At 43.8% G+C, this 83,916-nt stretch carries 68 protein-coding genes, 2 riboswitches and 1 other annotated feature (1 of these 71 cut by a window edge); of the genes, 9 read left to right on the top strand and 59 right to left on the bottom strand.

All coding sequences use genetic code 11. The features are described 5' to 3' along the window. Positions 1-154: 154 nt before the first annotated feature. The 9 genes from PGZ10_RS03190 to PGZ10_RS03150 form a co-directional block, all read right to left on the bottom strand. Positions 155-2,299 carry an ATP-binding protein gene (locus PGZ10_RS03190; RefSeq protein ID WP_270540673.1) on the bottom strand — a complete coding sequence of 715 codons (2,145 nt, stop codon included), beginning with the start codon at positions 2,297-2,299 and terminating at the stop codon, positions 155-157. A 146-nt stretch (positions 2,300-2,445) separates the two neighbouring features. After that, positions 2,446-4,290 (bottom strand): extracellular solute-binding protein, encoded by a 1,845-nt coding sequence (locus tag PGZ10_RS03185; RefSeq protein WP_270540671.1) that lies wholly within the window; start codon positions 4,288-4,290, stop codon positions 2,446-2,448. Positions 4,291-4,389: 99 nt separating this feature from the next. Then, positions 4,390-4,465: riboswitch (cyclic di-GMP riboswitch) on the bottom strand. A 141-nt stretch (positions 4,466-4,606) separates the two neighbouring features. After that, on the bottom strand, positions 4,607-4,924 hold the full coding sequence (locus PGZ10_RS03180; protein ID WP_270540670.1) for a helix-turn-helix domain-containing protein: 318 nt from the start codon (positions 4,922-4,924) through the stop codon (positions 4,607-4,609). Positions 4,925-5,208: 284 nt separating this feature from the next. Then, complete coding sequence (locus PGZ10_RS03175; protein ID WP_270540669.1) at positions 5,209-6,984, bottom strand: LPD25 domain-containing protein; 1,776 nt, start codon at positions 6,982-6,984, stop codon at positions 5,209-5,211. Positions 6,985-7,197: 213 nt separating this feature from the next. After that, a complete protein-coding gene (gene leuS, locus PGZ10_RS03170) occupies positions 7,198-9,624 on the bottom strand; it encodes a leucine--tRNA ligase (protein ID WP_270540668.1) in 2,427 nt (808 codons plus the stop codon). Between the two features lie 118 nt (positions 9,625-9,742). Continuing rightward, positions 9,743-9,980: a binding site (T-box leader), on the bottom strand. A gap of 87 nt (positions 9,981-10,067) precedes the next feature. After that, a complete protein-coding gene (locus PGZ10_RS03165) occupies positions 10,068-10,610 on the bottom strand; it encodes a M48 family metallopeptidase (protein WP_270540667.1) in 543 nt (180 codons plus the stop codon). After that, positions 10,601-12,436 carry a DNA helicase RecQ gene (recQ, locus tag PGZ10_RS03160; protein ID WP_270540666.1) on the bottom strand — a complete coding sequence of 612 codons (1,836 nt, stop codon included), beginning with the start codon at positions 12,434-12,436 and terminating at the stop codon, positions 10,601-10,603. The genes PGZ10_RS03165 and recQ overlap by 10 nt, the downstream gene beginning before the upstream one ends. After that, positions 12,429-13,370: a TIGR03943 family putative permease subunit gene (locus PGZ10_RS03155; RefSeq protein ID WP_008369798.1), complete on the bottom strand. Its 942-nt coding sequence runs from the start codon at positions 13,368-13,370 to the stop codon at positions 12,429-12,431. The genes recQ and PGZ10_RS03155 overlap by 8 nt, the downstream gene beginning before the upstream one ends. Positions 13,371-13,385: 15 nt before the next feature. Then, entirely contained in the window at positions 13,386-14,462 is a 1,077-nt protein-coding gene (locus PGZ10_RS03150; RefSeq protein WP_270540665.1) for a CobW family GTP-binding protein, read from the bottom strand. 201 nt (positions 14,463-14,663) lie between these two features. Here PGZ10_RS03150 and PGZ10_RS03145 point away from each other — a divergent pair, with 201 nt between their 5' ends. Beyond that, positions 14,664-15,086: a DsrE family protein gene (locus PGZ10_RS03145; RefSeq protein ID WP_117555837.1), complete on the top strand. Its 423-nt coding sequence runs from the start codon at positions 14,664-14,666 to the stop codon at positions 15,084-15,086. 122 nt (positions 15,087-15,208) lie between these two features. Here PGZ10_RS03145 and PGZ10_RS03140 read toward each other — a convergent pair whose 3' ends face one another. The 4 genes from PGZ10_RS03140 to PGZ10_RS03125 form a co-directional block, all read right to left on the bottom strand. After that, positions 15,209-16,819: a CvpA family protein gene (locus PGZ10_RS03140; protein ID WP_118199733.1), complete on the bottom strand. Its 1,611-nt coding sequence runs from the start codon at positions 16,817-16,819 to the stop codon at positions 15,209-15,211. Between the two features lie 39 nt (positions 16,820-16,858). Beyond that, positions 16,859-18,304 (bottom strand): TrkH family potassium uptake protein, encoded by a 1,446-nt coding sequence (locus tag PGZ10_RS03135; RefSeq protein WP_118199732.1) that lies wholly within the window; start codon positions 18,302-18,304, stop codon positions 16,859-16,861. Positions 18,305-18,316: 12 nt separating this feature from the next. Next, positions 18,317-19,678 (bottom strand): Trk system potassium transporter TrkA, encoded by a 1,362-nt coding sequence (gene trkA / locus PGZ10_RS03130; protein ID WP_215634097.1) that lies wholly within the window; start codon positions 19,676-19,678, stop codon positions 18,317-18,319. Between the two features lie 165 nt (positions 19,679-19,843). Beyond that, positions 19,844-21,919, bottom strand: coding sequence for an elongation factor G (locus tag PGZ10_RS03125; RefSeq protein ID WP_022220725.1), 2,076 nt, complete (start codon positions 21,917-21,919; stop codon positions 19,844-19,846). A gap of 184 nt (positions 21,920-22,103) precedes the next feature. Here PGZ10_RS03125 and PGZ10_RS03120 point away from each other — a divergent pair, with 184 nt between their 5' ends. Beyond that, positions 22,104-23,201 (top strand): prephenate dehydrogenase, encoded by a 1,098-nt coding sequence (locus PGZ10_RS03120; RefSeq protein ID WP_173826484.1) that lies wholly within the window; start codon positions 22,104-22,106, stop codon positions 23,199-23,201. Between the two features lie 179 nt (positions 23,202-23,380). Then, complete coding sequence (aroA, locus tag PGZ10_RS03115; protein WP_270540664.1) at positions 23,381-24,694, top strand: 3-phosphoshikimate 1-carboxyvinyltransferase; 1,314 nt, start codon at positions 23,381-23,383, stop codon at positions 24,692-24,694. 260 nt (positions 24,695-24,954) lie between these two features. Here aroA and PGZ10_RS03110 read toward each other — a convergent pair whose 3' ends face one another. Further along, on the bottom strand, positions 24,955-26,307 hold the full coding sequence (locus PGZ10_RS03110) for an MATE family efflux transporter (RefSeq protein ID WP_118198734.1): 1,353 nt from the start codon (positions 26,305-26,307) through the stop codon (positions 24,955-24,957). 231 nt (positions 26,308-26,538) lie between these two features. Here PGZ10_RS03110 and PGZ10_RS03105 point away from each other — a divergent pair, with 231 nt between their 5' ends. After that, positions 26,539-27,558: a M42 family metallopeptidase gene (locus PGZ10_RS03105; protein WP_117555825.1), complete on the top strand. Its 1,020-nt coding sequence runs from the start codon at positions 26,539-26,541 to the stop codon at positions 27,556-27,558. A 140-nt stretch (positions 27,559-27,698) separates the two neighbouring features. On the opposite strand, the gene PGZ10_RS03100 is transcribed toward PGZ10_RS03105, so the two are convergent. From PGZ10_RS03100 to PGZ10_RS02930, 35 genes are all read right to left on the bottom strand, one after another. Next, on the bottom strand, positions 27,699-28,967 hold the full coding sequence (locus PGZ10_RS03100; protein WP_117822902.1) for an L-cysteine desulfidase family protein: 1,269 nt from the start codon (positions 28,965-28,967) through the stop codon (positions 27,699-27,701). Between the two features lie 272 nt (positions 28,968-29,239). Next, the gene (locus PGZ10_RS03095; RefSeq protein WP_117555821.1) at positions 29,240-30,436 is read right to left on the bottom strand and encodes a glycine C-acetyltransferase; all 1,197 of its coding nucleotides are present in this window, start codon (positions 30,434-30,436) and stop codon (positions 29,240-29,242) included. 26 nt (positions 30,437-30,462) lie between these two features. Beyond that, positions 30,463-31,515, bottom strand: a complete 1,053-nt coding sequence (gene tdh / locus PGZ10_RS03090) for an L-threonine 3-dehydrogenase (protein ID WP_117555819.1) — start codon at positions 31,513-31,515, stop codon at positions 30,463-30,465. A gap of 271 nt (positions 31,516-31,786) precedes the next feature. Beyond that, the gene (locus PGZ10_RS03085; RefSeq protein ID WP_181974485.1) at positions 31,787-33,169 is read right to left on the bottom strand and encodes an MATE family efflux transporter; all 1,383 of its coding nucleotides are present in this window, start codon (positions 33,167-33,169) and stop codon (positions 31,787-31,789) included. Beyond that, positions 33,150-33,650 (bottom strand): GNAT family N-acetyltransferase, encoded by a 501-nt coding sequence (locus PGZ10_RS03080; protein ID WP_270540663.1) that lies wholly within the window; start codon positions 33,648-33,650, stop codon positions 33,150-33,152. Before PGZ10_RS03080 ends, PGZ10_RS03085 begins: the two co-directional genes overlap by 20 nt. A 2-nt stretch (positions 33,651-33,652) precedes the next feature. Next, complete coding sequence (locus tag PGZ10_RS03075; protein WP_270540662.1) at positions 33,653-34,324, bottom strand: HAD family hydrolase; 672 nt, start codon at positions 34,322-34,324, stop codon at positions 33,653-33,655. 226 nt (positions 34,325-34,550) lie between these two features. Beyond that, positions 34,551-35,351: an SDR family NAD(P)-dependent oxidoreductase gene (locus PGZ10_RS03070; RefSeq protein WP_044998928.1), complete on the bottom strand. Its 801-nt coding sequence runs from the start codon at positions 35,349-35,351 to the stop codon at positions 34,551-34,553. A 176-nt stretch (positions 35,352-35,527) separates the two neighbouring features. Further along, positions 35,528-36,157, bottom strand: a complete 630-nt coding sequence (locus tag PGZ10_RS03065) for a precorrin-8X methylmutase (RefSeq protein WP_117555814.1) — start codon at positions 36,155-36,157, stop codon at positions 35,528-35,530. Further along, positions 36,154-36,555, bottom strand: a complete 402-nt coding sequence (locus PGZ10_RS03060) for a bifunctional adenosylcobinamide kinase/adenosylcobinamide-phosphate guanylyltransferase (protein WP_117822896.1) — start codon at positions 36,553-36,555, stop codon at positions 36,154-36,156. The genes PGZ10_RS03065 and PGZ10_RS03060 overlap by 4 nt, the downstream gene beginning before the upstream one ends. Then, complete coding sequence (locus PGZ10_RS03055; protein ID WP_270540661.1) at positions 36,461-37,102, bottom strand: bifunctional adenosylcobinamide kinase/adenosylcobinamide-phosphate guanylyltransferase; 642 nt, start codon at positions 37,100-37,102, stop codon at positions 36,461-36,463. The genes PGZ10_RS03060 and PGZ10_RS03055 overlap by 95 nt, the downstream gene beginning before the upstream one ends. Beyond that, positions 37,090-38,628: a cobyric acid synthase gene (locus PGZ10_RS03050; protein ID WP_270540660.1), complete on the bottom strand. Its 1,539-nt coding sequence runs from the start codon at positions 38,626-38,628 to the stop codon at positions 37,090-37,092. Before PGZ10_RS03050 ends, PGZ10_RS03055 begins: the two co-directional genes overlap by 13 nt. 1 nt (position 38,629) lies before the next feature. After that, complete coding sequence (locus PGZ10_RS03045; RefSeq protein ID WP_117555808.1) at positions 38,630-39,685, bottom strand: pyridoxal phosphate-dependent aminotransferase; 1,056 nt, start codon at positions 39,683-39,685, stop codon at positions 38,630-38,632. Positions 39,686-39,700: 15 nt separating this feature from the next. Continuing rightward, positions 39,701-40,663, bottom strand: a complete 963-nt coding sequence (cbiB, locus tag PGZ10_RS03040; protein ID WP_117555806.1) for an adenosylcobinamide-phosphate synthase CbiB — start codon at positions 40,661-40,663, stop codon at positions 39,701-39,703. Then, a complete protein-coding gene (locus PGZ10_RS03035; RefSeq protein WP_117822890.1) occupies positions 40,660-41,286 on the bottom strand; it encodes a histidine phosphatase family protein in 627 nt (208 codons plus the stop codon). The genes cbiB and PGZ10_RS03035 overlap by 4 nt, the downstream gene beginning before the upstream one ends. A gap of 34 nt (positions 41,287-41,320) precedes the next feature. Then, complete coding sequence (locus PGZ10_RS03030; protein WP_270540659.1) at positions 41,321-42,097, bottom strand: adenosylcobinamide-GDP ribazoletransferase; 777 nt, start codon at positions 42,095-42,097, stop codon at positions 41,321-41,323. Then, positions 42,094-43,167, bottom strand: a complete 1,074-nt coding sequence (cobT, locus tag PGZ10_RS03025; protein WP_117834379.1) for a nicotinate-nucleotide--dimethylbenzimidazole phosphoribosyltransferase — start codon at positions 43,165-43,167, stop codon at positions 42,094-42,096. Before cobT ends, PGZ10_RS03030 begins: the two co-directional genes overlap by 4 nt. A 46-nt stretch (positions 43,168-43,213) precedes the next feature. After that, on the bottom strand, positions 43,214-44,596 hold the full coding sequence (locus PGZ10_RS03020; RefSeq protein WP_270540658.1) for a cobyrinate a,c-diamide synthase: 1,383 nt from the start codon (positions 44,594-44,596) through the stop codon (positions 43,214-43,216). Continuing rightward, positions 44,593-45,813 carry a precorrin-6y C5,15-methyltransferase (decarboxylating) subunit CbiE gene (gene cbiE / locus PGZ10_RS03015; protein ID WP_270540656.1) on the bottom strand — a complete coding sequence of 407 codons (1,221 nt, stop codon included), beginning with the start codon at positions 45,811-45,813 and terminating at the stop codon, positions 44,593-44,595. The genes PGZ10_RS03020 and cbiE overlap by 4 nt, the downstream gene beginning before the upstream one ends. A gap of 2 nt (positions 45,814-45,815) precedes the next feature. Further along, on the bottom strand, positions 45,816-46,550 hold the full coding sequence (gene cobJ, locus PGZ10_RS03010; RefSeq protein WP_270540699.1) for a precorrin-3B C(17)-methyltransferase: 735 nt from the start codon (positions 46,548-46,550) through the stop codon (positions 45,816-45,818). Between the two features lies 1 nt (position 46,551). Then, positions 46,552-47,328, bottom strand: a complete 777-nt coding sequence (cobM, locus tag PGZ10_RS03005; RefSeq protein WP_117555796.1) for a precorrin-4 C(11)-methyltransferase — start codon at positions 47,326-47,328, stop codon at positions 46,552-46,554. Further along, entirely contained in the window at positions 47,325-48,062 is a 738-nt protein-coding gene (locus tag PGZ10_RS03000; protein WP_270540655.1) for a precorrin-2 C(20)-methyltransferase, read from the bottom strand. The genes cobM and PGZ10_RS03000 overlap by 4 nt, the downstream gene beginning before the upstream one ends. Before the next feature lie 20 nt (positions 48,063-48,082). Continuing rightward, positions 48,083-49,219: a cobalt-precorrin-5B (C(1))-methyltransferase CbiD gene (cbiD, locus tag PGZ10_RS02995; RefSeq protein WP_270247141.1), complete on the bottom strand. Its 1,137-nt coding sequence runs from the start codon at positions 49,217-49,219 to the stop codon at positions 48,083-48,085. Positions 49,220-49,228: 9 nt separating this feature from the next. After that, a complete protein-coding gene (locus PGZ10_RS02990) occupies positions 49,229-49,756 on the bottom strand; it encodes a cob(I)yrinic acid a,c-diamide adenosyltransferase (protein ID WP_118198747.1) in 528 nt (175 codons plus the stop codon). Next, complete coding sequence (locus PGZ10_RS02985; protein WP_270247140.1) at positions 49,746-50,852, bottom strand: ABC transporter ATP-binding protein; 1,107 nt, start codon at positions 50,850-50,852, stop codon at positions 49,746-49,748. Before PGZ10_RS02985 ends, PGZ10_RS02990 begins: the two co-directional genes overlap by 11 nt. Positions 50,853-50,854: 2 nt before the next feature. Further along, complete coding sequence (locus PGZ10_RS02980) at positions 50,855-51,892, bottom strand: FecCD family ABC transporter permease (protein WP_270247139.1); 1,038 nt, start codon at positions 51,890-51,892, stop codon at positions 50,855-50,857. Between the two features lie 15 nt (positions 51,893-51,907). Further along, on the bottom strand, positions 51,908-53,113 hold the full coding sequence (locus PGZ10_RS02975; protein ID WP_270247138.1) for an ABC transporter substrate-binding protein: 1,206 nt from the start codon (positions 53,111-53,113) through the stop codon (positions 51,908-51,910). A 31-nt stretch (positions 53,114-53,144) separates the two neighbouring features. Continuing rightward, a complete protein-coding gene (locus tag PGZ10_RS02970; protein WP_270540653.1) occupies positions 53,145-55,991 on the bottom strand; it encodes a hypothetical protein in 2,847 nt (948 codons plus the stop codon). Between the two features lie 276 nt (positions 55,992-56,267). Next, positions 56,268-56,462, bottom strand: a riboswitch (cobalamin riboswitch). Positions 56,463-56,757: 295 nt separating this feature from the next. Further along, on the bottom strand, positions 56,758-58,458 hold the full coding sequence (locus tag PGZ10_RS02965) for a [FeFe] hydrogenase, group A (RefSeq protein WP_270540651.1): 1,701 nt from the start codon (positions 58,456-58,458) through the stop codon (positions 56,758-56,760). Positions 58,459-58,470: 12 nt separating this feature from the next. Next, positions 58,471-60,339 carry an NADH-quinone oxidoreductase subunit NuoF gene (locus PGZ10_RS02960; RefSeq protein ID WP_008371805.1) on the bottom strand — a complete coding sequence of 623 codons (1,869 nt, stop codon included), beginning with the start codon at positions 60,337-60,339 and terminating at the stop codon, positions 58,471-58,473. Further along, positions 60,329-60,814, bottom strand: coding sequence for a complex I 24 kDa subunit family protein (locus tag PGZ10_RS02955; protein ID WP_022220742.1), 486 nt, complete (start codon positions 60,812-60,814; stop codon positions 60,329-60,331). Before PGZ10_RS02955 ends, PGZ10_RS02960 begins: the two co-directional genes overlap by 11 nt. Before the next feature lie 253 nt (positions 60,815-61,067). After that, positions 61,068-61,991, bottom strand: coding sequence for a LysR family transcriptional regulator (locus tag PGZ10_RS02950; RefSeq protein WP_181988834.1), 924 nt, complete (start codon positions 61,989-61,991; stop codon positions 61,068-61,070). 62 nt (positions 61,992-62,053) lie between these two features. Then, a complete protein-coding gene (cobK, locus tag PGZ10_RS02945) occupies positions 62,054-62,815 on the bottom strand; it encodes a precorrin-6A reductase (RefSeq protein WP_270540649.1) in 762 nt (253 codons plus the stop codon). Next, a complete protein-coding gene (locus PGZ10_RS02940; protein ID WP_270540646.1) occupies positions 62,812-63,870 on the bottom strand; it encodes a cobalt-precorrin 5A hydrolase in 1,059 nt (352 codons plus the stop codon). Before PGZ10_RS02940 ends, cobK begins: the two co-directional genes overlap by 4 nt. 5 nt (positions 63,871-63,875) lie before the next feature. Next, positions 63,876-64,214 carry a cyclic-di-AMP receptor gene (locus PGZ10_RS02935; RefSeq protein ID WP_008371815.1) on the bottom strand — a complete coding sequence of 113 codons (339 nt, stop codon included), beginning with the start codon at positions 64,212-64,214 and terminating at the stop codon, positions 63,876-63,878. A 141-nt stretch (positions 64,215-64,355) separates the two neighbouring features. Then, positions 64,356-65,042 carry an ABC transporter ATP-binding protein gene (locus tag PGZ10_RS02930; protein ID WP_270202818.1) on the bottom strand — a complete coding sequence of 229 codons (687 nt, stop codon included), beginning with the start codon at positions 65,040-65,042 and terminating at the stop codon, positions 64,356-64,358. Between the two features lie 218 nt (positions 65,043-65,260). Here PGZ10_RS02930 and PGZ10_RS02925 point away from each other — a divergent pair, with 218 nt between their 5' ends. Next, positions 65,261-66,415: a double-cubane-cluster-containing anaerobic reductase gene (locus tag PGZ10_RS02925; protein ID WP_055246529.1), complete on the top strand. Its 1,155-nt coding sequence runs from the start codon at positions 65,261-65,263 to the stop codon at positions 66,413-66,415. A 64-nt stretch (positions 66,416-66,479) separates the two neighbouring features. Here PGZ10_RS02925 and PGZ10_RS02920 read toward each other — a convergent pair whose 3' ends face one another. The 7 genes from PGZ10_RS02920 to PGZ10_RS02890 form a co-directional block, all read right to left on the bottom strand. Then, a complete protein-coding gene (locus PGZ10_RS02920; protein WP_270540645.1) occupies positions 66,480-67,871 on the bottom strand; it encodes a peptide MFS transporter in 1,392 nt (463 codons plus the stop codon). Between the two features lie 229 nt (positions 67,872-68,100). Further along, positions 68,101-68,790 carry a GntR family transcriptional regulator gene (locus PGZ10_RS02915; protein ID WP_270540644.1) on the bottom strand — a complete coding sequence of 230 codons (690 nt, stop codon included), beginning with the start codon at positions 68,788-68,790 and terminating at the stop codon, positions 68,101-68,103. Between the two features lie 206 nt (positions 68,791-68,996). Continuing rightward, positions 68,997-70,313: a M18 family aminopeptidase gene (locus PGZ10_RS02910; RefSeq protein ID WP_270540643.1), complete on the bottom strand. Its 1,317-nt coding sequence runs from the start codon at positions 70,311-70,313 to the stop codon at positions 68,997-68,999. 26 nt (positions 70,314-70,339) lie between these two features. Next, entirely contained in the window at positions 70,340-71,776 is a 1,437-nt protein-coding gene (locus PGZ10_RS02905) for an APC family permease (protein WP_270202822.1), read from the bottom strand. Positions 71,777-71,831: 55 nt separating this feature from the next. Beyond that, positions 71,832-73,049, bottom strand: coding sequence for a peptidase T (gene pepT, locus PGZ10_RS02900; RefSeq protein WP_055157951.1), 1,218 nt, complete (start codon positions 73,047-73,049; stop codon positions 71,832-71,834). A gap of 129 nt (positions 73,050-73,178) precedes the next feature. Continuing rightward, positions 73,179-73,724 (bottom strand): phosphodiesterase, encoded by a 546-nt coding sequence (yfcE, locus tag PGZ10_RS02895; protein WP_117834413.1) that lies wholly within the window; start codon positions 73,722-73,724, stop codon positions 73,179-73,181. Between the two features lie 143 nt (positions 73,725-73,867). Continuing rightward, positions 73,868-76,105 carry an excinuclease ABC subunit UvrA gene (locus tag PGZ10_RS02890; protein ID WP_270540641.1) on the bottom strand — a complete coding sequence of 746 codons (2,238 nt, stop codon included), beginning with the start codon at positions 76,103-76,105 and terminating at the stop codon, positions 73,868-73,870. A gap of 164 nt (positions 76,106-76,269) precedes the next feature. On the opposite strand from PGZ10_RS02890, the gene PGZ10_RS02885 reads away from it, so the two are divergent. The 4 genes from PGZ10_RS02885 to PGZ10_RS02870 all read left to right on the top strand — a co-directional run bounded on the left by PGZ10_RS02885 (position 76,270) and on the right by PGZ10_RS02870 (position 80,040). Next, entirely contained in the window at positions 76,270-77,091 is an 822-nt protein-coding gene (locus tag PGZ10_RS02885) for a transporter substrate-binding domain-containing protein (protein WP_270202824.1), read from the top strand. A gap of 21 nt (positions 77,092-77,112) precedes the next feature. Next, the gene (locus PGZ10_RS02880; RefSeq protein ID WP_117555754.1) at positions 77,113-77,799 is read left to right on the top strand and encodes an amino acid ABC transporter permease; all 687 of its coding nucleotides are present in this window, start codon (positions 77,113-77,115) and stop codon (positions 77,797-77,799) included. A gap of 15 nt (positions 77,800-77,814) precedes the next feature. Further along, the gene (locus PGZ10_RS02875) at positions 77,815-78,600 is read left to right on the top strand and encodes an amino acid ABC transporter ATP-binding protein (RefSeq protein WP_270540639.1); all 786 of its coding nucleotides are present in this window, start codon (positions 77,815-77,817) and stop codon (positions 78,598-78,600) included. A gap of 93 nt (positions 78,601-78,693) precedes the next feature. After that, the gene (locus PGZ10_RS02870; protein WP_055246519.1) at positions 78,694-80,040 is read left to right on the top strand and encodes an MATE family efflux transporter; all 1,347 of its coding nucleotides are present in this window, start codon (positions 78,694-78,696) and stop codon (positions 80,038-80,040) included. 149 nt (positions 80,041-80,189) lie between these two features. Here the strand turns inward: PGZ10_RS02870 and PGZ10_RS02865 are convergent, their stop codons facing one another. From PGZ10_RS02865 to pheT, 3 genes are all read right to left on the bottom strand, one after another. Continuing rightward, entirely contained in the window at positions 80,190-80,852 is a 663-nt protein-coding gene (locus tag PGZ10_RS02865) for a Crp/Fnr family transcriptional regulator (protein WP_270540637.1), read from the bottom strand. 365 nt (positions 80,853-81,217) lie between these two features. Continuing rightward, positions 81,218-82,243: a tRNA preQ1(34) S-adenosylmethionine ribosyltransferase-isomerase QueA gene (queA, locus tag PGZ10_RS02860; RefSeq protein WP_008371840.1), complete on the bottom strand. Its 1,026-nt coding sequence runs from the start codon at positions 82,241-82,243 to the stop codon at positions 81,218-81,220. Between the two features lie 19 nt (positions 82,244-82,262). Continuing rightward, positions 82,263-83,916, bottom strand: the 3' portion of a protein-coding gene (gene pheT, locus PGZ10_RS02855; protein WP_270540636.1) for a phenylalanine--tRNA ligase subunit beta. Its footprint extends 767 nt past the window's final position; the window shows 1,654 of its 2,421 coding nt (coding positions 768-2,421); its start codon lies off the right edge, out of view — the gene reads right to left on this strand; its stop codon occupies positions 82,263-82,265.

Genomic DNA, 83,916 nt, shown 5'->3' with positions numbered 1-83,916 from the left:
CGAAATCATATTAAATCTCCTGTCTGTCTGTCTGTCTGTCTGTCTGTCTGTCTGTCTGTCTGTCTGTCTGTCAAATATATTTCTCTATACATCTCCTTGTCAACCTCCTAGTGTAAGAAAATTGCACTGCCGCATCAAATCCATTTGTCACTGTTCAGTGACCTGCGGTTCGGTACCCCCCCCCACCAGATTTTATACTTCTGATTGTTTTTTCCAGCACCTTCATCTCAACCGGTTTTGAAATATGTGCATTCATACCGGCTGCCAGAGAATGCTGAATGTCCTCCGAGAATGCATTGGCAGTCATGGCAATGATCGGAATCGTCTTTGCCAGTTCATGGGAGCTTCTGCGGATTGCCTTCGTTGCCTCATAACCATTCATAACAGGCATCTGCACATCCATCAGGATCACGTCATAATCACCTGGAGCAGACTGTTCAAATGTTTTCAAAATCTTTTCGCCATTTTCACAGATGGTACATTCCGCACCTTCAATCTTTAACAGCTCCGTCAGGATTTCTGCGTTCAGCTCATTATCCTCTGCACACAGGAATCTCATTCCCTGCAGGATATTACCATCCTGCTCATCTGTTTCTTCTTGTACCACCGGAGCAACTGTTCTATCCTCTGCAATTTTCAGATCCATGAGAACCTCAAAACAGCTTCCCTGTCCCAGGTCACTGTCCACATCAATGGTGCCTCCCATTGCCTCAACCAGGTTCTTAGTAATCGCCATTCCAAGTCCGGTTCCCTGTATTTTATTTGTGAGGGAACTTTCCGCACGGGTAAACGCATCAAAAATTGTATCCTTGAAATCTGCCGATATTCCCATACCATTATCGCTAACTAAGAAACGGTACTTTGCATAGACAGATGACTTTGTCTCACATTCTTCTACAAAGAACTGAATTTCCCCACCTTCCTGGGTATACTTCACTGCATTGGAAAGCAGGTTGCTGAAAATCTGCATCAGGTGAACCTGATCCCCATTCACCCACTCATGCTGAATATTTTCTTTTATGATTGTAAGGGTCTGCTGCTTTTCATTTATTTGAGAATGAAATATAGTGTCGAGTTCCTGCATAAAATCCAGAATAGAAAAGTCAGAATACTTGAAGACTGTTTTTCCTGCCTCAATCTTACTCATATCCAGAACATCATTAATAATTCCTAACAGATGCTGTGATGAAATATCTATTTTATCTGCATACTCTATAACTTTTGCTTTATTACCTGCATCATGTCTGATCAAAGATGTAATACCAATGATTGCATTCATAGGTGTGCGAATATCATGTGACATATTAGACAGGAAATCCGTTTTCGCCTTATTTGCATTTTCAGCTGTCTGTAAAGCCTCTGTTGCAACGTTCTTTGCCTTTTTCAGTTTTTGATTGATTACTTCCATTTCCTTCATTGTCTGCAAATGAAGTTCATTCTTTCTTTTTTCATATTCTGCTTTTTGATCTGCAAGACTAAGTCTGGAAATACTGTAGAATAATCCGGCAAAAAGTAAAAGTATAAAACCTGCCATGAGTATTGTTGTAAACAGCACCGTTTTCTGGTAATCCATCAGCACATTGTCAACAACTCCCTTTGCCACAATGCATACCAAAATGGTGTTGTTGCTTTCTATCGGGCAATACCCCAGATAATAGGGGTTCTGTTTTCCCAAAAGTGCAACTCCGGATTCTCTGTTATCAAACTTCTTTTTGAACCAATCAGCCTCTTCTTCTGTAATGGCCTGTTCCCCTTTTAAATGTTTTAACAAAGAATAATTACGCAGGTATTTATCTCCACTCTGGTTCGTATACGTAATATTTCCGTCATTATCCAGCATGAACAAATATGCTTTTCCGTCATAACCTTTCAGTTTTAACATGGAATCCAGTTTCGAATGATCATACACAGTTCCAATTGCCGTATAAGTTTCCCCATTGATCGTATATTCCTGACATGGAATTGCAACCAGATAACCGTCTTTTTTCTTCTGATCATAATCAAGACGCACCAGTTTTCCAATATTGTATCCATTCTTTAAGTCCAGCAGAAGTTTACTTGGCATATCAATCCGCATTTTTGTTCCACCTGCTGATATTGCCTGACCATTCTCCTGAATGAATATAAGGGTACTTTCCGATTCTTTTTCCCATGCCTCAAAGAAACTTTTGTTCACATCCGTTTCAAGAGACAGCCCCCTCTCATGAAGTAAAAATTCCTCAACCAACTGCAGCTGGCTGTAGTATCCACTCACCTGAAGATCATAGGTCTGCTGTATCTGTTCAACAACAGCTCCCATACTGCTTTTTCCATTTTCGCTGATATACTTGCTAGACTTGCTTATAAGATACTTTATACAACCTAAGCTTAAAAGAATAATAAGTAGTATAAGCAACAGCCTAGTTATTTTTTTTCTTTTATTTACCGTTTGTTCTATCTCCACTTTTACTGTTCAACCTCTATATAGTCTTCCGGTGCTGACGGCTGCTGTCCTTTTGACATTGCTGTGATCCATGCACTTGATAATGTTGTATCTTTAAGCTTCTCAATCTCACATTTCGGATTTATTTTTTTCAATACAGACATTGTGGTGTCTGTAAGAAGAATAGAGTATTCCTTTTCTTTGTCTATTTTCTTATCATTAACTGTCAAGTCCTTTAATGAAAATCCACTTTCCTCTTGATTGACGATCATTTTCATACCGGATGCAATTGGTAATTCGTATTTATTGGTTACGTAAAAATTCTCATCCGCATCGGCAAGATAATTTTCCACGAGTTCACAAACCTGTTTACCATTGATTTTTGCAACATATAATGCTGTATCTGAACTCTTCGCTGTCATCATGCCACCCCGGCTACTAGTGCATTCTCCTTTGTACATAGAAGAAGTGAAATAATAATATGGTGCCAGAGCCAGTTGTGCATCATTTTCTTCTCTGATCGTAGTTAAAATGGAAGATGCTGCATCACGGCCACTTCTATCGTTCAGTGAAATGGAATATTCATTTTCAAAATTCACCGTTGCTTTTTCTTCTGGATCTTTACGATTCATTACACTGCAAAAAGTATCATAAGCCTGTATTTCATCCATCTCCCCTGACAGTAATCCGTGAACAGCCTCAAGACTTGCATCAAATGATTTTTGAGCGGAATATCGGATATAAACAGCATTATTATTAATTTCCTCTTCCAGTCCAGGCACATCCTGCATCATGGTTGGAACATCTGTATTCAATGAAATAACGCCGCTTCCATCCGCAATCAGCTTTTGCCCCTCTTCTGAAATCATACAATCCAGCACATCCAGTGCAGTATCCAGTTTCTCCCGGTCTTTTTCCAGGTTTTTGTTAAATGCAATGTTTAAGGACGGAGTCATGTACACATAGGATTCATCCGATGTCTGTGAAAAATAAGGAATACGGATCAGCTCCGCATCCATCTGTTTCTGCAGCTGCTGCATAACCGTCGGATGTCCATGAAACATTGCTGATTTTCCCTCGACAAACATCTGGATTCCTGTATCGACGTCAATATTGATATCTTCTTTACCAAAGTGCGAGTCTTTCAGAAACTGACTGGTTTCTGAAAAAATACGTTTCCATAATGCATCATCAAACTTTACTTCATCCGCTGCAGTTTCTGCACCGTTTCGCCATTCAATACCATCCAGGCTTGTAAACTCACCGATTGCCGCCGCCTGGATGATTTCATTATTAGACCAGTCTTCCCCAAGATCCATGCAATACGGTTTTATGCCATTATCATAAAACTGCTGACAGGCCTGTACATACTCCTCATAATTTTCCGGAATCTTAATTCCATACTGTTCAAACAGTGTTTTGTTGGCAATGATCGTCTGCGGAATACCACAGATTGGCAGCCACTGGATTTCATCCTCCGCATTCTTATAATATTGCACCGCATAAGAATAATAATTAGAAACAACATCATAAGAAGCAAAATCCATAAGATAAGGCTGTAAGTCCTGTGCATCTGTTCCGGAGAATCGACGTACTGTTATGATATCCGGTAATTCATCATGTTCTTTAAAATAACTGTATAAATCGGTATCATTGTTACCAATAATAAATTCAATATCCTGTTCAGGAAACTGTTCATGGATATAGGGTGCAATATTTTTCATCAAACGATTTTCCCACAAATAAACGGTAAGATGATCATCGTTTTTAGATACTTCTTTCTTTGACTGTCCACATCCAGACAAGACAGCAGCTGCTACAAGTACACCTGACACCACTGCTATCAGACAACATTTTGCCTTTTTCATACTTTTATTTTCCTCATTCTTTCCTGATAAAATCATTATTGTCACGTCTATGAAATAACACCGCAAAAAAACACTGTCAGACAGACAGTGCACCTCATTTCATGCAACTGGCTGCCATTTTACAGGCCCTGTAGCTTTGCGTCCCAGACTTTCATCTGGTTTGCCGATTTCCTTATTATAGATATAGCTTTTAAACTTATGCCAAAAAAACTAATTTTATTATACTTTAACGTTCTACTATGCACAAGAAAAAAATTACCGTTTTAACGTTCAAAAACAAAAAAAGAACAGCCGATATATACATCGAACCGTTCTCCTACTTCCGAAGTCCACGCAGCATTGACATCACTGTTTCCTGCTCATTTGTATTCAGATCGTTCCATATCCTTAAAACTTCTTCCTGCTCTTCTGTCAGATTCTCTGAATTACCTTCCTGAAAAAACTGCGATAATGTCACACCCAAAGCTGCACATATTTTTTCAAGTGTGATCAGCGACGGCAGGTTTTCCTGCGCCATGATTCTTCCCAGTGACGACTGGGAAATTCCCGACAGCTGCGATAATCTGTATTTACTGATGTCACGCGTATCATATAAAGATGTTATTTTATCCGCAATATACTTCTCTATCTGCAAGTAACTATACCTCATTTCCGCTATTACATGTTCTTATTGTACCTGTAATAATGAAAAAATATTAGTAATCAACTTTGCAAGTATTCATTCCCATTATAGGAAGTATACCGGTAAAAAAATATAAAGATACTTTCGTTTCCGCAAAAGTCATTTTCGCTTATATCTATTTTATAATATCACAGCAAGTTACGTTTGTCACATAAAAGTTTGAAGCACAAATCATTCAAGACAAAAAAGCCGGAAGCCACGTTGTCATCCGTGACCTCCGACTCGTTCTGCTTATTCTACACCGTCCTTACACCCAAATCAGCTCCTCTCTCCGGCTTATCTTTTCCCTGTTTTTCCTGGATGATTCTCTTATTGATTTCCAAGCGTTCATGGATCGATAGTTTCTTCTCTTTTCCTATCATTGTCTTTTTCTCTGTTATTGCCTTTCTTTCAGCCTTCCCCGCATCCTTAACTACTGTATTTGCTTCAACGCCAGTTCTTGGCACAGCTTCTCTGCTCTCATTCTTTTCTGCTATCTGCTGTTCTCGTCTCTCCTTCACACCTTCTTCTTCCAGGCTACAAAAACTCTGCAAATATGGCAATACATGATTCTGCATATCTGTCAGATCTTCCATATATTTCTGATACTCTTCATTACCTTTTCCTTGCTGATAGCTAATCCAACTTTCATCCGTCAATTTCATTTCATTCTGCATTTTTAATTGACTGATGATGCCGCCGTTTCCGGTGCCAATATCTATCTTACCTTGAAAATGATGCAGCATCTTGTCACCCTTCTCAGCATAATATACTGTAAAAAACATCTGTGCTGTCGTTTTTTGTTCGATGGTGTTTGGATTACGATCAGCATACCAGACTTTGTCTTGTTCTACGGTTTTGGAATCCAAGTCAGATAACTTCTGGCATCTTGGATTCCCCAGCTCACTTTTCTCACAATAATTCACATATACCATCGGTTCCATATCTTTTGGAAGCTCCGGCTCATAGGCTTTCAGCCTTTCAATCAATACACCTGCACGCACAGACTGGTCACATTCTTCGTCTACGATATCCTTCAGATACGAAATATAGGAATGAATATTTCCACTTCGTAAATCCAGCATTACTTCCTGTACCGTATTTTCTCCCATTTCCACATTATCCCGATACTCATACGGATCAAAAGCTTCTGCAATCTCATCCAGTGCCTCTGCCAACTGTTCCGTGTTCATCTTCTCTGGATACATTGCTTCTCGAACATCCCGCATCGGAACGTACTTATAGTCAGGTAATGCTTCATGAATTTTCTCAATTCCTTCCCTTACCAGTACAAGTTCTCCATAAAATCGAACATCGTCCATCAGATTTCCAAGTACTGTATTTCCTTTTACAATTGCAAATTCAGCTTCATCATAGTAACTGTCTTCCGGATCACGATAAATAATTCCCATCGAGCATCCAAGATATGCAGTTTCTGGATTCTCCCTATATTTTTCATAGATTGCAGCTATCTGATTAACATCAGTACTCTTTTCATAATCGCCCATATCGTGGAACTCGTCGCTTTCTGTGGCAAAATATTCCAAATAAGGCGCTTTCTTCGGTGGCATATTGTTGAGGACGTTATCAATCATGTTATAATTTGCCTCTTCCAGTTCCTCCGCCGCTTCTTCAATAGGAATTTCATCATTCTCATAACCGCCACCATCCATCAAGCGGAAATCTTCATCGTAAAAGAAATAATCATATCCTTCTTCTGTTCTCTGAATAGCAAAATATCGTTCTCCTACCGCATATGACAGTTTACTAAGAACCTGTTCTTCCAGATTCAAGAAAGAATCCAGCTGTTCAAAACTGATACTGTCTACAAAATGAGCAATTACTTTTTCCTCGTCATTCAGAACTACGATATCACTGACAGACAGAGAATGCCCACGGAAGTCTTTCGGTCTGTCAATGTTGAACCTTTCAAAAATAATGTCCTTCTTGTTCCTAACAACAGGTTTGCTTCTTTCAAAGAGTGAATCTATGGATATTTCTGCATTATAAAATGACGCAGATAATGTTTTCACTACCTACGCCATTTCTCATTACATCTTTGAAATATTTACTCCATTTTCTTTCAATCTTTACTCCAAATTTACTCCATTTTAAAAATCTGTTACGATATTTTGCGGTATTCTACGATACCTTTTCTTTGAAGAAAAATGTCCGTAAACCTTGATTTTAAGCGAACTTTTCAATATTCTCAAGCACTTTATCCTGTTGTGAGATTTTCTTCTCAATTATTTTTGAACAATGTTTATGATCTTCTTCGGAACGTAAATTTCTTTTACGATATTTCCTGTAAGCTTATCAGCAATTGCTTCTTTTCCGGCAGCGATTGCTTCTTCTTTTGTAGCCTCTGCGGAAATCTTGATGACTGCTCTTGTTTTTCCATTAATCTGTACCGGAATTTCGATTTCATCATCTTTCATGGCTTCTGTATCGTATTTTGGCCATCCGGCACGGAATACGCTTTCTTTGTTGCCAAGTTCTTCCCAGATTTCTTCTGCCATATGTGGTGCAAATGGTGCCAGTAATACGGCAAGGGTATCCAGAGTATCTCTGTCTACTCCACCTTCTTTCTTAGCGATTGCAACCAGTGTATTTGTATGCTCCATGAATGCAGAGATAACGGTATTCAGGCTGAAGCTTTCCAGACGGGTTGTGATATCATAAACCAGTTTATGACGTACTTTGATCATCTCTTTGGTTGGTTTGATATCTTTATCCTTGCTGTCCATAAGCAGGTTCCAGAGTTTCTTAAGGAAACGGTATACACCATCGATTCCTCTGTCATCCCACTCTGCATCCAGTTCCGGTGGTCCTACGAAGAGTTCATACATTCTTAAAGAATCGCATCCATAATCTCTTACAAGATCATCCGGAGACACGACATTTCCTTTTGACTTACTCATCTTGATACCATTCTTACCTGTGATCATTCCCTGGTTGAACAGTTTGACAAACGGCTCATCAAAATCGATCACACCGATATCGCAAAGGAATTTAGTATAGAATCTTGAATACAGAAGGTGAAGTACTGCATGTTCTACACCACCGATATACATATCTACCGGAAGCATTGCATCTGCTTTTTCTCTGGATACAAGTTCTTCGTTGTTGTGATTATCTACATAACGCAGGAAATACCATGAAGATCCAGCCCACTGCGGCATAGTATTTGTCTCACGTTTTGCCGGTTTTCCACAAACAGGACAGGTTGTATTTACCCATTCGTCGATTCCTGCAAGTGGAGATTCTCCTGTTCCTGTCGGTTCATAAGATTCTACATCCGGCAGTCTCAGTGGAAGCTGATCTTCCGGTACCGGTACAGCACCACAATCCGGGCAGTGTACGATCGGAATTGGTTCTCCCCAGTATCTCTGACGGGAGAATACCCAGTCACGCAGCTTGTAGTTTACAGTTGCACGTCCGATTCCTCTTTCTTCGATGATATGTGGAGCTTCTTTCTTAAGGACAGAGCTTTCCATGCCATTCCATTCTCCGGAATTGATCATCGTTCCAGAAGCCTCTGTGTAAGCTTCTGTCATATTTTCGATTTCTTTACCGTCTTTTGCAATAACCTGGATGATCGGGATGTTGAACTTGGTTGCAAATTCAAAGTCACGGTCGTCATGAGCCGGTACACACATGATGGCTCCTGTACCATAATCAGCCAGTACATAATCAGAAAGCCAGATCGGTACCTTTGCTCCGTTCAGAGGGTTGATCGCGTAAGTTCCTGTAAATACACCTGTTTTTTCTTTGTCCTGCAGACGGTCTACATTAGACTTCATAGAAGAATCGAAGATATATTTTTCTACTTCTTCTTTGTGTTCCGGTGTTGCAAGCTCTGCTGCAAGCTTATGTTCCGGTGCAAGTACCATGAAGGTTGCCCCATGAAGCGTATCTGGTCTTGTTGTGTATACAGTGATCTTATCTTCTCTTCCTTCAACTGGGAAATCTACTTCTGCACCGTAAGATTTACCGATCCAGTCTGTCTGCATCTTTTTAACTTTTTCCGGCCAGTCAAGCTTATCCAGGTCATTTAACAGACGGTCTGCATATTTTGTGATACGCAGCATCCACTGACGAAGGTTCTTCTTTGTAACTTCAGCGCCGCAGCGTTCGCATTTTCCGCCTACAACCTCTTCGTTTGCAAGACCTGTCTTACAAGACGGGCACCAGTTGATCGGGAATTCTTTTTCGTATGCAAGTCCTTCTTTGAACATCTTTACAAAGATCCACTGTGTCCATTTGTAGAAATCAGGATCTGTTGTATTGACTTCCATATCCCAGTCATAAAGCGCTGAGATCTCATTGATCTGACGTTTGATATTCGCGATGTTTGCTGCTGTCGATTTTGCAGGATGGGTTCCCATCTTGATCGCATAGTTTTCAGCCGGAAGGCCGAATGCATCCCATCCCATCGGATGAATGATGTAATATCCCTGAAGCAGTTTGTAACGGCTCCACACATCGGAGATAACATAGCCTCTCCAGTGTCCTACATGAAGACCGTTTCCTGACGGATACGGGAACATGTCCAGACAATAATATTTCTTTTTCGGGTTGCCGTTTTCATCCACTTTCGGATTAACCGGATTTTCAGCCCATTTTTCTTTCCATTTCTTTTCGATTGCCTTATGATTGTAAGGTACTGCCATTTTTCTTTCCTCCTGGTATTGTTTCAGTATGAAAAAAAGTGTCTTAACCTTTTATTTAACAGGAAATTCCATCAGGATTTCCTGTTAAATAAAAATCTTTCGCCTCTTTTGATAAATTCAAAGAGACGAAAGATTAAATTCCGTGGTACCACTCTTCTTCGCCGCATCCCGGTAACATAACTTGCGGTGCAGCGCACTTGTGATTCTATAACGGGAATTCCCGCTTCTGCCTATCTGAAAACCGTTCAGCAGAAGAACTCAAAGGCGAGTTCAAAGATCTGATCTGCTGCCTTGCACCGCCCGGCAGTTCTCTGTACAGACTCTAATCTTTTACTGATCCTTATCCTTGTTTTTTTCATATACCTTGTTATTATAAAAATAAATACAAGTTCCGTCAAGAGATTCTTGATTGTTTTCTACGAATTCTTGATTATTTTTACCATTTAAAATTGATTTCCGTTATCTCTCAGCCATTTTCTATATTTTTTATAGTCCGGCATCCACGTCGCCACGACCTTCCAGAATGCAGCGGAATGATTCATTTCTCTACGGTGTGCCAGCTCATGCACCACAACATAATCCAGAACTCCCGGAGGCATCAGCACCAGCTTCCAGTTGTAATTGAGATTCCCCACGCTGCTGCAGCTTCCCCATCTGGTCTTCTGCTCCCGGATGGAAATACGTCCATAGGTCACACCCATTTTCCGGGCATAGTATCCGGTTCTTGCACCTAATACTTCTCTTGCCAGATTTCGGTAATATTTCTTTTCAGCTTCCGGCATCTCTCTCTTTTCCTGCCGCTTCATTGCATTTTCCTTCTGAAGCTTCACCTTCTGCCGGATCCAGTTCTCTTTTTCCAGAAGAAACCGGTCAATCCGCTTTTCCTCGCAGGAATAGGGTGCTCGGACCGTCACCTTTCCTTCCCGGTCAATTTCGATTCCGATGCTTCTTCGGTTTGACCGGATCAGACGATATTCTATGTCCACGACCGGATTACCTCCAGAAAGCGCTCTCCATATTTTTCAAACTTGAACTCTCCCACACCGGAAACTTTCAGCATAGCATTCTTATTTGTCGGTTTTTCGATACACATCTGCACAAGAGTCTTATCGGAAAATACAATATAAGGCGGAACTTTTTCTTCTCTTGCTATCTCTGCCCGCAGAACGCGCAGGATTTCAAAAGACTCTTCCTGCTCTTTATTAAGGACCAGTCCTGCTGTTTTTTTCACTTTTTTCTTCGGCGTTTCCTTCGCCTCTTTCTCCGGTTCTTTTGCCATCTTCATTGCAAATGTCTCCTGCCCTGCAATCAGTGCTTCCGACTTTTCAGTCAGTTTCACGATCATATAAGAATCCGGTGTGGTCTTCAGATATCCTTCTGCCAGAAGCTGGTTGAAGATCTGCCTGAGTTTCCACGATGGCGTCTTAGAAAGTACCCCGTAAGCCGGACTGACACCCATGCCATACTGCCGGATCTTCGCATTATTTGCTCCATGCACCGTATCCAGAATCACATTAATTCCATAACGCTGATGACTTTCTTTTACACACATGGCAAGTATCCTTGCCTCTGCCGTCATATCCACAGTATCAAACTGCGTCTTACAGTTTGAACAGTTCCCACAGTAATTGCTTCCGTATTCCCCAAAATACCGCAGAATATAATCACGCAGACATTCCTTTGTAAAACAATAATAAGTCATCTTTTTCAAGCGCTCCTGATCCCGCTCCATCACGATCCGGCGCGTCAGCTCATCCAGTTCCTGATTGTCGCGGTTGTTCTCAATGAACATCTGGTTTGTGATCACATCCTGTCCACTATATAAAAGCAGGCACTCCCCCGGCTCACCGTCTCGGGCGCAGCGTCCCACTTCCTGATAATAGGACTCCAAATTCTTCGGCATATTGTAATGTACGACAAAGCGGACATTGGATTTATCAATTCCCATCCCGAATGCATTCGTCGCCACCATGATCTGTTTCCGGTCATAAATGAAATCATCCTGATTATCACGCCGCTCCCGGTCTGTCAGTCCCGCATGATACCTGGTCACGGAAAACCCATCCATTTCCAGGAGTGCGCAATTTTCCTCCACCTGCTTTCTGGTCAGGCAGTAGACGATCCCGCACTGATCCGGATGCTCCTCAATGAATGCTTTGAGTGCGGCATATTTATTCTTTGGAGACTGTACCGCAAGGAACAGATTCGGTCTGTCGTAACCTGTCATTACTACTTCCGGATCCTCCAGCATCAGAATATCGATCATATCCTCTCTTACTTCTTTCGTCGCAGTTGCAGTAAATGCACTCACAACCGGCCGCTTCGGAAGATGCTCTACAAACTCTGTGATCTTTAAATAACTTGGCCGGAAATCCTGTCCCCACTGGGAAACACAGTGCGCTTCATCGACTGCGATCATAGAAATATCCACGCTCATAGCAAAATCCATAAACTCTGCAGTTTCCAGCCGCTCCGGTGCCACATAGATAATCTTATATCTTCCTTCTTTTGCAAAAGCAAGTGCCTTCCGGTACTGCCCCATAGTCAGGGAACTGTTCAGATAGGCTGCATGAACCCCTGCCTGGTTGAGGGATGCCACCTGATCCTTCATAAGAGAAATAAGGGGAGATATCACAAGTGTAATACCTCCCATCATCAGCGCCGGAATCTGAAAACAGATGGACTTTCCGGCTCCCGTTGGCAGTATGCCGAGTACATCCCGACCGGACAGGATCGCATCGATCAGTTTCTCCTGTCCCGGTCGGAATCCGTCATAGCCAAAAAATTGCTTTAATACTTGAAATTTATCCAAGATATACTACCTCTTCTTCCGGTTTTTCTGCGGATTCCATCTCCAGCATATAAAGAACCGGCTGCTTTGGAACCATCGGACGGTACGCTTCGTACTCGAACTTGACGGTTACTTTTTTCCAGCTTCTCTGTGTAATCTGCGCTGCCCTTCCAAGATTACATGGATATCCATAGAAACGGATATCATCTGCGCAGCAGGTCATGATCTGTCTTCCCGGAATCAGCATATTTGCCGGCATTCCCTTCGGACGGAAAAGCTGTGCAAGGAAGGTGATCTTCTTGTGCTCGTAGCGCTCCGGATGCTCATATGCATCCACATACCAGGTACCAAAGTCCACATCATCAATGAAGATATGGTCTGCTTTCAGATCATATGGCAGATCCTCTTCTGTCTGCGGGATAATATTGCCATCCACGCCTTCAAAGATCAGCTGTGCCTGCGGGTTCTGGATCTTAAGGGCACGTCTGAACGCACTTCGGTCTGTATTTTCCCCACAACGGTTGATGATGATCAACTCAGATTCTGTAAGCTGGTTCATCAGCATATTCCGCATATTCTTCAGGTACATGTCCAACGTCTCACCGCTAACCGTTGAGTACACACCCTGAATCTCCCAGTTGCGTGGAAAATCTTCATCCAGGATTTCCTGCAGATCCCAGGTTCCATTGTACTCAATGATCACCTGGACCGGATGATAGATCTTCTCACAGTTTTCAAAGAAAGTTTTATTTAACTTTTCTCTTTCTTCTATATTGAAGAGGAACAGTCCGTTCTCATCCAGATATTTTTCCGAGTACTCTTCCTCTCCCTCTTCACACTGCAAAAGCAATGTCGGACCTTCTTCGATCCATTCCTGCTTCATCAGTGTGTCCTTGATAAATGTTGTTTTTCCACTGTCCAGAAATCCTGTACAGATATATACCGGTGTTGTCATCGCCGCTTGCTCCTCCTAGATATGGAATAACTTAATCAGATCCTCTTCTTTGAGATCTGTTCCGATCACGCATACACGTCCTGTGTAATCAGCCTGTCCCTCACGGACTTCATATTCTTCCGGAACCATATCAAACTGCTTCCAGGAACCGTCTGCCATCTGGATAATTCCTTTGGAACGAAGTACGGTTCCGTAAGCATCTGTCTCAGATAATGCTTTCAGCAGGTAATCCAGTTCTTCTTCTGTATACTTATGAGCAGTCTCCTTGCCCCAGCTCGTAAATACTTCATCTGCATGATGATGTCCTTCGTGTCCGTGGTGATGGTCATGGCATCCGCAGGTGCAGTTCTCATCATGTTCGTGATGATGCTCATGCTCTTCGTGATCGTGATGATGGTCGTGATCATGACCGCAGCCACATTCGTCATCATGATGATGGTGATGTTCGTGGTCGTCATGCTCGTGTGCATGTTCTTCCAGGATACCTTCGATCTCAGCGCCATGCTGCAGGGCATGCAAAACGGCATCTTTTCCAAGTTCTTCCCAAGGTGTGGAAATAATGGTTGCCTCTGCATTTTTCTCACGCAGCATATGCACGCACTCTTCTACCTTTTCATCTGTCATCATCTGGGTACGGCTGATAACGATCGTAGATGCATGCTCTACCTGGTTATTGAAGAATTCTCCGAAGTTCTTGAGATAGATTTTTGCTTTCTTACCGTCAACAACTGTGATTCTTCCGTCAATCTCAATATCTGCCTCATCTTTGACACCCTCGATTGCTTTTACAACATCAGAAAGCTTTCCAACTCCTGAAGGTTCGATGATGACACGATCCGGTGTATAATCTACAAGTACTTTCTGAAGTGCTTTGCTAAAATCCCCCACCAGTGTACAGCAGATACATCCTGAGTTCATCTCTGTGATCTCAACGCCGGCATCTTTTAAGAATCCGCCATCAATACCGATCTCCCCAAATTCGTTCTCGATCAGGACCAGTCTTTCTCCCGGAAATACATCCTCGATCAGTTTCTTGATGAATGTTGTCTTTCCTGCTCCCAGGAAACCAGAAATAATATCAACTTTCGTCATTTTTCGTTCCTCTTTTCTTATTATTATAATTTCATAAATTAGCCTTTTCTAACTGCAAATTGTTTCCGAGCTATATCGTATCACATTTCTTTAAAAGATGCAAATAAATAGCTTGTTAATGCATTGTGATTAGTGTATAATAGTTTTATAAAATCTCGTACTTTTTTAGTACAAATTCATAAACAAAGGAGACTTGATAATATGGTTAATTTATTGACAGGCCCAAAAGGAAGCGGAAAAACCCAGCAAATGATCGAACGTGCTAACGAAGCTGTAAAGACATGTGAAGGAAACGTATTCTTCATCAAGAAGAGCCACAGAGATACATACAGCTTATCTTTCAACATCAGAGCGATCTGCATGGATGACTATGATGTAATCACCAATACCGATGAATATCTTGGATTTATTTACGGTATGTTAAGCGCAGACCATGATATCAAAGCAATCTTTATCGACGGTATTTTAAAACACGCCGACATCACACTTGAGAACATTCCTTCTTTCATCGAAACACTGAAAAAGATCTCCAAAGAAAATGATGTAGATTTTTATGTCAGCATCAGTGCAACGAATGAACAGCTTGGTAATGTAGATTTTGAAAATTGTACACTCCTTAACTAAGATAGACATTATCCAAAAGGAGGGATGAAGATTTTCTGTAAATCTTCATCCCTCCTTTTATGGTTTTCCAAATGTGACAGAGCACATTCTTTTTATGCTATGATACCAGGGTCAAAAACATGCTATTTCAAAGACAAAACCGTATTTGCCTTATCCCCTTTTGCATACTCCAGTTTTACATCATCTCCCACATTGTACTTGATGATCTCAATAAAATCGACTACCGATACATCAAAAATCTCATCTGATCCTTCCAGCATAATGTAGTAATGAGAATCTCCATCTATAACGCCCTGGGCGATTTTCGTGATCTTTCCTTCGATCGTGCCGGTATCCATCTTCACTTCTTCTTTTTCCTTGATTCCATTGGTAAGAAGCAGATTATTGTAGGATTCTTCACATACACTTACCGTATCCCCGATCGCAACAACCTGGTACTTCTGGACATTGACCATTGCATACTTTTTCACAAGTCCTGCATCATCCTTAAGTGCCATAAAGTAAGTCGGCTCCCCGGAAATGTTAAGCAACAGCGGGAAAGTCGCCCGATACTTCAGGTTCTGTACCTGTCCTTCTGCCGATGCCATCGCAGAATCCTCGATCGCACCTGCCACCGGATAATACTTTGTCTCCATAGTTCTCTGGTTCATCAGAACAAATCCCACATTGGACTGGTCACTGTTTACAGAAGTTACTCCCGTGTACACCCATACATCATCATCAATCGCCAGATAATTATATCCGTTTGTTGTCTTCAGACAATCTTTCTGGCTGAGTACACTGTTAAAATACCCATGCTTTAACGTGCCATAATAATCATAAAGCTGTACCAGAAGATCTGCCGAATAGGCTCGGTCGATCCATTCCGGGACTTCATCGATCCTGTAGTCCTGCATTTCGCCGGTGATCGCATTGCAGAGCACCACATGTCCTACCGTTTCTCCTCCGAAAAGACCGATATTATACTTTTTGACCGGTGCTACCCAGTATGGAACACCATTATCATCAATTTCAAAACTAAGGTCTCCGTAAATATAAGTCGGATGCGCAAAACGAAGATGACGGTAAATATTTCTTCCAAAATGCTCGCTGGTCGAATACTTCATTCCCTGCTCCAGCTTTACCATCTCCGTTGTCTGACTTGCCATATCGATCCGGATATATGCAGGAAGTCCATCTTTCCGATTGGTAAACCATTTGATCAGATTCGCATATTTCAAAGGTGACACACGGACCGGACGATCCTTGTAGTTGATCTGACTGTAGATATCGTCCACCTCAAACTGGGATACCATATCTGACATGCTTCCCATCTTCCGGTCTCCTAAAAGCTGCGCAGACTCCTTATCCAGAAGCGGGATCTGGTCAAAGGAAAGCTCCTCGATATCTTTTGTGAATTCGCCCTCTTCTACCTTCAGAAGCTGTTGGTATTTCTTCGCATTCACAATCGGTGAAGAAAGAATGGTTCCGGCCAGATAAACCACTAACAAAAGAATAAAAAGACGGACACACCATTTGAAACCTTTGGATTCTTTCATCTCCTTCAGATCAATCGCTCCGTATCGCAAGCCTTTTTTTCCTGCAAGCACAAGACCGACCGCAAGCACCAGAACAAGCACAAAATACCACACTCCGGAAGAATGGATATTAAAAGCCGGCAGTGATACATAATACCAGATTCCTGCTGCCACTAAAAGCAGCAGAAAACTAATCGCTATATTTTTCTTTTTCATAAATTCTCCTTTTCATCGTTTTACCTTACCAAAGCTGTCTTAGAATTTTCTACTCCAAAGTGACGGCGAGAACAGCATCAGGAACGGGAAGATTTCCAGTCGTCCGATCAGCATATCCACGCAGAAAACAATCTTCGAAAAGTCTGAGAACTTCGCAAAATTTTCCACCGGTCCTACCAGATTCAGTCCCGGTCCTACATTATTAAGTGTAGTAAGCACTCCGGTAAATGAAGTAGTAAAATCAAAGTTATTGATCGAGATCAGAAGCACGGATACGATCAGGATTAGTATATACGCAATAAAGTATACATATACCCCCCGCATCGTCTCTTCTTTCACTTTTTTCCCATTTATTTTTACGATATTGACTGCTTTCGGATGGATCATAGTTTTCAGCTCCCGGCGGATGCTTTTTACCAGGATCAGAAGTCTTGATACTTTGATACCACCGCCTGTTGAACCGGCAGAAGCACCGATTACCATCACAAGAAGCAGAACACATTTGGAAAGCTCCGGCCACTTGTTGAAATCTGCCGTTACAAATCCAGTTGTCGTGATCACGGATGCCACCTGGAACGCCGCATAGCGGAATGCCTTTAAAAGAGAATGATAACCTCCGGCGATATTGCAGGTGATCACAACGGTTGCTCCTGCAATGATTCCCAGGTAAGCACGCAACTCCTCATTCTTAAATACACTCTTAAATTCTTTCAAAAGCAGAAAAAAATACAGGTTAAAATTGATACCAAACAGGATCATAAATACGGTGATCACACCATCAATGTAGGCACTGTTGAAGTGTGCCACACTTGCATTGTAGCTGGAAAATCCTCCGGTACCGGCAGTACTGAATGCATGTGTCACTGCGTCAAACAGGTTCATCCCTCCTGCCAGAAGAAAAACTACCTCAATTGCAGTCAGTGCAAAATACATTCCATACAGGATCCTTGCGGTTCCTCTTGCCTTTGGAACCAGTTTATCTGCCTCTGGTCCCGGAACTTCCGCACGCATCAGATGCATGGAATTCTTCTCATCCAGAGAGGTAAGTACCATAACAAATACCAGCACTCCCATTCCACCAACCCAATGTGTCAGGGAACGCCAGAAAAGAATTCCTTTCGGAAGTCCTTCAATCTCAGTCAGGATCGTAGAACCTGTCGTCGTAAATCCGGATACTGTTTCAAAAAAAGCATCCACATAGCTTGGAATACTTTTACTGAGTACAAATGGAAGTGCACCTGCAAGTGACCAGAAAATCCAGGCCGTTGCAACAATGATCAGACCTTCTTTGGCATAAATCGTCATGTTCTCCGGGCATTTTCTGCCAAACAGCAGATAAATTGCCGTCAGGATCGCAGCTGTAATCAGAAAATAAACCGATGTGTGCTCGCCATAAATAATTCCAACCATCATCGGAAGCAGCATCAGCAGTCCCTCTACTCCCATCATCTTACTGATGATATAGCGTATCATTTTCACATTCATTTCTTTTCACCCCTATTGCTCAGCCAGAATATCTGTGATATCCTTAACTTTCTTCTGGGTCGTAACGATTACAACACTGTCGCCCACCTGAATGGATTCATCCCCGTCCGGAATAATAATCTGCCGTTTTCTTCCGATACATGCGATCAGATTGTTCGGCTTCAGTTCCAGATCCTTAAACGGGATATCTGTATATTCTGTTTTTTCTTTGATAATAAATTCCAGTGCTTCTACTCTTCCGCCAACCAGCTGATACATAGATTCAACATTGACATTCTTGAGAGAATTCTGGCGTGCACGCACATAACTCATGATCGCATCTGCTGTTGCAGTCTTTGCTGATACAATCAGATCGATCCCAAGTTCCTCGACAAGCTGGGCACGTCCGTCTTCGTTGACCTTTGCCACGATCTTGTCCACACCTTTTGTCTTTGCAAAAAGTGCAAGGATAATATTCTCCTCATCCATACCGGTCAGGCTGACCAGGGCATCTGCCTGTTCAATTCCTTCTTCGATCAGAAGGTCATGATCTGCGGCATTCCCACAGATGATCGTCGCTTTCGGAAGCTGGTCGCAGAGATCTTCGCATTTCTTCCAGTCCTGCTCAATGATCTTAACCTGCATACCAAGTCCTAAAAGCTGTTTTGCCAGATAATATCCGACTTTTCCCCCACCACAAACCAGAATATTCTTCGGCTCTTTCCGCTTTCCGATCAGATGGAAAAATTCTTCAATATATTTGTGGGATGCAACAATATGAAGCCGGTCTCCATCATGGATGACAAAATCACCATTCGGGATGATCACTTCCGATCCACGTCTTACAGCACATACCAGAACTTTGATCTGGAACTTGCGGTAAAGCTCAGCAAGCGATACTCCGCCCAGATGGCTTCTTTCTTTGACAATGAATTCTACCATTTCGACTTTTCCCTTCATAAAAGTCTCTACCTTTGCAGTATCCGGAAGAAGGATCGATCTGGAAATCTCAAATGCAGCCATAAGTTCCGGGTTGACAGCCATACTCAGTCTTAAGTCCTCTTTCAAAAGATCGATCTGCTGATAATAGATTGGATTCCTTACACGGGCGATCGTGTGCTTTGCCCCCAGTCTCTTTGCGAGCAGGCAGCTCAGCATATTCAGTTCATCTGTCGATGCACATGCCACAACAAGATCAGCGCCCGGCACTCCTGCTTCTTTCTGCACTTTCGCATCTGCACCATCTCCGGTAATGCAGAGAATATCAAGCTGATTCAGTGCTTCTTTTAATTTTCCCTCATTCTGGTCAATCAAAACCACATCGTAATTTTCTTCGGATAACTGTATGGTCAGTTTATGACCAACCTTCCCGTCCCCAATAATTACAATTTTCATTTTTCTTTTCCTCTACTTTTGCTCTTAATACTAAGCCTTTAATACTAAAATTGTATAAAATACCAATGGGACAGCCGAAGCTGCCACCATCATAATATGTATACCACTTTTAGTACGAAAGTACAATAGAAAAAACCGGGATTTTCTCCCGGCTTTTCCTTATTCTTATTCTTCAGCTGCACGCTTTTCAATTTCTTTTTCCTGTACATCTGCCGGAGCCTGTTCATAACGGGCAAATTCATACGAATAGCTTCCTCGTCCACCTGTCATAGAACGAAGTGTTGTGCAATATCCAAACATGCCTGTCATCGGTACATCCGCTTCAATTACCTGATATCCGCCTGACTGTGGATTCATTCCAAGAACACGGCCACGTCTCTTGTTCAGATCTCCCATAACGTCTCCGGTATAATCATCCGGAACGGTTACTTTCACAGATGCGATTGGCTCAAGAAGAACCGGTCCTGCTTCCATAAATCCTTTCTTAAATGCCTGGATCGTCGCAGTCTTAAATGCCATTTCAGAAGAATCTACCGGATGGTAAGATCCATCATACAGGGTTGCTTTCACGCCAACTACCGGATATCCGGCGAGAGGTCCTTTTAATACAGATTCCTGCAATCCTTTTTCAACCGCCGGGAAATAGTTCTTCGGAACAGCACCTCCGACTACTTCTTCCTGGAATACATACGGTGTATCCAGATCTCCGGATGGTTCAAAACGCATCTTAACATGTCCATACTGTCCATGTCCTCCGGACTGTTTCTTATACTTGGTATCTACATCCGAATTCTTGCGGATTGTCTCACGGAATGCAACTTTTGGTGTCTCCAGTCTGATTCCGACTTTGTAACGTTCTGCCAGCTTGCTTGCTGTCACTTCCAGATGCTGGTCACCCATTCCATAAATCAGTGACTGGCGGTTCTCACTGTCATTTACCACTTTCAGTGTCACATCCTCTGCCATCATCTTCGCAAGAGCCTGTGATACCTTGTCCTCATCACCTTTGTTATTCACTACATACTTCATATATGTATACGGTTTGGAGTATTCGGTTCTTCCATAAGATACCGGTGTATTTTTTGTTGAAAGGGTATCCCCTGTCTTTGTACTTGTCAGTTTTGCAATCGCTCCGATATCACCTGCAAACAGTTCCTGAACTTCTACCGGTTTGTTGCCGGATAAGGTGTAGATCTTGCCGATCTTTGCTTCTGCATCTGACTCCGGATTGTAAAGGACATCATCCCCCTTTAATACACCGGAACATACTTTTACGAAAGAATATTTTCCGATAAACGGATCTACCATGGTCTTGAATACATATGCGGTCTTTGCGGCTGCAAAATCATGATGTGCTTCAAAGATCTCATTGGTCTTACGGTTGATACCTACGCATTCACGGTATTCCGGACTTGGGAAAAATCTTACGATATCAGACAGTAAGTTTGCAACACCCTGTGCCTGAACATTGGATCCCATTGCTACCGGAACGATATCTCCGTCCATAACTTCTGTTCTCATGGCAGAGCGGATCTCTTCAACCGAGAATTCATCTCCCTCAAAATAACGTTCCATAAATGCTTCACTGGTCTCTGCCACTGCTTCAAGAAGCTTCTCTCTGTAAATCTGCAGGTTCGGCAGACAGTAATCCGGAATCTCACACTCTTCTCTCTGTCCAAGTCCGGTGTATCTTCTACCTGCATTCTTGATAACATTGACATAACCTACTAATTTCTCGTTCTCACGGATCGGTTGGAAATGTGGTGCGATCACTTTACCGTATCTTGCGGTCAGATCTTCAACAACCTGACGGAAGCTGGCATCATCCACATCCATCTCAGTAACATAGATCATACGCGGAAGATTATACTTATCACAGAGCTCCCATGCTTTCTCGGTTCCTACCTGCACACCGGCTTTTCCGGAAACAACGATAACAGCTGCATCGGCTGCGCTGACTGCTTCTTCCACTTCTCCGACAAAATCAAAATATCCAGGTGTATCAAGGATATTAATCTTTGCTTTTTCCCATTCAATCGGAATCAGACTTGTGCTAAGTGAGAATTTACGTTTCTGTTCTTCTTTATCAAAATCACTGATCGTATTACCGTTCTCAACAGATCCCATACGATTTGTTGCTCCAGATACATAAGCCATCGCTTCTGCCAGACTGGTCTTTCCGCTTCCCCCATGTCCTAAAAGGACCACGTTTCTAATTTCATCCGTTCTGTAAACCTTCATGCTTGCTGCCTCCTTGCTAAAGTTTCTCATGGATATATTGTACTAAACTTTCTATAAAAACACAACTATTTTATAGAATTTCAACAAAAACTTTCACTTTTACACTTTAAAGTATTGCTTTATTGACAGATAGCCTGTTTTCCTATATTATGAAGGGTAGACTATCACGAAAGGACGAAAGATTATGAAACAGAAAAAAATCGGATTTATCGGACTCGGACTCATTGGGGGCTCTATTGCAAAGGCGATCCGGCGATATTATCCGGATTATGAGATTGTCGCTTTCGACAAGAATAGAGAAACTCTGGCACTTGCCACACAAGAATCCATCATCAATGTGGCCTGTACCTCAATCGATGATAATTTCCGAAGCTGCAACTACATCTTCTTATGTGCCCCGGTTGCTTTCAATACTGCATATTTAAAGCAGATGATGCCTTACCTGCATGATGATATGATCCTGACTGACGTCGGAAGTGTCAAAACTCCGATCCATGACGAGATCATCCGGCTGGGACTGGAGGATTACTTTATCGGAGGACACCCGATGGCCGGTTCCGAAAAGAGTGGTTTTGCCAATTCCAAACCAATCCTGATCGAGAACGCTTACTTTGTTCTCACCCCTTCCGCCAAAGTAGCGAAAAAAAAGGTTGATGCATACGCATCCTTCGTAGAATCCTTGCGTGCACTTCCGATCGTACTAGATTATCATGAACACGACATCGTCACCGGCACGATCAGCCACTTGCCACATATCATTGCCGCAAGTCTGGTCAACTTTGTCAGAGACACCGACACCAAGGATGAGCTGATGAAAACCCTCGCCGCCGGCGGCTTTAAGGACATTACGCGAATCGCCTCTTCCTCACCGACCATGTGGGAACATATCTGTGCACAGAATCAGAGTAATATTTCCCAGATCCTTGGAAATTATATCGAAACATTAAATGAAGCGAAAAAACTGGTTGATGCCGGAGACTCCCAGGGAATCTACGATATGTTCGACCATTCCCGGAACTACCGCAATTCCATGCCAAACGGTTCTGCCGGCCCGATCAAGCGTGCATTCGAGATCTACTGTGACATCCCGGATGAAGCCGGTGTGATCGCCACCATTGCGACCATCCTCGCTTCTAATGCACTCAGCATTAAGAACATTGGAATTGTTCATAACCGTGAATTTGAAGAAGGCGTACTCCGCATCGAATTCTATGACAGCATCTCCTGTGAGAAGGCAGTAGCACTTTTGCAGAAGCATCGTTATATTGTTTATGAGCGTTAATAATTAAATGATGATACCAGGGTCAAAAGGTCAGAAAGCCGATGCAAGCTTGCTTGCAAGAGGACTTTTGACACTCACATCATTAAATGCAAGACAGTCCAAAAAATCTTTTCAGAACTTTGTGTAAATTGGTCACAATGCTTGAAAATAGAATTTTACGAATGAGAGGTTACTATATTATGCAAATCCAACCTGTTAAACAGCTTCGCGGGGAAGTATCTGTTCCCGGCGATAAATCCATCTCCCACCGTTCTATTATGTTCGGTGCACTGGCAAAAGGAACTACTGAGATCACACATTTTCTTCACGGTGCCGACTGCCTCTCTACCATCGGCTGCTTTCGTGCCATGGGAATCAATATCGAAGACACACCTGACCGTATCCTGGTTCACGGCAAAGGCCTTCACGGACTTTCCGAACCTTCTTCTTTTTTAGATGTGGGGAACAGCGGAACCACCACAAGACTGATTTCCGGTATTCTTTCCGGTCAGCCGTTTGCCACCACTCTTTCCGGCGATGCTTCTCTGAACTCCCGCCCGATGAAGAGGATCATGGAGCCTCTTGGGATGATGGGCGCTGATATTTTAAGCCAGAATGGGAACGGGTGTGCACCACTTTTGATCAACAGCCTGCTTCCTGCCGGTCAGAATCCATCCCTGCACGCAATCCACTATCACTCAAAAGTAGCTTCTGCTCAGGTTAAATCTTCCGTACTCCTGGCAGGACTTTATGCAGACGGATTAACCCTGGTTACAGAACCTGTACTTTCCCGTAATCATACAGAACTGATGCTGAATGGCTTCGGTGCCAACGTACAGACAGAAGTACATTCTGATGGCAGTGCAACTGCATCTATTCTCCCATGTGAGGAATTATACGGACAGAAGATCCTGGTTCCCGGAGATATTTCTTCTGCTGCTTACTTCATCGCTGCTGCCCTTCTGGTTCCAGGTTCTGAACTTCTGATAAAGAATGTAGGTACTAACCCGACCCGTGCCGGAATCCTTGAAGTATGCAGGGCAATGGGGGCAGACATTACCTATCTAAATGAAAATCGTGACAGTGGTGAACCAACTGCCGATCTTCTTGTACGTACAAGCACTCTTCACGGAACCACCGTAGAAGGTGCAATCATCCCTACACTGATCGATGAGATTCCGATGATTGCAGTGATGGCTGCTTTCGCCGAGGGAACTACGATCATCAGGGATGCTGCCGAATTGAAGGTCAAAGAGACTGACCGTATCAAAACAACTACAGAAGGACTTCTTGCCATGGGCGTTGATGTAACACCAACCGACGACGGCATGATCATCCGTGGCGGTAATCCGGTTCATGGAGGACAGATCAACAGTTATCTGGATCACCGGATCGCAATGGCCTTTTCCATCGCAGCCCTTGCCGCCGAGGGAAATACTGAAATCCAGAATGGTCAGTGTGTAGATGTATCTTATCCTTCATTTTTTACGGAACTTCATTCCCTTTCCCTGTAATTTCACGCAAAAATATAAGAAAGAATGTGCCTCGGCACATTCTCGCGCCGAGTGCGTTGCTGAGCGCCAGTGGCGCTCGTTAAGCAACGACCGAAGCGGAGCGTAGACCGCTTGCGACATTCTTCATCTTCGTGCGAGTGCGCATCTCCGGCACGCAGTGCCTTTTGTTTCATAGGAAGTTCCTTCGGAATCTCCTATGAAACAAAAAAAGAAAGCCGCACACTACATAAGTAGTGTACAGCTTTTTTTTATGCGCCCTGTCACTGTTTCTCTAATCCGTGAATCCAGTCTGTCTTAAGAAACAGAATCAAAAATATCACCGAACTGATAAACCAGGTAAGTGGATATGCCCAGTAGATTACATTGATCACCGGAATAATCCTGATAACAATACTAATATAGGTTACCCGGACTCCGCACCATACAAGCATCATAACAAACATCGGAACAATACTTCTTCCCGCCCCTCTCTGAATTGCTGCCATACAATGCGAAAACGCAAGCAGACAATAGAAAAGAGCGATCGTATGTGCCTCTGCAATTCCATATTCAATTGCTTTTTGATCTCCTCCAAACGCAGCGATCAGGTATGGTGAAAAGAAAAAAACTGCTATTCCGATCACTTCTGCTATCCCGATTCCACAAATGGTTCCAAACAATGCCCCTTTTTTTGCCCGGTCATACTCTTTTGCTCCCAGATTCTGTCCAATAAACGTCGTGAGTGCCTGTGAGAAGCAGGTAACCGGAATAAATCCAAATCCTTCAATTTTGGAATATGACCCACATCCGGCCATTGCCAGAGCCCCAAACTGATTAATATTCGACTGTACAAATACATTTGCAACCGCAATAATGGAATTCTGGATTCCTGCCGGTATTCCGTTTACCACGATCAGCCGCAGCATATTCCCATTCATCCGAAGTTCACGAAAAGATAACCGGAACGCCTCTGGTTCCCTGCGCAGTTTTCTGATACACAGAACCGCACTTAATATCTGTGAAACAATCGTTGCAAAAGCGGCTGCACCTACACCAAATCCTAAGCCTCCGATCAGCACCAGATCCAGAATCACATTCAGACACGCTGAAATGATCAGATAGATGACCGGACTCTTACTGTCACCAAGTGACTGCAAAATCCCCATTCCAAAGTTATAAATTACAAATCCAAGTGAACCTGCAAAATACACTCTGAAATAAACCAGTGATTTCGGCAGTACCTCTTCCGGCGTACCAATCAGTTTTAAAATCTGCGGTGCAAGGATCAACGCGGCAACCGTAAGAAAAATTCCACATACGCCACCAAATGCCAGTGCCGTATGGATTGCTTTTTTCAGCTTCTCATATTCTCCGGCTCCAAAATACCTCGCAATGACAACACCGGCTCCCACGCCAATTCCCCCAAAAAATCCTACCATCAGGAATATCAGATTCCCTGATGAGCTGACAGCTGCAAGTGCATTATTCCCAAGAAAATTTCCCACGATCAGCGAATCCGCCACATTATACAACTGCTGGAATAAATTTCCCCATAGAAGCGGAATCGCAAACATAATAATCTTTTTCGGAATAGATCCCGTTGTCAGTAGATTAGCGTTTGATGTTTCCCCCATAATTAACCTTGTCCTCCTATAATATTTTAAGTCTATTATACTCCTGATACGGTTAATTCACCAGCAAATATATCGGAAGCAATATTTGATTCTTTTTTAATAAATCATAAATCTATTTTTTCATCAATTATTATAACCTTTTTAAATTATCCTTCAATGTATATTGCATTTTCCATCCTCTTCCATTAAACTATTATGATATATACTATAAATTTTTTGGGGGAATTTTCTATGCAAAATTATCTTGAATTTATCGGAAACGAACTGAAAGCTTTAACTTCTATTCCAAGCCCATCCGGTTATACCAAAGATGTGGCTGCATACCTGATGAAGACTTTATCAGATATGGGATATGAACCACAGCTTTCTAACAAAGGCAATGTATTCGTAACGATCGGCGGAGAGGGGAATCCGCTGGTACTTGCAGCACACGTTGATACCCTCGGTGCCATGGTGCGTTCTGTCAAAGCCAATGGAAGACTGCGTCCGACTACTCTCGGTGGACACCAGTGGAGTACCGCTGATGGGGAAAACTGCACGATCCACACACGCGACGGACGCGTTTATACCGGTGTAGTACTAAATACTGAACCTTCTGTTCATGTTGCAGATTCTGCTGTTGAGACAAAAGAAGAAAATATGGAAATCCTTCTGGACGAAAATGTGGACACTAAAGAAGGAACTCTTTCACTTGGCGTACAGCCTGGAGATATCATCGCCATGGACCCGCGTACCCAGATCACACCGAGCGGTTATATCAAAAGCCGTTTCTTAGATGACAAGCTTTCTGCTGCCATCCTTCTCGGTCTGGCAAAATGCGTAAAAGATGAATCTATTGCGCTTTCCCGCAAAGTTTCTCTCCTTTTCACTGTATATGAAGAAGTCGGACACGGCGGAAGTTTTGTTGCCGAAGATACAACAGAGATGATTTCTGTTGACATGGGCTGCGTCGGATCCGATCTCGGATGTACCGAACGCATGGTATCTATTTGCGCAAAAGATTCCGGCGGTCCTTACAACTACGACGTAACATCCGCTCTTGCCGAAACTGCAAAAGAAGAAGGATTGGATTATGCGATCGATGTGTATCCGCATTACGGTTCTGATGTAGAGGCAACTCTTCGGGCAGGATATGATATCCGTCATGGTCTGATTGGCCCTGGGGTGTATGCATCACATAACTATGAAAGATCCCATATGGATGGGGTAAAGAATACGCTTTTGTTGTTGAAGAAGTATATTCAAAAATAAAAAGTATAAATAGCTAACGGTCAAAAATAAAACATCTGCGATATGCATACCGCAGATGTTTTATTTTTTCAATATTAGTCATATTTTTCTTAAGTCCGGTAAATGCAAGTGCCTCTTCTACCAGTTCTTTTCTCTTTTTCTTATCTTGTCATGATCTGGATGATCGTTTTATCCGTCTCACGCATTCCCTTCTTTGCAAGCTCTCCGATATTACGGATCGTGTTTTCTACACCTTTTTCTACAAGTCCGTCTCCGCCATAGAACTGCTTTCCATTTTTCTGCATCTGAAGTCCCAGAAGCCCTGCTTCTACAGCTGATGCGATTTTTGCCGCGCAGCTTGCCTTCGCTCCATCACACACAACACCTGAGTTAATGGCAACTGCATTTACAATTACATGAGAAATCTCATATGCATGTCCGCCATACAGATAACAGATTCCGGCACCTGCACCACATCCTGCACTGATCGCGCCGCAATATGCAGACAGTCTTCCGATTCCTGTCTTCATATGGATTGTGATCAGATTTGACACAACCAGCGCGCGGAGCATCATCTCTTTTGAGACATTCAGCTCTTTTGCATAGACGATCACCGGAAGAGAAGTTGTCATTCCCTGGTTACCGCTTCCCGAATTGATGACAACCGGAAGTTCACATCCGTTCATTCTTGCATCCGATCCGGCCGCTGCCATCGCTTTCGCACGGTTATGTACACTGTTTCCATATGCTTCCATCAAAGTCTTTCCAATGGCAGCCCCCCAGTTTCCTGTCATGCCTTCTTCGGCAATTGCCCAGTTATAATCAATCTGTCTCTGCAGAACTTCCTCTACGTCTGCAACGTCTACGCAGTCTGCGAATTCAATGATCTTCTCCACAGTCAGAAGAGAACGGTCCGTCGCACAGCTGGATCCCTGCTCTTCATATGCTTTTTCTCTGATGATCTCATCATCTTTCTTTACACAGATCACATTGGTGTGAAAACCTGCGATCTCTACGTATCCGCTGTGTCCGCCTGCACATGCCTTGATCTGGATGTCGAAAATATATTCTTTATCGGATTCCCGGATTGTCATCGGCATAGTATCCAGCATCTTTTTCATTTCTACTTTCTGTTCCCCTGTGATCTCTTCCAGAATTTCCAGTTCTTTTTCCGGACATCCGGCTACAATCCCTGCACAGACTGCTGCACCGATTCCGCGAAGTCCTCCTGTGCACGGTACAACGACACTTTTTACATTCTTAATAATATTTGCACTGACATTTACTTCTACAGATTCCGGCTTTTCCCCAAGAGCCTGAACTGCAACTGCTGCCGCGTAAGCTACTGCAATCGGCTCTGTACATCCCATCGCCGGAAGCAGCTCTTCCTTTAAAATTTCCACATATTCATTGTATATTTTTTGTTCCATCTTTTCTCTCCTCTGTCAGATGACACCCCATTCATCTTTTTATTGTTCCCTGTTTATTTTATAGTATTCCTGCCTTTCCCACAAGCTTTTCTCTCCATTTTTTCAGGTTTTACATAATTACCATGATTACATTCCAAAAATATTCTTTTATTTTTATTTAACGCCTCCGAAAATTTTCCTGTAACATTTTTTAGTCAAATTTCTCTGTTATATCATCACAAAATGCCGGGCAACATTTTGTACTGTCCGGCATTTTTCTATCCTGTAGCAATTTATTTTCCAATCTCTTCTCTAGTCTCTTTAAAACATTTGATAATGAAATCAATATCTTCTTTTGTATGGCTCGCGCATACCTGTGTGCGGATTCTTGCTTTTCCTTTCGGTACAACCGGATAAGAGAATGCAACCACATATACCCCTTTTTCCATCATTTTCTTTGCATATTCTCCGGCAAGTCTTTCATCATAAAGCATAACCGGTACACATGGATGGGTTCCTTCGATGATATCAAATCCGTTTTCTACCAGCTGCTTGCGGTAGTATGCGGTTACTTCTTCCAGATGGTCACGAAGCTCGGTGCTTTCTTCCAGCATATTGAACATCTCAATACTTGCTCCTGCGATTGCCGGTGCAAGAGAGTTGGAGAACAGGTACGGACGGCTTCTCTGACGAAGCAGATCGATGATCTCTTTTCTTCCTGATGTATATCCACCGGAAGCCCCACCGAGTGCTTTTCCGAGTGTTCCTGTAATGATATCCACTCTTCCTTCTACGCCACAGTATTCGGAAGTTCCTCTGCCGTGTGCTCCTACAAATCCCACTGCATGGCTGTCATCCACCATAACCAGTGCGTTGTATTTATCAGCAAGATCGCAGACACCTTTTAAGTTACAGATGATTCCATCCATTGAAAATACACCGTCTGTAGCGATCAGTTTGACTCTTGCTCCTGCTGCATCTGCAGCCTGAAGCTGTGCTTCCAGATCTTCCATGTTATTATTTTTATAGCGGTATCTTTTTGCCTTACAAAGACGAACTCCATCAATGATGGAAGCATGGTTCAGTTCATCACTGATCACTGCATCCTCTGCAGTCAGGATTGTTTCAAAAAGTCCACCATTTGCATCAAAGCAGGAAGAATATAAAATCGTATCATCTGTTCCCAGAAATCCGGAAATCTTCTTTTCCAGTTTTTTGTGGATGTCCTGTGTTCCGCAGATAAATCTGACAGAAGCAACCCCATATCCTTTTTCATCATAAGTTTTCTTCGCTGCATCGATCAGTCTCTGATTGTCTCCAAGTCCAAGATAGTTATTGGCACACATATTAAGAAGCTCTCTTCCGTCTTCCATTACAACCTTTGCGCCCTGCGGAGATACGAACGGTGCTTCCCCTTTGAAAAGACCATCTGCTTTGATCTGTTCTACTTCTTTTGTATAAATACTTAAAATATCATTTTTTCTTGCCATTTTATTCTCTCCTTCTTCTGCTTTTCCTAATCGTTAATATGTGCCCAGTCAAGGATCACCTTTCCTGACTGTCCTGAGATCATTGCCTCAAATCCTTTTTCATAATCGCGGATATCAAAATGGTGTGTGATGATCGGTGAAATATCAAGTCCTGCCTGAATCATCGTAGACATCTTATACCAGGTATCCCATACTTTTCTTCCATAAATTCCGCGGATATTCAGCCCATTGAAGATCACCGTCTCAAGATCTACGGTTGCATCCTGTCTCTGCAATCCGAGAAGTGCGATCTTTCCACCATGTTTCATGTTATGGATCATATCAGAAAGTCCCGGCTGGCTTCCGGACATCTCAAGTCCGATATCAAAGCCTTCTGTCATTCCGATCTCATGCATCACATCCGTCAGTTTTTCCTGTGTCAGATTAACGCATCTGGTCGCACCCATTTTTGCTGCCAGATCCAGACGGTACTGGTTCATATCCGTGATTACCACATGTCTTGCTCCTGCAAATTTTGCGATCGCCGCTGCCATGATCCCAATCGGCCCTGCACCTGTGATCAGCACATCTTCACCAAGCATGTCGTAAGATAATGCAGTATGGGTTGCATTTCCAAATGGATCAAAGATCGCATATAATTCTTCATCAATTGCCGGATTGCACGGCCATACATTTGAAGCGGGAATAACCAGATATTCTGCAAACGCACCGTTCCGGTTTACCCCAACACCTTTGGCATCTTTGCAGTTCTCTTTGTGCCCTTCCAGACAGTTTCTGCATTTTCCACAAGTGATATGTCCTTCACCGGATACCAGATCGCCCACCTTGAATCCCTGTACACCTGTACCGACTTCTACAACTTCCCCGACATATTCATGTCCTGCGGTCAGTCCGATCGGAATGGTGTGCTGTGCCCATTCATTCCACTGGTAAATATGTACATCAGTACCACAGATTGCATTTTTATGGATCTTGATCTTTACGTCATTTGGTCCTACTTCAGGAATCGGTACTCTTTTCATCCAGAGTCCCTGTTCCGGTTTTTCCTTTACAAGCGCCCACATTTTATTATCATTCATCTTCATTACCTCCGCATGACACATATGTCCGTTCATTACGGACTTTTTATTATTTTTGTCTTTCTATACTTAGGATACCCTATTTTTCCTCTCTTTTCAATCTATATTTCCGTGATGCACAAACATTTTACATATTCATGTTTTTGTATCAGATACAAGCACATGTGTCTTTCTATTGCAAGCACATTTATTATATATATACAAAAACAGACAGATAAATCTGTCTGTTTTTCACAATGCCCTACTGTCGATTTTCACAATTTCGTTCTGTTTATAACAATCTTTTTTCTTTCTGATGTACCCTTTTTCTCACAAAATAGAAGCACACGACCTGAAGTACAATGGTAATGATCCATGACACCGGATAGGATACAAAAAGTACGGATAAAGATCTGTGGTTCGGAAAAATTCCAAATACCCACACAATTCTTGTTCCCACCGTTCCGATCACTGAAAGCACCATCGGGACTGCTGAATATCCCATTCCACGAAGCGCACCCGGAAACAAATCCATGATCCCACACAGGAAATAAGTGATCGATGTATACGCCAGGATTTCCATTCCGCAGTTGATAACCTTTGGATCTGAAGTATAAACTGTCAGAATCTGCGGTCCGAAGCTATAGGCAAGACCACCAAGCACTGCCGCGATCGATATAGACAGAATCGCACAGTCACGCAGCACCTTATCCATTCGTTTCAGCTTACCCACACCATAATTCTGACTGGTAAAACTCATACATGCCTGGGTGATCGAATTCACTGACATATAAAGGAACCCAAGTATATTGTTCGCTGCTGTATAGCCTGCCATCGCAATCGATCCAAATGAATTAACCGAAGACTGCAACAGTGCATTGGACAAATTGATGACCGTACTCTGGATTCCCGCCGGAACTCCCACCTGGAAAATCTGTTCCATGTAGGCACCATTGATCTTCAGTTTGGAGAAACGAAGCTGATAACTTCCTTCCGACCGGTACAGACAGGTCAGTACCAGCACACAGGAAATCAGCTGTGAAATAATTGTTCCAATTGCAACCCCGGCAACTCCCATATGAAAAAGAATAACCAGTGTCATGTTCAGCGCGGCATTTGCAATTCCGGAAATGATCAGGAAGATCAATGGCCTTTTTGTATCACCGATCGCCCTTAAAATGGCTGCCCCATAGTTATATAACATAAAAAATGGCATTCCCATAAAATAGATCCGCATATATAAGGCAGACTGCCCGATCACATCATCAGGCGTTCCCATAATTTCAAGTGCCCACTTTGCAAGAAGCACCCCGATAACTGCCATCATAATTCCACTGATCAGCGCAAGTGTGATCGAAGTATGTACTGTTTCCGACATCTCCCGGTCTTTGCCCGCTGCATAAAATCTGGCTGCAAGAACATTGGCACCAAGTGAAATTCCGATAAACAAATTCGTAAACACATTTATCAGTGCTGTTGTGGAGCCAACTGCGGCAAGTGCCTGACTCCCGGAGAATCTTCCTACCACGATGATATCCACTGCATTAAACGCAAGCTGCAGAATTCCGGAAACCATAAGCGGCAGCGAAAAAGAGATCAGCTTGTCCATGATGGAGCCGTTGCACATATCAATTTCAAACCTATTTTTTTTCACATTATTCACCCAGCCCTTCATCAAATGTAAGTCTCATCTGATTCCAGACCACGTTTCCATGTATTGATTCTGAGACACCTTCATTTTTGAATCCAAACCTGGCATAATAAGATATCAGCCGGTCCTTGCAGGTAAGGACAAGTCCCTTTCTTCCCTGCTCTTTTGCATCTGTAATCGCTCTTTTGATCAATTCTCCTGCATATCCATGTTTCCGGTAAGACGGCAGCGTATTTACACCAAAAATCATCTGCCAGTCACCTTTTTCATCATGCATTTCCGCTTTTTCATACATTTCGTCTGTCAGATCTTCCTGATTCGTCACCATACCGTCCACGAAGGCGATCAACTTCTCTTCTTCAAACATCAGCCAGAAATGATCTTTATAAAAAGTAAGTCTCTTTTCAAATTCTTCTTCTGTTGCCGCTTCTGCTGCCGGGAAACACGCTGCCTCCACACGGGCAATTTCTTTCAGATCACTCAGATCTGCTGTTCTTATTCTCATCTTTACTCTTCCTCTTTTTCTAATATTTTCAGCATTTTTTCTACATTTTCGCTGGTCCATGCCGGAAATTCCAGTACCGCATCCAGGATATCCTGCCTTCCGGAATCCGGGTTGTGGAACCAGATACATTTCATACCTGCTGCTCTGGCAGCTTCTCCACCGTTGGTTGAATCCTCTACTACCAGACAGTCCTCCGGCTTCATTCCCAGTTTCTCTGCCGTTACAAGGAAGGTATCCGGTGCCGGTTTTGGATGTTCTACATAATCTCCACTCATGACTACTGTAAAATATTTCTCCATATCCAGCGACTTTAATGCATCTTTGATCGCATAAGCCGGAGAGGAAGACGCTACTGCAAGCAGATATCCTTCGTCTTTTAACTGCTTCAATGCTTCTTTGATTCCCGGCATCTCCGGAAATCCTTCCGCCTCTGTAATCTGCGCTTTTTTCTCTTTCATGAGCGCATTCATCTTATCCACATCATCAAAAACCGGTCCATAATTCTCGTTGATCAGATTCATGAAGAATCCACGGGTAGAACCGATACACGGAAGGTAGACCTCATAGTCAAGATCGATTCCGTTCTTCTCTTTTAAAATTTCCTTCCAGCAACGATAGTGTAATGGTTCTGTGTTGATCAGAACACCGTCCATATCAAAAATAACTGCTTTCATATCTTTTTAGCCTCGATTAAATGATTTAAATTTTCTTTCCGTTCTTATTTTGAATGACGTTTTTAAAGATGTCAAGACAGAGAAGCTAAAAAGAATGTGCATCTCCGGCACGCAGTGCCTTTTGTTTCATAGGAAGTTCCTTCGGAATTTCCTATGAAATAAAAAGAGAGCGACTGTACGATTCAAAAAACGCACAGGCACTCTCTTTGGCTTTTATGGATTTTTCTTAAGGTCTCTGTCCCATTCCACCTTCTAAGGTGATCGTCTCTCCGTTCATATATTTGAAATCCGGTGATGCAAGCTGTACGCATGCACGTCCGATTTCTTTTTCTACATCTCCGTAATGTCCAGCCGGCGGCATCTTTACATTTGCCTTAAATGCTTCCGGATAAGCTTTCTGAAAATTCTCAAGCTGTGCTGTCCATGCGAGCGGGCATACGATATTGACATTGATTCCGTCTGGTCCCCACTCTGTTGCAGCGACTCTGGAAAGTCCACGAATCCCTTCTTTTGCCGCTGCGTATGCGCACTGCCCGTAATTTCCGAAAAGTCCGGCGCCTGAAGCAAAATTGATAACAGATCCCTTTGTCTCTTTCAGGTACGGATAGCATGCCTGCATATAATAGAATACCGCATATACGCCGGAATACATTGCCAGATTGAACTGGTCTGTTGTATGATCTGCGATCGTAACACCGGATGCAGATGCCTGTGCATTATTGATCAGGACATCAATTCTTCCGAATGTGTCGATTGCCTGCTTTACTACGTTCTGTACTGTTGCTTCATTATCAGCCCCCGCGCTGACATCAGCCTGTACAGGTAATACTTTGATGCCATAGAGTCTCTCAAGTTCTTCTTTGGCATCTTCGAGTTTCTTTACATTACGCCCGGTAATTACCAGATTCGCTCCTTCTTTTGCGTAAGCTGTTGCAATTCCATATCCAATAGATCCGCAGCTTCCATCACTTAATACGGCTCTTCCGCCGCCTGTGATAATTGCAGTCTTTCCTGTTAAAAATCCCATAATCAATTTCTCCTTCCTGCTGTCCTTCAACTAGCATACAATTATAATAGCAGAGTTCAGGTCGGAATTCAATACGGAATTGTGTCTATTTTCTGACAATATAGTTATTTTTTTAATTATCGCAAATACAGTTAGAATACAAAAACCTCATTGGACAAGGGTAGTTTATTATATATCTACAACATATATAATAGTGCATTGCAGATGCATGCAGCGATATTGCTGCCACCTTTTCTGCCTCTTGCTACGATATATGGCGTGTCTTTCAGTGAAAGGATTAACTCTTTAGACTGGACGACATTTACGAATCCTACAGGAACTCCGATGACAAGTTCCGGGGTTAATTTGCCATCCTGGATCAGTTCATAGAGTCTTACAAGGGCTGTCGGGGCATTTCCGATGGCAAATATGATTTTTTTATCAAGAGCGGCTGCTTTTTCCATGCTTGCCACGGCACGCGTGGTTCCGTTCTTTTTGGCAGTTTCTGCTACATCTTCATCGGACATGAAGCAAAGAACTTCGCCTCCGTATTCTGCAAGCTTCCGTTTGTTGATACCTGCTTTTCCCATCTGGGTATCGGTTACAATGACTGCACCATTCCGGATGGCATCCAGCGCTTTTTCTACTGCACCTTCTGAAAACATCAGGTTCTTGGCATAATCAAAATCTGCGCTTGTATGGATACAGCGTTTGACGATCGGTTCTGTTCCTGGGATCAGATGCGTATCTCCCAGTTCTTCTGTTATGATCTCAAAACTGCGTTTTTCTATTTCTGCAGGTTTTACATTTTCCAGTTCTATCTTCACTTGGTATCTCCTCCTTTGATCGTCACACCGATCCCGCATACTACCCGGTCTACCTGATCTGAATTTGCCGCAAGTACGGTACAGATCCTTCCGGTCAGTTCCCTGTATCTGCGCTCAAATGCGTCTATCGGAACCAGGCCATAGCCGATCTCCTGTGTCACAATTACAATATCCGGACACTTTTTTGTTAGTTTCGATGCGAAATCAATTGCTTCTTTTTCCGACCAGTTTTCTTTTTTTATCATGCTCTGGATATATTTTTCAAAATGAAAGACTCCTTCTGCCGCAAAAATATTATCTCCTTCACATAGTTCCCCATCCGTCCAATGAATGTATGGGTTCTGCTTTTTTGCATACGCAAGCTTCCCCTGGTATGCACCGCCGATTATCATTTTCATGTTTTATGTCTTTCCTTTCAACCGGAATTCCGTACACAACTTCTGTCACCAGATCTGCCATCTCTCCCATCCGAAGATTTATGTTTCCGAGAAGCTTCAGATATTTTTCCATCTCCGGATTGTCTGTCATGCTGTCTGAAAACACTTCATTTGTAACAACTACCAGATCATCACTGGCCTTTTGCAGCTTATGGATTCCTGCCAGAATGGACTCTTCTGCATTTTCACCTGCTCCTGACGGATCGTACATTTCATTTGCCACAAGATTGGACATACATTCCAGAAGAACACTTCCTGTCTCTTTTGTCTGCAGGACTTCCGCAGCTTTTTTAAGATCCGTATAGCATTCGATCGTTTCAAACCCTTTGCCTGCACGAAGTCTTCTGTGACGTGCAATTTTCTCTTCCGTTTCCTTCCCGAAAGGCATCATAGTTGCTATATAGTAGCGTTTTTTGTTTCTTTTTGAATGGCTGGCATACTCCATAAGCTTCTGCTCTGCATATTCGGATTTGCCACTTCCACTGCCACCTGTGATCAGATGAAACATTCTGCTGCATTTCCCTTCTCGATAATCTCATATATTTTCTTCATATCCATATTCTCACGAACTGCATTTGCAAGAATCTGATACTGCTTCTCTTTGTAAGCATGGTAGTCCATGGAGTGCATGGCTTCCTCGCCGTATCCTTTTTCTTTCAGAAGTGCCCCGATCAGTGCATCCGCTACTTCCCGGTCATCAAAAATCCCATGTACATAGCAGCCGTACACATTCTTCTTCTGCGCTCCGTCCCACCGGCTCTCATCTGTCACCTGATCACAGATCTGTACCAGCATCTTATGATCTGCAGCATCTTTATCTGAAAAAATAGTTTCTCCCATATGGATCTCATATCCATCCAGCTTTGCACCGGACATTGCTTTTAAGATTCCGGTAACTTCTCCGAACTTTCCGGTAACACGGGTTCTTCTCTTGGTATTTTCAAATACAGTAACGGCAGGAAGCAGCCCCATCGCTTTTATGGTTCCACCACGTTCTACCCCTTCCGGATCACAGATCTCTTCTCCCAGCATCTGGTAACCGCCACAGATACCAAATACCGGTTTCCCTGATGAGGCATGGCGCAGCACTTTCCCTTCCAGTCCGCTCTGACGAAGCCACAACAGGTCTTCCATCGTATTTTTACTTCCCGGCAAAATTACCAGATCCGGATTCCCGAAATCTCCTGCCTTTGACACATACCGGAGAGAAACTTCTTCCCTGCATTCCAGTACTGCAAAATCTGTGAAATTAGAAATACGCGGCAGACGGATCACTGCAATATCCAGAAGTGCCGCCTTTTCTTTCCGGTCAAACCTTTCTGACAGACTATCCTCATCATCAATATCCGCATAAATATATGGCATCACGCCACATACCGGTATCTTTGTCCGCTCCTCCAGCATCCTGATACCTGGCTCCAGAATTTTTACATCCCCACGGAACTTATTGATCACCGTACCTTTGATTCTTGCCCGCTCTTTTTCTTCCAGCAACATAACCGTCCCGACGATCTGCGCAAACACACCACCACGGTCAATGTCTCCTACAAGAAGAACCGGTGCATCCACCAGCTCAGCAAGTCCCATGTTGACAATATCATTCTGCTTAAGGTTTATTTCTGCCGGACTTCCCGCACCTTCTATGACAATCACATCATACTTTTCATCCAGTTTATGATAAGCTTCTAAAATAGCCGGAATATATTCTTTCTTTTTACGGAAGTATTCCATCGCCGGCATGACTCCCGCAACTTCTCCGTTTACAATTACCTGACTTCCTACATCGGAGGTCGGTTTCAAAAGAATCGGGTTCATATAAACTTCCGGCTGGATCATGGCAGCTTCTGCCTGCATGACCTGTGCGCGTCCCATTTCCAGACCATCTGCCGTGATAAAAGAATTGAGTGCCATGTTCTGTGACTTAAATGGTGCAACCCTGATTCCATCTTCCTTTAAAACACGACAGAGCCCTCCCGCAAGAAGGCTCTTTCCAACATTTGACATGGTTCCCTGAATCATAATCGACTTTGCCATATTAAAATTCTCCCTGACCTGCATAGAGGATTTCTCCCAGCGCATCGATCAGCTTCTGGTTGTCTCCTCTCTGCCGCATACAAACACGATAATATCCTTCTCCGAGACCTTTGTAATTGCTGCAATCCCGAATCAGGATCTTCTGTTTTTTCAGTTTCTCATATAAATTTATACCGCTTCGCATCAGAATGAAATTGGCATCTGACGGATAATGGGTAATTCCCAGCTTGTTCAGTTCATTTTCCATCCAGATTCTTTCACGGTTCGTAAAATCACAGGTCCGTTTCACACGCATCCCCTCTTTTAAAGATGCCATGCCTGCCACCTGTGCCGGTATCGATACACTCCATGGCTGTCTGGACTGTTCCATCTTCTCCAGAAATTCCATATCCGAAGTAACGGCATACCCGATACGGATTCCCGGAATCGCGTGCATCTTAGTCAGTGAACGGAGGATAAATAACGTTCTCCATCTCTTAGTATCTGCAAGAATGGATGCCGTAGCTGCATTTTCCGCGAAATCAATAAAACATTCATCCAACACCATCCGGATTCCGTAAGTCTCGCATCTTGCAAGAATCTTCCAAAGCATACTCCGGTCGATCAGCTTTCCGGTCGGATTATCCGGTGAACATAAAAATACCATATCGATATCTTCATTCAGAAGATCCAGAAAATCTTCTTCCAGCTGAAACCCAGTCGCTTCTCTTTTCTTATAATAACAGATCTCGCACCCGGTCGCACGCAGTGCCTGTTCGTATTCCGCAAATGCAGGAACCGGTATCAGCGCCTTCCTTGGGCAGTCCGCAAGCACTGCCGTAAAAATCAGATCCGCCGCCCCATTTCCACAGATAATATGCTCAGCCGGAACTTCCAGTCTTTTCGCCAGAGCACTTTTCAGTTTCCTGCAACTGGCATCCGGATAATTTCCAATCTGGTCCATTGACTTTCTTGCCGCTTCCACTACAGCTCTTCCAGGTCCGAACGGATTCAGATTCACGGAAAAATCTGTCATTCCTTTGTGTGTATAAATATCTCCACCATGTACATATTCCATAACCTTTTATTCCCCTTACATCAGTATCATACAATATTTCAGTAATCCAAAGACAAGAAGTGTCAGAAGTGCTGCTCCGTCCATCAGATTTCCGGCTCTTAAAATATCTTTCGGCTCGATAGGACGCACATCATCTCCAATTGTCTCTTTCGGATATAATTTTCCAAAATAATAGGCATCTCCGGCAAGCTGCACCTGAAGTGCACCTGCACATACCGCTTCTGTCTGTGCGGAATTCGGGCTGGCATGCTTTCGCCTGTCTCTTTTCCAGACTGCCCACGCCCTTTTATAATCCATCCTGAAGATCCATGCACTTGCGATCATCAGAAGTGCTGATATCCTGGACGGAATATAATTCCATACATCATCCATTTTAGCCGCAAACCGACCAAAATGTAAATACTTTTCATTCTTATATCCTACCATAGAATCCATTGTATTAACAGCCTTATAAAAAAATCCAAGTGGTGCCCCACCGATCAACATAAAAATGAGCGGTGCGATCACTCCGTCTGATGTATTTTCGGCTACCGTTTCTACCGCTGCCTTTGTCACTCCGGCCTCAGAAAGATTTCCGGTATCCCGCCCTACGATCATCGATACCGCATGTCTTGCCCCCTCCAGGTTATGGTTTACGAGCTGTACATAAACCTTCCGGCTTTCATCTTTCAGGCACTTTCCGGCAAGAAGCTGATAACACCAGAAGGTTTCCAGTGCAAATCGAAGCCAGAAGCTGACCTTTCCGGCAAGATACAAAAGTCCCCACGGAATTCCGACGGATACCATAACCACACCAAACCACAGAATCCCCCCTGCGATTCTCTCTTTTCTTTCCTCATTTTTGCAAAATCCGCGCAACCATTTTTCCAGCCTCGAAATCCACTTTCCAATGATCCGCACCGGATGATAGAGCCATACCGGATCTCCGAAAACCGCATCCAATGCCATTCCTGCTATACATGCCATCAAAGAACTCATATCTCCTCAATCTCCTCAAACTGTCTGTTTCCCTGCTGCCATTTTTCTTCCTCAATTTGAAAATGAAAACCTTTTCCGTTTTTCACCTGCCAGTGGTAAAATTCTTTCTTTTCCGGATCAAATGCTTCCATCACCGACATGATCGTTCCCCCATGAACCACAAAGGCAATCTTCTTCCTTTTTCCCTTTATCATCTTTTCCATCATCTCTTCAAATCCGCAAACACATCGTTTCCGGAACTCCATCGGATCTTCTCCTCCCGGAAATGCCTTTGTACCTCCAGAATCAATCCAGCTCTGATACTTTGGATTCCCAGTCAGCTCCTGATAATTCTTCCCCTCAAAAAGCCCAAAATCGCATTCCCTCATCTTATCACAGACAACCTGCTCCGCTCCCGGGAAAAGAATCTCTGCCGTCTGCCTGCACCTCCTGAGCGGACTGACAATCACAAGCTCCGGCTCCCACTTCGCACGTCCATTTTTCTTCCCGTATCGTCTGTTTTCTTCTTTTTTCAGAATATACTCCGGAACGCACTCTGTTTTTATTTCTTCATCCGTCACCCCTATATACCGTTTTTCCAAATTCCCTTCCGTCGCAAAATGCCGAATCAGTCTGACTTCCATCTTCTATATGTCTCCTCTTCCTTTCCCTGCTTTTTCATTGGATTCCCTGCACAATCAATCCCCCGACTAATAATGCCAGCTCACAAATCTGCAGAAAGTATCCCGCCAGATCCCCGGTAACGCCTCCAAACTGTTTCCTGCTCATCCGGTAATAATATCCAAATACTGCTCCTGCAATTATAAGAAGTACCACCATACCAACCGGCGAGCAGATATACAAATATCCTGCCACCAGGATCAGGTATACGATCATTGTGAACCTTACTGCCTTTTTCTGTGCTCCATCCTGGAAAGTCTTCACAAGACCGCTTCCTCTTGCTGCCGGAAATGTCACTACAGCAAGCCCACTGAGTGCTCTTGAAATTACATATCCTGCTGCTACTACAGGAAGCATCTCCGTCCGGATTTCACTCCATACGCCAAGGCTTCCGGTAAAATAACAGCAGATTCCGATGACCGCAAAAGCACCGTTATGCGAATCTTTCAGGATTTCCAGTTTCTTTTCTTTATCTCCCCAGGATCCAAGTGCGTCCATCGTATCCATAAATCCATCCAGATGGATTCCTCCACTTACAAAAACCGGTATCAATGTCATGACCGCAGCAAACATCAATCTTCCACTGTGTACTTTTGAAAAAATATTTCCATCAAGAAACATTCCTGCCAGATAAATGATTGCTCCGGTCACAACACCGATCAGCGGAAAAAAACACATCGTATATTTCATATTTTCCTTGTTCCACTCAATGCGCGGCATCGGTATTTTGGAATACATAGAAAACGCAATGATCATCGGTTCTAAAAACTTCATCTTTCTTCCTTCCCATCCAGTACTTCATACTGCTCTACGTGAATATCATCAAAAGTTCCCATTTTGCGGTACACCTGAAGTCCCATCTCAAGAAGCGGCATCGCTGCCACTGCTCCTGTTCCTTCCCCCAGACACATACCACATGTGAGAAATGGTTTTTTTTCTAAAGCATCTAAAATCTTTCTTGACGCAGGTTCATCAGACAAATGGGATGGTAAAATATATCCTGCACATTCCGGAACCATCCGTACCGCCACAAGTGCAGCCACTGCAGAAATAAAGCCATCTATCAGCACCGGAATCCGGTAGATCGCCCCACCAAGATATACACCTGCAAGTCCTGCTATGTCAAGTCCTCCAACCTTGGAAAGTACATCGATCGCATCTGTCTTATCCGGCTGCATCCGCTCAACCGCTTCCCGGATGACCTGTACCTTCTTTCGCAGACCTTTTTTCGTCAGACCTGCCCCCTTTCCTGTCATGACCTTCGGATCCTCTCCGAGCAATACAGAGGCAACCGCACTGCTGGTCGTTGTATTTCCAATCCCCATTTCACCTGTCGCAAGAATTTCGTATCCCGCTTCGGCACACTTCTTTACCATCTGAATTCCAACTTCTATCGCCTCAACTGCCTCTTCTCTTGTCATCGCCGCTTCTTTTGCAAAATTGTGTGTGCCATACATCACTTTGTATTCTTTCTTTGTCACAGACGGCACATCTGTTGCCATCCCTACATCCACCGGGAAAAGATCTACCTTTGCCTCTTCTGCCATGATGCAGACGCTTGTCTCTCCTCTTGTAAAATTATCCGCCACGATTGCCGTTACTTCCTGACCGGTCTGTGTCACGCCTTCTTCTACCACACCGTTGTCCGCGCACATAATGATCAGCCCGCGCTTTCGCAGTTCAAAATCTGAAGTCCCCTTAATCCCGGCAATCTGGATCACCGCATCCTCCAGACTTCCCAGGCTAAACAGTGGCTTCCCTACCGTCATCCAGTGAGCCCGCGCCTCTTCCATTGCATTTTCATCAAGTGGTTTTATTTTCTCTTTCCATCTGGTCTCTTCCATCTGTAAGTCTAATCTCCTGTCTTTTCGATTTGTCTTTGTCAGCTTTTTACTTGCTTCTGTAGGTTCTACACGCTTCTACAAAGCGTTTGGCCACTTTGGGGTTGGAATAAAAGTATAAATGCGGAAATCCCGCAAACAAATTCCCCTTCATATGAACAGCCTGCCATTTTCTCACACCATCCGGCTTTACGGCAAGTGTATCCTCTCCGTTTTCCGTAGAATCCCAATAATGGAACTCATGCGCCCGGATCTTCTCTCCCTTTTTCATATACACTCCGTTCATTTCCGCAGTCAGCTCAAGGTATCCGAATCTGGTAAGTCGCCCTTTTTTGATCCCTTTTCCCGGAAGTGCCCCCACCATCGGATAGTGCTTTCCATCTTCCCCTTCCAGCTCTTCTGTCAAATATAAAAATCCTCCACATTCCGCAATACATGGAATTCCATTTTCAATCTGCTTTCTTACATCTTTTCGCATAGCTCTGTTTTCTGCCAGATGTTTCGCACAAAGTTCCGGATATCCACCACCAAATAAAAGTCCGTCTAAATGTTCCGGAAGCCTTGTATCCTCCAAAGGACTAAACGGAATGATCTCACATCCAAGCTCTTTTAAAAGCTCCATATTATCCTTATAATAGAAACAAAAGGCCAAGTCACGCGCTACGCCGATACGCACTTTTCGTCCGGCTGCTTCCTGTTTTGCCTTCACCGGATGATACTCCATTTCTTTTGCTTCCCAGGCAATTTTCAGCACCGATTCCATATCGAGTGTCTCTGTCAGAATCTCTGCTGCCCGGTCAATCTGTTTTTTCAGGTTCCCTATTTCCTCCGGAAGCATCAGTCCCAGATGCCGACTCTCCAGATGAAAAGCATCCTCCTCCGGCACATAACCAACCACCTGAACCTGGAATCCCATTGTCTGCAATCCCTCTTCGATCATCTTCTTCATCTTCGGATACAGCATCGGGGAAATCCGGTTCAGAATGATTCCCCGGATATTACTGTCATTCCGGTATTCAATCATTCCCTTCAATACTGCCAGGATTGTCGATGCCATACCTCTTGCCGGAACAACCAGGATTACCGGAAGTCCCAGGGTTCTCGCAACGTCATAAGTACTTGCCTGATCCGAATCCAGACTGATCCCGTCATAGTACCCCATCACACCTTCTGTCACCACAAGCTCCGCGCCTTCCGCATGATGCATAAACCGCTCTTTCAAGCGCTCCCGGTCACAAAAATACAGATCCAGGTTCTCGGAATCAATTCCCAGCACCTCCCGGTGAAACATAGGATCAATATAATCCGGTCCGCATTTGCAGGCGCGTACCTTCTTTCCGGCATTTTTAAATGCTTTCATCATTGCCATTGTCACCGCTGTCTTTCCACTCCCACTGGCAGATGCCGCGATTACAATTCCGGGAATTTTCATTCTGTATCTCCTCCGTCTGAAATAATATAAATCGGATTTAACCCGGTCATCATGTGATATCTTCCAAGTTTCTTTGACTTTGCCACATTCAGTTGTATGATTTCCGGATCTGCAAGCAGTCCTTCCTCCATCGCCTCCATCGCTTCCTTCACGGTTTCCAGCGAAATTGCATTAATCACGATACGGACGTCCGGATTTTTTTTCTTTATGCACTGAATAATTTCTTTTAACTGTCCTGTACTGCCTCCGATAAAAGCATGGGTCGGCATTTCCAGTGCTTCCAGTGCTTCCGGTGCAACTCCTTCTATCACCTGAATCTGGTCTATCCGGAATTTCTGCATATTCTTCCTGATCAGCTCTGCACCCTCCGGATTCTTCTCTATTGCATAAACGCGGAGATTCTCTCCCTGAAGAGCAGCCTCTATAGACACCGAACCGGTTCCGGCCCCCACATCATATATTACTGCATTCTTTGTAAGCTTCAATTTTGCAATGCTGACTGTCCGCACTTCTTCCTTCGTCATCGGAACACTTCCACGGATCAGCTCCTCATCTGCAAGATGAATTCCTGTTCTCTTTTCCGGCTTTGGATTCTCGATCAGAATAGTGGTAAGATCACCAAAATCTTCTGCCTGAAGCTCGTTTCCTTTTTTGATCACAATCTCTTCATCCGGATAAGACAAATGATTTCCAACCCAAACGGTTACTTGTTCCAGATGGTAATATTTCAGTTTTTCGCAGATCTCTTTTCCCGCACTTTTTCCAAGGATCAGAAATGTCTTTTCATGGTTTGCAACTGCATAGATAAAATTCTGACTTCTTCCATGCATGCTGATGATCTTCGCATCCTCCCAGCTCTTTCCGACCCTTGCCGCAAGATAGATTACCGAGGAAATTCCCGGAAAAATCTGCACTTCATATCCGTCTTTTTTCAGAATATCCGCCAGCTTTTTTGCCCCGCTGTAAAATCCGGTATCCCCGGAAAACAGCACCGTACATCTGGTCTTTTTCTCCTGCTCATCCAGGATCGCTCTGATCTTTTCCGGCAGATACTCTGCATAGCAGCATTTCTTTTTTTCCCGGAATCCTTCCAGCATCCGCATGGCTCCGATCAGCACATCACTTTCCGCAATGATCTTTCTGACCTCTTCCGTAAGCGTTCCTTTACTTCCCATCCCGATTCCGACAAGATTTACCCGGCATTTTCGGTTTTCCACAGTTATTCCTCCAATCGATAGCCTCTCGGTGTCACCATTTTCCCATCCACATTTCTCGTCTGGCTGTTGCCGATATAAACGGTTGTAAACATATCGACCTCCGTATCCTTCAGCTCAGAAAGTGTCAGAATATGTGCATCTTCGCCTTCACGTCCGATGTTCCGCACATAACCGCAGACTGTATCCGGGCTCTGGTACTCCAGAATGTACTCGCATGCCTTTTTCAGGTAATCTGCCCGTTTCCGGCTGGACGGATTATACAGACAGATTACAAAATCCGCCATCGCAGCTCCGCGGATCCTCTTTTCAATTTTCTCCCACGGTGTCAGAAGATCACTCAGACTGATCACTGCAAAATCATGCATCAGAGGTGCACCAAGAACTGCCGCTCCGCCATTTGCCGCCGTGATTCCCGGCACGACCTCCAGCTCCACCTCCGGGTAGCCCTGTCCCATCTCATAGAGCAGACCTGCCATTCCGTAAATTCCGGCATCCCCACTGCATACCATAGCTACCGTTCTTCCTTTCATTGCCTCATCCATTGCCATCTCACAGCGGACCACTTCCTGCCGCATTGGTGTGGAAAGGTACTTTTTATCCGGAAATCTTTCCCGTATCAGTCCTGTATATACGGTATATCCGATAACAACCTCACTTTTTTCCAGTGCCGTGGACGCCTGGTATGTCATTTCTTTCTCAGCACCCGGTCCAAGACCGATTACATAGACTTTTCCAATTTTACACATTTCCTGCACCTTCTTTTCCTTTGCCCTGTCTGAACTCTGTTGTAAACTCCGGATGATACAAAAGTGACCGTTCATACTCTCCGCCAAGCACCTCACCAACCACGATCAGTGCTGTCTTTGTAATTCCATTCTCCTTTGCTGTCACCGCAAGATCCTTCACCTTACATCTGCACACCTTTTCATCCTCCCAGGTTGCCTTGTAGACAATCGCAGCCGGAGTCTCCGGCTGATAACCGCCTTCGATCAGACGCTTTGACAATTCTTCCAGCATCCCGGTACTCAAAAAGATGACCATCGTTGCCTGGTGCGCAGCGAAACTTTCAATGGATTCTTTTTCCGGAACCGGCGTTCTTCCTGCCATCCGTGTGATTACCACAGACTGTGAAATCCCAGGAAGGGTATATTCTGCATTCAATGCAGATGCCGCTCCGCAAAAGGAGCTGACTCCCGGGCACACTTTATAAGAAATATTCTCCTTTTCCAGAAGATCCATCTGTTCTTTGATCGCACCATACAGACACGGATCACCGGTATGCAGACGGACAACTTTTTTTCCCTGCTTCTCTCCGGAAATCATCACTTCCGTCACTTCTTCCAGCGTCATCTTCGCACTGTTGTAGATCTGACAGTCCTTCTGACATACGGTAAGAAGTTCCGGATTTACCAGCGAACCGGCATACACCACAATATCCGCTTCCTCCAAAAGCTTCTGCCCCCGTACTGTGATCAGATCCACAGCACCGCTTCCTGCTCCAACAAAATGAATCATTTTTCTTTCTCCTTTGCTATTACAATCGAAAAATATCCCGCATCTTCCGGTATTTCTTCTGTGCATTTGTAAATTTTTTCTCCATCCAATCCGCAGTTCATGACCATTTTCGCCTGCTGTCCTTCCGCTTTCAGAACAGCTTTGACCTGCGCCATCTTTTTCCCAGTCTTCATAAGAACCTTCGTCCCCGGAAGCTTCAACTTTTCTTCAATCCCGTAGGATGCCGGAAGGACATGCAGCTCCTGCCGGTTCTCCGCAAGCGGGATCTCCAGCCTTGCTGCCACAGCACAAAAAGACGGAATCCCGGAAAATATCTCCCCCTGATATCCCATCTTTTTCAGTCTTTTATAAATATAAATTCCTGTCGAATACACGGTCGGATCTCCAAGCGTCAGAAAAACCAGATTCTTTCCTTTCTCCAGAAGCTCTGCCGCCTTTCTTGCACCCTCATCGTGTATCTCTTTCAGGAGTTTTTTTCCCTTGATCATTGGCATGGGAAGATAGAGCCGCAGCTTCTTTTTCGTCTCCGGCTCTGCCTCACACGCAATCCGATATGCCAGACATTCTTTTGCAAATGTCTCTTCTTCCCCCTCTTCCAGTTCCGGTTTCTTTAACTCCGGACTGCCAATTGGAAGTACCAATATCTGACACGCCTTAATCGCACGCATTGTCTTTATCGTCATCAGTTCCGGATCTCCCGGACCTACACCCGCAAGGTCAAATCTTCCTGCCATTTTTTGTCATACCTTTCTACCTATCCGATTTTCTCCCTTAATTCATCCACAAGCAACGTCTTCCCCAGAACTCCAAGCTCATCGGAAAACATCAGCGCCCCGACCTTCATCTTCTCGCCGGCACGCTTTGTCAGGTGATACTCGATTTTCTCCATAACCGTCCGCATCGTCTCTTCCAAAAGCCCTTTTTCTTCCAGGATTTCCAATGCTTCCTTCGTTGTAAAACACTCCATCAGAGCACACACTGTATCCCGGTCTGCCCCTGCCATTGCCGCATGGACGGCAAGCACTTCCATTCTTACATCTGCCTGTCTGGAATGAGTATTCATTACGCCTGCAGCGATCTTGACCAGCTTTCCGATATGTCCTACAAGCAGCAGTCCGTCCATCTTCAGCCGCACGCCGTCATCAATCGCATCCCCGATATAATTACTGCACTTCACCGCAAGCTCCTGGTCATATCCAAGCGTCTGCCTGAGAAAATCATTTCCATAATTTCCCGGTGTCAGATAACAATACCGGTGACCTTCATCACGAAGCATCTTCATTTCCATGAAAATAGTCTGCGTCAGTGCCTGTTCGCTCATCGGTTCTACGATCCCGGAGGTTCCAAGTACCGAAATCCCGCCTTCAATCCCAAGTCTTGGATTAAACGTTTTCTTCGCGATCTCCACGCCCTCCGGGATATAGATCACAATGTCTGCACCGCCATCCCATTCATATTTCTCAATCTGGCTTTGCACCGCTTCCCGGATCATCTGCCGTGGCACTTTGTTGATTGCTGCCTCTCCGGCTTCCTGCTCCAGCACCTTCCGGGTAAAGCGCCCGACTCCGATTCCACCATCTAAGGTCATTCCTTTTTCCTTTTTTTTCGTGACCTTGGCGTAAACGAAGATCCCGTTCGTCACATCCGGATCATCTCCGCTATCCTTCTGAATGGCACAGCTGACCGCTTCATTTTCTCTCTGGATCTCTTCCACTTCCAGATACAGTTCGATCCCTTTCGGTGTCATAAGAGATACCTGGCGGACTTCCTCCCCGGAAAAGAGCATTGCCGCTGCCGCCTTTGCTGCTGCCGCAGCACAGCTTCCCGTTGTGTATCCGCACCGCAGTTCTTTTTGATTTTTCCACACGACCTGCATCTTGTCCATTTCCATTTCGTCTCCTTAGTATTCGATGCCTTTCCTTGCCCGGATTCCTTTTTCAAAAGGATGCCGTACCATCTTAACCTCCGAAATATAATCTGCCAGCTCCAATAACTCATCTGACGGATCCCGTCCGGTCAGAACCACTTCCAGATTGTCCGGTCTGTCTTTTAAGAACTGCACCGCCTCTTCATTCGGAATCAGTCCATACCGGTATGCCGCCATAAATTCATCGATCACAAGCATATCATAATCCCCTGTGCTGATTTTTCTCTGGATCGTATTCCACAGCCTGCCATACATCTCTCGGACTTCTTCCTGTTCCTTTTCAGAAAGTGTCTTAAAAAATCCATAGCTTTTTTCCAGATGAAGTACCTCGATCTCCGGGATCTGATCCAGAATCTTCAATTCTCCTGAAAATTCATTTTTTAAAAAACGGGCAAACAGAACCCGCATACTGCTTCCAGCTGCGCGCACTGCAAGCCCTGTTGCCGCCGTCGTCTTTCCTTTTCCATCTCCACAGTAAATGTGCAAAAGTCTATTTTTCATATGATTCCAGCTTCCCCATTTCTTCTGCAAATACAAGCAGTTCTTTCATCTTCCGGTTGGTTGTCCCAATCACAATTCCTGCATTTATCACCTTTTTACACTGTCTGATCATCTGCTTTGCCCGTTCAAATGCACGATCGCTTACCGGCTCAAATGGCTCTTCTTCTATTACATTGACCGCCAGATGCTTTGCCAGATGATAGTCGATATCATTAGTATACAGGATTCCTGCCGAAAATGGAATCTTTGCTTTCTGAAGGTTTCGGTAAACAGGAATTCCACTGCCTCCGGAAGAGATCACAAATACTTCTGCCTCTCCCTCCGCCTTTGCAAGCTCCACACTTCCGAACAGCGGATCAAAATGCCCGTTGTCGATCTCATAAAGCTTCTGGATAAAATCTTCTTTAAAAATCGCCTCCGGCTCTCCATACCCGAAAATCGTATCTCCTTTAACGCACAGGATCTTATCTGAGATCTTCTGCGCCAGATCGATCTCATGGAGTGACATAATGACCGTGATCTGCTTTTCTTTCGCCATATTTTTCAAAATAGTAAGCAGCTCCAGCTTATAACGGATATCCAGAAAAGAAGTGGGTTCATCCAGAATCAGGACCTCCGGTTCCTGACAGATCGCTCTTGCCAGAAGGATCCGCTGTCTCTGCCCGTCACTGATCGCCTCAAAACTTTTTTCTGCGTATTCTGTTGCATGGACAATTTCCAGTGCTTCCTGTGTCTTCTTTTCATCTTCACGAGTTAATATCCCGAGCCGTCCTGTATAAGGATACCGCCCTGCTGCTACAACCTCATAGCAGGTCATCAGCTCCGGCTTTGCCCGCTGTGTCAGCACCACTGCCATCTGCGTTGCAAGCTCTTTGTAAGATAAGTCTTTCAGATTCTTTTCACCGATCGTTACCTTACCTCCAATGAGCGTAAGCTGCTTGATAATACTTTTTAAAATCGTAGATTTCCCGGAACCGTTTGGTCCGATCAGTGTCAATATCTCACCTTTTTTAATCTCTGTACAGATATCATGGATCAGTACATTTCCATGATATCCGACAGAAAGATCTTTCATCTGAAAATAGCTGTCACTCATATTTATTTCCCTTTTCTTCCTTTTATCATCATGAAAATTACGATCGGTGCACCAAAGATCGAAGTCACGGTACTGATATTCAGCTCCAGTGGTGCAAATGCCATACGCGCGATCAAATCACATCCCATACAGAACACCGCCCCTCCAAGGAATGTTGCCGGTATCACAACCAGCGGTTTTGCCGTCCCGAGAAGATGCTTGATCAGATACGGAACTGCGATTCCAACGAATGAGATCGGCCCTGCAAATGCGGTCACACATGCGGAAAATACACTTGAGAGCAGAATCAGAAGCACCCTGAACACACGGATATTGACACCCATGCTCTGCGCATACATTTCCCCAAGCTGATACGCTCCGATCGGCTTTGACAGGAAAAAGGTAAGGATCAGAGTGATTCCTACCATAAGCGCAGCTACCTTTACATTGCTCCAACTCATCCCTGAAAAGCTTCCCTGTGACCAGCCGTGCAGATTCACAATATCTGAATCCTCCGCAAAAGTCACAACGAAATCGGTTACTGCCGAGCAGATATAACCGATCATGATTCCACCAACCAGAAGGGTTGCCATATTCCGGATCTTCCTTGCAAGAAGCAGGATAAATCCGATAGAAAGCATGGATCCGGTAAATGCTGCAACAATCAGTACATAGGATGATACAGAGGTATAATATTTTAAAAAGATGATCATCGCCAGAGCGACCATCATCTTTGCACCCGAAGAAATCCCCAGTACATAAGGACCTGCGATCGGGTTGGAAAAAAATGTCTGCAATAAAAATCCGGAAAGGGCAAGTGCCCCTCCCAGAATTGCTGCTATCAGAACACGCGGAAGACGGATTTTCCAGATAATATTCATCTGCACCTGTGTTCCTTTTTTCAGAAACAGGATCCGTAAAATCTCAGGAACCGAGATCTGTACATTTCCGGTATTGATGTTCAGCACTACGATCATGCAAAAAGCTACTGCCAGCACCGCAAATACTCCCACATATCTTGTATTCCTTTTCCAGTTATTTTTCATTCCTGCCTGTCCCATTTTCTTCTCCGTTTTCTATTTTACATGGTATAAAAATGTCATCTTGCTTTCATTGCCGCCTGTCAGCATCAGATTCATATCCGTGATCAGTTCCCCGACGATATCGGTTGCCTGATACAGATATTTACCGGTACACCATACATTTCCTTCTTTGACTGCTTTGAAATCAGAAAAAAGTGCATCTTTTTCTTCCAGATCCTTTACACTGTTGATTGGATTATCGATACTTGAATTATAAATCAGATAATCTGCATCCGCCGCCTGTGCATAAAACTCTTCCATTGTAAGTTTTACTGCTGAGGTATTACTGTCATCGCCAGTCAGATCACCGAATACATATCTTCCACCGGCAAGTTCGATCATTTTCGGAATATAATCATCACTTCTTCTTACTACCACCGTTCCGTCACTGCTTACATAGAAAAATGCAACCGTCTTCTCGGTATTCTTAAAATCTTTGAGCGCATCGACATTTTCCACCTGCTTTTCAAAAAATGCATCCGCTGCATCTTCTTTATTCAGCATTGCTGCATAAAGTTTGATCCACTCAGTTCTTCCAAGGGGATGCGATTCATAGCTGGACCGGTCGATCATCACCGGGATATCCAGCGATTCGATCATCTCCTGTACCTTCGGTGTGTGAAGGATCATGGTCGATTCGATGGCAAGATCACAATCTTCATCCACCAGCATCTCATAATCCGGTTCACTGTATTTCCCGGCAAATTTCATTTTCCCGTCTTCCATCGCTTTCACCGCATTCTCAATATACCATCCGGAAGCCTGGGTACCTGTCATTGTGATATTATCCAGAGAATCTATCGCATTAAAAAGTGCCATCGCAGATGTTGCCGCAAGATAAATATGATCCAGCGGCTGCTGAAGGATTACGTAATCCTCATCAACTCCATCCGGCACATCCTGGTTCTCCGGAACGACCAGAAATTTTGCACCGTCTTTGATATCGATCATCTTATAGCCGTCTTTGTAGTAATATACCTGAAAACCTTCGGCGTATTCCAGATCCATCGTGGATTCATAGGTGAGTCCGTCAATCTCCGGACCTTTTTTTTCTTTGGCACTTTCTTTCGTACTGCTGCTTTCTGTTTTTTTTGTATCTGTTGTATTCTTTTTCATCTGCCTACATCCGGTCAGTGCTGCCGTTCCAAGCAGCACTGTACTCAAAAGAATACACCCCAAACGCATCGTTCTCTTTTTCATTTTCTACCTCTGTATCTAAAAAAGAATCTGCCTAGTTTATTGCAGAAGAATCTGCACTGTCTGTCTGCGCGAAAATTGCCTCGTAAACCTTGCTCCACTCTACTTTTGCATCATTCTTTTCCTCATCTGCTGACCGGTCAACGATCATCGGAATATCCAGAAGAACAAATTTTTCTGCCAGCTCTTCGTATCTCTTCTGCTGATCTTCTACCGACATTTTCTTCTCATTCTTTTCATCCGGAAGAATTTTATTGGAAAGGATTGCAAGATCACACTTACTCTTCATCAGTTTTTTATTTTCCGGTTTCTTATAGGTTCCTGCATAAATGATCTTCTTAGCTTTCATTGCTTTTGCAATGCCTTCTACCTTACAGTTCTTCTGTTTTACCCCTACTGATGTAATCTGGTCTGTTGCATTCAGCTTATCCAGGATTTCCAGTACTTCCTCTGAACCTACATATGCAGACTTCTTTGGCTTCTGGATCACGATCATTTCTTTGTCCAGACCTGCCGGAATTTCTGCGTCTTCCGGAACGATCAGATAACGGACGATCTTTGCTTTGTAAAGCGCAAGCTTTTCTTCCTGTGCCGGTGTCAGTCCGGAATCTGTATCTTCTTTTGTATCCTTTGTCTTGATTTCTTTTGTATCCTCATCTTTTCCCTGATCGATTTCTAAAAGAGTGATTCCCTGATCATAATGATAAATCTTGAAGTACTTAGCATGCTCTACCTTTGTCTCAGACTGATAAGAAAGTCCCATGATTTCCGGCGCTTTCTCATCCAGTGTATCTGCACTTAAATTGGTCTCCCCACTTACTGTAGTTCCGTCTGCTTTTGCTGCAGCACTTAGGTAAATGAAAATCGAATAGCTGATTTCATGCGCTGTTGACATCTTGGTTGTCATACCGATGATCGTATTGTTCTTGTTCAGTTCTACCGGAATGACAAATGTAGACGTACTTCCGGTTGCTGTCGGATAATAGGTATTTCCATTCGCCTTTACATAACCATAAGAACCACTGCTAAATACAATGGTAGCATATGCCTGACCGCCTGTCACGGTAATCTTGGTACAACTGATGCTGACCTTTCCGGTTCCACCTGACCAGGAAAATTTATCCGGTGTATAGACACCGTCTGCAAGTGTTGTTGCACTGTTTACACGGGCAGTTCCACCATTTAAATCTGCCTCGTATTTGGATTCTTTGTCCGGGGTCTGGTTTGTGCCTGTGCCTCCGGAAGTGGTGCCGGTTCCAAAGTTGGTGTTCTGGCTGGTGTTATTTCCCTGGTTGGTGTTGCCATTATTTCCAGTAGTTCCATTTGTGGAATTGCTATTATTCAGATTCTTCATGCCTGCTGAGGCGAATGTCAAGGTACGGTCATACCATATTTGCTTTTTATGAGAAAATGCTGCCACTGAAATTCCTGTGTCTAATAAAGAAACCGGAATCGTATAGGTATACATACCATTTTTGTCCACAACATAAGGAATCCACTTGGACTTATCTGCAAGTGCTGCTTCTGCACTTGTTCCTACATACAGATAATCATATCCTGTACCACTGAGTGTAATTTTTGCAGTCATCTCCCCATTTTTTGATGTTAAGATGCAATCCGTAACTTTAAACATGGATGAACTTGAAGTTACGTTTGCTTTATAAGAACCATCACTTACCTGAACATATTTGGTCATTCCTTCTGTCTTGAATGTTAATGTACGATCAAACCATTTACCACCTTTTTTCCCATGTGCTGCAATCTGAATCCCAGTATTCATGCTTTCCACCGGCACTGTAAATACACATTTTCCTTCTACAATTTCTTTAGGCGCAATTAACTGATCTTTTAAAGCTTTTTCAGCATCCTTAGCGGTTCCCACGTATAAATAATCATATCCTGTTCCACTAAGTGTAATATCTGCCTGCATCTTGCCACCAACAGATGTCAGCACGCAATTTACTACACGAAACATTCCACTCGCTGAAGCTGCATCAACATCTACTACATACTTTCCAGTATCCAGTACGTTCTTGTCCTCATTTCCTGGTTTCTGGTTTTCGCCACTTCCGGTTCCCGGTTTGCTATCTCCTGAATTGCCTCCCTGTTCAGGATTTTCTGTGTCGTCTTTTTTATTTTCTGCTGACGATGAGATATGAAGCGTGTAATCTCCGTCTGCTTTCCTACTCTCCCAACCGTTCTCTTGGCTATGTGGTACAAAGGCAACATCCGTTCCATCTGCTGACAGCGGAAGTTCAAATGAAAATAAATACCCTTTGCCTGTTCCTGTTCCAACTATCGCCTTTTCTTCTTTCCGTTCAACTGTATCAGCTTTACTTCCAATATAAATTTTATTGTAAGTTGTATTCTCTGTTTCTATCGAAACTTTCAGGTGATCATTTTCTTTTACAACAGAAGACGGTCCAAGCTTAAACATTGCAAAATCACTGGTAACATTTTTCGCTTCCTGCGTACTCACTTCTCCAGCATTTTGCGCAGTTTCTTCTGTTTTAACATCCTGCCTCTCAGAAACCTTCTCTTCGCTCTTTCCGTCTTCGCCCGCTTCTTTCTTCTCTGCCTCAGTTACATTCCCTGTTTCCGCATTTTCTTCTGCTTTCGGCTCTTCCTGACTCTTCTGCTTCTCGTCCGTTCCCTGTCCGGCAGTCGTTTCTTCTTCCTGTCCAGTCACTTCTGCAGCCGGCTGACCTGCTGCGTCTGCCGCACCGATTTTTCCGTCTGTTACTTCTACGGTCTGCTGACCTGATTCTGTATTTTCTACTCCTGCCACTGCACTGTCCTCAGCGTAAGCATAAGAAACCGGTGTAACCGACATTGCAACTGCCATGAAAAGTGCAAGAAATTGTTTTGAATTCCTCTTCATAATCCAACTATTCCTCCTGATGTCCTGATCTTTTGTCGCTTGACAGCTCGATGATGTACATTCGCCAAATTCAGATCCTTGTGCAAACACAAATCTGCACCTGGCTCATCGTATGCAAAAAAAATCTGCTTCCTTTTTCCTGAAAGCAGATTTCACCTACACCCTCTGCCACCGGAACTCTTCTCCGTATATATGGCAGCACAAAAATCCTGCTTTCATACTCTGTATGAAGCAAGATATCATTTCTTTGTGTATGTAAACGCGCTTTCATCGGAAGCAATTTACTCTCTTTCAGCAGGTCTCCTGGCTTATGGATCCTAACAAAGCTGCACCTTCTCACATTTTTATGCAATGGCATGCCGCCGCTTTACTCCTCATTTACAGTGACCGGATCGCTCAGGACTTTCACCTGATTCCCTTTTAAGCCGACCAGAAATTCTTCTGCCTAGCACTGAAAAAGTTTCTTTATTTATTCTTACTCACTATAACAGATATGTTTCTTCTTGACAAGAGCCATCTTTCCTGGTTTATTTCCCTATTTTTTCCAAACTCTCCATTAAAAATCCCGGAAGTTTTTGTTTCAAAATCGGCACCTTAATGCCTATATGTTTATCATAATTTCATGACCTACTTCATTTATATATAGAAAGCGAAGGGGATCGAAATGAGAAAAAAGTGCCAGTGAATGTATGGAAATGCTCTGAAATAAGACAATGCAGCCGCCAGATCGACGACTGCATTGTCTTATACTCTTTTTCGTACAATTTTATTTTTTCGCTGCCTCAAAATTACGATGAAGTAATTCGTGGGTCTTTCCTTTCAGAAGTTCATCATATAATGACAGGATCAGCGGATTCTCATTCGACTTCTTAATCTGCGTATTGATATCGGTATCATACAGGCCTTTGCTTCTGGCTATCCTGCTTCTCGGACCTGCCGGGACTGGCTGTCCGCCACCCATGATACATCCGCGCCTGCATGCCATAACCTCAACAAAGTCGTAATGTACCTCGCCCTTCTGGATCTTCTTCATCAGCGCATCTGCATTTCCAAGTCCACTGACAACAGCTGCATGGATAGTACGTCCGTTGTAATCAAACTCTACTTCTTTCAGTCCTTCTTCTCCACGAACTCCACTGAATTTGATCTTATCCATTTCCACACGGTTATGTCCTTCACGAAGGCGCCTGAGTACGGCTTCTGTCACACCACCGGTTACTCCGAAGATCACACCTGCACCAGATCCGATACCAAACGGCATATCGGATGCTTCGATCTCCAGATTTTCAAAGCGGATACCGGATTTCCGGATCATTGTAATCAGCTCTGTTGTAGTCAGTACATAATCAATATCCCGTTTTCCATTCGTGGAAGATTCCGGTCTTAAAATCTCTTCTTTCTTTGCAGTACACGGCATGATCGATACAGAAACGATTCTCTTTCCACCATTCTTTTCCGGATCCTTATAGTATTCACGGATCACAGCACCAAACATCTGCTGCGGTGAACGGCAGGTTGACAGATTTTTTGCCAGATCCGGATAACGGTTCTCACAGAATTTTACCCATGCCGGACAGCAGGATGTAAATAATGGGAGATTTTCTCCGGATGCAAGTCGTTCAAGAAGCTCTTCAGATTCCTCGATCACCGTAAGGTCTGCACCATAAGAAGTATCATAAACTTCATCAAATCCAAGGCGGTGCAACACATTGACGAGTTTTCCCATCACATTTTCCCCTCTTGGAAGGCCGAACTGATCGCCGACTGCGACCCGGACTGCCGGTGCGATCTGTGCGATCACCTTTGTATTCTTATCTGCAAGAAGGTCCCAGATCACTTCGATATTGGTATTGATACTGATCGCACCTGTAGGACAGACAACCCTGCACTGTCCACAGTTTACGCAGTCTGTCTCTGCAATCTTTTTGTTAAATGCCGGTGTTACCAGAGCCTTTGTTCCCCGGTATGCAAAATCAATCGCATTAACAGACTGTACATTGTCGCACATACGGACACAGTCACCACAGAGAATACATTTATTCGGGTCACGCACGATTGACGGTGAACTGAAATCCAGTGGATACTGTTCTTTTGTATTTTCAAATCGGACGGTTGTGACGCCCATACGGTGTGCCAGCGCCTGAAGCTGACATTCTCCACTCTTGATACAGGTTGTACAGTCTCTGCAATGTGCAGCAAGTAAAAGCTCCAGAATCATCTTACGATATTTCATAAGACGCGGAGTATTCGTGTAAATGACCATCCCATCTCTTGGCGGTTCTGAACAGGATGCAAACGTCTTTCCTCTCTCATCTTCTACGGTACACAAACGACAAGCTCCATACACAGACAGTTCTGAATGGTAGCAGAGTGTCGGTATATCTATATCTGCATTACGGATGACAGAAAGTACATTCGGCTCATCTGTAAACTCTACCTTCCTTCCATCTATTGTCATATATCCCATGACTCATTCCTCCTATTTCTCGATATGAATTGCTTTAAACGGACACTGTTCCATGCAGGCTCCGCACTTGATACATTTCTCCTGATTGATATGATAAGGAGATTTCAGCACGCCTTCAATTGCACCTGCCGGACAGTTTCTTGCACACTTCGAGCAGCCCTTGCATATCTCCGGATCGATCTGGAATTTACGCAGATTTGAACAGACACCTGTCCGGCAGCGTTTCTCGTTGATATGTTCCAGATATTCCTCTTCAAATGCATTCATGGTACTGATAACCGGTTTCGGTGCGCTCTTTCCAAGTCCGCAAAGCGCCGTACTCTCAATCATATCTGCCAGTTCACGAAGCTCGTCCATATCGGATGGTTTTCCGTTTCCTGCTACAATACGCTCCAGGATTTCAAGCATTCTCTTTGTACCTTCACGGCAAGGAACACATTTTCCACAGCTTTCTCTCTGTGTAAAACTCATGAAGAATCTGGCAACCTCTACCATACAGGTATCCTCGTCCATGATAACCAGACCGCCCGAACCGATCATTGCCCCGATCTTCGCCAGTGAATCAAAGTCCATCTTACTGTCCAGCTGATCCTCGGTCAGACATCCACCGGACGGACCACCGATCTGTACTGCTTTGAATTTCTTGTCATTCTGGATTCCACCGCCGATGTCATAAATAACTTCGCGCAATGTAATTCCCATTGGTACTTCGATCAGTCCTGTATTTCTTACATTACCGGTCAGTGCAAATGCTTTCGTTCCGGGACTCTCTGGTGTACCGATTCCTTTGAACCAGTCTGCACCATTTGTTACGATCATCGGAACATTGGCATAGGTTTCTACGTTATTAAGAACAGTTGGTCTTGCCCATAATCCCTGCTCTACTGTACGTGGCGGTTTTACTCTCGGCATTCCACGTTTTCCTTCAATGGATGCCGTCAGTGCGCTGCCTTCTCCACAGACGAATGCACCTGCACCACGGTTGATATGTAAATGGAAACTGAAATTGGTTCCAAGAATGTTGTCTCCTAAAAGTCCGATTGCCTCTGCCTGGCTGATCGCTGTCTTCAGTCTTTCAATCGCAAGCGGATATTCTGCACGTACATAGATATAGCCTTCCTGTGCCTGTACTGCATATGCTGCGATCATCATGCCCTCGATCATACGGTGCGGATCACCTTCCATGATACTTCGGTCCATAAATGCACCCGGATCACCTTCATCACCATTGCAGACCACATAGCGGATCTTTTCTTTCTGGGAAGCAACCTGCTGCCACTTTCTGCCGGTGCGGAATCCGGCACCTCCACGTCCACGCAGATTCGAATCATAGATTGTCTGGATCACTGCTTCCGGTGTCATCTCAAAGAGTGCCTTTTCGATTCCGGCATAAGCACCGACTGCAAGTGCACCCCCAATATGCTCTGCGTCGATATGTCCGCAATTCTTCAGTACCAGTCTGGTCTGCTTTGCGTAGAACGGAATCTCTTCCTGTGACGGATAGGTCACTCCATCCATCTTGTAGAGAAGTCGCTCTACCGGTCTGCCACCCAGGATTGTTTCGTTATAAATCTCTTCGCAGTCTTCCAGTTTTACTTTAATATATAAATAATTATATGGCTCAATTCTTACCAGAGGTCCCATCTCGCAGAAGCCATGACATCCACTCTTCATAACCTTTGTATGTGCGATTTCTTCCCCGATCTTTACTTCTACCCCTGTATGATCTTTTGTCAGTTCTTTTAACTTTTCATAAATCTTGCCTGATCCACTTGCCAGACATCCGGTTCCCCCGCAAACCAGTACTCTGCAGTCAGCCGATTGTTTTTTCTGACATTCAATACGATATTCCTTCAGTTCCGTTCTGTTTTCAATTTTCATTTTCTTCACCTCTCAGTTCTTCAAGAAGTTTGATTACCTTCTCCGGTGACATCTTCGGATGTACTTCATCATTAACTGTGATCGCAGGTGCAAGTCCACAGGCTCCAAGACAGGATACAGTCTCTACTGTAAAAAGCATATCGTCTGATGTATGCTTGTGCTCATTTAACCCCAGCTCTTTATACAGCGCTTCCAGGATCGGAATGGATTTACGCACATGACAGGCTGTTCCGTCACAGACCTTGATCACATACTTTCCTTTCGGTTCAAATGAAAAATTCTCATAAAAGCTTGCCACACTGTACGCTTTTGCCTCTGTAATCCCAATCTGTTTTGCTACATAGGTAAGCAGTTCCGGTGGAAGATAACGGTATTCCTCCTGAATATCCTGAATGATCGGTATCAAGGAGCGTTCCTCCCTTGTATGCATGGCAATGATCTCATCCGTTTTCTGATAATAAGATGCATCTAACATTCCATTTCCTCCTTCGTCATATTGTACATTTCCTTCTTATTATTCTATCATTTTTATGACATTATAACATATATTTATAGTTTTCGTTTATACATTTCATATATGATAGCTATATATTTTCCAATATATAATAATACAAGAATCAAAAGTATCAGTATTTATGAATAGACGGATAAATGTGTACCCAGCTCATCAAATACACAAAAAGAGCAGAATGGATATATCTTGGTCCGATATATCATTCTGCTCTCATTTACATCATTTCACGGATTGTTTCTTTTAAATGCTCAATAAATTCTCTTTCGTACAATTTTTTCTGATAACCCTTTTTGTAGATCAGCACATCCCGGATCATCTGTCCGGAAAATCCGGCATGCTTCTGCACCAGATTGTAGTTTTTCCTTAATTTTTCCGGTACTGGCGATACCCACATATAACTGTTTTTTACTTCCCGCAAAATATCAAACTGGCTTCCCCTTTCAAAAATATAAATTTTATTATGTGGATGAAGCGACTCTCCATTCTCACTCAGCTCGGTGTATTCTCCGGTCGGAAGTTTCCAGTCCCCATGCAGGATTTCCACACCATCTTCCAGTTCTTCTCTTGTCTTTAACTCCCTCTTTGCAAGATCTCCATCCGCAGAAGTTAAGATCATATACGGAAGCTCTGCCAGAAGTTCTGCATCCAGCCCTTTCAGATCAAGAAGCGACTGAAAATAAGGTTCATTCTCGCACAGATACCGGATGATTCCCATGGAATACCCGTTCTGCAACACATTTTCAATGGCATGCATAGAACTGTTTTCCTGAAATTCTGCTTTGATCGCCGTTTCCTTGCTCTGCATTCCGATAAACTCTGCAAATGCACTGGAAATGTAACTTGCCCTCGGAACAGTAATCTTAAATGAGAGATTTTCTTTCCCAAGATCACTGCAGTCCCTTTTCATTTCCTCTATTTCGTAAAGGATCCTTTTGGCATACTCCAGAAATTTCTGTCCTTCTCTTGTCGCCTTAACTCCCTTTGACGACCGCTCAAAGATAGAAATTCCAAATTCCCGCTCCAGATGCTTGATCGCTTTACTAAGATTTGGCTGCGCCACATAAAGTTCCTTCGCCGCCTTTGAAATTGACCCACTCTTATCGATTTCAACTACATAATGCAAATCTGTCAGATTCATCTTCCCCATCTGCCTTTCTGATCTCTGACTTTATCTCCCCACAACTATTTTCTGAACTTTTATTACAGATTCTTTTCCAGCCATTTACAGACTTCTGAAAATGTTCTCCCTGTTTCTTTTGGTCTTCCTACCGCAACAAGAACTGCCCCTGTTTCCTTCGCTGCCTGTACCTTTTCTCCAAAGCCTCCGGCTTTTCCCGATTCTTTGGTCACAAAGTATTTCGCGCCTGTCTGATGGATCGTAGCCACGTTCATTTCCTTTGAAAATGGTCCCTGCATTGCAATGAGATGCTTTCCTTCAAAACCAAGCGCGACCGACTCCATAACCGCCTGCTCCGTAGAGAGGACTCTTGCAAAACAGCGCTCTTTATACTCCGTAAGCTTTGTATATTTTATCAGTTCCTTGCTTCCGGTGGTAATCAGGATCTTTCCTTCTGTATTTTGCAGATATTCCACCGCATCTTCAACCGACTGCGCCCAGATCACCCTATCCGCTTCATCCGGCACTGCTTCCATCTTCTCCCGCAGGCAACGCAGATACTGCACACCGGAGATTTCGCAGGCCCTCCTTATCTCCCCAGTCACAAGTTGTGCAAATGGATGGGTTGCATCGATCACCAGATCGATCTGCTTTTCCTTTATCATCTCTGCCATCTGCTTCTGATCCATACGTCCAAAACAGACTTCCGCATTCTCATGCTCTCCGGTACATTCTTTTCCATATTCGGTTGCGGCACTGACATAAACTTTTACATTTCTTCCATCTAGAAATTCCGTAATCCGCCTTCCCTCTGTTGTCCCTGAAAATATTAAAATCCGCTTCATATTCTGATCCTTACCTTCTTTTCTGCCACTGCTATTGTCACCCGATTCATGCACTGCTTCGGCATCAGAAGCCTGCCATCCTCTCCGGCTGCAAGGATCGCCGCCCGCTCACAGACATTGTCCACACCCGTGACCTTCCTGACAAACTCCGAATGGGAGCTGACACATTTAACTTTTCCCAACTCTTCTGCTGAAAACGTGTAAAATGGAAGCTTCCACTTTGCCGCATAAGAAAGTAATCCCTCTTCTTCTTTTTTCAAATCAATACTGTCGATCTCAATGACTTCCTTTTCTGTAAATCCAAGGATCTTTTTTGCCTCATTGACCGCGCTTTGGATTTCTTCTTCGGAAATCCCTTTGCGACATCCGATTCCCAGCACCAGGTTCTTCGGCGGAAGATCCAGAATCGTCTCTTCTTCCCGCCTTTCACCACTTCTTCCTGCAATCCGGATTCCATATGGATAGTTTCTGAGAAACTCTTCTGTTTCACATAGCTTTAATTCTTCCGGAAGCTTTCCTTCTACTGGAAATACACTGTAAAGTCCAATCTTATTCCCATCCAGAACCACAGCTGAAATCTCCTTTGCCTTTTTCCGGTCTGTCAGTACCAGACCATTGCTTTTTGCAAATACATCTACTGCAAACTTTTGTTCTACATCCGTTGCTGTAGTAAGTACTGCCTGCGCATTTATTTTCTCCGCGATTTCCTTTGCAAGCTCTACAGCTCCGCCCACATGTCCCGACAGGAGCGGAATCACATAGCTTCCTTTTTCATCCATCACCAGAACCGGCGAATCGGTAAATTTGTCTTTCACATGAGGGGCGATCATCCGCACTGCGATTCCTGCCGCCCCGATAAAAAACAAAGCCTTCTCTCCCCAGAGGCTGCCTATCCAGCTTTTCTTATCTTCCGGAAAAGCATGAAATCCGTATAATCTGCAAAACCGTGTCAAAGTATACACTTTGACACGGTATCCGCTTTGTATGAAATTCTCTCTGACTTTACAGGCCATCTGACAGCCTGCATCTGTAAAACTCAAGATTACAATTTCCATAAACTTTAGTATTTCTCCATCTGCTCCACGTTCAGTACAAAAATCGTACTTCCGCCTACCTGCACATTGATCGGAACGGACGGTGCTGCGCTCATGCTACTCTGTCCTGAGATCAATGCCGGGTTTGCATAAGTGATCGTCTTTCTTTCGCCAGAATTCTTCTTGATGATCTTCAGTGCCTCTGCTACCTTCTCATCATCCACTACAACCATGATCGTGGTGCTCTTTTTCTTCAGAAATCCACCGGTTGTAGCCAGCTTTGTTACCATGTATCCGGCAATATTCAGTTCCTCTATCGTCTCCAGTTCATCATCCTTATGCAGGATCGCCATAATCATCTTCATACAAAAACCCTCCTGTCTTATCTGGCTTTTGATGCCAGATCCCTTTTTCTTTTATTTTACCGCATTTACCTGGAAAGGTAAACGAAAATGTTGCATTTTAAAAGATTAGTTGAAATCCAAAACGAACTTTAACTTTGTGCATTACCTGTTACAATAATCTTCTTCAATCCTGCCATCCAGTATCCGGATCACCCGGTGTGCCTGACTGGCAATCTCTTCATCATGTGTGATGATAATAACCGTTCTGCCTGACCTGTGCAGTTCTTTCAGGATTTCCATGATCTCCTGTGTTGATTTTGTATCCAGATTGCCGGTCGGTTCATCGGCAAGAATGATCGGCGGTTTTGCGGCAACCGCTCTTGCCACCGCAACTCTCTGCTGCTGTCCTCCGGACATTTCATTCGGCTTATGCTTCATCCGGTCTTCCAGACCGACACTTTTCAGGGCTTCCATCGCAAGTTGCTTTCTCTCATTTTTTGACACCCCGCGGTATACCAGCGGAAGCTCTACGTTTCCAACTGCATCCAGATTACTGATCAGGTTGAATCCCTGGAAAATGAAACCGATCTCTTTATTCCGCACATCTGCAAGCTGATTATCTGTCATACTCGCCACATCCTGCCCGTCCAGAACATACTTGCCGGAAGTCGGTGTATCCAGACAGCCGAGCATATTCATCAGCGTTGATTTTCCCGATCCTGAATGTCCCACAATCGCAACCAGGTCTCCTTTTTCGATATCCAGATCGATCCCGTCAAGTGCACGGACTTCATTCTCACCCGGATTGTAGATTTTCTTCATATTTTCTATATGAATCAATGCCCCCATAAATGTTCTCCTTTTCTTTTCGCTCTACTTTACGTTCCTGTTTTCAATATACCTTATTTTGAATCCAATCACAATGCTATCCTCCTGGCATCATGAATTCTTAAGAATTTCCATTGAAAACATCTTTAAATTTCCTTCTTTATAAAAAAAATCAATTATACATCTCGTTTAAAAATACTTATGATAAAACTATCATTTCTAAAAAAGGAGATCTGAAAATGACCAATTTAAAATTACCGGAAGATTTTGAAACCTATCCGGAAGCAAGAAAGAATGCTTTTCTGAAAATGAAAGAGCTGAAGGAGTCCGGGCGCAGAATTGTCGGAGTTTTCTGTACCTACACCCCATGGGAACTGATTGAAGCTGCAGACGCAGCTGCAGTTGTACTTTGCGGGATCGGAGATGACAATATCCCGATTGCAGAGACCAGACTGCCACAGAACCTTTGTCCTCTGATCAAGGCAAGCTACGGTGCCGCCCTCGCTGACCGCTGTCCATTCTTCTATTTTTCGGACATGGTGCTCGCAGAGACAACCTGCGATGGAAAAAAGAAAATGTATGAACTGATGTCCGAGCTTAAGCACTGCCATATTATGCAGCTTCCGCCAGGAAAAACAGGCCGCGGTGCGCTGGAATTCTGGAAACAGGAGGTAATCAGCGTCAAAGAAGATCTGGAGGATTTCTATCACATAAGGATCACAGATGAGCAAATCCGCAAAGCAATCCATCTTCGCAACCGGGAACGCAAGGCCGTCCTTGACTTCTTTGAGATTGGACGCTTAAAACCGACTCCGATTACCGGTTATGAGATCAATACGGTTATTTCCTCGAACGAATTCACGGTTGATCTGGAAGAAAAAATCAAATACCTGGAACACCGTACCGCTGAGCTTAAGGAGCTTTATGAAAAGGAATATAAAGGCAAACCATCCCGTCCGAGAGTTCTCATTACCGGATGTCCGACCACCGGCGTGATCGACAAAATTGTACGCCAGATTGAAGAACTCGGAGCAGATGTTGTCGGCTTTGAGAACTGTTGCGGTCCACGTGAGAAAAAAGATCCGATTGATGAGACAAAGGATCCAATCACTGCAATCGCCGAAAAATATCTTCGTGTAAACTGTTCGGTCATGAGTCCGAACCCGGGACGTCTCGAGGCGCTTGATGCCCAGATTGATGAATATCAGGTAGATGGTGTCGTTGAGGTCCTTCTGCAGGCATGTCATACCTTTGCCATTGAGTCCGATGCGATCCGCACCTTTGTCACCAAAGAAAAAGGACTTCCATATATTGCGATCAATACAGACTATTCTTCTGGTGACCAGGCACAGATCAATACAAGACTCGGGGCATTTATCGAAATGCTCGGTTAAAAGAAAATCCGGTGATCTTTCCTTCGATCACCGGATTTTCTTTTTCTCTTTTTGGCAGAATCATTTAAGCTTCTCCTTTTCCTTCAACAAGGCTGTTCAGCTTCTTGTTAGCCAGGAAGATAAGTGCTGTAAATACTAACATAATGACTGTGATTCCAACAAATACAGGGAACACATCAAATTTTTCAATAAATGCCTGTACAAACGGGCTTAACTTGTTTGCCCCAAATGTAGAAATTGCGATAACTCCCATCAAAAGTGAGAGATATTTCTTCGGTGCATACTTACTTACAAATGCATTACGCAGCGGTGAGAAACACATCTCTCCGATTGTAATAACCGTTACAAACAGGAATGGCCAGAAAACGCTTGCTTTTACAGAAGCATCTGTGCCAACTCCGCGAACCAGTTCACATACAACCATTACTCCAAACGAAAGTCCTACAAAAAGGAAGCCAAGTGCTACTTTCTTAAACATATTCATATCGCCCTGCGGACGCTCTGCAAGTTTCTTCCAGATGGCTGCCATCACACCACCAAGAACGACACACAAAAGTCCGTTCCATGTAGTAGTAACCCATGACGGCGGAATGTCAAAAGAGCCAATACTCATCTTCACATAATCGGTCATATAAATGACAAGCGCAAGATCCTGCTGATAGTAGAACAGCCAGAAGATAACGGAGAGTGCCGATACAAGGATGATCGCTATCATACGGTTTCTTTCCAATTTTGTAAGCGGCTGCTTGTCGTTCTTCCCATCGTCTTTCTTTTCGGTAGACCCGATCACATTTCCATTCTCATCCGTAAGATACTTGAATGGTTTCACACCCTGTCCCTGAAGATTTTTCCAGTTCAGCACAAACCATGCCAGACCAACGATGCACCAGATCGATGCCACAAAGAAGCACTGACGGAATCCAAGCACATCACCTTTTTTGAATAAGTGGAGATACAAAAATCCGGTAAGCAGTGAACCTACGAAAGCTCCAACATTTACATAAGAATACTGAATGGAAAATGCAGCATCCAGAAGCTCTTTGTTCTGATATTGTCTTCCGATCAGAGCGTTTAAGTTTCCTTTGAAAAGACCGGTTCCAATCGATACAAGAATGATCATCAGATTGACCATTCCCGGACCTGTTGCCTTCCAGCCTACCAGATATCCGATTGCCATGATAATATATCCCAGAGAGATCGCATATCTCGCTCCCAGCCATCTATCAGAGATAATTCCTCCGATCAGCGGTGCCATGTAGGTGTACGCTGTCAGATTCGCTGCCATTACTGCCGCATCTGTTCGCTCAATACCAAGACCACCCTGCAAAGTTGCAGTGATCAGGAATAACAGCAAGATTGGCTTTGCTCCGTAAAATGCCAGGCGTTCAAACATAAACGTGATACAACAGGCATAAAAGCCTTTTGGATGTTTTTCATTAGTCTGTGCTTTTCCCATTACTTTTTATTTCCTTTCTTTTTTTGGCGACTGTCGACAATCGTCATTTTCTATAAGTAATATAGCATAACATCATCACTTTTTCAATACAGCTCATATCTTACACTCCTTTTTTGTTATAATTCAACAAAATACAGCAAAAAAAGATGTGGAATATTACTATCCACATCTCTTCATTATTAATATTTATCCATTTACTATGTAAACTGTAACCTTTCCTCTCTGTATCCTAGACAAGAAAATCAAATGAAAATCCGGAATCCTCTTCCGACAATCCCTGCTCTTTCAAAAGCCTTCGGATCGTTCTCATATAATGTTCGGAAAGAACCTGACAGATCTTCTCCTTGTTCTTTTCCCTGCAGGCATCCACCAGTTCTTTATGAATCGGATACTGTCTTTCTATCACACGCTTTTTATCCGTGCTCAGGCTGAAGCCCGTAACAATATTTCCATAATTCAGCTCTTTCCATGCTTTATGGAGCCTTGTCATACCAGTCATCTCTACAAGCAGTCCATGCATCTGGTTATCATAGACAAAAACCTGGTCAAACTGCTCTTCATCCAGTTTTTTCATTTTTTCCAGCACTTCTTCCATCCGGCAAATGGTATCCTCCGGAACGTTTCCGCCCATCAGCTTCACTGCCATGGTTTCGTAATTCGCCCGCATAAGGTAAATTTCAAATGATTCTTCCAGCGTAATTTCTTTTACAGAGCATCCTGCATTTCTTACATATTCTATAAGCCCTTCATTTTCCAGCTGTCTAAGTGCCTCACGAATCGGAGCCCTGCTCGTCTTAAATTCCTTTGCCAGATCCTGTTCCACAATCTTCTGTCCCGGCTCCAGCTCCTGGTAAATGATCCTCTTCCGGATAATATCTGCAATATTTTCTCTTAGTGTTCGATATATTAATTCTGCCATTCCTTTTACCCAACCTTGTTACTCATTCTCTGCCATTTCGGTGATCTGACACCATAATTATTATAACAGGACATTTTCTTTCCTGTCTATAAAAAAATTAGAATGCACTCTGAATTTTATTTTTCTATCGTTCCTCGAAATACGCCTTCTTCCAGATTCGGAAAAACTTGCAGAGAGTTCTTCCGGAACTCCCTGCAAATACTTCTTTATGCAATTTCAAACACACCATCGCCTGCTGCCTTGATATGACAGCTGTAAAATTCTTTGGATGCCTCGATCAGATAACCGGTATCCTTTACACCGGAAGTCTCATAAGCCGAATGCATTGCGAGCTGCGGAAGTCCGATATCCACGGTATTCATGGATACCTGCGCCATTGCAATATTTCCCAGTGTACTTCCACCTGCCGCATCCGAACGGTTGGCAAAAAACTGCACCGGTACACCTGCCTTTTCACAGATTGCCTTGAAAATCGCAATACTTACTGCATCACTGGTATATTTCTGACCGGCATGAGATTTGATCACGATTCCTTCGTTCATATAGTTACAGTTATTTACATCCGTCTTCTGCTGATAATTCGGGTGTACTGCATGTGCATTATCACAGCTCAGCATAAAACTTCCGGCAACTGCACGATAGAAATCTTCCTCATCCTTTCCCAGTGCCTTGTTGATTCGCCAAAGCACATCCGACAACAGTGTCGATGCTGCTCCCTGCTTGGTTCCTGATCCAACCTCTTCATTGTCAAAGCAGGCAAATACATTGATATTTTTTGCATTTTCTCCTGCAAGGAAACCATTCAGTGACGCAAACGCACACTGCAGATCATCCAGCTGTGGGCAGGATAAGAATTCCTTCTCTCTTCCCCATACAGATGGCTCCATCCGGTTATACAGGAACAGATCCATACCATAAATCTTCTCTTCTTCTACGCCAAGCTCTTCTGCGATCAGTTTTTTCATCTCACCCGGTTCTTTTGCCGATCCGGCAAAAACCGGAAGCATGTCTACCTGTTTGTTGATCGCACGGCCTTCATTGACTGCGCGGTCCATATGGATTGCAAGACTTGGAATCATCAGAAGATCTCTTTCTACCTTGACCAGTCTGGTCTCCATTCCACTGTCCGTCTTTACAATCACGCGCCCTGCTACCGATAACGGACGGTCAAACCAGGTAGAGCAGATCATTCCGCCATAGCCTTCTGTATTCAGAACCGTGTATTTTTTCTTCACTTCAATCTCTGCATTCTCTTTGATCTTAAAGGTCGGTGAGTCACTGTGGGACGCAGTTACATGAAAGCTGTACTCATCCAGTTGATTTCCGATTTTAAATGCAAGAATGCTGGAATGGTTGCGAGTTACATAATATTTTCCGCCTTTTTCTATTTTCCATTTTTCCGATTCTTTCAGCTCCTGAAATCCTTCTTTTGTAAGAATATCCCGGATTGATTTTACTGCATGGAAAGCAGTCGGCGAGTTCTTTATAAATGATGTGAGTTCTTTAATTGTCTGGTTATCCATAATGTTCCTCCTGGCATTTCAGCCCTTTATTTTCCAGATTCTTTTGCACGTTCACGTTCGGCAAGCTTCGGCATGATAATTCCAAGTGCAGTCAGCACTACCGGTGTGATCACATTCATTGCAAAGGTAAATGGATCTTTGTTATACATTCCCATTATACAACAGATCAGTGTCACAAATAAACACCATCCTCCGAAGAAGTATGCGATCTTCTGATTTTTCACAAAACGGTATTCTGCCGGAATCCGGTCATATGCCTTACGAAGCGCAATGTAAGCCACAAATACCCAGGTATAACGAAGCGGCATACATACGGAATTCAGCCTGGTAAGCTGCTGGAGAACCGCTGCTGCTCCCGGAAGGAAGGTCTGCACTACGATGATTGCCCCTGCAAGCACCAAAACCAGTTTAATACCATTGGAATACGCACCATATTTATTCTTTTTACGAAGCCCTGAAGGAATATACTGTGCCGTTTTTTCGTTATCCAGAAGCATACGCAGCGGTGCATCGATACTCAGGATCAGAATTGAAAACTGTCCGATCAGGTTACAGAGTGCATAGATGATCAGGAAAGTATCTCCAATGTGATAGTACTCACCCAGTTTCTGGAATGCCCAGTAAGAACCATTTGCCGCATAAGAATTAAAAGATTCTTCACTGGCGTTAATTACCACCGGGTCAAACATTCTTCCCATCGCGATCGTTCCCAGCATTGCGCATACCAGTACCATAGCAGTCATTGCAATGATTCCTTTCGGGAAGCCTTTGCTTGGATTTTCTACTTTATTTACATAAGGCGAAATTTTTTCACATCCTCCGACTGCAAATACAAGGATTGAAAGCGATGAAAAATATCCGATATTAAAGTTCGGAATCAGATTCTTCAGGCTGAAATCAATCGTTACATAGTCTGCGCCAGGATTGATCGCCGGTGCTGCAAGCATCATGATAATATATAAAATCGACATTACAAACATACTGGTCCCGGCAAGAGAAAGCAGCTTTTTCAGCGGATTCATTCCTTTACTCGCAATGAAACATCCGATCAGGAATACCCCCAGTGTTGCCATCTGTACGCCAATCGTCGGGAATGTATCATAAGTCTCTGCGTTACGGAATACTGCCCAGCTGAGGGCTTTCAGGCTTCCGCTTCCTTTGCTGGCAATGTACGTAATATGGCATGCCCAGTAGGTCCAGCCTGCATAATAGGCTACCTTCGGACCTATTGTATCGTAAACCCATGAGTTTACACCGCCACCGCTGTTTTTAAAAGCCGATCCCAGTTCCCCAACCATCAGTGAATACGGAATAAAATACAGCACAAACATCATAACCCAGCTTAGTATTACCTGAATTCCGTTAAAATAGATGAATCCGTTCAATACATTTCCAAATCCCCATACTGTTGAAAATGCCATAAATGCCAGCGTCACCACTGTGATTTTCTTATTATCAGACATAATTTTACCTCTCTCGTATTTTCATACATTTCCTTTAATTCTATTAAATTTCCCTTTATTCTGCAAACTGTCTAATGATGTCTTTTACAATAAGGACTGCTTTATCCATTCCTTCTACTGTGATATGCTCAAATACGCCATGGAATGCATGTCCGCCCGTTCCAAGATTCGGACACGGAAGTCCTTTGAAGCTGAGTCTTGCACCATCTGTTCCCCCACGGACCGGTGACACGATTGGTGTAATACCTGCATGCTCAATCGCTGCTTTTGCGTAATCGATCAACTGCATGCACGGTTCAATCTTTTCGCGCATGTTGTAATAAGATTCCACAATCTCAACTTCCACTTTTCCTTCGCCGTACTTTTTATTCATCTCTTCTGCGATATCACGAAGTTTCTGTGCTCTTGCGTCAAAAGATCTGCGATCAAAATCACGGATAAAATATTTCATCTTAGTCGTTGTCACATTTCCCTGCACGCTGACCAGATGATAGAATCCTTCATATCCTTCGGTTGTCTCCGGTCTTTCATTTACCGGAAGCATCTGGTGGATCTCGGTCGCAATGGTCTGTGAATTAACCATCACGTCTTTTGCTGATCCCGTATGTACGCTGACACCGTGAATGGTGATAAATGCAGTAGATGCATTGAAGTTCTCGAATTGAATCTCGCCTTCCTCATCACCGTCCAAAGTGTAAGCATAGTCAGCACCAAAACCTTCTACATCAAAATGCTTTGCTCCTCTTGCAATCTCTTCATCCGGTGTAAATCCGATGCAGATCTTTCCATGCGGAAGTCCTTCTTTGATGATCTCTTCTGCCACGGTAAGAATCTCTGCGATACCCGCCTTGTCATCTGCCCCAAGAAGTGTGGTTCCGTCAGTTGTGATCAGAGTTCTGCCCTTTAATTCTGCAAGGTACGGGAACTCATCTACTTTCAGAATATCTCCGGAACCTTTCAGGACAACGTCCTTCCCGTCATAATTCTCAATGATTTGTGGCTTTATATTTTCGCCCGATGCATCTGCCACAGTGTCCATATGCGCAACCAGACCAAGCGACGGCTTGTCTTCGCATCCAGGAGTTGCAGGGATGTGTCCATATACATATCCTTTGTCGTCCACTCTTGCATCTGCGATTCCAAGACCTTTCATCTCTTCTACAAGCATTCTTGCCAGTACCAGCTCTCTGTCTGCTGACGGGACAGTATCGCTTGTCTCATCACTGGTTGTCCATACCGGAACGTAGTTTAAAAATCTTTCGTAAGCTCTCATGTTGTTAGGTTCTCCTTTGCTTTTCTTAGTTTCATTTTATTACATAAATTGTCGGATGTACATTGGCGAATGTCGACAATTTATGGGGTTTTATTTTGTTCAATATTTTCTTGTTCTTTAGTAAAATAACTACAGCATCAGTTCGTGGTAAACTTCGCCGTATAGGTTTTTCCATTTCGCGATACCGTCTTCCAGAATCATGTAGCTGTGGGCGCTGTTTTCTTTTGGGATGGAAACAGAACCTGGATTGAGGTAGAGGTTCTCATTTCCGAATGGTTCCCAGGCCGGTACGTGGGTGTGACCATGAAGGAGAATATCTCCTGGCTGCATTGGGATTGGGGTCATGACGTTATGATGGTGTCCGTGAGTGGCGTAAATGATCCTGTTGCCGCACGGGATCACTGCATAATCTGCCATGATCGGAAAATCCAGTACCATCTGGTCTACCTCTGTGTCACAGTTTCCGCGTACACAGAATAATTTCTCTTTAACTTCATTTAACATTTTAATTACCTTTTTGGGTTCGTATTCCAGCGGAAGATCATTTCTTGGTCCATGATACAGGATGTCGCCCAGAAGTAACAGTCTGTCCGGACATTCTTTTTTCATCGCATCCAGCATTTCCAGACAATAATATGCGGATCCGTGAATATCTGATGCAATCATTAGTTTCATAACGTTCGTCTCCTTTTCTTCTATCTTTTTGGTAAATATTTCTGTTTCTGTAAATCTTTCATAATTATAAATAGGGGGATTGCGTAGCAATGGAGCAATCCGGTTACATCAGTGAGTGGCAAAATTTGCTTTTGACACTCACATCATAAATATTCTGCCGTGACAGATTTCTCACTCATTTTCATCTCAGACGGTGTACCGGCAAACAGCAGTCTTCCTCCGGCATCTCCGCCTTCTGGTCCTAATTCTACCACATAATCAGCGGATTTGATAAATTCTATATTATGTTCGATAACAAAAATGGAATTCCCTTCATCCACCATCTGATTCAGAAGCTTTAACAGACTCCGGACATTCTTGATATGCAATCCGTTTGTCGGCTCATCAAGAATGAAAATACGGTCTTTACTTCCGAGATAGGAAGCAAACTTCATTCGCTGCAACTCTCCGCCGGATAAAGTAGAAAGTGCCTGATTCAGGTGCAGATAAGAAAGTCCTACTTTTTCCAGAGGCTCCAGCGCTTCGCTGATCTTTGTCCCCCTAAAGAATTCCCCTGCCTGTGCAACAGTCAAATCCATCACTTCCGCAATATTCTTTCCATCTACTTCGTATTGCAAAACTTCTTTTGAATACCGAAGTCCTTTACACACATCACAGCTCGTCTCGATGTCATCCATAAATGCCATATCCGATACGATCACTCCTTTTCCCTTACATGCCGGACACTTTCCTGCGCCGTTAAAAGAAAACAAAGATGCCTTCTGACCGCACCGCTTTGCAAATATTTTCCGGATTTCATCTGCGACTCCCAGATAGGTCGCCGGAGTGGATCTGAGACTTGCACCTGCAGCGCGCTGGCTTACAAACACCACATCCTCTCCCATACTGCGGTAAAAGCTTTCCATCAGAGAACTTTTTCCGGATCCGGCAACACCAGCGATCACAACCAGATTTCCTATTGGAAATTCGATGGTAATGTCCTTCAGATTGTGAAGATGGATATGCTCCATCCGCCATATTCCTTTCGCTTCCCTTGCCTTTGCTTTTAGAGAAGTAGTAAGCCGCATCTCTTCTCCGGTCGGCGTATCACTCTTTAAAAGTTCCTTATAACTGCCTTCAAATAAAACTCTTCCACCGGCCATTCCCGGTTCCGGACCCATTTCCACAATGTGATCGGCCATCTCGATCATTTTCCGGTGATGCTCCACCAGAACAACCGTATTTCCACCATCTCTCAATTTTTCCAGTGCACGGCGCATCCGCTCAATATCATGATTATGAAGCCCTGCACTCGGTTCATCCAGAATATACAACAAATCAGAAAGCGAGGAATTCAGACATTTTGCAATCTTGCATCTCTGGATTTCTCCACCAGATAAAGTAGATAACCCTCTGTCCAGAGACAGATATCCCAGTCCGATATCTATAAGTGCAGACAGTTTGGTATGCAGTGTATCCTGAATATCTTTTGCAAGCGGATCTTCTATTTGGTCAATCCACGCACGCAGCTCGGATAATGGAAGTTTTATTACATCTGCAATATTTTTCCCGTCAATTTTGCAGGACAACACCTTCTGATTCAATCTTGCCCCATTACACTCCGGACAAACTCCATGACTGGTGATCGGATCCAATAACTCCCTGTGAAGTTTTCCTTCTTCCGAATTTAGGACACTGCGGTACATCCGATGCACAAGACCTTCGTATTTCGCAGTTTTCGGCCATCCTTCCGGTGGATTCTTAAGACGTATCTGCGGTGAATACAAAAACAGTTCCAGTTCTTCTTCGGAATAGTCTTTAATCTTCTTATCCAGATCAAACAATCCGCTGTTTGCATAACGGATCCATCTCCACTGCCCCGGCTCAAATGCCACATAATGGATCACTCCGGCATCATTCAGACATTTATCAAAATCTACCAGCTTGTGTACATCCAGATCTGTCACTTCCCCAAGTCCGTTACATCTTGGACAGCACCCCTGTGGATGATTGAAAGAAAAACTGTCCGAATAACCGACAAAAGGCTGTCCCACTCTTGAAAATAAAAGTCTGAGAAGTGCGTAGGTATCCGTATAGGTCCCAACTGTTGATCGCTGATTCGGAGCCGGCTTTTTCTGATTGATCACAATTGCTGCCGGAAGATTCTCGATCCGTTCCACATGCGGTCTTCCGTATTTTGGAAGATACTGCTGTACAAAGCTTGGAAAAGTATCGTTTAACTCCCTGCGCGACTGCGCCGCAAGAGTATCCAGAACCAGCGAAGATTTCCCGGAACCTGATACTCCGGTAAATACTGTGATCTGATGCTTTGGTATCCGGATAGATACATTTTTCAGGTTATTCTCCGTCGCATGGTGAACAATAATCTCATTTGTTCCCATATATTTATATTCCTCTGTTTTACTCTTTCTACAGTAATTTCTGTATTTCTTATTGTATCTTTATCAAAAAAGAAAGTAAATAGCAAGTTTTGGTTGACTTTAGCGTGGTAGATTGATAATATAGTGACGTGACATTTTTTGAAATTATATGAGGAGAGATTATTATGAAAAAAATAACAGCACTTGCACTTACTTCAGCAATGGTATTATCCCTTGCAGCATGCGGAGGTTCTTCCTCTGACACCAAGAAATCCGACAGCTCAAAAAGCTCATCTAAAAGTGATATAGAATATGTTCAGGATAAAGGAACTCTTGTAGTCGGAATCACCGATTTTGAGCCAATGGATTACAAAAATGATAAGGATGAATGGATTGGTTTTGATGCCGACATGGCAAAAGCATTTGCAAAAAGCCTTGGCGTAGATGCCGAATTTGTAGAGATTGACTGGGACAATAAAGTCATGGAACTTGACGGAAAGACAATCGACTGTGTATGGAATGGTATGACACTGATAGATGAGGTTACAAGCGCAATGGCTTGCACAGCCGCTTACTGCAACAATGCACAGGTTGTCGTTGTTCCTTCTGATAAAGCAGACAAATATCAGGACAAAGACAGTCTGAAGGATCTTTCTTTTGCAGTTGAATCCGGAAGTGCCGGAGAAGAAGCTGTAAACGGAGAAGGATATGACTACACTGCGGTTTCTTCACAGTCTGATGCCCTGATGGAAGTTGCAGCCGGAACCTCTGATGCAGCAGTCATCGACCTTCTGATGGCCGGTGCCATGGTCGGAAAAGGTACCGGATACGAAAATCTGACTCATACAGTTGAGCTTACTACCGAAAAATATGGAGTTGGATTCCGCAAAGGTTCCGACCTTGCAGACAAACTGAACGAATTCTTCAAGACAAGCTACAATGATGGTTCTATGAAGAAATGCGCTGAAACCTATGGGGTTCAGGATGCCATCATTGAGCAGAAATAATATTTAAGGCAGGAACTTTTTATGGATCTGATTATGAAACAAATGCCGGTCGTAGTGTCCGCACTGAATGTCGGCTTTTTACAAACTTTAAAATTATTTATTGTGACGCTGGTCGGTGCCCTTCCTCTCGGACTGGTCATTGCCTTTGGTTCCATGTCTCATTTCAAGCCTCTTAGCTGGCTTGCGAGACTGACCGTCTGGGTGATCCGTGGTACCCCGCTGATGATCCAGCTTCTGATCATCTACTATTTCCCCGGGCTGGTCTTACATAACCCGATTTGGGGTGGTGGTGAAGCAGGGCGCTTCCTTGCAGCAGCCGTATCTTTTATCATCAATTACGCCTGCTATTTTTCAGAAATCTACCGCGGTGGAATCCAGGGTGTTCCGGAAGGTCAGAAAGAAGCCGGTCTTGTACTTGGCATGACAAAGCATCAGATCTTTTTCAAGATCACACTCCTTCAGATGATCAAACGCATCGTACCACCGATGTCAAATGAGATCATCACCCTGGTAAAAGATACTTCTCTTGCACGTATTATCGCGCTGCAGGAGATCATCTGGGCAGGACAGGCATTTATGAAAGGCTCACATGGCATCTCCGGTGCCATCTGGCCGCTGTTCTTTACCGCTGTTTATTATCTTATTTTCAATGGTATCCTGACCGTTCTTCTCGGACGCCTTGAAAAGAAACTGGAATATTTCAGATAAGGAGAATTCATATTTATGCCAATCTTAGAAGTAGAACATATCAGTAAATCTTTTAATAAGACTTCTGTCTTAAAAGACGTTGGATTTAACCTGGAAAAAGGACAGGCTGTTTCCATCATCGGATCTTCCGGAAGTGGAAAGACAACGCTTCTCCGCTGCCTGAACTTTCTGGAACATCCGGATAACGGAATTATCCGGGTAAATGGCGAAACACTTTTTGATGCCTCTGTCCCGGAAACCACTCAGGAATCCGTGATCCGTAAAAAACGACTGCATTTTGGTCTGGTGTTCCAGAACTTTAATCTGTTTCCGCAGTATACCGCTCTGGAAAATGTAATGCTTGCCAAAAAGCTTCTCGCCGCAGAGCAGCCGGATTTTAAAGAAAGAAAACGTGAAATCCTGACCGCCATCGAGGTACAGGCAAAGGTTCTTCTGACACAGATGGGGTTGGATAACCGGATGGACAATTATCCGCATCAGCTTTCCGGCGGACAATGCCAGCGAGTTGCTATTGCAAGGGCACTTGCCCTGCAACCGGACATCCTCTGTTTTGATGAACCGACTTCTGCACTGGATCCGGAACTGACCGGAGAAGTATTAAAAGTTATCCGCGAGCTTGCCGACCAGAATACGACGATGATCATTGTAACCCATGAGATGGCATTTGCACGCGACGTTGCCGATCATGTGATCTTTATGGACGACGGACGCATCGTTGAACAGGGTGATCCGCGTCAGGTGTTTGAAAATCCAAGTGAAGAGAGAACAAAACAGTTTCTTTCGCGTTTTCATGAAGGATAACATGCATTTTTACCGAACCTCATTTTCATTGACTTTCCCTCTGCCGCACCTTATACTTAAAAGTAATGACTTAAGAAACGAGGGAAATATTCTATGTCAAAATCTTCAGCCAAACTGATGACCGAAGGCTCCATCTGGAAGCGTATCGTTGCTTTTGCGATCCCGCTTTTCTGGGGAAACCTTTTTCAGCAGCTATATAACACCGCCGACTCTCTGATCGTTGGAAATTTTCTTGGAAGCTCTGCGCTTGCCGCTGTCAGCTCTTCCGGTAATCTGATCTTTCTTATGGTCGGTCTTTTTAATGGAATCGCCATCGGATCCGGTGTCATCGTTGCCAAATATTACGGTGCCAGAGACATTGCGAATCTACAGAAATCCATCCATACAACCGTTGGTTTCGGACTGATCTGCGGCGTGATCCTTACCATCGTCGGTATCATTGCCGCACCACAGATCCTGGTACTTATGGGAACACCGGAGGCGGTACTTCCAAACTCGATTACTTATTTCCGGATCTACTTTACCGGCTCACTTGCCTTTGTCATGTACAACTTCTTTGTCGGCATTCTGCAGTCCGTCGGTGACAGTACCCATCCTCTGATCTACTTAATCGTTTCTTCGGTAACGAATATCATTCTTGACCTTGTACTGATCGCAGGTCTTGGATTTGGTGTAGGTGCTGCCGCTTTTGCAACTGTCATTTCACAGTTTTTAAGTGCTATCCTCTGTATGGTGCAGCTGCTTCGCAGTCCGGAGGAGTTTCGGCTTCATCTGAACCGGATCAATCTGGATTCCTATATGCTCCGCCAGATCATTTCTTATGGTCTGCCCGCAGGACTCCAGAACTCGATCATTTCCCTGGCAAATGTATTCGTCCAGGCAAATATCAACCAGTTTGGGGAAATGGCGGTTGCCGGATGTGGTTCTTATATGAAGATCCAGGGATTTGGATTCCTTCCGATCACCTGTTTTGCACTGGCACTTACTACTTTTATCAGTCAGAATCTGGGAGCAAAAGAATATGAGCGTGCTAAAAAGGGCGCTGTATTCGGTGTGATCTGTTCCCTTACGATCTCTGAGCTACTCGGTATCTGCGTGCATTTTACCGCTCCACAGCTTCTATCTGCTTTCAGTTCCACCGCAGAGGTTATCCGCTACGGAACCATGCAGGCTCATACGGATACCTTTTTCTACTTCCTGCTTGCTTTTTCACACTGTATGGCAGGAATCATGCGCGGAGCCGGTAAATCCACAGTCCCGATGTATGTTATGCTGGTATGCTGGTGTCTGATCCGCGTTTCTTATATCGTGATCATTTTAAAATTCATCCCGTCCATTCAGATGATCTTCTGGGCTTACCCGATGACCTGGGCGCTCAGTTCCATTGCTTTTCTGATTTATTTCCTAAAGTCAGACTGGATACACGGACTGGAAAGATAACTTCCACAAATTTATACTTGACTCATCGTATACAAAAAACCATTACAGGATCTGATGAAATCACATCTCTCCTGCAATGGTTTTCTTTTATCCTAACCTACATACAGTTTCTCACTGCTGTATCCGTTTTATTTCCATTATTTATCCATTTATATTTCCGTTTCGCCAAGAATACGGAAATGTTTCCTGTCTACTTCGATCAGCCTATCTTTCTGCATCTTCCCAAGCTCATTTGACATCGCAGACCTGTCTACATTCAGATAATCTGCAAGCTGCTGCCGGTTGAACGGGATGTCAAATTCTTTCTTTCCGTTTTCCATAGCCTGATAAGATAGATACGACAGCAGTCTTCCCCGGATTGATTTTGATGAAATATAAAAAATCCGTTTCGACAGACGGAGATTCTTCTCTGCGGAAAGCTTCAGCAGATTTTCAATTAACGTATGATGAAACACACACGAATTGGAACAGACTTTCAGTATCCTTCCCACATCAAGAAACAAAATTCTTGCCTCTTCTGCCGCAACTACATTGACCATCAGCTTCTGCCCAGGAATCGCTGCATATGTTTCTGCAAAAATCTCACCTCTTCCAGCCCGGTCCAGAATGCTGTGATTCCCCCAGATATCATCATTCTCAATGAACACGCTGCCGGCAAGAACCACGCCCATCGAAGTAACCTCATCCCCGGCATGGTAAATGATTTCATCTTTTTTATAAGTCTTTTCTACCGGATTCAGACAGTTCAGCATCTGTCTGGCGTCCTCCTTCGTGACGCCCCGGAAAATTGCTGCCTCCTCAAATATGCCCATTTTCTGCTACTCCTCAATTCTCAATGCATTTCTGTCCGCTTTTTAACCAAATCAAAAAGCAAAACAAATTACGAATATCCACCTGACTTTATTTCCCAAAGTTATCATGCTTTTGGCACTTACACCATCTTACTATATTTTTGCAGAATCGGCAAATCTGTTCTGTTTATCTCAGCCGGATAAAACAACATTCTCTATAGACATTCATTCAATAAGATTTTTAAACTCAATCGTTTCCAACCTATACAAAAAACGGAGAACAAGATTTTTCAAAGTTGTACATGACTTGAACAATCCCGTTCTCCGGTTAATATCTTATGATTTCCTGTTCCCTGACATAACCTCACATTTGTCAGATTCTGCGTCTATTCTATAAACATCGCATCCCCAAAGCTGAAGAATCGATATCTCTCTTTAACTGCTTCTTCATATGCCGCAAGCACATGCTCTCTTCCGGCAAGCGCACTTACCAGCATGATCAGCGTTGACTCCGGTAAATGGAAGTTCGTGATCAGGCAGTCCAGTACCTTGAATTTATAGCCCGGATAGATGAAAATCTCTGTCCATCCACTGCACTCTTTTAACTTTCCGTTTTCATCAGCCGCAGATTCTACGGTCCGGCAGCTTGTCGTTCCGACGCAGATCACCCGGTGTCCGCTCTCTTTTGCACGGTTGATCTTTTCTGCCTCAGATGCCTCGATCCGGTAGAATTCCGAATGCATATGGTGATCCAGAATATCATCCGCTTTTACCGGACGGAAAGTTCCAAGTCCGACATGAAGCGTTACATGCGCAATCTCCACACCTTCTGCTTTGATTTCTTCCAGAAGCTCCGGTGTAAAATGCAGTCCTGCCGTCGGAGCAGCCGCAGATCCGGAATGCTTTGCATACACGGTCTGGTAACGATTCTTGTCCTCCAGCTGGTGAGTGATGTAAGGCGGAAGCGGCATCTGTCCAAGCTGATCCAGAATCTCTTCAAAAATTCCTTCGTATTCAAAATGGATCAGACGGTTTCCTTCCTCTACGACCTCCAGAACTTCTCCTTTCAGAAGACCGTCCCCGAAGCTGACTCTTGCTCCGGGTTTCATCTTCTTTCCTGGTTTTACAAGTGTTTCCCAGACATCATTTCCTTTTCGTTTCAAAAGAAGAACTTCGACTTTTCCGCCGGTTCCTTCTTTTTCACCGATCAGCCTTGCCGGGATAACCTTGGTATCATTGATCACAAGGCAGTCTCCCGGTTTGAGATAATCTTTGATCTCACGGAAAATGTGATGACTGGTTGCACCGGTTTTTTTATCAAGAACAAGCAGTCTGGAACTGGATCTGTCTTCAAGCGGATCCTGCGCGATCAGCTCTTCCGGTAAATCAAAATAAAAATCCTGTCGTTTCATTCTTCTGACCTCTTTTCGCCTACTTACGAAGCTCGATACCCATTTCCTCCAGTGCCTTTAAGATACGGTTCATAGCAGCTGAAATGTCAGCTTCTTCCAGAGTCTTATCTTTTGCACGGAATGTGATAGAGTAAGCAACAGACTTGAAGCCTGCCTTGATCTGAGCGCCTTCATAAATATCGAACAGCTTATAGCTTTCCAGATAAGCGCCACCCTTGTTCTCGATCACTTCTTCAACCTGTCCTACCAGGATGGATTTTGGCATTACCATACTGATATCACGGCTGACTGCCGGGTATTTTGCAATTCCTTCGTATTTTCTATCAAATGTTGCAAGCTCTGTAATCTGTGGCATATCGATGACAGCAACGTATGCTCTTTCACCGATTCCATAGATATCAGCAACTTCCGGATGAACCTCACCCATGTATCCGACAACCTTTCCATCGTAAACGATGTTTGCCTGACGTCCCGGATGAAGGAAGTTCTTTCCTGCATTTGGATCATAAGTTTCTTTCTTATGAAGTCCGACTTTTTCAAAGAACTCTTCTACAACACCTTTCATACTGAAGAAGTCTCCATCTCCGTACATTCCAAGTGTAAACTGCATTCTTTCGTCCGGCAGTTCTGTCAGTGGAAGTGCCTTTGGAAGATAAATATTTCCAAGCTCGTACAGACGGACATTTTTATTTCTTCTGTTGTAGTTTGTTGCAAGAGATGTCAGCATACCATTCAGAGATGTTGTACGCATGACACTGTAATCTTCTCCAAGCGGGTTCATGATCTGGATTGCCTGACGCATCGGATCATCCTTGTCGAGAAGGAGCTTGTCAAATACCTTCGGACTTTCAAATGAATAAGTCATTCCCTGGCTGAATCCACAGAATTCTGCAATATTTCTTGCTACTTCTTCCACACGAAGCTTGAAAGAAAGCTTACCAGTTGTAGCTTCACCTGTAGGCAGTGTAGTCGGGATATTATCATATCCGTAGAATCTTGCTACTTCTTCCGCAAGATCGGCGATACGGAATAAGTCATGACGGAAGGTTGGTGCGATCACTTCTTTTGCTTCTGCATCATATTCCAGGTCGATCTTTTCAAAATATTTGATCATATCTTCTTCCGGGATGTCTGTTCCGAGAAGTGCATTGATCTTGTCGGCATCAAATGGTACACGTACAGGTTCTTTTTTCTTGCTGTATACATCAACCATTCCTCCGACAACTTCACCGGCTCCCATTTCTTCGATCAGCTGGCAGGCACGGTTGATTGCATCCTCTGCATTATTCGGATCCAGTCCCTTTTCAAATTTACCGGATGCATCGGTACGAAGTCCGACTTTCTTGCTGGATTTACGGATGTTGGTTCCATCGAAGCATGCAGCTTCAAATAACATGGTCTGTACATTGTCAGTGATCATGGAATTTTCGCCACCCATGATTCCGGCAATACCTACCGCTTTTTCGCCATCACAGATCATAAGAACAGAATCATCCATTTCTCTTTCCTGACCATCCAGTGTTACGAATTTTTCTCCTTTATGGGCATTGCGGACGATGATCTGATGACCTGCGATGGTATCCAGATCATAAGCATGCATTGGCTGTCCGTATTCTTCCATTACATAGTTTGTGATATCAACAAGGTTGTTGATCGGACGGATTCCTACGGAA

The organism is Coprococcus sp. AF102-57 (assembly GCF_027686195.1).
GTDB lineage: Bacteria > Bacillota > Clostridia > Lachnospirales > Lachnospiraceae > Allocoprococcus > Allocoprococcus comes.
The sequence above is the reverse complement of the archived record's forward strand: the minus strand, read 5'-3'. Positions and strand labels throughout refer to the sequence as shown.

Bases quoted from the DNA above. Each gene is read 5' to 3' on its own strand.
- PGZ10_RS02970 (WP_270540653.1), bottom strand. From the start codon at position 55,991: ATGAAGAGGAATTCAAAACAATTTCTTGCACTTTTCATGGCAGTTGCA.
- cbiB (WP_117555806.1), bottom strand. From the start codon at position 40,663: ATGAGTTCTTTGATGGCATGTATAGCAGGAATGGCATTGGATGCGGTT.
- PGZ10_RS03050 (WP_270540660.1), bottom strand. From the start codon at position 38,628: ATGGCAAAGTCGATTATGATTCAGGGAACCATGTCAAATGTTGGAAAG.
- PGZ10_RS02905 (WP_270202822.1), bottom strand. From the start codon at position 71,776: ATGTCTGATAATAAGAAAATCACAGTGGTGACGCTGGCATTTATGGCA.
- PGZ10_RS03155 (WP_008369798.1), bottom strand. From the start codon at position 13,370: ATGACAACACCGGTATATATCTGTACAGGATTTCTGGACAGTGGAAAA.
- PGZ10_RS02910 (WP_270540643.1), bottom strand. From the start codon at position 70,313: ATGGATAACCAGACAATTAAAGAACTCACATCATTTATAAAGAACTCG.
- PGZ10_RS02875 (WP_270540639.1), top strand. From the start codon at position 77,815: ATGCCAATCTTAGAAGTAGAACATATCAGTAAATCTTTTAATAAGACT.
- PGZ10_RS03085 (WP_181974485.1), bottom strand. From the start codon at position 33,169: ATGAAGGGCTGGGTGAATAATGTGAAAAAAAATAGGTTTGAAATTGAT.
- cobK (WP_270540649.1), bottom strand. From the start codon at position 62,815: ATGAAGCGGATTTTAATATTTTCAGGGACAACAGAGGGAAGGCGGATT.
- PGZ10_RS03120 (WP_173826484.1), top strand. From the start codon at position 22,104: ATGAAACAGAAAAAAATCGGATTTATCGGACTCGGACTCATTGGGGGC.
- PGZ10_RS03095 (WP_117555821.1), bottom strand. From the start codon at position 30,436: ATGGCAAGAAAAAATGATATTTTAAGTATTTATACAAAAGAAGTAGAA.
- trkA (WP_215634097.1), bottom strand. From the start codon at position 19,678: ATGAAAATTGTAATTATTGGGGACGGGAAGGTTGGTCATAAACTGACC.
- PGZ10_RS02925 (WP_055246529.1), top strand. From the start codon at position 65,261: ATGACCAATTTAAAATTACCGGAAGATTTTGAAACCTATCCGGAAGCA.
- PGZ10_RS03060 (WP_117822896.1), bottom strand. From the start codon at position 36,555: ATGAAAATGATAATCGGCGGTGCATACCAGGGGAAGCTTGCGTATGCA.
- PGZ10_RS03145 (WP_117555837.1), top strand. From the start codon at position 14,664: ATGGTTAATTTATTGACAGGCCCAAAAGGAAGCGGAAAAACCCAGCAA.
- PGZ10_RS03140 (WP_118199733.1), bottom strand. From the start codon at position 16,819: ATGAAAAAGAAAAATATAGCGATTAGTTTTCTGCTGCTTTTAGTGGCA.
- tdh (WP_117555819.1), bottom strand. From the start codon at position 31,515: ATGAATGATAATAAAATGTGGGCGCTTGTAAAGGAAAAACCGGAACAG.
- PGZ10_RS03070 (WP_044998928.1), bottom strand. From the start codon at position 35,351: ATGGGATTTTTAACAGGAAAGACTGCAATTATCACAGGCGGCGGAAGA.
- aroA (WP_270540664.1), top strand. From the start codon at position 23,381: ATGCAAATCCAACCTGTTAAACAGCTTCGCGGGGAAGTATCTGTTCCC.
- PGZ10_RS03035 (WP_117822890.1), bottom strand. From the start codon at position 41,286: ATGGAAGTCAGACTGATTCGGCATTTTGCGACGGAAGGGAATTTGGAA.
- pepT (WP_055157951.1), bottom strand. From the start codon at position 73,049: ATGAGAGCTTACGAAAGATTTTTAAACTACGTTCCGGTATGGACAACC.
- PGZ10_RS02960 (WP_008371805.1), bottom strand. From the start codon at position 60,339: ATGAAAATTGAAAACAGAACGGAACTGAAGGAATATCGTATTGAATGT.
- PGZ10_RS03135 (WP_118199732.1), bottom strand. From the start codon at position 18,304: ATGAATGTGAAAATGATACGCTATATCATCAGTAAGATGATGGGAGTA.
- PGZ10_RS02980 (WP_270247139.1), bottom strand. From the start codon at position 51,892: ATGGGACAGGCAGGAATGAAAAATAACTGGAAAAGGAATACAAGATAT.
- cobT (WP_117834379.1), bottom strand. From the start codon at position 43,167: ATGGAAGAGACCAGATGGAAAGAGAAAATAAAACCACTTGATGAAAAT.
- cbiD (WP_270247141.1), bottom strand. From the start codon at position 49,219: ATGGAAATGGACAAGATGCAGGTCGTGTGGAAAAATCAAAAAGAACTG.
- queA (WP_008371840.1), bottom strand. From the start codon at position 82,243: ATGAAACGACAGGATTTTTATTTTGATTTACCGGAAGAGCTGATCGCG.
- PGZ10_RS02975 (WP_270247138.1), bottom strand. From the start codon at position 53,113: ATGAAAAAGAGAACGATGCGTTTGGGGTGTATTCTTTTGAGTACAGTG.
- cobM (WP_117555796.1), bottom strand. From the start codon at position 47,328: ATGATTCATTTTGTTGGAGCAGGAAGCGGTGCTGTGGATCTGATCACA.
- PGZ10_RS02965 (WP_270540651.1), bottom strand. From the start codon at position 58,458: ATGGGATATATGACAATAGATGGAAGGAAGGTAGAGTTTACAGATGAG.
- PGZ10_RS03030 (WP_270540659.1), bottom strand. From the start codon at position 42,097: ATGAAGTTTTTAGAACCGATGATCATTGCGTTTTCTATGTATTCCAAA.
- PGZ10_RS02930 (WP_270202818.1), bottom strand. From the start codon at position 65,042: ATGGGGGCATTGATTCATATAGAAAATATGAAGAAAATCTACAATCCG.
- PGZ10_RS02990 (WP_118198747.1), bottom strand. From the start codon at position 49,756: ATGAAAAATAGACTTTTGCACATTTACTGTGGAGATGGAAAAGGAAAG.
- PGZ10_RS02920 (WP_270540645.1), bottom strand. From the start codon at position 67,871: ATGGGAAAAGCACAGACTAATGAAAAACATCCAAAAGGCTTTTATGCC.
- PGZ10_RS03100 (WP_117822902.1), bottom strand. From the start codon at position 28,967: ATGGAACAAAAAATATACAATGAATATGTGGAAATTTTAAAGGAAGAG.
- PGZ10_RS02935 (WP_008371815.1), bottom strand. From the start codon at position 64,214: ATGAAGATGATTATGGCGATCCTGCATAAGGATGATGAACTGGAGACG.
- PGZ10_RS02985 (WP_270247140.1), bottom strand. From the start codon at position 50,852: ATGAGTGACAGCTATTTTCAGATGAAAGATCTTTCTGTCGGATATCAT.
- PGZ10_RS03185 (WP_270540671.1), bottom strand. From the start codon at position 4,290: ATGAAAAAGGCAAAATGTTGTCTGATAGCAGTGGTGTCAGGTGTACTT.
- PGZ10_RS03110 (WP_118198734.1), bottom strand. From the start codon at position 26,307: ATGGGGGAAACATCAAACGCTAATCTACTGACAACGGGATCTATTCCG.
- PGZ10_RS03105 (WP_117555825.1), top strand. From the start codon at position 26,539: ATGCAAAATTATCTTGAATTTATCGGAAACGAACTGAAAGCTTTAACT.
- PGZ10_RS02880 (WP_117555754.1), top strand. From the start codon at position 77,113: ATGGATCTGATTATGAAACAAATGCCGGTCGTAGTGTCCGCACTGAAT.
- PGZ10_RS02955 (WP_022220742.1), bottom strand. From the start codon at position 60,814: ATGTTAGATGCATCTTATTATCAGAAAACGGATGAGATCATTGCCATG.
- PGZ10_RS03055 (WP_270540661.1), bottom strand. From the start codon at position 37,102: ATGTTTCATCTGATCACAGGTGGCAGTGGAAGTGGCAAATCCGAATAT.
- PGZ10_RS02950 (WP_181988834.1), bottom strand. From the start codon at position 61,991: ATGAATCTGACAGATTTGCATTATGTAGTTGAAATCGATAAGAGTGGG.
- PGZ10_RS02870 (WP_055246519.1), top strand. From the start codon at position 78,694: ATGTCAAAATCTTCAGCCAAACTGATGACCGAAGGCTCCATCTGGAAG.
- PGZ10_RS02940 (WP_270540646.1), bottom strand. From the start codon at position 63,870: ATGGAAATTGTAATCTTGAGTTTTACAGATGCAGGCTGTCAGATGGCC.
- PGZ10_RS02865 (WP_270540637.1), bottom strand. From the start codon at position 80,852: ATGGGCATATTTGAGGAGGCAGCAATTTTCCGGGGCGTCACGAAGGAG.
- PGZ10_RS03150 (WP_270540665.1), bottom strand. From the start codon at position 14,462: ATGACGAAAGTTGATATTATTTCTGGTTTCCTGGGAGCAGGAAAGACA.
- PGZ10_RS03075 (WP_270540662.1), bottom strand. From the start codon at position 34,324: ATGAAAGCAGTTATTTTTGATATGGACGGTGTTCTGATCAACACAGAA.
- PGZ10_RS03000 (WP_270540655.1), bottom strand. From the start codon at position 48,062: ATGGCAGGAAGATTTGACCTTGCGGGTGTAGGTCCGGGAGATCCGGAA.
- PGZ10_RS03045 (WP_117555808.1), bottom strand. From the start codon at position 39,685: ATGGAATATGTACATGGTGGAGATATTTATACACACAAAGGAATGACA.
- PGZ10_RS03080 (WP_270540663.1), bottom strand. From the start codon at position 33,650: ATGAGAATAAGAACAGCAGATCTGAGTGATCTGAAAGAAATTGCCCGT.
- PGZ10_RS03125 (WP_022220725.1), bottom strand. From the start codon at position 21,919: ATGAAGGTTTACAGAACGGATGAAATTAGAAACGTGGTCCTTTTAGGA.
- PGZ10_RS02885 (WP_270202824.1), top strand. From the start codon at position 76,270: ATGAAAAAAATAACAGCACTTGCACTTACTTCAGCAATGGTATTATCC.
- leuS (WP_270540668.1), bottom strand. From the start codon at position 9,624: ATGGCAGTACCTTACAATCATAAGGCAATCGAAAAGAAATGGAAAGAA.
- PGZ10_RS02890 (WP_270540641.1), bottom strand. From the start codon at position 76,105: ATGGGAACAAATGAGATTATTGTTCACCATGCGACGGAGAATAACCTG.
- yfcE (WP_117834413.1), bottom strand. From the start codon at position 73,724: ATGAAACTAATGATTGCATCAGATATTCACGGATCCGCATATTATTGT.
- PGZ10_RS03190 (WP_270540673.1), bottom strand. From the start codon at position 2,299: ATGGGAGCTGTTGTTGAACAGATACAGCAGACCTATGATCTTCAGGTG.
- PGZ10_RS02915 (WP_270540644.1), bottom strand. From the start codon at position 68,790: ATGGCAGAATTAATATATCGAACACTAAGAGAAAATATTGCAGATATT.
- PGZ10_RS03020 (WP_270540658.1), bottom strand. From the start codon at position 44,596: ATGAAAATTCCCGGAATTGTAATCGCGGCATCTGCCAGTGGGAGTGGA.